The organism is Streptacidiphilus sp. MAP12-16 (assembly GCF_041262165.1).
Lineage (GTDB): Bacteria > Actinomycetota > Actinomycetes > Streptomycetales > Streptomycetaceae > Streptacidiphilus.
The window spans coordinates 1-113,685 of record NZ_JBGCBY010000010.1; the positions used below are offsets into that span (position 1 = coordinate 1).

General features: G+C 71.9%; 98 protein-coding genes and 1 tRNA gene (1 of these 99 only partly in view). 29 read left to right on the forward strand and 70 right to left on the reverse strand.

Features of this window, described 5'->3' with window-relative positions; all coding sequences use genetic code 11:
• Positions 1-159: 159 nt before the first annotated feature.
• From ABIA33_RS15225 to arc, 18 genes are all read right to left on the reverse strand, one after another.
• Positions 160-984 carry an ABC transporter permease gene (locus ABIA33_RS15225; protein ID WP_370081614.1) on the reverse strand — a complete coding sequence of 275 codons (825 nt, stop codon included), beginning with the start codon at positions 982-984 and terminating at the stop codon, positions 160-162.
• Positions 981-1,937, reverse strand: coding sequence for an ATP-binding cassette domain-containing protein (locus ABIA33_RS15230; RefSeq protein WP_370082042.1), 957 nt, complete (start codon positions 1,935-1,937; stop codon positions 981-983). Before ABIA33_RS15230 ends, ABIA33_RS15225 begins: the two co-directional genes overlap by 4 nt.
• Positions 1,938-2,221: 284 nt before the next feature.
• Positions 2,222-2,872 carry a PadR family transcriptional regulator gene (locus tag ABIA33_RS15235; protein ID WP_370081617.1) on the reverse strand — a complete coding sequence of 217 codons (651 nt, stop codon included), beginning with the start codon at positions 2,870-2,872 and terminating at the stop codon, positions 2,222-2,224.
• A gap of 160 nt (positions 2,873-3,032) precedes the next feature.
• Positions 3,033-5,927, reverse strand: coding sequence for a DEAD/DEAH box helicase (locus ABIA33_RS15240; RefSeq protein WP_370082044.1), 2,895 nt, complete (start codon positions 5,925-5,927; stop codon positions 3,033-3,035).
• 162 nt (positions 5,928-6,089) lie between these two features.
• Positions 6,090-7,115 (reverse strand): twin-arginine translocase subunit TatC, encoded by a 1,026-nt coding sequence (gene tatC, locus ABIA33_RS15245; RefSeq protein WP_370081619.1) that lies wholly within the window; start codon positions 7,113-7,115, stop codon positions 6,090-6,092.
• Positions 7,116-7,198: 83 nt separating this feature from the next.
• Positions 7,199-7,483, reverse strand: a complete 285-nt coding sequence (tatA, locus tag ABIA33_RS15250; protein WP_370081621.1) for a Sec-independent protein translocase subunit TatA — start codon at positions 7,481-7,483, stop codon at positions 7,199-7,201.
• A gap of 108 nt (positions 7,484-7,591) precedes the next feature.
• Entirely contained in the window at positions 7,592-7,837 is a 246-nt protein-coding gene (locus ABIA33_RS15255) for a hypothetical protein (RefSeq protein ID WP_370081623.1), read from the reverse strand.
• 9 nt (positions 7,838-7,846) lie between these two features.
• Positions 7,847-8,092 (reverse strand): hypothetical protein, encoded by a 246-nt coding sequence (locus tag ABIA33_RS15260; protein ID WP_370081625.1) that lies wholly within the window; start codon positions 8,090-8,092, stop codon positions 7,847-7,849.
• Entirely contained in the window at positions 8,089-9,048 is a 960-nt protein-coding gene (locus tag ABIA33_RS15265; RefSeq protein WP_370082046.1) for a helix-turn-helix transcriptional regulator, read from the reverse strand. Before ABIA33_RS15265 ends, ABIA33_RS15260 begins: the two co-directional genes overlap by 4 nt.
• 26 nt (positions 9,049-9,074) lie before the next feature.
• Positions 9,075-10,079: a helix-turn-helix transcriptional regulator gene (locus ABIA33_RS15270; RefSeq protein WP_370081627.1), complete on the reverse strand. Its 1,005-nt coding sequence runs from the start codon at positions 10,077-10,079 to the stop codon at positions 9,075-9,077.
• Between the two features lie 157 nt (positions 10,080-10,236).
• Positions 10,237-10,608 carry an FKBP-type peptidyl-prolyl cis-trans isomerase gene (locus tag ABIA33_RS15275; protein WP_370081629.1) on the reverse strand — a complete coding sequence of 124 codons (372 nt, stop codon included), beginning with the start codon at positions 10,606-10,608 and terminating at the stop codon, positions 10,237-10,239.
• 55 nt (positions 10,609-10,663) lie between these two features.
• On the reverse strand, positions 10,664-11,668 hold the full coding sequence (locus ABIA33_RS15280; RefSeq protein WP_370081631.1) for an FKBP-type peptidyl-prolyl cis-trans isomerase: 1,005 nt from the start codon (positions 11,666-11,668) through the stop codon (positions 10,664-10,666).
• A 186-nt stretch (positions 11,669-11,854) separates the two neighbouring features.
• Entirely contained in the window at positions 11,855-13,216 is a 1,362-nt protein-coding gene (gene pafA, locus ABIA33_RS15285; RefSeq protein WP_370081633.1) for a Pup--protein ligase, read from the reverse strand.
• Positions 13,217-13,433: 217 nt separating this feature from the next.
• Positions 13,434-14,180: a proteasome subunit alpha gene (gene prcA, locus ABIA33_RS15290; protein WP_370081635.1), complete on the reverse strand. Its 747-nt coding sequence runs from the start codon at positions 14,178-14,180 to the stop codon at positions 13,434-13,436.
• 53 nt (positions 14,181-14,233) lie between these two features.
• Positions 14,234-15,079: a proteasome subunit beta gene (gene prcB / locus ABIA33_RS15295; RefSeq protein ID WP_370081637.1), complete on the reverse strand. Its 846-nt coding sequence runs from the start codon at positions 15,077-15,079 to the stop codon at positions 14,234-14,236.
• Positions 15,080-15,206: 127 nt separating this feature from the next.
• Positions 15,207-15,425 carry a ubiquitin-like protein Pup gene (locus tag ABIA33_RS15300; RefSeq protein ID WP_370081640.1) on the reverse strand — a complete coding sequence of 73 codons (219 nt, stop codon included), beginning with the start codon at positions 15,423-15,425 and terminating at the stop codon, positions 15,207-15,209.
• 191 nt (positions 15,426-15,616) lie between these two features.
• Positions 15,617-17,128: a depupylase/deamidase Dop gene (gene dop / locus ABIA33_RS15305; protein ID WP_370081642.1), complete on the reverse strand. Its 1,512-nt coding sequence runs from the start codon at positions 17,126-17,128 to the stop codon at positions 15,617-15,619.
• 226 nt (positions 17,129-17,354) lie between these two features.
• The gene (arc, locus tag ABIA33_RS15310) at positions 17,355-19,121 is read right to left on the reverse strand and encodes a proteasome ATPase (RefSeq protein ID WP_370081644.1); all 1,767 of its coding nucleotides are present in this window, start codon (positions 19,119-19,121) and stop codon (positions 17,355-17,357) included.
• 286 nt (positions 19,122-19,407) lie between these two features.
• Between arc and ABIA33_RS15315 the strand changes: the two genes are divergently transcribed.
• On the forward strand, positions 19,408-19,695 hold the full coding sequence (locus ABIA33_RS15315) for a ferredoxin (RefSeq protein WP_370081646.1): 288 nt from the start codon (positions 19,408-19,410) through the stop codon (positions 19,693-19,695).
• 29 nt (positions 19,696-19,724) lie between these two features.
• On the opposite strand, the gene ABIA33_RS15320 is transcribed toward ABIA33_RS15315, so the two are convergent.
• The 3 genes from ABIA33_RS15320 to ABIA33_RS15330 all read right to left on the reverse strand — a co-directional run bounded on the left by ABIA33_RS15320 (position 19,725) and on the right by ABIA33_RS15330 (position 22,699).
• Positions 19,725-20,327: a hypothetical protein gene (locus ABIA33_RS15320; RefSeq protein ID WP_370081648.1), complete on the reverse strand. Its 603-nt coding sequence runs from the start codon at positions 20,325-20,327 to the stop codon at positions 19,725-19,727.
• 196 nt (positions 20,328-20,523) lie between these two features.
• A complete protein-coding gene (locus ABIA33_RS15325; RefSeq protein WP_370081650.1) occupies positions 20,524-21,471 on the reverse strand; it encodes a tRNA (adenine-N1)-methyltransferase in 948 nt (315 codons plus the stop codon).
• Positions 21,472-21,517: 46 nt separating this feature from the next.
• On the reverse strand, positions 21,518-22,699 hold the full coding sequence (locus ABIA33_RS15330; RefSeq protein WP_370081652.1) for a site-2 protease family protein: 1,182 nt from the start codon (positions 22,697-22,699) through the stop codon (positions 21,518-21,520).
• Positions 22,700-22,894: 195 nt separating this feature from the next.
• Between ABIA33_RS15330 and ABIA33_RS15335 the strand changes: the two genes are divergently transcribed.
• Both ABIA33_RS15335 and ABIA33_RS15340 read left to right on the forward strand, forming a co-directional pair.
• On the forward strand, positions 22,895-23,824 hold the full coding sequence (locus ABIA33_RS15335) for a RecB family exonuclease (protein WP_370081654.1): 930 nt from the start codon (positions 22,895-22,897) through the stop codon (positions 23,822-23,824).
• 12 nt (positions 23,825-23,836) lie between these two features.
• On the forward strand, positions 23,837-24,508 hold the full coding sequence (locus ABIA33_RS15340) for a response regulator (RefSeq protein WP_370081656.1): 672 nt from the start codon (positions 23,837-23,839) through the stop codon (positions 24,506-24,508).
• A 109-nt stretch (positions 24,509-24,617) separates the two neighbouring features.
• Here the strand turns inward: ABIA33_RS15340 and ABIA33_RS15345 are convergent, their stop codons facing one another.
• From ABIA33_RS15345 to metH, 3 genes are all read right to left on the reverse strand, one after another.
• On the reverse strand, positions 24,618-26,267 hold the full coding sequence (locus ABIA33_RS15345; protein WP_370081658.1) for an ABC transporter substrate-binding protein: 1,650 nt from the start codon (positions 26,265-26,267) through the stop codon (positions 24,618-24,620).
• A 300-nt stretch (positions 26,268-26,567) separates the two neighbouring features.
• Positions 26,568-27,275 (reverse strand): HAD family hydrolase, encoded by a 708-nt coding sequence (locus tag ABIA33_RS15350; RefSeq protein ID WP_370081660.1) that lies wholly within the window; start codon positions 27,273-27,275, stop codon positions 26,568-26,570.
• Positions 27,276-27,392: 117 nt separating this feature from the next.
• Positions 27,393-30,887: a methionine synthase gene (gene metH, locus ABIA33_RS15355; protein WP_370081662.1), complete on the reverse strand. Its 3,495-nt coding sequence runs from the start codon at positions 30,885-30,887 to the stop codon at positions 27,393-27,395.
• A 253-nt stretch (positions 30,888-31,140) separates the two neighbouring features.
• Between metH and ABIA33_RS15360 the strand changes: the two genes are divergently transcribed.
• The 4 genes from ABIA33_RS15360 to ABIA33_RS15375 all read left to right on the forward strand — a co-directional run bounded on the left by ABIA33_RS15360 (position 31,141) and on the right by ABIA33_RS15375 (position 36,350).
• Positions 31,141-32,040, forward strand: a complete 900-nt coding sequence (locus tag ABIA33_RS15360) for a PAC2 family protein (RefSeq protein ID WP_370081664.1) — start codon at positions 31,141-31,143, stop codon at positions 32,038-32,040.
• 285 nt (positions 32,041-32,325) lie between these two features.
• Entirely contained in the window at positions 32,326-32,802 is a 477-nt protein-coding gene (locus ABIA33_RS15365) for a DUF6643 family protein (protein WP_370081666.1), read from the forward strand.
• A gap of 102 nt (positions 32,803-32,904) precedes the next feature.
• On the forward strand, positions 32,905-33,732 hold the full coding sequence (locus tag ABIA33_RS15370; RefSeq protein ID WP_370081668.1) for an MOSC domain-containing protein: 828 nt from the start codon (positions 32,905-32,907) through the stop codon (positions 33,730-33,732).
• Between the two features lie 155 nt (positions 33,733-33,887).
• The gene (locus ABIA33_RS15375; protein ID WP_370081670.1) at positions 33,888-36,350 is read left to right on the forward strand and encodes a right-handed parallel beta-helix repeat-containing protein; all 2,463 of its coding nucleotides are present in this window, start codon (positions 33,888-33,890) and stop codon (positions 36,348-36,350) included.
• On the opposite strand, the gene ABIA33_RS15380 is transcribed toward ABIA33_RS15375, so the two are convergent.
• On the reverse strand, positions 36,313-38,721 hold the full coding sequence (locus tag ABIA33_RS15380; RefSeq protein ID WP_370081672.1) for a hypothetical protein: 2,409 nt from the start codon (positions 38,719-38,721) through the stop codon (positions 36,313-36,315). The two genes, ABIA33_RS15375 and ABIA33_RS15380, sit on opposite strands and share 38 nt — an antisense overlap.
• Positions 38,722-38,844: 123 nt before the next feature.
• Between ABIA33_RS15380 and ABIA33_RS15385 the strand changes: the two genes are divergently transcribed.
• Complete coding sequence (locus ABIA33_RS15385) at positions 38,845-39,678, forward strand: DeoR/GlpR family DNA-binding transcription regulator (RefSeq protein WP_370081674.1); 834 nt, start codon at positions 38,845-38,847, stop codon at positions 39,676-39,678.
• 91 nt (positions 39,679-39,769) lie between these two features.
• Positions 39,770-40,276 carry an SRPBCC family protein gene (locus ABIA33_RS15390; RefSeq protein WP_370081676.1) on the forward strand — a complete coding sequence of 169 codons (507 nt, stop codon included), beginning with the start codon at positions 39,770-39,772 and terminating at the stop codon, positions 40,274-40,276.
• Positions 40,277-40,315: 39 nt separating this feature from the next.
• Here ABIA33_RS15390 and ABIA33_RS15395 read toward each other — a convergent pair whose 3' ends face one another.
• The 7 genes from ABIA33_RS15395 to ABIA33_RS15425 form a co-directional block, all read right to left on the reverse strand.
• Positions 40,316-41,053 carry an ABC transporter permease gene (locus tag ABIA33_RS15395; protein ID WP_370081679.1) on the reverse strand — a complete coding sequence of 246 codons (738 nt, stop codon included), beginning with the start codon at positions 41,051-41,053 and terminating at the stop codon, positions 40,316-40,318.
• Positions 41,050-41,865: an ABC transporter ATP-binding protein gene (locus ABIA33_RS15400; RefSeq protein WP_370081681.1), complete on the reverse strand. Its 816-nt coding sequence runs from the start codon at positions 41,863-41,865 to the stop codon at positions 41,050-41,052. Before ABIA33_RS15400 ends, ABIA33_RS15395 begins: the two co-directional genes overlap by 4 nt.
• Before the next feature lie 84 nt (positions 41,866-41,949).
• The gene (locus tag ABIA33_RS15405; protein ID WP_370081683.1) at positions 41,950-42,582 is read right to left on the reverse strand and encodes a TetR family transcriptional regulator; all 633 of its coding nucleotides are present in this window, start codon (positions 42,580-42,582) and stop codon (positions 41,950-41,952) included.
• Between the two features lie 67 nt (positions 42,583-42,649).
• Positions 42,650-42,913 (reverse strand): hypothetical protein, encoded by a 264-nt coding sequence (locus ABIA33_RS15410; RefSeq protein ID WP_370081685.1) that lies wholly within the window; start codon positions 42,911-42,913, stop codon positions 42,650-42,652.
• Positions 42,891-43,232: an XRE family transcriptional regulator gene (locus ABIA33_RS15415; RefSeq protein ID WP_370081687.1), complete on the reverse strand. Its 342-nt coding sequence runs from the start codon at positions 43,230-43,232 to the stop codon at positions 42,891-42,893. Before ABIA33_RS15415 ends, ABIA33_RS15410 begins: the two co-directional genes overlap by 23 nt.
• Positions 43,229-43,612: a type II toxin-antitoxin system RelE/ParE family toxin gene (locus ABIA33_RS15420; RefSeq protein ID WP_370081689.1), complete on the reverse strand. Its 384-nt coding sequence runs from the start codon at positions 43,610-43,612 to the stop codon at positions 43,229-43,231. The genes ABIA33_RS15415 and ABIA33_RS15420 overlap by 4 nt, the downstream gene beginning before the upstream one ends.
• A gap of 70 nt (positions 43,613-43,682) precedes the next feature.
• Entirely contained in the window at positions 43,683-44,780 is a 1,098-nt protein-coding gene (locus tag ABIA33_RS15425) for a PLP-dependent cysteine synthase family protein (RefSeq protein WP_370081691.1), read from the reverse strand.
• A gap of 306 nt (positions 44,781-45,086) precedes the next feature.
• Here ABIA33_RS15425 and ABIA33_RS15430 point away from each other — a divergent pair, with 306 nt between their 5' ends.
• The gene (locus tag ABIA33_RS15430) at positions 45,087-45,764 is read left to right on the forward strand and encodes an ATP-binding protein (RefSeq protein WP_370081693.1); all 678 of its coding nucleotides are present in this window, start codon (positions 45,087-45,089) and stop codon (positions 45,762-45,764) included.
• A 63-nt stretch (positions 45,765-45,827) separates the two neighbouring features.
• Here ABIA33_RS15430 and ABIA33_RS15435 read toward each other — a convergent pair whose 3' ends face one another.
• The 4 genes from ABIA33_RS15435 to ABIA33_RS15450 form a co-directional block, all read right to left on the reverse strand.
• A complete protein-coding gene (locus ABIA33_RS15435; protein WP_370081695.1) occupies positions 45,828-48,428 on the reverse strand; it encodes an ABC transporter permease in 2,601 nt (866 codons plus the stop codon).
• Positions 48,425-49,168, reverse strand: coding sequence for an ABC transporter ATP-binding protein (locus ABIA33_RS15440; RefSeq protein ID WP_370081697.1), 744 nt, complete (start codon positions 49,166-49,168; stop codon positions 48,425-48,427). Before ABIA33_RS15440 ends, ABIA33_RS15435 begins: the two co-directional genes overlap by 4 nt.
• Positions 49,165-49,512: an SHOCT domain-containing protein gene (locus ABIA33_RS15445; protein WP_370081699.1), complete on the reverse strand. Its 348-nt coding sequence runs from the start codon at positions 49,510-49,512 to the stop codon at positions 49,165-49,167. Before ABIA33_RS15445 ends, ABIA33_RS15440 begins: the two co-directional genes overlap by 4 nt.
• Positions 49,513-49,730: 218 nt before the next feature.
• A complete protein-coding gene (locus ABIA33_RS15450) occupies positions 49,731-50,933 on the reverse strand; it encodes an ROK family protein (protein ID WP_370081701.1) in 1,203 nt (400 codons plus the stop codon).
• Between the two features lie 17 nt (positions 50,934-50,950).
• Here ABIA33_RS15450 and ABIA33_RS15455 point away from each other — a divergent pair, with 17 nt between their 5' ends.
• Positions 50,951-52,201 (forward strand): MFS transporter, encoded by a 1,251-nt coding sequence (locus ABIA33_RS15455; RefSeq protein WP_370081703.1) that lies wholly within the window; start codon positions 50,951-50,953, stop codon positions 52,199-52,201.
• Positions 52,202-52,288: 87 nt separating this feature from the next.
• On the opposite strand, the gene ABIA33_RS15460 is transcribed toward ABIA33_RS15455, so the two are convergent.
• From ABIA33_RS15460 to ABIA33_RS15480, 5 genes are all read right to left on the reverse strand, one after another.
• A complete protein-coding gene (locus ABIA33_RS15460; protein WP_370081705.1) occupies positions 52,289-53,080 on the reverse strand; it encodes a DapH/DapD/GlmU-related protein in 792 nt (263 codons plus the stop codon).
• A 112-nt stretch (positions 53,081-53,192) separates the two neighbouring features.
• Positions 53,193-53,705 carry an NUDIX hydrolase gene (locus tag ABIA33_RS15465; RefSeq protein ID WP_370081707.1) on the reverse strand — a complete coding sequence of 171 codons (513 nt, stop codon included), beginning with the start codon at positions 53,703-53,705 and terminating at the stop codon, positions 53,193-53,195.
• A 36-nt stretch (positions 53,706-53,741) separates the two neighbouring features.
• Positions 53,742-54,503, reverse strand: a complete 762-nt coding sequence (locus tag ABIA33_RS15470) for an enoyl-CoA hydratase family protein (protein WP_370081709.1) — start codon at positions 54,501-54,503, stop codon at positions 53,742-53,744.
• 376 nt (positions 54,504-54,879) lie between these two features.
• The gene (locus ABIA33_RS15475; RefSeq protein WP_370081711.1) at positions 54,880-56,535 is read right to left on the reverse strand and encodes an ABC transporter permease; all 1,656 of its coding nucleotides are present in this window, start codon (positions 56,533-56,535) and stop codon (positions 54,880-54,882) included.
• Entirely contained in the window at positions 56,532-57,428 is an 897-nt protein-coding gene (locus tag ABIA33_RS15480; RefSeq protein ID WP_370081713.1) for an ATP-binding cassette domain-containing protein, read from the reverse strand. The genes ABIA33_RS15475 and ABIA33_RS15480 overlap by 4 nt, the downstream gene beginning before the upstream one ends.
• A 75-nt stretch (positions 57,429-57,503) precedes the next feature.
• On the opposite strand from ABIA33_RS15480, the gene ABIA33_RS15485 reads away from it, so the two are divergent.
• Complete coding sequence (locus tag ABIA33_RS15485; RefSeq protein WP_370081715.1) at positions 57,504-58,097, forward strand: GbsR/MarR family transcriptional regulator; 594 nt, start codon at positions 57,504-57,506, stop codon at positions 58,095-58,097.
• Here the strand turns inward: ABIA33_RS15485 and ABIA33_RS15490 are convergent.
• The 4 genes from ABIA33_RS15490 to ABIA33_RS15505 all read right to left on the reverse strand — a co-directional run bounded on the left by ABIA33_RS15490 (position 58,065) and on the right by ABIA33_RS15505 (position 62,104).
• Positions 58,065-58,730: a response regulator gene (locus ABIA33_RS15490; RefSeq protein ID WP_370081717.1), complete on the reverse strand. Its 666-nt coding sequence runs from the start codon at positions 58,728-58,730 to the stop codon at positions 58,065-58,067. The two genes, ABIA33_RS15485 and ABIA33_RS15490, sit on opposite strands and share 33 nt — an antisense overlap.
• Positions 58,727-59,902, reverse strand: coding sequence for a sensor histidine kinase (locus ABIA33_RS15495; RefSeq protein ID WP_370081719.1), 1,176 nt, complete (start codon positions 59,900-59,902; stop codon positions 58,727-58,729). Before ABIA33_RS15495 ends, ABIA33_RS15490 begins: the two co-directional genes overlap by 4 nt.
• A 98-nt stretch (positions 59,903-60,000) precedes the next feature.
• Positions 60,001-61,206, reverse strand: a complete 1,206-nt coding sequence (locus ABIA33_RS15500; RefSeq protein ID WP_370082048.1) for a geranylgeranyl reductase family protein — start codon at positions 61,204-61,206, stop codon at positions 60,001-60,003.
• Between the two features lie 76 nt (positions 61,207-61,282).
• Entirely contained in the window at positions 61,283-62,104 is an 822-nt protein-coding gene (locus tag ABIA33_RS15505) for a DUF4184 family protein (RefSeq protein ID WP_370081721.1), read from the reverse strand.
• Between the two features lie 125 nt (positions 62,105-62,229).
• On the opposite strand from ABIA33_RS15505, the gene ABIA33_RS15510 reads away from it, so the two are divergent.
• Together ABIA33_RS15510 and ABIA33_RS15515 are read left to right on the forward strand one after the other, a co-directional pair.
• On the forward strand, positions 62,230-62,766 hold the full coding sequence (locus ABIA33_RS15510) for a DUF1990 family protein (protein WP_370082050.1): 537 nt from the start codon (positions 62,230-62,232) through the stop codon (positions 62,764-62,766).
• Between the two features lie 153 nt (positions 62,767-62,919).
• Positions 62,920-64,032, forward strand: coding sequence for a glycosyltransferase family 2 protein (locus tag ABIA33_RS15515; RefSeq protein ID WP_370081723.1), 1,113 nt, complete (start codon positions 62,920-62,922; stop codon positions 64,030-64,032).
• A 39-nt stretch (positions 64,033-64,071) separates the two neighbouring features.
• Here the strand turns inward: ABIA33_RS15515 and ABIA33_RS15520 are convergent, their stop codons facing one another.
• The 6 genes from ABIA33_RS15520 to ABIA33_RS15545 form a co-directional block, all read right to left on the reverse strand.
• Positions 64,072-65,094, reverse strand: coding sequence for an NUDIX domain-containing protein (locus ABIA33_RS15520; protein WP_370081725.1), 1,023 nt, complete (start codon positions 65,092-65,094; stop codon positions 64,072-64,074).
• A 222-nt stretch (positions 65,095-65,316) separates the two neighbouring features.
• On the reverse strand, positions 65,317-66,330 hold the full coding sequence (locus ABIA33_RS15525) for an ROK family protein (RefSeq protein ID WP_370081727.1): 1,014 nt from the start codon (positions 66,328-66,330) through the stop codon (positions 65,317-65,319).
• Between the two features lie 87 nt (positions 66,331-66,417).
• A complete protein-coding gene (locus tag ABIA33_RS15530; protein ID WP_370081729.1) occupies positions 66,418-67,833 on the reverse strand; it encodes an acyl-CoA synthetase in 1,416 nt (471 codons plus the stop codon).
• A 108-nt stretch (positions 67,834-67,941) separates the two neighbouring features.
• Positions 67,942-68,910 (reverse strand): electron transfer flavoprotein subunit alpha/FixB family protein, encoded by a 969-nt coding sequence (locus tag ABIA33_RS15535; protein WP_370081731.1) that lies wholly within the window; start codon positions 68,908-68,910, stop codon positions 67,942-67,944.
• Positions 68,911-69,006: 96 nt separating this feature from the next.
• Positions 69,007-69,792: an electron transfer flavoprotein subunit beta gene (locus ABIA33_RS15540; protein WP_370081733.1), complete on the reverse strand. Its 786-nt coding sequence runs from the start codon at positions 69,790-69,792 to the stop codon at positions 69,007-69,009.
• A gap of 535 nt (positions 69,793-70,327) precedes the next feature.
• A complete protein-coding gene (locus ABIA33_RS15545; RefSeq protein ID WP_370081735.1) occupies positions 70,328-70,744 on the reverse strand; it encodes a thioredoxin family protein in 417 nt (138 codons plus the stop codon).
• 247 nt (positions 70,745-70,991) lie between these two features.
• Here ABIA33_RS15545 and ABIA33_RS15550 point away from each other — a divergent pair, with 247 nt between their 5' ends.
• The 3 genes from ABIA33_RS15550 (at position 70,992) to ABIA33_RS15560 (ending at position 75,091) form a co-directional block, all read left to right on the forward strand.
• Positions 70,992-71,432, forward strand: coding sequence for a DUF4395 domain-containing protein (locus ABIA33_RS15550; protein WP_370081737.1), 441 nt, complete (start codon positions 70,992-70,994; stop codon positions 71,430-71,432).
• Positions 71,433-71,653: 221 nt separating this feature from the next.
• Positions 71,654-72,451: a lysophospholipid acyltransferase family protein gene (locus ABIA33_RS15555; protein WP_370081739.1), complete on the forward strand. Its 798-nt coding sequence runs from the start codon at positions 71,654-71,656 to the stop codon at positions 72,449-72,451.
• A gap of 51 nt (positions 72,452-72,502) precedes the next feature.
• On the forward strand, positions 72,503-75,091 hold the full coding sequence (locus ABIA33_RS15560) for a flippase-like domain-containing protein (RefSeq protein ID WP_370081741.1): 2,589 nt from the start codon (positions 72,503-72,505) through the stop codon (positions 75,089-75,091).
• A 2-nt stretch (positions 75,092-75,093) separates the two neighbouring features.
• On the opposite strand, the gene ABIA33_RS15565 is transcribed toward ABIA33_RS15560, so the two are convergent.
• The 7 genes from ABIA33_RS15565 to ABIA33_RS15595 all read right to left on the reverse strand — a co-directional run bounded on the left by ABIA33_RS15565 (position 75,094) and on the right by ABIA33_RS15595 (position 81,606).
• On the reverse strand, positions 75,094-75,735 hold the full coding sequence (locus ABIA33_RS15565) for an ATP/GTP-binding protein (protein WP_370081743.1): 642 nt from the start codon (positions 75,733-75,735) through the stop codon (positions 75,094-75,096).
• Positions 75,716-76,147: a DUF742 domain-containing protein gene (locus ABIA33_RS15570; RefSeq protein ID WP_370082052.1), complete on the reverse strand. Its 432-nt coding sequence runs from the start codon at positions 76,145-76,147 to the stop codon at positions 75,716-75,718. The genes ABIA33_RS15565 and ABIA33_RS15570 overlap by 20 nt, the downstream gene beginning before the upstream one ends.
• Positions 76,148-76,158: 11 nt before the next feature.
• The gene (locus ABIA33_RS15575) at positions 76,159-76,590 is read right to left on the reverse strand and encodes a roadblock/LC7 domain-containing protein (RefSeq protein ID WP_370081745.1); all 432 of its coding nucleotides are present in this window, start codon (positions 76,588-76,590) and stop codon (positions 76,159-76,161) included.
• Positions 76,562-79,345: a nitrate- and nitrite sensing domain-containing protein gene (locus ABIA33_RS15580; protein WP_370081747.1), complete on the reverse strand. Its 2,784-nt coding sequence runs from the start codon at positions 79,343-79,345 to the stop codon at positions 76,562-76,564. The genes ABIA33_RS15575 and ABIA33_RS15580 overlap by 29 nt, the downstream gene beginning before the upstream one ends.
• Before the next feature lie 69 nt (positions 79,346-79,414).
• Positions 79,415-80,188 (reverse strand): MHYT domain-containing protein, encoded by a 774-nt coding sequence (locus ABIA33_RS15585; RefSeq protein WP_370082054.1) that lies wholly within the window; start codon positions 80,186-80,188, stop codon positions 79,415-79,417.
• Positions 80,189-80,396: 208 nt separating this feature from the next.
• Positions 80,397-81,278 carry a hypothetical protein gene (locus ABIA33_RS15590; protein WP_370081749.1) on the reverse strand — a complete coding sequence of 294 codons (882 nt, stop codon included), beginning with the start codon at positions 81,276-81,278 and terminating at the stop codon, positions 80,397-80,399.
• Positions 81,279-81,315: 37 nt separating this feature from the next.
• Positions 81,316-81,606: a YiaA/YiaB family inner membrane protein gene (locus tag ABIA33_RS15595; RefSeq protein ID WP_370081751.1), complete on the reverse strand. Its 291-nt coding sequence runs from the start codon at positions 81,604-81,606 to the stop codon at positions 81,316-81,318.
• Between the two features lie 251 nt (positions 81,607-81,857).
• Here ABIA33_RS15595 and ABIA33_RS15600 point away from each other — a divergent pair, with 251 nt between their 5' ends.
• Genes ABIA33_RS15600 through ABIA33_RS15610 form a run of 3 tightly spaced genes read left to right on the forward strand, consistent with a single transcriptional unit; the run spans position 81,858 to position 84,770 of the window.
• The gene (locus tag ABIA33_RS15600; RefSeq protein ID WP_370081753.1) at positions 81,858-82,346 is read left to right on the forward strand and encodes a DUF485 domain-containing protein; all 489 of its coding nucleotides are present in this window, start codon (positions 81,858-81,860) and stop codon (positions 82,344-82,346) included.
• On the forward strand, positions 82,343-83,965 hold the full coding sequence (locus tag ABIA33_RS15605; RefSeq protein ID WP_370081755.1) for a cation acetate symporter: 1,623 nt from the start codon (positions 82,343-82,345) through the stop codon (positions 83,963-83,965). The genes ABIA33_RS15600 and ABIA33_RS15605 overlap by 4 nt, the downstream gene beginning before the upstream one ends.
• Positions 83,966-83,975: 10 nt before the next feature.
• Positions 83,976-84,770: a MerR family transcriptional regulator gene (locus ABIA33_RS15610; protein ID WP_370081757.1), complete on the forward strand. Its 795-nt coding sequence runs from the start codon at positions 83,976-83,978 to the stop codon at positions 84,768-84,770.
• 40 nt (positions 84,771-84,810) lie between these two features.
• Here the strand turns inward: ABIA33_RS15610 and ABIA33_RS15615 are convergent, their stop codons facing one another.
• Both ABIA33_RS15615 and ABIA33_RS15620 read right to left on the reverse strand, forming a co-directional pair.
• Complete coding sequence (locus tag ABIA33_RS15615; RefSeq protein WP_370081759.1) at positions 84,811-86,544, reverse strand: enoyl-CoA hydratase-related protein; 1,734 nt, start codon at positions 86,542-86,544, stop codon at positions 84,811-84,813.
• 446 nt (positions 86,545-86,990) lie between these two features.
• A complete protein-coding gene (locus ABIA33_RS15620) occupies positions 86,991-87,878 on the reverse strand; it encodes a hypothetical protein (RefSeq protein WP_370081761.1) in 888 nt (295 codons plus the stop codon).
• A gap of 186 nt (positions 87,879-88,064) precedes the next feature.
• On the opposite strand from ABIA33_RS15620, the gene ABIA33_RS15625 reads away from it, so the two are divergent.
• The 5 genes from ABIA33_RS15625 to ABIA33_RS15645 all read left to right on the forward strand — a co-directional run bounded on the left by ABIA33_RS15625 (position 88,065) and on the right by ABIA33_RS15645 (position 97,072).
• Positions 88,065-89,600: an MFS transporter gene (locus ABIA33_RS15625; protein ID WP_370081763.1), complete on the forward strand. Its 1,536-nt coding sequence runs from the start codon at positions 88,065-88,067 to the stop codon at positions 89,598-89,600.
• 187 nt (positions 89,601-89,787) lie between these two features.
• Positions 89,788-90,951 (forward strand): exonuclease SbcCD subunit D, encoded by a 1,164-nt coding sequence (locus ABIA33_RS15630; RefSeq protein ID WP_370081765.1) that lies wholly within the window; start codon positions 89,788-89,790, stop codon positions 90,949-90,951.
• The gene (locus ABIA33_RS15635) at positions 90,951-93,929 is read left to right on the forward strand and encodes an AAA family ATPase (RefSeq protein ID WP_370081767.1); all 2,979 of its coding nucleotides are present in this window, start codon (positions 90,951-90,953) and stop codon (positions 93,927-93,929) included. Before ABIA33_RS15630 ends, ABIA33_RS15635 begins: the two co-directional genes overlap by 1 nt.
• A 67-nt stretch (positions 93,930-93,996) precedes the next feature.
• Positions 93,997-95,736 carry a glycoside hydrolase family 13 protein gene (locus ABIA33_RS15640; protein ID WP_370081769.1) on the forward strand — a complete coding sequence of 580 codons (1,740 nt, stop codon included), beginning with the start codon at positions 93,997-93,999 and terminating at the stop codon, positions 95,734-95,736.
• A 232-nt stretch (positions 95,737-95,968) separates the two neighbouring features.
• On the forward strand, positions 95,969-97,072 hold the full coding sequence (locus ABIA33_RS15645; protein WP_370081771.1) for an alpha/beta hydrolase: 1,104 nt from the start codon (positions 95,969-95,971) through the stop codon (positions 97,070-97,072).
• 198 nt (positions 97,073-97,270) lie between these two features.
• On the opposite strand, the gene ABIA33_RS15650 is transcribed toward ABIA33_RS15645, so the two are convergent.
• Positions 97,271-99,655, reverse strand: a complete 2,385-nt coding sequence (locus ABIA33_RS15650) for a Tex family protein (protein WP_370081773.1) — start codon at positions 99,653-99,655, stop codon at positions 97,271-97,273.
• Between the two features lie 108 nt (positions 99,656-99,763).
• Between ABIA33_RS15650 and ABIA33_RS15655 the strand changes: the two genes are divergently transcribed.
• Positions 99,764-100,270 carry an N-acetyltransferase family protein gene (locus ABIA33_RS15655; RefSeq protein WP_370081775.1) on the forward strand — a complete coding sequence of 169 codons (507 nt, stop codon included), beginning with the start codon at positions 99,764-99,766 and terminating at the stop codon, positions 100,268-100,270.
• Positions 100,271-100,419: 149 nt separating this feature from the next.
• Here ABIA33_RS15655 and ABIA33_RS15660 read toward each other — a convergent pair whose 3' ends face one another.
• Positions 100,420-101,295, reverse strand: a complete 876-nt coding sequence (locus ABIA33_RS15660) for a thioesterase family protein (protein WP_370081777.1) — start codon at positions 101,293-101,295, stop codon at positions 100,420-100,422.
• An 87-nt stretch (positions 101,296-101,382) separates the two neighbouring features.
• Here ABIA33_RS15660 and ABIA33_RS15665 point away from each other — a divergent pair, with 87 nt between their 5' ends.
• Complete coding sequence (locus ABIA33_RS15665; protein ID WP_370081779.1) at positions 101,383-102,177, forward strand: SDR family NAD(P)-dependent oxidoreductase; 795 nt, start codon at positions 101,383-101,385, stop codon at positions 102,175-102,177.
• 11 nt (positions 102,178-102,188) lie between these two features.
• On the opposite strand, the gene pgi is transcribed toward ABIA33_RS15665, so the two are convergent.
• The 7 genes from pgi to ABIA33_RS15700 all read right to left on the reverse strand — a co-directional run bounded on the left by pgi (position 102,189) and on the right by ABIA33_RS15700 (position 109,792).
• Positions 102,189-103,850: a glucose-6-phosphate isomerase gene (pgi, locus tag ABIA33_RS15670; protein ID WP_370081781.1), complete on the reverse strand. Its 1,662-nt coding sequence runs from the start codon at positions 103,848-103,850 to the stop codon at positions 102,189-102,191.
• 84 nt (positions 103,851-103,934) lie between these two features.
• Complete coding sequence (locus ABIA33_RS15675; protein ID WP_370081783.1) at positions 103,935-105,248, reverse strand: sensor histidine kinase; 1,314 nt, start codon at positions 105,246-105,248, stop codon at positions 103,935-103,937.
• Entirely contained in the window at positions 105,245-105,826 is a 582-nt protein-coding gene (locus ABIA33_RS15680) for a response regulator (RefSeq protein ID WP_370082056.1), read from the reverse strand. The genes ABIA33_RS15675 and ABIA33_RS15680 overlap by 4 nt, the downstream gene beginning before the upstream one ends.
• A 775-nt stretch (positions 105,827-106,601) precedes the next feature.
• Positions 106,602-108,128, reverse strand: coding sequence for a DEAD/DEAH box helicase (locus ABIA33_RS15685; RefSeq protein WP_370081785.1), 1,527 nt, complete (start codon positions 108,126-108,128; stop codon positions 106,602-106,604).
• Between the two features lie 171 nt (positions 108,129-108,299).
• Positions 108,300-108,373: transfer RNA gene (locus ABIA33_RS15690), tRNA-Met, on the reverse strand.
• 147 nt (positions 108,374-108,520) lie between these two features.
• Positions 108,521-109,354 carry a MerR family transcriptional regulator gene (locus ABIA33_RS15695; RefSeq protein WP_370081787.1) on the reverse strand — a complete coding sequence of 278 codons (834 nt, stop codon included), beginning with the start codon at positions 109,352-109,354 and terminating at the stop codon, positions 108,521-108,523.
• A 138-nt stretch (positions 109,355-109,492) separates the two neighbouring features.
• On the reverse strand, positions 109,493-109,792 hold the full coding sequence (locus tag ABIA33_RS15700) for a GYD domain-containing protein (RefSeq protein ID WP_370081789.1): 300 nt from the start codon (positions 109,790-109,792) through the stop codon (positions 109,493-109,495).
• Between the two features lie 257 nt (positions 109,793-110,049).
• Here ABIA33_RS15700 and ABIA33_RS15705 point away from each other — a divergent pair, with 257 nt between their 5' ends.
• Both ABIA33_RS15705 and ABIA33_RS15710 read left to right on the forward strand, forming a co-directional pair.
• Positions 110,050-110,700, forward strand: a complete 651-nt coding sequence (locus tag ABIA33_RS15705; protein WP_370081791.1) for a DUF4360 domain-containing protein — start codon at positions 110,050-110,052, stop codon at positions 110,698-110,700.
• 125 nt (positions 110,701-110,825) lie between these two features.
• Positions 110,826-111,443: an HhH-GPD-type base excision DNA repair protein gene (locus ABIA33_RS15710; RefSeq protein WP_370081793.1), complete on the forward strand. Its 618-nt coding sequence runs from the start codon at positions 110,826-110,828 to the stop codon at positions 111,441-111,443.
• Between the two features lie 66 nt (positions 111,444-111,509).
• Here the strand turns inward: ABIA33_RS15710 and ABIA33_RS15715 are convergent, their stop codons facing one another.
• On the reverse strand, positions 111,510-113,685 hold the 3' portion of the coding sequence (locus tag ABIA33_RS15715) for an MMPL family transporter (protein ID WP_370081795.1). The gene runs 86 nt beyond the window's last position; only the last 2,176 of its 2,262 coding nucleotides appear in the window; the start codon falls outside the window, past its right edge; the stop codon is at positions 111,510-111,512.

A 113,685-nucleotide genomic window follows, 5' to 3' on the forward strand; every position in this document is an offset into this window, starting at 1 on the left:
GGGGGCGGCCACCCTGGGGGGGGCCGGGGCGTGCGGGGGGGGTCCGCCCCCCCGCGGCGCGGGGGGGGGGGGGGGCCCCCCCCACCCCCCGCGGGGGGGGGGCCCCCCCCGGCCGGGGGCCCCCCACCACCACGGCTTTCCGGGCCGGACGGACGGCCGTCAGACGGACCTCTGGTAGGAGCGGAAGGTCCGCAGCGACAGCCAGACTGCGAACGCGGCCAGCAGCAGTGTCCAACCGCCGTGACTGAGCACCGACCACCAGTCGGGATGGGACGCCATCGCGCCGCGCCCGGCTTCCAGAGCCCAGTTGACCGGGTTGAAGCGGGCCACGACCTGCATCCAGTGCGGCATCAGGGCCGGGGCCATGAACGCCGAGGAGAGGAAGGTCAGCGGGAGGAGCAGGAAGGTGTTGATCCCGATGATGGACTCCCGCTCGCGGACCAGCATCCCCAGGGCGTTGGAGAAGGCCCCGAAGATGGTGCCGAGCGCGGAGGACACCACAACCAGGATCAGCAGGCCCAGCACCCCGCCGGGGTAACTCGCGCCGCCGGCCCAGCCGAGCGCGATGATGATCACCGACTGCAGCGCTGTGGTGATTGACTGGGCGACCACGTTGGCGTTCATCAGTGCGCTGCGCCGGACCGGGGTTATCAGAAAGCGGTTCAGCGTCCCCCGCTCGATCTCCTCCAGCGTGCCCATCCCGGCCCACATGTTGGCCGACACGGCGCTCATCACGATCACGCCAGGGACGAGGTAGTCCAGGTAGCTGCCGGTGCCGAAGCCCGGCAGTTCGACGACCTTGTGGAACAGCGCGCCGAAGAGGAACAGCCAGATCACCGGCTGGATCAGCGTGATGATCAGATAGGCGGGCTGGCGGGCGAAGGCCATGAACTGGCGCTGCGTCATGAACCAGGTCTGGGCGATGCCGTCGGTCGGGCGGGAACGCGCCGGACCGGGCCGCGCGCCGAGGGTGCTGGTGCTCATCGGGTGACTCCTTCGGCGTCGGCGAAGCTGCGTCCGGCGTAGCGGAGGTAGACGTCGTCCAGCGAGGGGCGGGCGACGGTGACGGCGGCCACGGGGCTGCCGGCCTGGTCGAGGGCGGCGAGGACGGCCGGGACGGCGGCGGCGCCGTCGTCCGCGCGGGCGCTGACCCGCCGTCCGTCCACGGCGATCTCGCGAACGCCGGGCACGCGGCCCAGCGCCTCGTACACCGAGAGGCCGTCGGCGGGCGGGGGCTGAACCAGGTCGACGTGGACGGCGTCGCCGTGCAACTCGCCCTTGAGCTCGTCGGGCGTGCCCTCGGCGACGACCCGGCCCCGGTCGACGATGGCGAGGCGGCCCGAGAGCCGGTCTGCCTCGTCCAGGTAGTGGGTGGTGAGGAGGATCGTCAGACCCTCGTCGCCGGCGAGACGGCCTATCTCCTCCCACATGGCGGTGCGGGCCTCCGGATCGAGTCCGGTGGTGGGCTCGTCCAGGAACAGCACCTCGGGGCGGTGGACCAGCCCGATGGCCACGTCCAGACGGCGCTGCATGCCACCGGAGTAGGTCTTGACCTGGCGTTTTGCCGCGTCGGTGAGATCGAAGCGGTCGAGCAGCTCGTCGGCTCGACGGTTCAGCTCCTGGCCGCGCATGCCGTAGAGGCGGCCCTGCAGCAGCAGGTTCTCGCGGCCGGTGGCGACCGGGTCCGCGCCCGAGCGCTGCGCGACGACGCCGATGGAGCGGCGCACCCGCGCGGGGTCGCCGGCGACGTCGTGACCGGCCACGGTGGCGTGGCCGCTGTCGGCGGCTGCCAGGGTGGTGAGGATCTTGACGGTGGTGGACTTGCCGGCGCCGTTGGGGCCGAGGAGCCCGAAGACGATGCCGGGCTCGACGCTGATGCTGAGCCCGTCCAGGGCGCGAACGCCCTCGGGCCGGCCCTTGACCTGGTAGGTCTTCATCAGGTCCGTGGCTTCGATCGCCGAGCTGCGGAGCGTCGGGCGCTGGAGCGCGGGCGGCGCCGAGCCGGGGCTGGGGTCGGTCATGGTGCTGCTGTCCCTTCGTTCGTTGATCGCTGGGGTGCCGATCTACGACTGGGACTCGGGCTACGATGAGATTGCGTGTTCCTCGTAGGCGCCGAATCCTGTTGTCGCAGGTCGGTTCCGAGGTTCCTGGCCCCGTCCGGTGTTGTCGCACCGGGCGGGGCTTTCTGGCGTTCCTGGTCTCTTCTTCTGGTCCGCGCTTCCTAGTCCTCCTGGGCCTGCGTGGCTTGGAGTTCGAGGTCCACCCACTCCTGCGGGGCCCGGCCGGTGGCGTGGTACTCGTGCCAGCCGTCCATCCCGGTCAGTGACCCGTCGTACATGTCCGCGAGCAGTCGCCGGGTCCACTCGGCCTCTGCCGTGGTCATGGCCAGCTCGTACTCTCCCTCGACCAGGAAGATCCTGGGCAGGAAGTCGGTGCAGCGCTCCAGGGTCTCCTGTTGCGCCGCGACGGACGCGTCCAGCAGGGCGACCCGCTGTTCCAGGAGCGAGCGGGCCTCCTCCGGGGGGAGGACGCCCATCAGCGAGAGCGCCGACTCGAACCGCGGGTACTCCTTCGCGGGGGTGCCCAGCAGCTCCGAGAGCCAGTCCCGAAGCTCCGCGCGCCCGGACTCAGTGAGGCCGTAGACCGTGCGCTCGGGCCTGCGGCCGTCGCGCTCGACGCCGGCGGCCTCGATGAAGCCGTGCCGCTCCAGGCCCTGGACCACGGTGTAGAGCGAACCATAGTTGATCTTGATGCTCTGGTCCTTGCCGCGCGAGCGGAGCACCTGTGCGATCTCGTACGGGTGCCGCGGGTGCTCGGCGACGAGCGCGAGGACGGCGAGGGCGAGCGTGTTGCCCATCTTCCGCTTTGCCATGACTCCTCCTCGCCGTCGACTATCCGGACACGAGTATATGGCTCCGGGTATTGCTTCTGTCAACACGCTATATCGCGTCGCGAAAACGCACAAGGCCCGCCCCGGCATCGACAGCTGGAAACTGCCGACCGGGGCGGGCCTGACCCGTGCGGGTGGGCGCTCAGCTCACGGAGGAGTACGCGATGATGCCGCGACGAAGCCCGTCCACGCCCTTGCGGGCGGTGGCGCGGACCGTGCCGCCCTCGGGGGCGGCGTTGGCGATCTGGCCGAGCACGTCGATCAGCTGCCTGGTCCAGCGGACGAAGTCGCCGGCCGGCATGTCCGCCTCCCGGAGCACCGCGTCCAGCGGGTGGCCCGAGGCCCAGCGGTAGGCGGTCCAGGCGAAGCCCAGGTCGGGTTCGCGCTGGCCCACGTTGTCCTCGGTGGAGAGCTTGTGCTGCTCCTCCAGTGCGTCCAGGTGGCCCCACAGCCGCACCATCTCGCCCAGCGCCTCACGGGCTTTGCCATCCGGCAGCTTGGGCGCGCCGCTCTCGTCGTCGCCCCGCCGCGACTCGTACACCAGGGCGGATGCGCAGGCGGCGAGCTCGGCCGGGGTCAGCCCCTCCCAGACCTCCTCGCGCAGGCACTCGGAGGCCAGCAGGTCCAGCTCGCCGTAGAGCCTGGCCAACCGGCGTCCGTCCTCGGTGACCTGATCGCCCCTCAGGTAGCCGAGGTCGGTGAGCAGCGCGCAGACCCGGTCGAAGGTGCGAGCGATGGTGTGGGTGCGGGACTGCATCCGGCGTTCCAGCTGCTGGGTGTCCCGGTGCAGCCGCTCGTAGCGCTCGGCCCAGCGGGCGTGGTCCTCGCGCTCGTCGCAGCCGTGGCACGGGTGCTGCCGCAGGGCGGCCCGCAGCCGGGCGATCTCCGGGTCGTCGGCTGCCGCCGCGCGACCCTTGCGTACCCGCTCCGGCTCTATGTGCCCGGCCTTGGTGCGCAGGGCAGAGGCCAGGTCCCGGCGGGACTGCGGGCTGCGCGGGTTGAAGCTGCGCGGGATCCGGACCCGCTCGATCGCCTCCACCGGAACCGGGAAGTCGATCATCGCGAGCCGCTTGACCTGCCGCTCGGCGGTGAGCACGACCGGGCGCGGCCCCTCGCTGTGCTCCTGCCGGTGGCCGTGACGGCTGACCGGAGGAATGCCGGGGTCGAGGACCAGGGCGAGGCCGGCGAAGCGGCCGGTGGGGACGTGGATGACGTCGCCGGGCCGGAGCTTCTCCAGGGAGTCGGCGGCGTTGGCGCGGCGCTGGTTGGCGCCCTCGCGGGCGAGCTGGTTCTCCCGGTCCTTCAGGGCGCGGCGCAGATCGGCGTACTCCTGGAAGTCGCCGAGGTGGCAGGTGATGGCCTCGCGGTAGCCCTCAAGGCCCTCCTCGTTGCGCTGCACCTGGCGGGCGATGCCGACGACCGAGCGGTCCGCCTGGAACTGGGCGAACGAGGTCTCCAGCAGCTCGCGGGACTTGTGCCGGCCGAACTGGGAGACCAGGTTGACGGCCATGTTGTAGGAGGGCTTGAACGAGGACTTCAGCGGATAGGTGCGGGTGCCCGCGAGCCCGGCCAGCGCGGCGGGGTCGAGGTTCGGCTGCCAGAGCACCACGGCGTGGCCCTCGACGTCGATGCCGCGCCGTCCGGCGCGCCCGGTGAGCTGCGTGTACTCGCCCGGGGTGACGTCGGCGTGGGTCTCGCCGTTCCACTTGACCAGCTTCTCCATGACCACCGAGCGGGCCGGCATGTTGATGCCGAGCGCGAGGGTCTCGGTGGCGAAGACCGCCTTGACCAGGCCGCGCAGGAACAGCTCCTCGACGATCTCCTTGAAGGTCGGCAGCATCCCGGCGTGGTGGGCGGCGACGCCGCGCTCCAGTGCGTCGATCCACTCGTAGTAGCCGAGGACGTGCAGGTCCTCGTTGGGGATGCTCTCGGTGCGGGTCTCGACCAGGCTGCGGACCTCGGCCCGCTCAGCGTCGTTGTTGAGCCGCAGCCCGGAGTTCAGGCACTGCTGGACGGCGCCCTCGCAGCCGGCCCGGCTGAAGATGAAGGTGATCGCGGGCAGCAGGCCCTCGGAGTCGAGCCGGTCGATGACCTCGGCACGACCGGGAGTCCAGGCACGGCCCGGGCGCCCGTTGGGCATGCTCCGGCCGCGGCCGCGTTTGTCGAAGCGGTCCCTGCCACCGCCCCCGTAGCGCCGGTCCTGCTCCGCTCGGGCGAGACGCACCAGCTCGGGGTTGACGTCGGCCTCACCGCCCTTGGTTCCGCCGCCTTCGCGCTTGCGCCCGGAGGCGCGCTCCTCGGCGACACGGGTGGTGAACAGGTCGTACATCCGGTTGCCGGCGAGGACGTGCTGCCACAGCGGGACCGGGCGGTGCTCCGAGACGATGACCTTGGTGCCGCCGCGCACGGTGTCCAGCCAGTCGCCGAACTCCTCGGCGTTGGAGACCGTCGCGGACAGCGAGACCAGGGTGACGGACTCGGGGAGGTGGATGATGACCTCCTCCCAGACGGCGCCGCGGAAGCGGTCGGCCAGGTAGTGCACCTCGTCCATGACGACGTAGCCGAGACCGTTCAGGGTCTGCGACCCGGCGTAGAGCATGTTGCGCAGCACCTCGGTGGTCATCACGACCACGGGCGCCTCGCTGTTGATCGTGTTGTCGCCGGTCAGCAGGCCGACCTTGGCGGCGCCGTAGCGCTTCACGAGGTCGGCGTACTTCTGGTTGGAGAGCGCCTTGATGGGTGTGGTGTAGAAGCACTTCCGGCCCTCGGCCAGGGCCAGGTGAACGGCGAACTCGCCGACGATGGTCTTGCCGGAGCCGGTGGGTGCGGCGACCAGGACGCCGGATCCCGCCTCCAGTGCCTCGCACGCCTCGACCTGGAAGTCGTCGAGCGGGAAGTCGTACAGCTGGCGGAACGCGAACAGGGCGGTGGCCTGCTCCTTCGCGCGGCGCCTGGAGGCGGCGTAGCGTTCTGCGGGGCTGAGCTCGTCGTTGAGCTCAGAAGGGCTGAGCTGGTCATCGGGGGCGGCGGAGGTCATCGCAGCACCTTCCTCCCGGGTCGGGCGCACGGGAGCGCGGTGGGCGACGTCGGAGGCGGCGCGCCGGTCTTTGTCGTCGTGGATCTGCATCTCATCGAGAGGTTACCCGCCGACACCGACACCTGACCCAAAGATTTCTTCCGTCCAGTGCGGGCCGGTAGCTCAGGTGACGTCGTCCATGCGCTCTCCCCCTGCTGAGGGGACACTCGTCGGCTCCTCGTCGGGGTGGTAGACCATCGGCTCGGCGGCGGCGAGGTGCTCCGCGGAGACCGGCTCGACGTCCACCGACTCGGCCGAGACCGGGACGGGAGTGAGGTCGAGCGAGGAGGCCACGTCGTCGTCGAGCAGGCTGTCCGGGTTCTCGACCACCCGGCGGCGCTCCTTGGCACGGTCGTGCAGCGTGGTGATGCCGAGAGCCAGGATGAACAGCGCGCAGATCGGCACCGCCAGCACCGTCATCGTCAGCGGGTCGCCGGTGGGAGTGGCCACCGCGGAGAACACGAAGATGGCGAACACGATCGCGCGCCACCAACTGCGCAGCTTCGCCGCGCTGAGAATGCCGAGGAAGTTCAGGCCGACCAGGAGTAGCGGAATCTCGAAGGAGAGGCCGAAGACCAGGACCATGCGGATGAAGAAGGTGAGGAAGGCGTCGCCCTGGATCATCTGCGCCATGCCGCCGGGCACGAAGCCGACCAGGATCCGGATCGCCTTGGGGAAGACCCAGTAGGCGATGCTCGCGCCGGCGAGGAAGAGGGGAACGGCGGTGGCGACGAAGCTCAGCCCGTACTTGCGTTCCTTCTTGTACAGCCCGGGGGCGACGAAGGCCCACAGCTGGTAGGACCACACCGGGCTGGAGAGGATCACGCCCAGCATCAGCGAGATGTCGAAGCTCAGCGAGAGGCCCGCCAGCGGTCCGTCCGCCACCAGCACTCCGTTGGGGCAGCCCGGATTCCCGGCCGCCACGCCGTGCAGGCCCTTGATGTTGCAGACCGGGCCAGTCATCAGCTGGTACACCCAGTTGTGCACCACGAAGCCGAGAACCGTCGCGACGAACAGCGCCAGCAAGGCGATGACCAGGCGGTTGCGCAGTTCGCGGAGGTGGTCCCCGAGCGGCATGCGCCCCTCGTCGTCTTTCGGGCTCTTCTGCCGTCCGGCGATCGGACGCCGAGTCCCCTGGGTGTCGCTCACCGTGCGGCTTCAGTCCCTGCGAGAAGGTGGATGGACAAACGCGTGCGGTCTGCTACCGCACCCGGCTCAGGACAGGCAGCCGGTCAGCTCTGGCTGGTGTGCTGCGGCTCGGGCTGCGCGTCGGCCACCGGACGGGCGGTCGCTGCCTCGCCGGGAGCGGCCTGGATGGTCTTCGCGACGACGACCGGCTCGGCCGGCGCGGCCTTGTCGGCCGTCTTGTCGTCCGACTTCATCGCGCCCACCTCGGACTTGAGGATGCGGAGCGACTTGCCGAGCGCACGGGCCGAGTCCGGCAGGCGCTTCGCCCCGAAGAGCAGCAGCACGACGACCGCCAGGATGATGATTTCAAGTCCGCGGTTCTCGAGCATGGGAATCCCTCTTCGTCTTGGTCTCTGCGCTGATGATACGCACCAGGCCCTTGCGGGCGTCCAGAGCGGGTGAGTAGAAGTTGAGGTGCACCGACCTTCAACTGAATACTACGCGGACTCGGAGTCCTCACGGATGAACGGCGACCGATCTTTCGGAGCCGCCTCGCCCGCCCTTCGCGCGACCGGTTCGGCGGCGAACTCCAGGCTTCGCGCCGCACCTGAGATACGCCGCGCGCCCGCGTCGAGTTCACGCGACAGCACCAGCACCTCCCGGTACACCCGCACGGCGAGCCCCCCGAGCACCAGCAGTCCGGCGGAGGCCAGACCCACGGCGGCGATGATCATCCACGGCATGGATGCACCCTACGCCACCGTCGAGGGCTGCTGGCCCAGGTGCAGCCGCATGGTCCGCACGCCTGCGCCGGTCAGTGCCTCCACGATCCGCTCCCCCGCCCGCTTGCGGACAGCCGCGCCGCAGGACGGACAGGTGAAGGAGTAGTAGGTGCGCTCGCTGGTACGGCCGAGTGCGAGCCGGAACGCGTCCGGGTCCAGCTCCGCCGTGCTGCGGCAGTCGGGGCAGGACGCCTTGAAGCGGGTCGGCGCGCTCACCCCTCGCTCCCCTCCGACTCCGACTCCGACGAGTACAGCGCTGACGAGTACAGCGCCAGCGCGCCGGCGGCGGTCTCCCGAGCCTGCGCGGCCAGGTCGGCCGGGGAAATGATGCGGCCGTCCGCGCCCAGGCGCAGCGCCAGCCGCAGCAGCCCGGACGGGTCGGGGGTGCGCAGGGTGATCCGCAGGCCGCCGTCCGGCAGCTCCGCGGCGTCCTCGTAGGTGTAGTACTCGGTGACCCAGCGGCCGCCGGGGCCGACGTCGAGGACCACCTGCGGGTCGTCCTCGGCCGGGCGGACCAGGCCCTCGGAGAGGTCCCGAAGCTCCAGCGGCGGCGGGTCTGCGGGGACGTCGAGGACCCGGATGTCGGCGATGCGGTCCAGCCGGAAGATCCGCCGGTCCTCGGAGAGGCGGCACCAGCCCTCCAGGTAGGTGTGCCCTTCGGTGATCAGCCGGATCGGGTCGACCTCGCGCTCGGTCATCTCGCCGCGCCCGGAGGAGTAGTAGCGCAGCCAGAGGCGGCGGCGCTCGGTGATGGCGCGGTCGGCGTCGGCGAAGACGCTGCCCTCCGCCTCGAAGGTCACCCCGACCCGGGCACTGCCCTCGGCGGCGTCCCCCGCGGCGGACTCCAGCTTGGCCACGGCGCGGGTCAGCGCGGCGCGGTCGCGCTCGCGCAGGCCCGGCAGCCCGGCGACGGCACGGGCGGCGACCAGCAGCGAGATCGCCTCGTCGGAGGAGAGCCGCAACGGCTGAGCGACGTCGTCGGCGTTGTGCCACCAAATGCGCTCGCCGTCGGTGTCGATGTCGAGGAGATCCCCGCCGCGGAAGCTGGTGCCGCACATCGGCAGCACGTTCAGGTCCCCGACGAGCTCGCGCTCGGTGATGCCGAAGGCGCGGGCGACCTCGCCGACCCGGGCGCCGGGCCGCTCGCGGAGGTAGGTGACCAGCGACAGCATCCGGCGGGTCTGGTCGATGGCGTTGCTCACAGCGAAGCTCCCTGGCTCGCGTCCTGACGGTCTGCGGCCGCCGACCCGGCGACCGCGCTCAGCCGGGCGATGACGTCGGTACGCAGCTCGGCGGGGCCAAGCACGACCAGGTCGGCGCCGAACTCGGTGAGGTCCGCCGCGAGACCGTGGCCGTAGGGGATCTCCAGCTCGTCCCAGAGGGCGTCCACCGGCTCGGCGTTGAGGGCCTTGGTGCGTAGCGGGAAGGCCGCGCCGCGCCGCAGTCTGATCCGGGCGGTGGCGGTCGCGCCCTCCCCGGCGAAGCGGGCGACGTGCTGCCGCACGTCCACGTGGTCGGGCACCGGAGCGATGAACGCCTCGTGACGGGCCTTGACCCGGCCGGTGATCCGGCTGAGCCGGAACACCCGCACGTCCTTGCGGTCGCGGTCCCAGCCGGCCAGGTACCAGTGGCCGTGCCAGCACTCCAGCGCCCAGGGTTCGACGCTACGCGGTTCGGGCTGCGCGGCGCCGGACTTGCGGTAGGCGAAGGTGACCGGACGCCGGTCGCGGGCGGCGCCGAGCAGGGGCTCGAAGGCAGCCTCGCGGGCCGGGATACGCGGCTCCAGGGTGGAGTGCGTCTCCGGTCCGCTGTCCACGAGAACCCCGGCAGCGCGGAGCTTGTGCAGCGCGCCGCTGGCGGCGCCGGCCAGGCGGGCCTGCCGCCAGACGCCCGCCGCCAGGCTCAGCGCCGCGGCCTCCTCGGCGTCGAGGGAGATCTCCGGAAGGCGGTTGCGGTCGCGGCGGGCCAGATAGCCGAGCTCGCCGTCCAGGGCGTTCTCGTCCACGTCGATGACCAGGCCCAGTTCGCGCAGATCGTCCTTGTCGCGCTCGAACATCCGGTTGAAGGAGTCCTCGCTGGAGGTGTCCGCGGCCTCGCGGTACGCCTCGATGGAGTCCCGCAACTCGCGCTTGCTCAGCGGGCGCTTGGTGTTCATGAGACACAGCGCGAGGTTCATCAAGCGCTCGGACTTGGCGATGGGCATCGCACACCCTTCCCTGCCGCGCGAGCACGACATGTGCCCGGCGCACCTGACCGTACCGGTCCCGCGGCCGGCGGCAAAAGCGCGACCCCGCCCCACCACAGCTGTGGTAGAGCGGGGTCGCGCGGTGGCCGTGCCCGACGCGTCAGACGCCCAGCAGTCAGACGCCCAGCAGGTCGACCACGAAGATCAGGGTCTCGCCCGGCTTGATGGCCCGGCCGGCGCCACGGTTGCCGTAGCCCAGGTGCGGCGGAATGATCAGCTCGCGGCGACCGCCGACCCTCATCCCTGCGACACCCTGGTCCCAGCCCGCGATGACCTGGCCCTGGCCCAGTCCGAAGCGGAACGCCGAACCGCGGTTCCAGCTGGCGTCGAACTCCTCACCGGTGCTGAAGGCCACGCCGACGTAGTGCACGCTGACGTTGTGGCCAGGCTTGGCCTCCTCGCCGTCGCCCACCTGGATGTCCCGGATCTGCAGCTCGGTCGGCGGCTCGCCACCCGGGAAGTCGATTTCCGGCTTCTCGATGCTCAAGGTCTGACTCTCCTCGTTCGCTGCGGCGCACCGTGCGGCGGCCGTGGGGCCTACGTTACGCCGCGGCCAGGATGTCCACGACGAACACCAGGTTGGAGTTGGCCGGGATACCGGTCTGCGCCTGGGCGCCGTAGGCCAGCGCGGCGGGGATGGACAGCAGCACCCGGCTGCCGACGGTCTGGCCCACCAGGCCCTGGTCCCAGCCCGGGATGACCTGGCCCTGGCCGATGACGGTCGAGAACGCGCCCTGGTCCTTCCAGGACGAGTCGAAGACCTTGCCGTCGGCCAGCGTCGCCCCGGTGTACTGGACCACGATGGTCTGGCCGCTCAGGATCTTGGCGCCGGTGCCCTTGATCAGCACGCCGGTCTGCAGTGCCTTGGGCGTCTTCGCGGCGGCCGGGATGGTGAAGGCGGCGGCCTTGCCCGGCGTGGCGTCCACCGTCGGCATGCCCGCCGGAGCGGCCACCTGGCTGCCCGACACCGCGTCCTTGAGCCCGATGGCCTGGTTCACGTCCACGACGAAGACCAGCGTGTCCTTGGCTCCCACGCCGCTCTGCGCCGCGCCGGACATCTGCGCGGCGGCCGCGCCGGGAGGCGCCACCACCAGCACGCGACTGCCCGCCTTGTGCCCGACCACGGCCTGCTCCAGCGCCGGGATCATCTGCTGCGAGGGCTTCAGCAGCACCGGGGCGCTGCCCTTGCTGTAGGCGCTGATCAGGGTCTTGCCGGTGTTCCAGTCCTCGGCCGTGAAGTTGAAGATGCCGTAGTTGGTCGAGGTCACGACCGGTCCGGTGCCCTCGGTCACGGTGTGGACCACGAACGTGTTGCCCGGCGCGCCGCTGGGGAGCTTCAGCGTGGCACTGGTGCCGAAGGTTCCGCCGACGGTCGGCAGGTTGGCGGCCGAGTCCACCACCGGGGGCACCGGAACGGCCGGGGCGCTGGCCGAGGCGGACGCCTTGGGCGTGGCGGCGGAGTCGCTGGACTTCGCCTTGGTGCTGCTGCCACAGGCGGTCAGGAGCAGGGCGGGCACGATGAGCAGCCCGGCGGCGAGTCGGCGCACAGTGGTCCTTAGAAGCGGAGGGGTACGGATGGTCAGTCCGCGCCACTCTATGACCTCGACATGAGAACTCGCCAAGCACCTCGGCCCCTGTGTCCCCAATTGAGCGGACACAGAGACCGAGTTGTCACCTTTGTCGGATTGCTCACATGCCGCTGCATTGTGGCGGTATCCGGCCGCGTCCCGCGGCTACATCCCGGCGATGAGCTTCTCCACCCGCTCGTCGACCGAGCGGAACGGGTCCTTGCACAGCACGGTGCGCTGCGCCTGGTCGTTCAGCTTGAGGTGCACCCAGTCCACGGTGAAGTCACGGCGCTGCTCCTGGGCCCGGCGGATGAAATCCCCGCGCAGCCGGGCCCTGGTCGTCTGAGGGGGGACCGACTTCGCCTCGAAGATCTTGAGATCGTTGGTGACCCGCTCGGCCTGGCCCCGGTTCTGCAGCAGGTAGAACAGGCCCCGGCGGCGGTGGATGTCGTGGTAAGCGAGGTCGATCTGGGCGACCCTCGGGTGCGACATGCTGATGCCGTTCTTCGCCCGGTAGCGCTCGATCAGCTGGTACTTCATGACCCAGTCGATCTCCCGCTCGACCCGCGCGTAGTCCTCGGCTCGGATCGCCTCCAGGGTGCGGCCCCACAGCTCGAGCACCCGGGCGACGGTGCCGGTCCTGATGCCCTTGGCGTCGGCGAAGTCGCTGGCCTTGGTGTAGTACTCCTCCTGGATGTCCAGGGCGCTGGCCTCGCGGCCGTTGGCCAGGCGCACCTGGCGGGATCCGGTCAGGTCGTGGCTGACCTCGCGGATCGCCCGGATCGGGTTCTCCAGGGTGAGGTCGCGCAGCACCGTCCCGGCCTCGATCATCCGCAGCACCAGGTCCGTCGCGCCGACCTTGAGCAGGGTGGTGGTCTCCGACATGTTGGAGTCGCCGACGATCACGTGCAGGCGGCGGTAGCGCTCGGCGTCGGCGTGCGGCTCGTCCCGGGTGTTGATGATGGGGCGCGAGCGGGTGGTCGCGGAGCTCACGCCCTCCCAGATGTGCTCGGCCCGCTGGCTGACGCAGTAGACCGCGCCGCGCGGGGTCTGGAGCACCTTGCCGGCGCCGCAGATCAGCTGTCGGGTGACCAGGAAGGGGATCAGGATGTCGGCCAGCCGGGAGAACTCGCCGTGCCGCCCCACCAGGTAGTTCTCATGGCAGCCGTAGGAGTTCCCGGCGGAGTCGGTGTTGTTCTTGAAGAGGTAGACGTCACCGGCGATGCCCTCCTCGTGCAGCCGCCGCTCGGCGTCCACCAGCAGGCCCTCGAGGATCCGCTCCCCCGCCTTGTCATGGGTGACCAGCTCGGAGACGTCGTCGCACTCCGGGGTGGCGTACTCCGGGTGCGAGCCCACGTCCAGGTAGAGCCGGGCGCCGTTGCGCAGGAAGACGTTGCTGCTGCGACCCCAGGACACGACACGGCGGAAGAGGTACCTGGCCACCTCGTCCGGGGAGAGCCGCCGCTGGCCCCGGAACGTGCAGGTGACGCCGTACTCGTTCTCGATTCCGAAGATTCTGCGGTCCATGGTCTCTCCCCTTCGCCGGCCCTCAGTCGACTGCCGCGTCCCCGCTTCCGCGGACGGAGGTCTCGTCGGGACTTTGCATGGTGGGAATGTGCGCTGTCGGACAGTGTCCGAAACCGAATCGGTCCGGGCGTCGTGATCTACCGTCAGATCGGCTGAGGAGTCGGAGGGCGCCGCTCGGGCGCCCTCCGGTTGCCTCCGGTGGCCGCAGGGCGGCCTGCTAGTCCTCGGCGGGCTGGTCGTCCTGGTCTCCGGCAGCGGTCTCGTCGCCCGCCAGCAGACGGCCCAACTGGGCGCCGACCAGGCGCTTGAACTTGCGCTGCTGCCAGCGGCTGCGGTCAAGGACCGCGACCTCCAGCTGGTCCTGGGTCAGGGTGCGGGCCTGGCCGCCGTTGGGGTCGCGGGCCAGGCCCTCGACCGCGAGCTTCAGCGCCTCGGTGAGGGTCAGGCCCTCGGTGTGGCGCTGCTCCAGGAAGGTGCTGATCGACTCGGAGTTGCCGCCGACCGCGACCGTGTGCTGCTCGTCGACGACGGAGCCGTCGGGGGTGAGCCGGTAGATCTGGTCGTCGTCAGGAGACTTGCCGACCTCGGCGACGATCAGCTCCACCTCGTAGGGCTTCTCGCCCGTGCTGGAGAAGATCGTGCCCAGCGTCTGCGCATAGACGTTGGCCAGGCCGCGGGCGTTGACGTCGGCCCGGTCGTAGGAGTAGCCGCGCAGGTCGGCGTAGCGGACGCCGCCGATGCGCAGGTTCTCGAACTCGTTGTATCGGCCGACCGCGGCGAAGGCGATGCGGTCGTAGATCTCGGACACCTTGTGCAGCGCCCGGGAGGTGTTCTCCGCAACGAAGACGATGCCGTCGGCGTAGGTGAGCACGACCACGCTCCGACCGCGCGCGATGCCCTTGCGGGCGTACTCCGCGCGGTCGGCCATGGCCTGCTGGGGTGAGACGTAGAACGGCGTCGACACCGGTTGTCGCCCCTATCTGGTCGGTCTGATGAAGGAGTGGCGGTCAGGGGGACTTAGAGAAGGCCGGCCTGGGGGCCGTTGGGGTGCTCCAGCCGGTGGTCGAGGACGCTGCGCGCCAGGGCGCCGACCTCCTCGTCCGGGAGGCGGCGGAAGCCGTCCTCGGTGATGACGCCGACGATCGGGAAGATCCGGCGGGTGAGGTCGGGGCCGCCGGTCGCCGAGTCGTCGTCGGCGGCGTCGTAGAGCGCCTGGATGACTGCGGTGGCCGCCTGCTCGGCGGTCAGGTCGGCCCGGTAGAGCTTCTTCAGCGAGCCCTTGGCGAACAGCGAGCCCGAGCCGGTGGCGGCGAAGCCGACCTCCTCGGAGCGGCCGCCGGTGACGTCGTAGCTGAAGATCCGGCCCCGGCCGAGGTCGAGGTCGTAGCCGGCGAAGAGCGGCACGACGGCGAGGCCCTGCATGGCCATGCCGAGATTGCCGCGGATCATGGTGGTGAGGCGGTTGGCCTTGCCCTCCAGGGAGAGCTGGGTGCCCTCGATCTTCTCGTAGTGCTCCAGCTCCAGCTGGAACAGGCGCACCATCTCGACGGCGAGCCCGGCCGTGCCGGCGATGCCGACGGCGGAGTACTCGTCGGCCGGGAACACCTTCTCGATGTCACGCTGAGCGATGAGGTTGCCCATGGTGGCGCGGCGGTCTCCGGCGAGGATCACCCCGCCGGCGAAGGTCACGGACACGATGGTGGTGCCGTGCGGAACGTCCAGTGGCTGGAACCCGACCGGCAGGGTCCGCCGACCGGGCAGCAGCTCAGGCTGATGGTCCGCCAGGAATTCGACGAAGGACGACGAACCCGGCGTCAAGAAGGCAGCCGGTAGACGCCCGGTGCCACGAGTGTTGGCTTCCACACGTTCCCTTCCAGATAGTCGGCCCCACAGCGCGCCTGACGCGCGGGGCAGCGGATGCCCGGGACCTTACCCCTTGCGCGTGTCCATGATCCGCCTGTCCGTGCCGGACAGACTGGTCCACTGGCCTCTACTGGCCGCCCTTTTGTACATAGGATCGTACAAACGACTCGGCGTCCGATTCGAGGATCTCGTCGATGTCGTCGAGGACGGCGTCCACGTCGTCGTCGAGCTTTGCCTTGCGATCCTTGAGGTCGGATGACTCGGTCGTCTCGACCTCGCTCTCCTCGACCTCCTCGGAGGAGCGGTTCGCCCGCTGCTGGCCGCCGCCGGTGTCCTTGGTCGCCATGTCCCTCACCCCGCTCGTCGATGCTGCCTCGGTACTGCTGGTCAGACCCTATACACCGGGTGTGACAGACGCCCGGTGTTTTGGTTGTCCACCCTTCAACGCCGGTGTTGTCCCGATGATGCCCAGCGCCGCGCCGTTCACCCGTTGTCATCGCCCGCTACGGTCCGGTTACGCCCGAAGCGGACATATGTTCAACCTCCGGACAGGACTCGGACCAGCTCCTCCGCGGTGCGGCAGCGGTCCAGCAGGGCCTTGACGTGGTTCCTGGTCCCCCGCAGCGGCTCCAGCGTCGGCACCCGCTGCAGCGAGTCGCGACCCGGCAGGTCGAAGATCACCGAGTCCCAGGACGCCGCGGCCACGTGCTCGGCGTACTGCTCCAGGCAGCGGCCCCGGAAGTAGGCGCGGGTGTCCTCAGGCGGCTTGTGGGCCGCCCGCAGCACCGATGCCTCGTCGACGATGCGCTCCATCCGCCCGCGGTCCACCAGGCGGTTGTAAAGGCCCTTCTCGGCCCGTACGTCGGCGTACTGGAGGTCCACCAGGTGCAGCCGGGGGTTGTCCCACTCCAGGCCGTCCCGGGTGCGGTAGCCCTCGAGGATCTCCCGTTTGGCGATCCAGTCCAGCTGCCGGGACAGGCTCATCGGATCGCGCTCCAGGCGTCCGAGCACGTCCTCCCAGCGGTCCAGGATGTCCTTGGTCTGCTCGTCGGCGTCCGCGCCGAACCGGTCCTCGACGTACTTGCGGGCCAGCTCGCAGTACTCCATCTGGAGTTGTACGGCCGTCAGTTTGCGGCCGCTGCGCAGCGACAGCAGGTAGCCGAGGTCCGGGTCGTGGGAGACCCGGTGCAGGGTCCGCACGGGCTGGTCCACGACCAGGTCGACGTTGATGAAGGCGTCCTCGATCATCGACAGCACCAGCGCCGTCGTCCCCAGCTTGAGGTACGTGGAGACCTCGGAGAGGTTGGCGTCGCCGATGATGACGTGCAGTCGGCGGTACTTCTCCGCGTCGGCATGCGGTTCGTCGCGGGTGTTGATGATGGGCCGTTTGAGCGTGGTCTCCAGGCCGACCTCGACCTCGAAGTAGTCCGCGCGCTGGCTGATCTGGAAGCCCTGGGCCGATCCGTCCTGGTTGATGCCGACCCTGCCCGCACCGGTGACGACCTGTCGGGAGACGAAGAACGGGGTGAGGTGCTTGACGATGTCCGCGAACGGGGTCGACCGCTTCATCAGGTAGTTCTCGTGGGTGCCGTAGGAGGCGCCCTTGTTGTCCGTGTTGTTCTTGTAGAGGTGGATCGGCTGGGCGCCGGGCAGTTGCAGGGCGCGGTTGGCCGCCTCCTCCATGATCCGCTCGCCGGCCTTGTCCCAGAGCACTGCGTCGCGCGGATTGGTGACCTCGGGCGAGCTGTACTCGGGGTGGGCGTGGTCCACGTAGAAGCGGGCGCCGTTGGTGAGGATGATGTTGGCGAGGCCGATGTCCTCGTCGGTCAGCTGGCTGGCGTCGGCGGTGTCCCTGGCCAGGTCGAAGCCCCGCGCGTCCCGGAGCGGGTTCTCCTCCTCGAAGTCCCAGCGGGCCCTCCGCGCCCGGTGCATCGCCGCCGCGTAGGCGTTGACCACCTGCGACGAGGTGAGCATGGCATTGGCGTTGGGATGCCCGGGGACGGAGATCCCGTACTCCGTCTCGATTCCCATTACGCGCCGTACAGTCATGCGGCCCTCCTAAGCGCTGCCGCTGACGACTTGCCGTCTGCGGTCGGCCCGGTTCGGTAACCCGAGCCTAGAACTGCCCACTGTCAACCGGGAGATCGCCGACCCGGCTTTGTTCGTCGGTAGCTGTCCGGTCCTGGCTGCCGGCACCTGCCTGGTGCCGGTCCGGTGCTGAGACGCGAACCGTCCGGCTGCGGGCACACCCGCAGCCGGACGGTGGCGGTCCTTCTTACAGGTACTGCCCCGTGTTGGCGACAGTGTCGATGGAGCGGCCCGAGTCGGTGCCCTGCTTGCCGGTGACGAGCGTGCGGATGAAGACGATCCGTTCGCCCTTCTTGCCGGAGATGCGGGCCCAGTCGTCCGGGTTGGTGGTGTTGGGCAGGTCCTCGTTCTCCTTGAACTCGTCCACGCACGCGGCGAGCAGGTGGGAGACGCGCAGACCGCGCTGGCCGTGGTCGAGGAAGTCCTTGATCGCCATCTTCTTGGACCGGTCCACGATGTTCTGGATCATCGCGCCGGAGTTGAAGTCCTTGAAGTACAGGACCTCCTTGTCACCGTTGGCGTAGGTGACCTCCAGGAAGCGGTTCTCCTCGGTCTCGGTGTACATCCGCTCCACCACGGCCTGGATCATGGCCTCGACGGTGGCGTCCACCGAGGATCCGTGCTCCTTGACGTCGTCGGGGTGCAGCGGCAGCGAGTTCTTCAGGTACTTCGAGAAGATGTCCTTGGCCGCCTCGGCGTCCGGACGCTCGATCTTGATCTTCACGTCCAGTCGCCCCGGCCGCAGGATCGCCGGGTCGATCATGTCCTCGCGGTTGGACGCCCCGATGACGATGACGTTCTCCAGGCCCTCCACCCCGTCGATCTCGGCGAGCAGCTGCGGGACGATGGTGTTCTCCACGTCCGAGCTGACGCCCGACCCACGGGTCCGGAACAGCGACTCCATCTCGTCGAAGAAGACGATGACCGGGGTGCCCTCGCTGGCCTTCTCACGAGCCCGCTGGAAGACCAGGCGGATCTGCCGCTCGGTCTCGCCGACGTACTTGTTGAGCAGCTCGGGGCCCTTGATGTTGAGGAAGTAGCTCTTCCCCTGGGGCTGTCCGGTGACCTCGGCCACCTTCTTGGCCAGGGAGTTGGCCACCGCCTTGGCGATCAGCGTCTTGCCGCAGCCGGGCGGGCCGTAGAGCAGGACGCCCTTGGGCGGGCGCAGCTCGTACTCCTTGAAGAGCTCGGCGTGCAGGTAGGGCAGCTCGACTGCGTCCCGGATCATCTCGATCTGAGTGCCGAGGCCGCCGATCCGGTCGTAGTCGATGTCCGGGACCTCTTCGAGGACCAGCTCCTCGACCTCGCTCTTGGGCACGACCTCGTAGACGTAGCCGGAGCGCGGTTCCAGCAGCAGGGCGTCGCCGGAGCGCAGCATGACGTCGCGCAGCGGTTCGGCGAGCCGGACCACCCGCTCCTCGTCGGTGTGCCCGGTGACCAGGGCACGCTCGCCGTCCTCGAGGACTTCCTTGAGGGTGACGATGTCGCCGATGCTCTCGAACTCCATCGCGTCGACGATGTTGAGCGCCTCGTTGAGCATGACTTCCTGGCCGCGCGTGAGCTCGTCCAGGGGCAGGCTGGGGCTGACGTTCACCCGCAGCTTGCGGCCGCCGGTGAAGATGTCGGCGGTGCCGTCCTCGTTGGCGGCGAGGAAGGTGCCGAAGCCGGCCGGCGGCTGTGCGAGCCGGTCCACCTCCTCCTTGAGGGCCACGATCTGGTCGCGGGCCTCCCTCAGGGTGGAGGCGAGCCGCTCGTTCTGAGCGGTGACTCCGGCCAGGTTGGTCTGCAGTTCGACGACGCGCTCTTCGAGGATCCTCGTGTGGCGCGGCGAGTCTGCGATCTTGCGGCGCAGGACAGCGATCTCCTGCTCAAGAAAGGAAACCTGACTGAGGGCTTCCTCAGAACCCCGTGCGGGCCTGCCGCCGCGGGTGTAGTCATCGTCGTGGGCTGCCACGGTCCTCACCTCCTCCGGGGGAGCTGAACGCTTCCAGACCCTACCTGGGCCCGGGAGTGTTGAAACCCCTAGATCAGAAAGTCGAAAGGGGTGTGTCCGATCTTCACCCTTGCGCACGTCCCCTTGTCACTGGGATACCCACTCGAAGACTCCGGGAAGCGACCAGTTGTACAGTCGATCGAGTCAATAGCGATCGTGTTGGCCGGGCGGGGTTCGATCCCTGTACCGATGGCGGGAATAACGGGCTGCCCGAGCGGCGGCCCGGCGACCAGGAACGGCGGGCGGAATGGCCACGCAGGACGAGCCTCTTGAGGTGTGGATCGACCAGGATCTGTGCACCGGCGACGGGATCTGCGTGCAGTACGCGCCTGAGGTCTTCGAGCTCGACATCGACGGTCTCGCCTACGTCAAGGGCGAGGACCAGGAGCTGCGGGCGGAGCCGGGCGCCTCCGTGCCCGTTCCTTTGACGGTCTTTCAGGACGTGGTGGATTCGGCCAGGGAGTGCCCGGGCGACTGCATCCACGTCCGCCGCACCAGGGACCTGGTCGAGGTCTACGGACCTGACGCCGAGTGACGATCATGTGAGTAAGATCACATCCGAGATCACGCCTGCGAGAGCGGCACCGAGATCGTGCGGACGTAGCCGCTGCCGTGGGGCGTCCAGGTGTAGGTCTCGTGCAGGTCGGCGCAGCAACGGGGCACGTCGGGCGAGGAGTAGCCGTCCACACGGGCGCTGATGGAACCGTCCGAGCGGACGGCGACGCTGCGCACGGTCAGCGCCTCGGCGTCCCTGATCAGGACGAGGGCGACGCGCGGGCGGCCGTCCTGGCCCTTCTCGATGACGAACAGTCCGTCAGGCGGGGTCCCGTTCGGCGAATCGCAGTGCGCGGCGGCGATGGTGGCGACGGTGCCGTTGCCGGTGAGGTCGGCGCTGAAGCTCTGGGAGATCTTGACCGGAAGCCCGGCGCAGTCCAGCGGCAGGTGCGCCAGCGCAGGGTCGGGCGCGGCCGCGGCAGGGACCGCGTGCGGCCCGTTGGCGGTGGTCACGGTGGCCCCGGCGGGGGTGACGGCCAGGACGGTACCGACGACCGCGGCCAGGACGGCGGCGGTGCCGATCCAGTGGTACGGGCGGGTGCGAGTGTGCGCCGGGAGGGCCGGTACCGGTCCGTCCGGGCTCTCGTCGGGCCTGGCCGCCAGCTGCGCCACGTGCGCACTCTCCATTCCGCGACGGGACGACACGGGCCCTGTCCTGCGGCCCGGAGGGCAGCATCGTCGCACAGTCCCGATCCGCGGTCGGCACCGGGGCGGAGCCTCGGCCTGTGCCGCGGGGCCTCCGCCGGAGCCTGGGAACGCCGCAGCCCCGCGCCGGGGGGCGGGCGGGGCTGCGGGAGGTACCGGCGGATCAGTCCTGATCGACGTCCAGGTCCGCGGCGGACTCCTCGGCCATCTTCAGGAAGCGCCCGGGCTGCGGGGCCACCGGGGCCTCGACCTCACCGTAGGCGCCCTTGGCCGGGCGGCGGCGGCGCAGCGGCGGCTCGACGCCGTCGGCCAGCCTGCGGGAGGTCAGCAGGAAGCCGGTGTGCCCGATCATGCGGTGGTCGGGGCGGACGGCCAGGCCCTCGACGTGCCAGTTGCGGACCATCGACTCCCAGGCCTGCGGCTCGGTGAAGCAGCCGTGCTCGCGAAGGGCCTCGACGGTACGCGACAGCTGGGTGGTGGTGGCCACGTAGCAGCAGATGACGCCGCCCGGGACCAGGGCCTTGGCGGCCACGTCCAGGCACTCCCAGGGGGCGAGCATGTCCAGGACCATCCGGTCGACCTCGGTCTCCACCAGGTTGTCCTGGAGGTCTCCGAGAGTGAGCTTCCACGCCGGGTGCGGGCCGCCGAAGTAGCGCTCGACGTTGCCCCGGGCGATCTCGGCGAAGTCCTCGCGGCGCTCGTAGGAGGACAGCGAGCCGCTGTCGCCGACGGCGCGGAGCAGGGAGCAGCTGAGCGCTCCGGAGCCGACGCCGGCCTCGACGACGCGGGCGCCCGGGAAGATGTCCGCCATGGTGACGATCTGCCCCGCGTCCTTGGGGTAGACCACCGCGGCGCCGCGCGGCATGGAGAGGACGTAGTCGGAGAGCAGGGGGCGCAGCGCGAGGTACGGGGTGTTCCCTGTGGTGCGTACCACGGAGCCCTCGGGGGCTCCGATCAGCTCGTCGTGCGGGAAGGCGCCCTTGTGGGTGTGGAACGCCTTGCCGGGCTGGAGCGTGATGGTGTGGTGGCGTCCCTTGGGGTCGGTGAGCTGGACCTGGTCCCCGACCTGGAAGGGCCCGCGGCGGCGGGCGGCGCCGGTCGGTTCTGACATGCGGAACAGTCTAGAGGAGGCTGCGGGGGCCGCCGACCACGGCCGTTCAGGCGTTCGAGGCTGCGGGGACGGGCGAGTGACCGGCCATCGCCAGGGCGAACGCCTGTTCCACGTCCACCGCGGCCAGCACGCCGAGCATCGTGCCGTCCGCCTCCACGACCAGGTACTCGGCCGCCGGCGTGGCCCGGAGGGTGTCCAGCAGCTCCTCGCCGGCCAGGTCGGCCGGGATCCGCAAGCCGGGTTCGAGCTCCCTGGCGACGGCCCCGGCCGCCGTCCAGGGGCGGCGGTGCTCCGGGATCGCCCGGACCGCGTGTTCCCTGACCAGGGCCGCGGGCTCGCCGCCGCCGTCCAGGATCACCAGGCCGCGTGCGCCGGCGGCCTCCACCCGGCGCAGGGCCTCGGCGAGGGGCGTATCGGCTTCGACACCGACGGCGGGCCTGGTCAGACTGCGGGCCCTGAGTTCGGGCAGGTGCTCGCGGAGCCGGGCGATCCGCAGGCTGCCGCCCGCCCCGTTCCAGATGATCGCGGCGAGTACCGCGCCCAGGGCGGCATCGATCAACGTGGTCGCCACGCTCTGGTCGACGCCCTGGTAGGCGGTCCAGGCAGGCATCCCGATCAGCACCGCCAGGGCCAGCAACCGGCCCGCCCAGGCGGCGGCGAGGGTGCCGGTCATGGCGTTTCCGGTAACCCTCCAGACGACCGCCCGCAGGATCCGGCCGCCGTCCAGCGGCAGTCCTGGCAGCAGGTTGAAGGCGGCCACCACGAAGTTGCTCAGCATCAGGGCGGCCAGCAGCACGCCCGGCACGGTGGCGGGCCGCACCAGGGACAGGCCCAGCAGGAACACCCCGCCGAGCAGCAGCGACAGCAGCGGCCCGGCGAAGGCGAGCCAGAACTCGCGGCCCGCGGTCTCCGCCTCCTTCTCGATCTCGGACACACCGCCGAAGAACTGCAGCTGGATCCGACGCACCGGCAGGCTCAGCCGCAGCGCGACCAGGGTGTGCGCGAGTTCGTGCACCAGCACGGACCCGTAGAAGGCCAGTGCGAAGAACAGCGCCACCAGGTAGCGGGTCTTGCCCAGGCCCGGCAGCAGGACGTCGATCTGGCCGCCGAAGAGCCAGGTGATCAGCGCGGCGATGAGGAACCAGGTGGGTGTCACGTAGACCGGCACGCCGAACGGCCGCCCCATCAGCAGGGCGCCCGTCGGGCGGTCCCCCTTGCTGTCACTCACTGCGGCACCCTCCTGGCGAACGCTTCTGCTGTGCCGTGAACACGCGTGCGCGTCGACGAGCCCTGTGGGGGGCGTGGGCCACGCTACGCGGTCGTGCCGACAGGGGTGCGCGCGGCTTGCGCACCCATGGGACTACTACCCCCGGGAAGGGGTGGTTACCTGCACGCTGTCGGTGGCTGGCCATAGGGTCGGGCCATGCACCCGTCCGAGCCGGCCCTCACTACTGCCGCCGTCACCACCGCCGAACGCCCCACAGGGGTGCCGGTGGCGCTCTCGCCCTCGCGCGCGGGCGACTTCATGACCTGCCCGCTGCTCTACCGGCTGCGCGTGATCGACAAGATCCCGGAGCCGCCCAGTCCCGCCGCGACCCGGGGCACGGTGGTGCACTCCGTGCTGGAGCGCCTGTTCGACGTCCCGGCCGGGCAGCGGACGCCGGAGGCGGCGCGGGCGCTGCTGCGGCCCGAGTGGCAGCGGCTGCTCGCGAAGCGGCCCGAACTGGCGGAGCTGTTCCCCGAGGCGGCGGACGCCGACTCCGGCCCCGACTCCGGCGGCGCCCGCTCGGAAGGCGCCGAGCTCGCCGCCTGGCTGGCCGATGCGGAGAAGCTGCTCGACGGCTACTTCCGGCTCGAGGATCCGAACCGCCTCGAACCGGCCGAGCGGGAGTTGTACGTCGAGACCGAGCTCGAGTCCGGGCTGCGCCTGCGCGGCTACGTCGACCGGGTCGATGTGGCGCCGACCGGCGAGATCCGGGTGGTGGACTACAAGACCGGGCGCGCGCCCTCGCGGGACTTCGAGGGCAAGGCCATGTTCCAGATGAAGTTCTACGCCCTGGTGCTGTGGCGGCTGCGCGGCGTGGTGCCGCGCCGGCTGCAGCTGGTGTACCTGGGCGGCGGTGGCACGGTGGTGACCTACGATCCGGATCTGGCGGACCTGCAGGCGGTGGAACGCAAGCTGCTGGCGCTGTGGGAGGCGATCCAGCGGGCGCTGGCGACGGGTGAGTGGCCGGCGAGTCGCAACCGGCTGTGTGACTGGTGTTCGTTCCAGGCGCTGTGCCCCGCCTTCGGCGGCACCCCACCCCCGTACCCTTTGCCTGTGACAACCGCCCCCGACCCGGGGGACCTATGAGTGGAGCGAGTTGTGGCGATCCGAGTGCTGCTGGTCGATGACCAGCCGCTGCTTCGTACCGGTTTCCGGATGATCCTGGAGGCCGAGGCGGACATCGCGGTGGTCGGCGAGGCCGGTGACGGCCAGCAGGCGCTGGACCAGGTGCGGGCGCTGCAGCCCGACGTGGTGCTGATGGACATTCGGATGCCCCGGATGGACGGGGTGGAGGCGACCCGCCGGATCGCCGGTCCCGGCCGCGACGGCCCGGCGAAGGTCCTGGTGCTCACGACCTTCGACCTGGACGAGTACGTGGTGGAGGCGCTGCGGGCGGGTGCCAGCGGCTTCCTGCTGAAGGACGTCCCCGCGGAGGAGCTGGTCCAGGCCATCCGGGTGGTCGCGGACGGCGCGGCGATGCTGGCGCCGAGCGTCACCCGGCGACTGCTCGACATGTACGCGGGCCGCCTGCCCTCGGGCGAGGAGGCCCCGCCGCCGTCGCTGGCGACGCTGACCGATCGCGAGGTCGAGGTGCTGAAGCTCGTCGCCCGCGGCTTGTCCAACGCGGAGGTCGCCGGCGAGCTGTTCGTCAGCGAGACCACCGTGAAGACCCATGTCGGGCACGTGCTCACCAAACTGGGCCTGCGTGACCGCGTGCAGGCCGCAGTGTTCGCCTACGAGAGCGGCCTGGTCCGCCCCGGCGCGAGCTGAGACCGGGCGCCGTCCAAACGGCGGAGGGCCGGTCGGAGCGTATCGCTCCGACCGGCCCTCCTTTCTGCGGCGTTCTTCGGCCTTCTGCGGCACCGAGAGCGCTGCAGGGTCAGCTCTTGCCGATCATCCAGAAGCGCATGATCGCGGCGGCGTCCAGGGTGAGCGGCACGCCGGTCACGTTCGCCTGGGTCACCACGTACTGCTTGTTCTGCCACAGCGGGATGAACGGTGCGTCGATCGCGATCTGCTTCTGGATCTCCAGGTAGGTGTCGGCCGTCGCCTGGTCGGCGCGGTTGACCTCCTTGAGGCTCTGCGGAACCAGCTGGTTCATGATCTTCGGGCTGGCGTAGTGGCTGCCGAAGACGCCCGGGTCACCCATGAACGGCGAGATGTAGTCGTCCGGGTCCGGGTAGTCCGGCTGCCAACCGGTGGTGGATGCGGGAACCTGACCGCCGCTCCAGAGCTGGCCGAGCTCGTGCAGGGTCGGCACCGAGGCGAGGGTGACCTTGAAGATCCCGCCCACCTCGAGTGCCTTCTTGATCTGCTCGGCTTCGGCCTTACCGGCCGACGCGTTAGCCGTGTAGGTCATCGTGAAGCTGATCGGCAGGTGCACGCCCGGCAGCGTCTTCTTCACCGCGTCCGGGTGCTCCGGCTCCTCGCCGTAGGCGGTCCAGAAGGCGGTGGTCTGGTCGCCGATGCCCTGCGGGATCACCGAGTAGAGCGGGGTGACCGTGTGGTTGTAGGCGTCGCGGGCGATGGCGTTGCGGTCGATCAGCCGGGCCACGGCCTGGCGCACCGCGATGTTGTTGAACGGCGCGACCTTGGTGTTCAGTACCATCATCCGGGTGTTGGTGCCGGCGCCCTCGATGACCTGCAGGCCCTTTCCGAGCTGCTGGGTGCCCTGCATGGCCACCACGTCGCCGGGCGCGAGGTCGTTGCTCGCGTTGAGGTCGATGTCACCGTTCACCAGGGCCGTCTTCACCTGGGCCGGGGTGTCGTAGTAGTTCAGCGTCATGCTGGCGTTCTGCGGCTTTGAAGCGGCGCCCTGGTAGTTCGGGTTGAGCGACATCTTGACCGAGACCGGCACCGGGTTGCCCTTGGCGTCCGGCTTGGTCTGCACCGAGTCGACCTTGTAGATGCCGGAGCCGACCACGTCGGTGCCGTTCATCAGCTGGGTGCCGGAGTAGGTCTTGGGGTCCACGATCTGGCCGACGCCGGAGGCCAGGCGGTCCGGGAAGGTCGCGTCCGCGGTGCTGAGGTGGAAGGTTATGTCCTGGGTTCCGCTGATCTCCACCGACTTCATGGTGTTGAGCAGGACGCTCACACCCGAGCCGTTGTCGGCCGGCTTCCCGTCAGCCCCCTTCTCCGTGCCGATCTTGATCACGCGGTCGAAGGAGAACTTCACCGCCGCGGCGTCCAGCGGGTCGCCGTTGGAGAACTTCAGCCCCGGGTTCAGCGTGCAGTGGTACGTCAGGTAGCTGCTGTCGGTGAAGTCGCACTTGTGCGCGGCGTCCGGCGACGGCACGTTGGCACCGGGCTGGTAGGTCATCAGCCCCTGGTACACGTTGTAGAACAACAGCCAGGAGCCGTAGTCGTAGGCGCCGGCCGGGTCAAGGCTTGAGTACGCGCTGACCGTGCCCATCGTGATCTTGGCACTGGGCCCCGCCTTGGCCCCGGTCGAAGCAGTGGAGCCGCACGCGGCCGTGGTTGCGAGCAGGCCGACGCAGCCGAGCGTCCCCAGTCGTTTCGCTGCTGACATGACTTCCTTCGTGTCCTGGCCGGCGCTGTGGACGCCGGAACCGGAGGGGTCGTACGACCGCGCCACCGCCCCGGAACGGGGTCGACCGCAGGCTGCAGCAGCGAGGCGTGAGGGGGCCGCGCGCCACCCGAGACACCACCGAGTGGGGTGTCGCACGGTTCGATCGCTCGTAGCGTGCCACACGATCGCCCCGGACCGCAGCGACCCCTAACCCAGGGTTCCTCTACGAAGGAAAATATTGCTATCTCTTGATATAAGATGCCCGATTTGGCGTTAGCAGGTAGTTACCTTGACACACCATCAGACGGGGCCCGCCGACAACGGGACCAGCCGCCGCAGCAGTGAAACGTCGAGCTCCTCGAGCGACCTGAGAACGGTCCGCCCCGGGGCCTCGTCGATGGGCGTGACCGAGGGCACGGCGACCACCCGGCAGCCCGCCGCCTCCCCCGAGCGCACGCCCGTGGGCGCGTCCTCCACCACGACGCAGCGCGTCGGGTCGGCCCCCAGCCGGGCCGCGGCGAGGAGGTAGGGGTCGGGGTACGGCTTGGTCCGCTCCACCTCGTCGCCGGCGACCGAGAAGGCGAAGTGATGCTCGCCGAGGGTCTTCAGCACCAGGTCGATGATCCGGCGGTGCGAGGCGGACACCAGCGCGGTGGGGACCCCCTCGGCGGCGAGCTCCGCCAGGAGTTCCAGCGCCCCCGGACGGACCGGCACGCCATGGCTGATCAGCTCGACGAAACGGTCGTTGATCATCGTCCCGAGCTGCTCGGCCGTCAACGGAATCCCGCTCACCGCGAGCAGGTGGGCGACCACCCTGCTCATCGGCCCGCCGACCACCACCGCCCGGTCGGCGTCGTCGAGGCGGTGGCCGAACTCCGCGAGCAGGCCGCACTCGGCCTCCCACCAGAAGTCCTCGGTCTCGACCAGCGTCCCGTCCATGTCGAGCAGGACGGCCTGCAGGCCGGTCGACTCACGGTCGACGGCGGGGAGAGTGGCAAGAGTGGTCACGGGCACACGCTGCTTTCCTGGTCAGGGCAAACCAGGATAAGGCCGACCGGCAAATGGTGGCTGGATGCGACGCCAGCCACCATGTGCCGGTCGGCCTGCGTCATGCGGGCGCCCGGGTCAACGTGCGTTGAAGTACTTGGCCTCCGGGTGGTGGATCACGATGGCGTCGGTGGACTGCTCCGGATGGAGCTGGAACTCCTCGGAGAGCTCCACGCCGATCCGCTCGGGGCGGAGCAGCTCGGCGATCTTCGCGCGGTCCTCCAGCTCGGGGCAGGCGCCGTAGCCCAGGGAGAAGCGCGCGCCCCGGTACTTCAGGGCGAACATCTCCTTCATCTCCGCGGGGTCCTCGCCGGAGAAGCCCAGCTCGGCGCGGACCCGGGCGTGCCAGTACTCCGCCAGGGCCTCCGCGAGCTGCACCGAAAGACCGTGCAGCTCCAGGTAGTCGCGGTAGGAGTCGGTCTTGAACAGCTCGTTCGCCGCCTCGGAGATCCTGCTGCCCATGGTGACGACCTGGAAGGCCACCACGTCCTTCTCGCCCGACTCCTCGGGCCGGAAGAAGTCCGCCAGGCACAGCCGGCGCCCGCGCCGCTGCCGGGGGAAGCCGAACCTGGTCCGCTCCTTGCCGTCCTCGCCCAGCACCACCAGGTCGTTGCCCTGGGAGACGGCCGGGTAGTAGCCGTAGACGACCGCAGCCTCCAGCAGGCCCTCGGTCTGCAGCCGGTCCATCCACATCCGCAGCCGGGGGCGGCCCTCGGTCTCCACCAGCTCCTCGTACGTGGGGCCGCCGCTGCGCGCGGCCTTCAGCCCCCACTGGCCCTTGAACAGGGCGTCCTCGTCCAGCCAGGACGCGTACTCGTTGAACCCGATGCCCTTGACGATCCGGTCGCCCCAGAACGGCGGGGACGGCACCGGGTTGTCCAGGGCGACGTCCGAGCGGCGGGTGCTCTCCTCCGGCTCCTCGACCTCGACCTTGGCGTGCCGCCGCTGCTTGAGCTCGGGCAGCACCGCGCCGGGCACCCCGCGCTTGACCGCGATCAGGGCGTCCATGAGCCGCAGGCCCTCGAAGGCGTCGCGGGCGTAGCGGACCTCGCCCTGGTAGATCTCGTGCAGGTCCTGCTCCACGTACGCCCTGGTCAGAGCGGCGCCGCCGAGGATCACCGGGAAGTCGGCCGCCATCCCGCGCTGGTTCAGCTCCTGCAGGTTCTCCTTCATGATCACCGTGGACTTCACCAGCAGCCCGGACATGCCGATGACGTCCGCGCGGTGCTCCTGCGCGGCCTCCAGGATCGCCGAGACCGGCTGCTTGATCCCCAGGTTGACGACCGAGTACCCGTTGTTGGACAGGATGATGTCCACCAGGTTCTTGCCGATGTCGTGGACGTCGCCCTTGACCGTGGCCAGCACGATCGTGCCCTTGCCCTCGGCGTCCGACTTCTCCATGTGCGGCTCCAGGTAGGCGACCGCGCCCTTCATCACCTCGGCCGACTGCAGCACGAACGGCAGCTGCATCTGGCCGGAGCCGAACAGCTCGCCGACCGTCTTCATGCCCTCGAGCAGCACCGTGTTCACGATGTCCAGCGCGGGCATCCCGGCGAGCGCCTCGTCCAGGTCCGCCTCCAGGCCCTTGCGCTCGCCGTCCACGATCCGGCGTTGCAGCCGCTCGTCCAGTGGCAGGGCGGCCAGCTCCTCGGCCTTGCCCGCACGCACCGACGCCGCGCTGACGCCCTCGAAGAGCTCCAGGAAGCGCTGCAGCGGGTCGTAGCCCTCGGCGCGCCGGTCGTAGACCAGGTCCAGGGCGACCGTGCGCTGCTCCTCGGGGATCCGCGCCATCGGCAGGATCTTCGCCGCGTGCACGATCGCCGAGTCCAGCCCGGCCTCGACGCACTCGTTCAGGAACACCGAGTTGAGCACCATCCGCGCTGCGGGGTTCAGCCCGAAGGAGATGTTCGACAGGCCCAGCGTGGTCTGCACGTCGGGGTGCAACCGCTTCAGCTCGCGGATCGCCTCGATCGTCTCCAGGCCGTCCTTGCGGGACTCCTCCTGGCCGGTTCCCAGCGTGAACGCCAGGCAGTCCACGATGATCGAGGACTCGTCGATGCCGAACCGCTCCCCCAGGTCCGCGATCAGCCGCTCGGCGATGGCGACCTTGGTCGCGGCGGTACGGGCCTGGCCGTCCTCGTCGATGGTCAGCGCGATCACCGCCGCTCCGTACTCCTGGGCCAGGGCCGCGATGCGCCCGTAGCGGGACTCCTCGCCGTCGCCGTCCTCGAAGTTCACCGAGTTCAGCACCGCGCGCCCGCCGAGCATCTGCAGGCCCGCCTCCAGCACCGGCGGCTCCGTGGAGTCGAGCACGATCGGCAGCGTGGAGGCCGTCGCCAGCAGCCCCGCCAGCTTCTTCATGTCCTGGACGCCGTCGCGGCCGACGTAGTCGACGCAGAGGTCGAGCAGGTGGGCGCCCTCGCGGATCTGCTCCCGGGCGATCTCCACGCACGCCTGCCAGTCCGCGGCGAGCATCGCCTCGCGGAACTTCTTGGAGCCGTTGGAGTTGGTCCGCTCGCCGATCGCCAGGTAGGAGGTGTCCTGCCGGAACGGCACCGACTGGTACAGCGAGGACGCCGCCGCCTCCGGCCTGGGCTCGCGGGCGACGACCGGACGCCCCTGCACCCGCTCCACGACAGCACGCAGGTGCTCCGGGGTGGTGCCGCAACAGCCGCCGACCAGGCCGAGGCCGTACTCGCGGGTGAACACCTCGTGCGCGTCCGCGAGCTCGCCCGGCGTCAGCGGGTAGTGCGCGCCGTCCTTGCCCAGCACCGGCAGGCCCGCGTTGGGCATGCAGGAGAGCCCTACCCGGGCGTTCTTGGCCAGGTAGCGCAGGTGCTCGCTCATCTCCGCGGGGCCGGTCGCGCAGTTCAGCCCGACCAGATCGATCCCCAGCGGCTCCAGCGCGGTCAGCGCCGCGCCGATCTCCGAGCCCAGCAGCATGGTGCCGGTGGTCTCCACGGTCACCTGCACGATCACCGGCAGGTCGAGTCCCGCCTCCCGCAGCGCCTCCTTGGCGCCCAGCGTCGCCGCCTTGGTCTGCAGCAGGTCCTGGCTGGTCTCCACCAGGAGCGCGTCCGCGCCACCCGCGATCAGACCGGCCGCGTTCAGCCGGAAGCCTTCCTTGAGGTCCGCGTACGGCATGTGCCCCAGCGTCGGCAGCTTCGTGCCGGGACCCATCGAGCCCAGCACCCAGCGCTGGCGCCCGTCGCCCGCGGTGAACGCGTCCGCGACCTCGCGGGCCACCCGCGCGCCGGACTCGGACAGCTCGAAGATCCGCTCGGGAATGTCGTACTCGCTCAGCGCGGACAGGTTCGCCCCGAAGGTGTTGGTCTCCACGCAGTCCACGCCGACGGCGAAGTACGCCTCGTGCACGCCCCGGACGATGTCGGGCCGGGTCACGTTCAGGACCTCGTTGCAGCCCTCCAGGCCCTGGAAGTCCTCCATCGACGGGTCCTGGGCCTGCAGCATGGTGCCCATCGCACCGTCTGCCACCACCACGCGCGTGGTGAGCGCCTCGCGCAGGGCGGTGGCCCGCTGCTGGGCCGAGGTCTGCTGGGGGATGGTCGTCATGGAGCTGCTCCCTGGGTGCGACGGCTGTCGACTCGCGCGGTGACGCGCGCGCCCAGCTTAAGCGTTTCGCCTGACCGTGGTCCTTCCACGCCGCACTGTGGACACTCAGCGTGAACCTGCTCCGCCCGAGCCCTGTCGCTCGCCCGGCCGTAAGTGCGGCGTCCGGCCGGGGTGCGGGCATGCTTCGCCGTAGGCTTGGGCACTTACAGTCCGTGGAACGCGCTGTTCCACGGCACGAGGAGGGAGGCCCTTGGTGATCGAGCTCGAGGACATGCCCGAGCTCATCGACCCGGTCATGGTGGCCGCGTTCGAGGGCTGGAACGACGCAGGCGACGCCGCGTCGTCCGCGGTGGCGCATCTGGACGAGATCTGGGAGGGCAAGGTCTTCGCCGCCCTGGACGCCGAGGACTACTACGACTTCCAGGTGAACCGGCCGACGGTGTGGATGGACGAGGGCGTGCGGCGGATCACCTGGCCCACGACCAGGCTGTCGGTGGTGCGGGTGACCGAGCCGAAGACCAGGGACGTGGTGCTGATCCGCGGCATCGAGCCGAGCATGCGCTGGCGCTCGTTCTGCCAGGAGCTCCTGGGCTTCGCGCATGAGCTCGGCGTGGAGATGGTGGTGATCCTGGGCGCGCTGCTCGGGGACACCCCGCACACCAGGCCGGTGCCGGTCAGCGGGGTCACCTCGGACGCGGATCTGGCGCAGACCCTGGACCTGGAGGAGAGCCGCTACGAAGGGCCCACCGGGATCGTCGGGGTGCTGCAGGAGGCGTGCGCGCACGCGGGCATCCCTGCGGTGACGTTCTGGGCGGCGGTGCCCCACTATGTCGCGCAGCCGCCGAACCCCAAGGCGACGCTGGCCCTGCTGAACAAGGTCGAGGACCTGCTGGACGTACGCATCCCGCTGGGCGAGCTGCCGGACGACGCGCGGGCCTGGCAGCTCGGGGTGGACCAGCTCGCCGCTGAGGACAGCGAAGTCGCGGAGTACGTGCAGCAGTTGGAAGAGGCCAAGGACACCGCGGAGCTGCCGGAGGCCTCGGGCGAGGCCATCGCCCGGGAGTTCGAGCGCTATCTGAAGCGCCGCAACAACCAGCCGCCGCGGCACGAGGCAGGTCCCGGCAAGGCCAGTGAGGGCGATTCCGGGGAGTGATCGCTTCCGGTCCGGTAGGCGCGGCCGGGTGCCCGCGCCTACCGGACCGGGTGAACGGACGGGCTGATCGGCGGACGCCGGTCAGCCCAGGCCGCTACCGGAACGAACGGTGGTTCGGTTAACAATCCGTGAAGATGGCGGGCAGGCGGCAGTGGCGGCGATGCCGGGATCTGACCTTTTTTCATACTTTCGACCTCTTAGGCGATCTCCGGCCACTGAGAACACTCGAACTCCCTACCTTTCCACTCTCCTCAGCAGGCACATTGTGGGCTTACCGTATGCGTCATGACCTCCCCTCGTGCCTACGACGGAGTTGGCTACTACGCCCCGTCCTTCGCCTCGGACACCCCGATCTACGACAGCCTGGTGGCTGAGCGGGGAGTCCCCCAGATCGCTCCGATCAACGTGCCGGCGGCCCTGCCGCCCGCCTACGACTCGAACTTCCGCTACGACGGTGGTGGCGGATACGGCTACGGCAGCGCTTACGGCAGCGGCGCGCCCGCGCTTCCGGTGCAGCGGCTGGCCCTGGGCCCGGGGCCGAGCAGCCCGGGCTACGGGATGCCGAGCCAGCCCCAGTACGCGCCTCCGCCGTACATCCCGCAGCAGGCCGGCCCGGGCCAGCGCTACCCGGAGCAGTACGGGACGCCGCCGCAGCCCAACCCCATGTACCAGCGGCCGGTCGCGCCCGTGGCGCCGCTGCGTCCGGTGCAGTACCAGGAGCAGTACCCGCCGCAACAGCGAGGCGGGTACCAGGGGTACTGACCGTCCGGGGGGACCAGGTCATAGGGGCCGATCAGCCATGTGCTGGTCGGCCCCTGCACATCTGTCGCGCGATAGGGGTCGCACGACTGGCACCATTGGCACATGCCGCAGCTCACCGATCTTCGGATCCACCCCGTGAAGTCCTTTGCCGCCGTGCCTGTGGAGCAGGCGGAGGTCGAGCCCTGGGGACTGGCCGGGGACCGCCGCTGGATGCTGGTGGACGGCGCGGGGACGATGGTGTCGCAGCGCGAGGACCCGAGGCTGGCCCGGCTGGCCGCCACCCTTGCGGACCCGGACACGCTGGTCGTCAGCTCGGGCGACGACACCCTCAAGGTCGGCACGCCGGACGGGCCGCTGCTGCGGGTGAAGCTGTTCGACCAGGCTTTCGAGGCGGTCGACGCCGGCGACGAGGCCGCCCGCTGGTTCAGTGAACTCCTGGGCGGGACCTTGCGGCTGGTCTACCTGGACGAGGCAGCCCGGCGGCCCACCGAGACCCCCACCAGCCTCGCCGACGCATATCCGCTGCTGCTCACCACTCCCGCCTCCCTCGCCGCCCTCAACGAGCTGATCGCCGCCGACCACCCGGACGACCCGGTGAAGGGCGCCGCCGTGCCGATGAACCGGTTCCGTCCGAACGTGGTGGTGGACGGGGCGGACGCCTGGGCCGAGACCGGTTGGCGCCGGGTGCGGATCGGCGAGGTCGAGTTCCGGGTGGTGCAGCAGTGCGGGCGCTGTGTGATGACCACACTGGACCAGGAGACCGGCGCGCGCCGCGGCCCTGAGCCGCTGCGGGCGCTGGGGCGGCACCGGAAGTTCGCGAAGACCCTCGCGTTCGGCATGCATCTGGCACCGGCGGGCCGCCTCGGCACGCTGCGGCTCGGCGACCGGGTCACGGTGCTCGAGGAGGGGCCGCTCCCCACGCCGGAATGACGGTTCGCCCACGGAGGTTGAGTGGGAGTCAGCAGGGAGTCGGAGCGGGAGGGCGACCGATCGCCGTCTGGCTCGTTGAGTGGGGAGAGGGGCGCGGGCGGGTGCCGGAGGCAGTACCGTGGGCACCACGAGGGAGCTGGGGGCAGCGGATCACCATGGGAGCAGGCGTGGTACGTGTGACGCTTGACGGAGCCTCCCGGTGGCGACGACGCTCCGGCGAGTACCCGACGATGGCGGAGGCGCTGACAGCAGCCGAGCCTGGGGACACGGTGACCATAGGGGCCGGGGTGTTCCGCGAGAACGTCGTGGTCGACAAGCCGCTGACGATCCGTGCGGCCGGGGGCCCCGGGTCGGTGCGGATCGAACCGGCCGCGGGCACCGCGCTGACGCTGCTGGCCTCCGCATCGGTGCACGGTCTGGTGCTGGAGGGACAGGACGGTTCCGCCCCGGCGGTGCTGATCGCCTCGGGCGAGGGCGAGTTGGCGGACTGCCGGGTGGTCACCCGGTCCTCGGTGGGCATCGAGGTACGGGGCGACGCGCACCCCTCGGTGCGGCGCTGCACGGTCGACAACTCGGGTGGCCTCGGCATCAGGGTCGCCGAGGCCGCCGCCGCCGTGTTCGAGGAGTGCGAGGTCCTCGCCGCAGGCCAGGCCGGGGTGGTCGTCCGAGCGGGCGCCACGGCGCGTCTCGAGCGCTGCCGGGTGCACCACACGAGCGGGGCCGGTCTGGTGCTGACCGGAGAGGGCAGCACCGTCGACGCGGTGGGCTGCGAGTTCTACGAGATCAACGGGAACGGCGTGCAGGCCGAGGACCGGGCGGTGGGGCGGCTCGCCGACTGCGCCGTCCACCGGGTCACCGACAACGCGCTGATGCTGGACACCGAGGCTGAGCTGACCCTGACCGACAGCCGCATCCACGAGGTGCCGGAGAACGGGGCCGACCTGCGCGGCCGTTCGATGCTGACGCTGGAGCGCACCACGTTGAGGTCGTTCGGCCGGAACGGCCTCTCGGTGTGGGACGCGGGCACGGCGGTGGAGGCGGTCGGCTGCGAGATCCGGGACAGCACCGGGGACTATCCGGCGGTCTGGGTGAGCGACGGCGCTCGGGTGAAGCTGACCGACTGCAGGGTGCACGACGTTCCCGACGCCCTGTTCGTCCTGGACCGGGGATCCACCGCCGAGGCCGTCGACTGCTCGTTCACCCAGGTGCGGAACACGGCCGTGTCGGTGAGCGACGGCGCGACCGTGCGGCTCGACCAGGTCCGGGTCCAGGACGCCAACACCGGCCTGTGGTTTCGCGACCACGGCAGCGGCGGGCTGCTGACCGGGTGCGAGGTCGCGGACGTGGCCACGGGCGTGATCGCGACCAAGGGCGCCGACCCGGTGCTGCGCCGCTGCACGGTCCGGGGCAGCAGCGAGGCCGCGGTGTACGTGTCGGCGAGCGGCCGGGGCACCTTCGAGGAGTGCGTGGCCACGCAGGGGAAGGGCTTCGGCTTCCATGTGATCGACGGCTGCCGGACCGTGCTCACCCGCTGCAGGGCGGAGCAGAACGCGCGCGGCGGCTTCGAGTTCTCCGAGCCGGGTCCGGTCGTGGACGGCTGCGTCTCCGACGACGCCAGGGCCCCGGAGCGGCCCGCCGAGCCGGTGCGGGCCACCACCTCGACCGCCTCGGCCTGGCGGGACGCCGCGCCCGCGGTGCCGGTGGCGCGCAGGGAGGCGCTGGTGGACGCCGCCCCGCAGATCGCGCCGCTGCCCGACTGCCGCCCGGCCGAGGAGGCGCTCGCCGAGCTGGACTCGCTGATCGGCTTGGACACGGTCAAGCAGGAGGTCCGGACCCTGATCGACCTGATCTCGGTCGGGCGCCGGAGGCAGCAGGCCGGGTTGAAGGCGCCCTCGCTGCGGCGGCACCTGGTCTTCACCGGCTCCCCCGGCACCGGCAAGACCACGGTCGCCCGCCTCTACGGGGAGATCCTGGCGTCGCTGGGTGTGCTGCAGCGGGGCCACCTGGTCGAGGTCGCCCGGCTCGACCTGGTCGGCGAGCACGTCGGCTCGACCGCCCAACGGACCGCGGAGGTGTTCCAGCGGTCGCTGGGCGGGGTGCTGTTCATCGACGAGGCCTACGCGCTGGCCCCCGAGGACGGCGGCCGGGACTTCGGCCGGGAGGCGATCGACACCCTGGTGAAGCTGATGGAGGACCACCGGGACGAGGTGGTGGTGATCGTGGCCGGATACACGGTGGAGATGGAGCGCTTCCTCGCATCCAACCCGGGGGTGGCGTCCAGGTTCTCGCGGACCGTCACCTTCTCCGACTACTCGGCGTCGGAGCTGCTGGAGATCACCCGGCGTCAGGCCTCGGAGCACGAGTACGCGTTGGCGGACGACACGGCCGAAGCACTGCTCGAACACTACGCCGTGATTCCCAAGGGCCCCTCGTTCGGCAACGGGCGCACCGCGCGGCAGGTCTTCGAGACCATGGTCGAGCGGCACGCGGTGCGGCTCGCGCAGGTCGCGGAACTGACCACGGAGCAACTGCAACTGCTGCTGCCCGAGGACCTGCCGCTGGCCCAGGGGCAACCGGCGGTCACAACTGACGCAGCAGCACGTCGCGTTCCCGGGTGAAGCCGGGGTCGGCGCGGTAGTCGGAGTGCGCGTTGATCGGGACCGGCAGCGGGTGCTCCGAGTCCCGGTCGTAGACCAGCGGGTCGACGAACGGGGGCGCGTCCACCGCCTGGGCACCTGGTGGCACCGGGACCCGCACCGGGCCGCCGATGGGGTCGGTCACCCGGAACAGGTTGCGCCAGTAGGGTGCATCACGGTGCAGCCGGGCGAGATCGTCCTGTCCCATGAAGGCGGGAAAGAACCGGCCGTAGAGGCGCTGCAGCGGGCAGCCGTAGGTGAGCAGGGCGACCCGGGCGCGGGTCTGCGGGTCGAGCTGCCAGACGGCGGCGGCGGCGAGCACGGTGCCCTGGGAGTGCCCGGAGAGCACGAGGCGTCGCTCCGGATCGGCGGCGAGCCAGGTGCGGATGCGCCAGTCGAGGTCGGGGACGGCACGCTCGGCGTAGCAGGGCGGCGCGAAGGGGTGCGCCGCGCGCGGCCAGAAGGTGCCGATGTCCCAGAACACGCCGACGGTGCGCCGGGTGGCCACCTGCTTGTAGGCGGTGCGGCCGAGGCCGACCAGAGCGACCGCGAACGCGCCGACCAGCCAGCCGCCGAGGGACTGCAGGGTCGTGGCGGCATAGGAGATGATCGTGGGCTCCGCGTGGGCGGCGAGCGAGGGGGTCCGGTCGCTGAGCAGCGCGCCCGCGAGGGAACCGCCCGCGAGCAGGAAGGCGAGGAAGGCGACGGCGCCGATGAGTACGGGCCCCGCGTCGGTCAGGCGCGCCCGGGCGAGCACCCCGGCGATCTGGGCGGTGCGGGTGGCACTGACCTGGGTCCCGGTCTCGTACGCGGCGTTCACCTCGGGTTCCAGGTCGCGCTTCTGACGAGCCATCCGGATCAGGAGCCCGATCAGGAGCAGCGCGAGCAGGACGGCCAGGACGGGCACCCCGCTGCTGTGCCAGGTGAGCAGCAACGGCGGCCCCGGGAGGGTGACGCCCAGGGTGCCCCGGCCCATCAGCCACTGGGCGGCCCAGACGGTGGCGCCCGCAGTGAACAGGTTCCCGAGGCCGATGCCGAGCATGGCGGTGGCCGGTCCGGCGAGGCCGCGCAGTGCCGGTCCGTCGGGGCCGCCGAAGCTCACGTCGCCGTCCGGCGCAGGGCGGTCGGGGCCGGGGACGGTGATCGGATCCCGATGCGCAGGGGCGGGCCGGCCGGGGCCGGAGCGGAGCAGCAGCACTGCGGCGGCGGCGAGCAGCAGGACCAGGGCGAGCTGCAGCAGGCAGAGGACTGCGAAGGTGCCGCCCGCGCCGGGGAGCCTGCCGCCGGACCGCCAGCCGTCGCGGGCCCAGGCCGCGTACCCGGCGACCAGGACCAGCAGCGCCAGGGCGGCCCAGTGCAGGTGGCGCAGCGCGAAGGGGTCGGGCCTGTCGTCCTGCTCGCTCTCGCGGCGCCTACTGCGCGCGAGCGCGATGAGCATGCCCGCGGTGAGGACGGCGAGCAGACCGAGCAGGGTCCAGCCGAGGGCTGCCAGCGGACCTGCGGTGGAGCGGTCGTAGCACAGGGCAGGGAGCAGCACCGCGAGCGAGACGATGAGCAGGCCGACGGCGACGTGGATCATGCGCAGCCGCCGGACCATCCGCATCCCGTACCAGAAGCCGGGCATCTCCATCGGTGGGGCGTCCGGCCCGTTGCCGTCGGGCGCGGGGCGCTGGGCCTCGTAGCTGGTCCAGGTGAGGTGGGAGAGCCACCAGAGCAGGCCGACCAGGCCGAGCGGGACCAGGGCGGCGAGGGCGAGTCGGCGACCCGGCTGGCTCCACCAGCCGCCGTGCGCGGCGGAGAGGAAGCCGAGCCAGGAGTGGTGGGCAGCGCAGGTCGCCGTCCCGGCGCACTGCCAAGCCGTCAGGTCGAGGGCGGCCTCGCAGGCGGCGGCGGTCAGCAGCGCGGTGAGGCTGGCGGCGATCACCCGCACGACGATGTCGTACAGCCCCTGCGCGCGGGCGGTGCGGGGCGCGGCGGGCCGGGTCCAGTGGGCGAGGTTGGCGAACATGAAGGGGAGCAGCAGCAGCCACAGGGCGCGGCCGGACGCTCCGGAGGTGAGCCCCGCCCAGGAGTACGCCTCCTCGACGGCGTCGCCGCGGTAGCGCTCGGGGTTCTCCTCGGCGTCCCGGTCGTGCCAGCGACGGTAGGTTCCGGCCACGGTGTCGCCGGTGAGCTGGATCAGGTGAGGGTCGGCGAGCATGGCCTGGGGTGTGGTTCCGCCGACTCCGTGGACCAGGAGTTCCAGTGCCAGTCCCGGCTGCTTCGTCGTGCCGTCCGCCTGATTCGCCATGGCCGCCCCCGCGCTCGACGTGGTGTCGTTGATGTTGTGCCGCTGCCGTTGTTCCAGCCGCATGATCCCGCTTTCTCGGCCGGTCCGCACCCTTCCGCACCGTTCCGGGTCATGAAGCGCATGGTCTGTGTCCGAGGGGCGTGCGAGGATGGCCCGAAGCAGCGGAGTACGGAGGGCAGTGCGAGGGTGGCCGAGAACAGCAATCTCCTGGCGGAGCAGCGGCGTGCCCTGATCCTGGACGAGGTGCGGCGACGCGGCGGCGTGCGGGTCAACGAGCTGACCCGGCGTCTGAACGTGTCCGACATGACGGTCCGTCGGGACCTGGACGCGCTCGCCCGGCAGGGCATGGTGGAGAAGGTCCACGGCGGGGCGGTGCCGGTGCTGGAGGCCAGCACCCACGAGCCGGGCTTCGAGGCCAAGTCGGCGCTGGAGCTGACCGCCAAGGAGGACATCGCCAGGGAGGCGGCGCGACTGGTCTCGCCGGGCAGCGCGGTCGCCCTGTCGGGCGGCACGACGACGTACGCGCTGGCGCACCACCTGGTGCAGGTCGAGGGTCTGACCGTGGTGACCAACTCCGTGCGGGTCGCGGACGTCTTCGAGCACGCGCTGCGGCACGGCGCGGCGGCCACCCCGCCGGCCACGGTGGTACTCACGGGCGGGGTGCGGACGCCGTCCGACTCGCTGGTGGGTCCGATCGCGGACCGGGCGATCCGCTCGCTGCACTTCGACCTGCTGTTCCTCGGCTGCCACGGCATCTCGCTGGAGGCCGGGCTGTCGACGCCGAACCTGGCGGAGGCGGAGACCAACCGCAGCTTCGTCGCCTCGGCACGGCGGGTGGTCGCGGTCGCGGACCACACCAAGTGGGGCACCGTCGGCCTGTCGACGTTCGCCTCACTGAACGAGGTGGACACCCTGGTCACCGATGTGGGCCTGCCGGTGGAGATCCGATCGGCGGTGTCCGAGCAGGTCCGCGAGGTGGTCATCGCCGGAGTGCAGGCCGGGCTCCAGCTGTCGGACTGAGGTCGGACCCGTCCGGCCCAGCTTATCTGACGCATCGTCAACTAGACTGTTCGCCCTGTCGACCGAGACTTCCTTGGACCTGGGGTGCGAGATGGCGAAGTTGCTGCGTCCGGTGACCGCGGACTTCCTGGACCGCGCGCCGACCAGGCTGGTCCTTGCGGCGAAGTTGCACGCCAAGCCGGACGACGTCTTCCGGGAGCTGAGCGAGGACGCCTCGACCTGGCCGTTGTGGTTCCGCGAGGTCCGCTCCGCCGGTTACACCGGGCCGCCCCCGTACGGGCCCGGCGCGGGGCGCGCGGTGACGCTGCACGGGGGCGTCCACTTCGTGGAGAGCATCGTCGTCTGGGATCAGCCGCACCGGTTCGTCTACCGGGTGGAGGAGACGAACCTCCCCGGCGTCCACGCCTGGATGGAGGAGTGGCTGCTCGCCCCGTCGGCGGAGGGTGGCACCGCGCTCCGCTTCACCATCGCGCTCGATGTCGCCCTACCGCTGCAGGTCGGGATGCGTCTCTCCCGACCCGGCGTCGCCCGTGCCATCCGGGTGGCGGCGGCCCGCCTCGACGCCCGTTGCGGAATCCCCGCGCAGCGGCGGCTCTAGCGTCTGGACCCTCAGGGCCGGGCCCTCCGGACTCGGCTGCTAGGCGGTGCGGCGGCGCAGCGTCGCCGCACCGAGTCCGAGGGCGAGCAGGACGCAGCCGACCACCACACTCAGGTCGAGCAGCGTCGCGCCCGGGACTCCGGAGTGGCTGGTCAGCCTGGCCATGGCATCGACGGCGTAGGACATCGGCAGCACGTCGGAGACCCCGTGCAGCACCGCGCCCATGGACGCGCGCGGGGCGAAGAGACCGCAGAGCAGGAGCTGCGGCAGCAGGAAGGCCGGCAGGAACTGGACGGCCTGGAACTCGGTGGCGGCGAAGGCGGAGAGGAACAGCCCCAGCGCGGTTCCGAGCAGGCCGTCGGCGAGGGCGACCACGAAGAGCAGCCAGCTGGGTCCGGCAATGTGCAGACCCAGCAGCCCGATGGTCAGCCCGAACGCGGCCGCCGCCTGGACCAGGGCGACCAGGCCGAAGGCGAGGGCGTAGCCGAGGAGCAGGTCGGCCTTGGCGAGCGGCATGGTCAGCAGCCGCTCCAGAGTGCCAGTGGTGCGCTCGCGCAGCGTGGCCACGGAGGTGACCAGGAACATCACGATCATGGGGAAGATGCCCAGCAGCGGCGCGCCGATCTGGTCGAACACCAGGGGCTCGCCGTCGAACACGTACTTGAGCAGGATCAGCAGCGCGCAGGGCACGACCAGGAGCAGCGCGAGGGTGCGCGGGTCGTGGCGTAGTTGGGCGAGGACGCGGCGGGCGGTGGCGAGGGTGCGGCGCAGGCTCATCGTGCGGCTTCCGTTCGTGCGGTGTCGCTTGCTGCGGCGTCGGTTGCCGAAGGGTCGGCTGCCGAAGGGTCGGCTGCTGCGGCATCCGTGACCAGGTTGAGGAAGGCGGCCTCGATGTCGGTCGTCCCGGTGGCGGCGAGCAGCGCCGTCGGGGTGTCGTTGGCGAGGAGCCGCCCCTCGCGCATCAGCAGCAGCCGGGTGCAGCGGATGGCCTCGTCCATGACGTGGCTGGAGACCAGCAGGGTGGTGCCGGCGTCGGCGAGTTGGTGGAACAGCCGCCAGAGATCCTGCCGCAGCACGGGGTCGAGGCCGACCGTGGGCTCGTCCAGCACCAGCAGCTCGGGCGCGCCGAGGAGCGCTGCCGCGAGCGAGACCCGGGCGCGCTGACCACCGGAGAGGCGGGAGACCGTCGCCTCGGCCTGGCCGGTCAACCCGACGAGTTCGGTAACCCGGGCGGGGTCGGTCCTGGGCGCGCCGAGGATGTCGGCGAAGTAGCGGAGGTTCTCGGCGACGCTGAGGTCGGTGTAGACGGATGGAGCCTGGGTGACATAGCCGACGCGGGCCCGCAGCGGGCTGCTGCCGGCGGGCTCGCCGAGGACGGTCACGGTGCCCGCGGCGATCTTCTGCACGCCGACGACGGAGCGGAGCAGGGTCGTCTTGCCGCAGCCGCTGGGGCCGAGCAACCCGGTGACCGACCCCCTGGGCACGTCCACGTCCAGGTCGTGCAGCACGGTGCGTCCGCTCCGGACAACGCGAAGCCCTCGGGCCCGGATGGCGGCGGCGGGAGGCTGGCCCGCCAGAGAATTCATCATGCGATGAGTTTCTGCTCGCGCCACTGCCCCTGTCAAGCGTCAGGCCGTTGTTCGGACAGCGGGTTGTCCGGACGGCGAGACTGTTCAGCTGTCCGCCAGGTAACGCTGCAGCGTGGGCGCGATCAGCGGCACCAGCTCCTCCGCCGGAGTCGAGGCCAGCGGTTCGACGGCGACCACATAGCGCGCCATGGCGAGGCCGATGATCTGCGACAGCACCAGTTCGACCCGCAACTCCGGCTGCGGCACCTCGAGTCCGTGCGCGATCCGGCGTACCACCTCCTTGAGGAAGAAGCCCCGCAGCAGCGCGGCGACCTCCTCGCTGCTGGCCACCGTTCGCAGCACGGCCAGCAGCCGGTCCCGCACCTCGGGGTCCTCCCACAGCGTCAGCACGAAGCGCGCGACGCGCTCGCCGACCCCGTCCCGGTCCCCCGCGATCACCTGGGCCGCCACGATCCTCGGGTCCACCGGGAAGTCCAGCACGGCCAGGAACAGCCGGTCCTTGCTGCCGAAGTAGTGGTGCAGCAGCGCCGGGTCCACGCCGGCCGCCCGCGCGATCCCACGCATGCTGGTCTTCTCGTACCCGCGCGCCGCGAACTCCGCCCGCGCGGCGGCCAGCACCACCCCGCGGGTGTCCGCCCCACCGGGCCTCCGGCCGACCCGCCGCCGGGGCGTGGGCCCGGTGCCGCTGTCCTCGCTGCTGTCCTCGGAAGAATTCACAAACTCATTATCAACTTCCGGGCAGACCACCGGCTTCGGGCGACGCCCGGGCGGAGGATCGGAGCTGTCAGCACCGGTCCAGCAGTGCCTGCGCGATGGCCGTCTGGACCGGTGGCAGCGTGGTCCCGCCGTCCTCGACAACCCACAGGGCGTTCAGCAGCACACGGCCGACACAGGTGTCGTCGCTCAGGGGCAGGACGTCCCGTGGAAGGTCCCGCTCGGCAACAATGCCGTCCAGCTCCGCAGCGAGGAGCTCGAACGCCGAGTCCTGATCGGTGTGACGGGTCAGTAACTCGTAGGAACCCCCGTCAGCCGAGGACGAGAGACTCATCGCCGAACTCCGCCACGATCTTCAGCTTGCCGCCAAGAGCACGAACGTACGCAGCCAAGGTCTCCACCTCGCTGCGCTCCAACTCACCCCGTTCGATCCGGGAGACACGTGCCTGAGTTATCCCCATCTCACGCGCCAGTTGGACCTGGGTCACATGTTGCCGCTTGCGAACCTCCGCCAGCCTGTGCGCGCGGGCCTCGGCGATCATACGATCCGCGCCATGCTGAATTCGCTCCTCTTCCGCAGGAGTGAAACCGAGGTCGTTCTTCAAATCCCGCCAAGACCTGGCTTGCGGATCCTTCAGATGGTCAATAGTCATGGCCTGTCTCCCCTCTCGCCCTGCTCGACGCGCTTCAGGTGTTGCTCGTACGCCTGCTCTGCCTGCGCGATCGCAGAGCGATACCAACCACTCCAGTTCCTCGACTTGTCCCCGCCAACGAGGAAGACCGCCTGCCGCTTCGGGTCGAAGATGAAGAGTAATCGCACCTCACTCGCGCCCGAGGAGCCAGGCCTCAACTCTTTGAGATTCGCCAGCGACGATCCCTGAACCGTGTCGACGAGAGGGCGTCCCAGACCCGGACCTTCACGCTCAAGCGCGGTGATCGCCTGGCTGATCCTCTCCAGCGTCAAGCGATCGCTTCGACGCAGTTCATGGAGCCAGGACAGCGCCGGTTCCACCACAATGATCTCCCAGCCCATCGCGGGGCCACCTTTCGCAATACAACATGTGTAGCATACGCCATGAGTGTTGTATTGAACCAAGGAGAGGTCAGCCTTTCCATGCGCCGGTGGCGAGGAAGTGGTCCAGGGCGGCGGCGTAAGGGGCGATGTCGAGGCCCTGGGCGGCGAGCCAGGTGTCGGAGTAGTACTTGTCGAGGTAGCGGTCGCCGGGGTCGCAGATGAGAGTGACCACGCTGCCGCGCTTTCCGGCGGCGAGCATCTCGGAGACGATCTTGAGGGAGCTCCACAGGCCGGTTCCGGTGGAGCCGCCGGCCTTGCGGCCGATCGCCACGTCGAGGGCGCGGACCGCGGCGACGGAGGCGGCGTCGGGGACCTTCATCATCCGGTCGATCGCGCCGGGCACGAAGCTGGGCTCCATCCGGGGTCGGCCGATGCCCTCGATCCGGGAGCCGCGCTCGCAGGTGACGGTGGGATCGCCGGTGACCCAGCCGTCGAAGAAGCAGGAGTTCTCCGGGTCCGCGACGCAGATCAGGGTGTCGGCCTGGGTGTAGTGGACGTAGCGGGCCAGGGTGGCCGAGGTGCCGCCGGTGCCCGCGGTGGCCACGATCCAGGCGGGGACGGGATAGCGCTCCAGCCGCAGCTGGGCGTAGATCGACTCGGCGATGTTGTTGTTGCCGCGCCAGTCCGTCGCCCGTTCGGCGTAGGTGAACTGGTCCATGTAGTGGCCGCCGGACTCCTCGGCGAGCCGGGCCGAGACTTCGTACAGCGTCCGGGTGTCGTCGACCAGGTGGCAGCTGCCGCCCTGGGCCTCGATCAGGCTGATCTTCTCGCAACTGGTGGTACGCGGCATGACCGCGATGAAAGGGACCCCGATCAGCTTGGCGAAGTACGCCTCGGAGACCGCCGTGGACCCGCTGGATGCCTCCACCACCGGCCTTGCGGGCCGCACCCAGCCGTTGCACAGGGCGTACAGGAAGAGCGAGCGCGCGAGGCGGTGCTTGAGGCTGCCGGTCGGGTGGGTGGACTCGTCCTTGAGGTAGAGGTCGATCCCCCAGTCCTCCGGAAGCGGGAAGCGCAGCAGATGCGTGTCGGCTGAGCGGTTGGCGTCCGCCTGGACCTTGCGGACCGCCTCCTTCAACCAGGCCCGGTACTCGGGGTCGGTGCGGTCCACGTCCACGGTTCTCATTCGTGCTGCTGCTTTCTTGCCGGTAATTCCTTGCCGAAGGCCTGTGCAGCGCATCGTAACCGTCGGCCATTCCCTGTAAATCCTTGGAATATGCCATACGGGGGCGCATGTTCCGCAACTGCCCGTGCCTGAACGGTTACGCTCCGGCTGCACAACGTGCAGCATGGACCCGGGTCGCCCGCGCGTTGCGGATGCTATCCAACGGGGCGATTCTGGACACGTCTCGGATCGTAGCCACGTGGTAACTCCGCGCAGTTTCCGATAGGGCGCGGAGTCTGTCTCCGGCCTAGCGGGAGGAGTTGGCGCGTGTTGGAGTCTCGTGTACAGCTGAGTCAAGAGGTTCAGCAGGATCAGGACCGGCAGTACGAGCTGCGGCTCACGGCGGAGCCCCAGCGGCTCGGCATCGTCCGCAGGATCGTCTCCGCCCACCTGCGCCACTGGAATCTGACGTACCTGGTGGACCCGGCGCTGCTGGGAGTCACCGAACTTATCGGCAACGTCCACCGCCATGTCGGCTCGCAGGCCGACTGCCTGCTCAGGATCAGCGCCGCCGACGGCTGCCTCCGCTGCGAGGTTCGCGACGGAAGCACCGCACTCCCCCGCCTGCTGAATCCCGACGAGGAGGACGACAGCGGACGCGGGCTGCACCTCGTGGCCGCCCTCAGCAAGGAGTGGGGAGCCGAGGTCGCGGACGACGGCAAGGTCGTCTGGTTCGCCCTCGAGACGACCCTGTGTCTCGCGGAGCGGGCCGGGAGACAACCGGAGCTGGTCGAACCCGCTCAGGTCGAACCCGATCGCGTCGAACCAGCACCGGTCGAAACCGGTCTGGTGGACCCTGACCTGGTGGACACGGGTCTGGTGGACGCTGACCTGGTGGACCCCGGCCGCCCGGCCGCGCCGCTGCGGATCGCACCGCTCGGCGCATGGTGGGCGGCCCCGCCCCAGGAGGAGCGGGGCCGGGTGCCGGTGCGGGCCCGGGCCTGACGGCCGGTCACCGCACCGCTCACGCAACCACACACTGCACGGCGAACTCACTACACCGCGAACTCACCGCAGCGCGATCGCGGTCAGCACCTCCAGCCGTGCGGCCCGGCGGGCCGGGCGCACGGCGGCGAGGGCCCCGGCGAACATCCCGGCCAGCAGCACCACCGTCAACTGCGGGACCGGCAGCGCGAACGAGGCCGTCCCGGCGCTGTCCGTGGCCCGAACCAGTGCCCAGCCCAGGAAGGCCCCGAGGCCCAGGCCCCCGGCCGTGCCGAAGGCCGCGACCAGTACCGACTCCCAGCGCACCATCGAGCGCAGTTGCGCCCTGGTCTGCCCGACCGCCCGCAGCAGCCCCAGCTCGCGGGTGCGCTCGTGCATCGCCAGGGTCAGCGTGTTGGCGATGCCGAGGAGTGCGATCAGGACCGCGAGCGCGAGCAGGGCGTAGACCACGGACAGCATCATGTCGATGCCCGAGGCCGCGGTGGTCGCGTACTCCGCGCGGTCCTGGACGGTGGGGCCGCCGTACGCGGCGACGGCCTGCTGCACGGCCGCCTTGCCGTCGGCGAGGGAGACGCCCGGCCTGAGGCTGACCGCGATCAGGGTGTCGGAGTCCTGGGTGCGGTGCGGGGCCCAGGTCTGCGGCGTGACCAGGTAGTCGCCGACGACTCCCGCGTCGGAGTAGACCGCGCGCACGGTCATCGACTGGTGTGCGCCGTCCGCGAAGGCCACCGGGACGCTGGTCCCCACCTGCCAGCCGTGCTGCGCGGCGACCGCCTGGGAGACGGCGATCCCCTCCGTGCCGAGTGAGCCGACGCTGCCTCGGGTGGAGCCCAGCTCGACCGTTCCGGCGAGCCGGGAGGGGTCGGTGACGTCGAGTTTGACGGCGTGTCCGGCGACGGTGGCAACGCCCGTGCCCAGCCCGACCACGTTGCGCACCTGGGGCAGCCCGGAGAGGGCGGGCACGATCTGCGGGCTGAGCCCGCTGCCGCCCGCGCCGAAGCTGGGTGCGGACACCGCGAGATCGCTGGCGAAGGACCGGCTGACCGTGTCGTTCAGGCCGGCCTTGATCGACGCGCCGAAGACCGTGAACAGGCTGACCACGGCGACGCCGACCATCAGCGCCGTCGCGGTCGCGGCGGTCCGGCGCGGATTGCGGGCCGCGTTGCGCCGGGCCAGGCCGCCGCTGACGCCGCGCATCCGGGGCAGCGGCGCGCCGAGCGTCCGCACGGCGAGACCCGCCGCGAGCGGGCCGAGGACGATCAGCGCGGCCAGCGAGAGGACCGAGCCGACGGCGGTCAGGGTGACCGACGGGCCCCCCGTCGCGCCGAGCACGGTGAGCGTCACGCCCGCGCAGGCCACGACGACGCCCAGGAGCGTGCGGCCCCGGCTGCTCCCGCCGGGCTCGACCGCGGTGTCGCGCATCGCGGCGAGCGGCGCGGTGCGGCCCGCCCGGATCGCGGGCAGCAGCGCGGAGCCGGTGGCGACGACCGTGCCGACCAGCAGCGGGACGACGACGGACGTGGCCGTGACCACCATTCCGCCGGTGGGCAGCGACCAACCCAGCGAGGAGAACAGGCCCTTGAGGGCGGTGGCGACGCCGATCCCGCCGAGCAGCCCCGCAAGCGAGGCCGTCAGCCCCACCGCGACGGCCTCGGCGAGCGTGGCGCCGAGGATCTGGCGGCGGGACGCGCCCAGGGCCCGCAGCAGCGCGTTCTCCCTGGTCCGCTGGGCGACGACGATGGCGAAGGTGTTGTGGATGGTGAAGGTCGCCACCAGGAGCGCGATCCCGGCGAAGACCAGCAGCAGCGTGGTGAAGATGCTGAGGAAGCCGGTCGAGACGTTTGCCGTGTCCTCCTTGGTGGCCTGGGCGCCGGTGACGGCCTCGTCCTGGCTGGGCAGCACGCCGGCGATCCGGCGGACCAGCTGGTCCTGGGTCACCCCCGGGGCGGCCTTCACCTGGATGGTGCTGGCCTCGCCCGGCTTGGGAACCAGGTAGCGCTGCGCGTCGGCGAGAGTCAGTCCGGTGAAGGTGCTCGGGCCCATGCCATCGGCGGTGCTGCCGAAGGTGGCGATGCCGACGATGGTGACCCGCACCGGGCCGGGTGTGCGCAGCAGGGTGGTGTCGCCGAGCTTGAGGCCGCCTGACTTGGCCGCGCCCCGGTTGATCACGGCCTCACCGGGGGCCTGCGGGGCGCGGCCCTGGACCAGGCGGTAGGGGTTGAGGGCGGGATCGGTGATCCAGTTCCCGGCCAGCGTGGGCGGGCCCATGCCGCCCACCGGCTTGCCGTTGCTGCCGACGAGCTGGCCCTCGCCCCGGACGGCGGGGGCGGCGTCGGCGACGCCGGGCAGCCCGGCGATGCGCTGCGCGAGGGAGGCGTCGATCGGGGCGCGGACGCCGCCGGCCCCGCCGCCCGCCGCGATCACGTTCGCGCTGCGGACGACGGCGTCGGTGCCGGCGTTGGCGTTGGTGAACAGGGAGCTGAAGTTGGCGCGCAGGGTGTCGCCGAGGACCATCGTCCCGGCGAGGAAGGAGACGCCGAGGAGCACGGCGAGAAAGGTCCCGGCGAGCCGCCGCTTGTGGGCGCGCAGGCCGCGCAGGCTGAGTCGCAGAGCCGGGACCAGTGTCGGGCCGACGCGGGAGCCGGAATTCGAGGCCGTGCTCATGGTCGGCTCCCCACGGGCACGGGCCGCTCGAACGCCTTCATCCGCTCCAGCACCAGATCGGCGGTCGGTGCGGCCATCGTGTCGACAAGTCGTCCGTCCGCGAGGAACAGCACCTCGTCGGCGTGACCGGCCGCGCGCGGGTCATGGGTGACCATGACCACGGCCCGGCCCAGGTCCTGACTGGCCGTCCGCAGCAGGCCGAGCACCTCGCCGCCGCTGCGCGAGTCCAGGTTGCCGGTCGGCTCGTCGGCGAAGACCACCTCGGGACGGGCAGCCAGGGCGCGGGCCACGGCCACTCGCTGCTGCTGGCCTCCCGACAGCTCGGAGGGGCGGTGCAGCAGCCGGTCGCCGAGGCCGACGACGTCGATCATGGCGTCGATCCAGTCCTGGTCGATCACCGCACCCGCCAGGTCGAGCGGGAGGGTGATGTTCTCCAGCACGGTCAGCGTCGGCACCAGGTTGAACGCCTGGAAGACGAACCCGATCCGCTCGCGGCGCAGCAGTGTGAGCCGTCGGTCGTTCAGGGTGGCAAGCTCCTGGTCGCCGACCCAGGCGGAGCCCGCGGTGAGGGTGTCGAGGCCGGCGGCGCAGTGCATCAGCGTGGACTTGCCGGACCCGGAGGGGCCCATGACGGCGGTGAAGCGGCCCGCCGGGAACTCGACCGTGACGTGGTCGAGCGCCCGGACCTGGGTGGGGCCGCTCCCGTAGATCTTGACGGCTTCCTCGACCCGGGCACTCATCGCTTCCCGTCCTGGGGGTCCACGGTGCCGGTGGCGGGGTTGATCACCGAGGTCAGCAGGTCGTAGCGCTCCCGGTACTCGAACTCGTCGATCTCGCCGTCGGCGTACCGGCGGTTGAGGGTCTCGATCGGCGACGGCGCGGGCCCCTGCCCGGTCGCCCTCGGTCCGGCCTGCGGGCCGTTCGGCGCCCACGGACCCCACGGCCCGCGTCCGCCGCGCCGCATCGCACCGCGGAAGACGACCCTCCGCAGGAAGAAGACGACGCCGATCCAGAACAGCGGGACCAGCACGATCCACGGCCCGGGGCCGCCGTGCCAACCGTCCGCCAGCAGAGTTGCGTTCATGATGGGCTCCTCGATTGCGCCGGCCGCGTCCATCGCGGCTCGCTATCGAGCATCGCCCCGGGCTGGGGCCCTGGTCGTCGTGCCCCGGCGGGCAGTTGGCCTGCTCCCGGGGGAGTACGCAGCGGCGCCGGGCCTACTTCCCCGCCGCCTTCCGCAGGCCTTCCGCGCGCCAACCGCCCGCCTTCCCTGCGCCCTTCTCCGCCCCGGAGAGCGCCACCTCACCCGCCGAGGACGCCCAGCGGGTCGGCCAGGACGGGGGCCCAGGCGAGCTCCGCCGCGCCCGCCAGTTCGGAGCGCTCCAGGACGGCCGGTGCGATCGGGATCTGACCGCTGCGCCCCCAGTACGAACGCTCGGCGACGACCCGGGCCAGGCGGTCGGGGGCGGCGACCAGCAGCGCGCTGTGGAAGGCGCCGAGGACGACCCGGTCCGGGTTGAGGATGTTGATCACCCCGGCGATGCCCAGGCCGAGCCGGTCGGTGACGTGCTCGACTGCGCCACGGGCGCGGGCGTCGCCTGCGGCGGCGTCGGCGAGGACGTCGCGGGTCTGGTCGAGCAGGGGGCGCGCGGGGTCGACCTCGCGCCCGGCGGCGGCGAGCAGCGCGGGCGGGTCTGCCTCGACGTCGAGGCAGCCCCGGTTGCCGCAGGGGCAGAGCCGACCGTCGGGATCCACCGTCAGCTGGCCGACCTCCAGGGCCAGGCCGGCGCTGCCGGTGTGCAATTTCCCCTCCACGACCAGGGCACCGCCGACGCCCCGGTGGCCCGAGGTGATGTAGAGCAGGTGGCGCGAGCCGCGCCCGGCACCGTGCCGGTGCTCGGCGAGGGCGGCGAGGTTGGCGTCATTCGCGACGTCCACGGCGACGGACAGACCGGCCGCTGCGACCTGCTGTTCGAGCAGGTCACCGACGGGCGTACCTGACGGCCAGTCAAGGTACATGGCGGCGACGGCGGTCCGGTCGGGCAGGGCGACCGGCGTGGGGACCGCGAGGCCGAGGCCGACGCAGCGGCGCGGGTCCGCGGCGATCAGCGCGGCAGCTTCGGTGACCACGGCGTGCAGCACCCGCTCCGGCGAGGCGGGGACCGGCAGGGGGAAGTCCCGGTGCGGGCCAAGGGCACCGCCGAGAGTGGCGAGGGCGACGGTGAAACCGTCGGCGTGGATCTGCGCGGCCAGGACGACCGGGCCCGACGGATCGACGGCGAGACGGTGCGAGGGCCTGCCGCGGGTTCCTCCGGCGGGCCTGGAGTCGACGGTGATCAGGTTCAGCGCCTCCAGCTCGCAGGTGACCGCGCCGGCGGTGGCGCGGGTGACGCCGAGCGCGCTGGTGAGCGCGGAGCGGGTCGGCGCGGCGCCGGTGTGGACGAGCTCGAGTGCGGGGCCGAGGGCCGCGCGGCCACGGTCGGCGCTTGTGTGAGTAGGCTGCACGCTTCTATTGTGACTTTGTGCCGCCAATAAACAAATCAGCCGTCAGTGTCGCCTCTCCCCCGCCGATATCGGAGTCCGCCTGGTCCCCCGCGCGGATCGCGCTCACCGCCTTCTTCGCCATGGACGGCTTCCTCTTCGCCGGATGGGTCGTCCGCATCCCCGCGATCAAGGCCGAGGTACACGCCTCCGCAGGTCAGTTGGGCCTCGCCCTGCTCTGTGTCTCTGCAGGGGCGGTCGCCGTGATGGCTCCGGTCAGCCGCCTCTGCCTCCGCTTCGGCAACCACCCGGTCACCGTCGCCGCGGCCGTCCTGCTCTGCGCCGCCGTGGCGCTGCCCGCCCAGGTCCACTCGGTGCTGGGGCTGGGCGGGGTACTGCTGCTGTTCGGTGCGGGATACGGCGCCGTGAACGTCGGCATCAACAGCGCGGCGGTGGACCTGGTCGCGGCGGCCGGACGCCCCGTCATGCCCGCGTTCCACGCCGCGTACAGCCTTGGCGGCCTGATCGGGGCCGGCCTCGGCGGGTTGCTGGCAACGGTGCTGACGCCCGCCCAGCACCTGGGCCTGATCGCGGTGTTCGGCCTGGCCGTCACCGCCGCCGCCGGACTGCCGCTGCTCCGGCACCGGGTGGTACCTCCGCAGGAGGTCGAGGCGGAGACGCCCAAACAGGCGACGCCGACCACGGCGACCCCAACCACGGCGACCCCGACCGCGGTGGTGCGCGGCCCGCTGCTGCTCGTCCTGCTGCTCGGCCTGGTCGCCCTCTGCGACGCGTACGGCGAGGGCGCGCTCGCCGACTGGGGCACCCTGCACCTCAGCGCCGACCTGCACGCCACGGCCTCGGTCGCCGCCGCCGGCTTCGCCGCGTACTCGCTCGCCATGACCACGGGACGCCTCGGCGGCACCCGACTGGTGGAGCGCTTCGGACCGACCCGGGTGCTGGTCACCGGTGCCGGCGTGGCCTGCGGCGGGATGCTGGTCGCGGCGCTCAGCCCCTGGCTGCCGCTGGCGCTCGCCGGGTTTCTGCTGGTCGGGCTGGGCCTGGCCAACATCTTCCCGCTGGCGATCGACCGCGCGGGCGCGCTGAACGGACCGAAGGGCGTGGCCACCGCGTCCATGCTCGGCTACGGCGGCATGGTGCTCGGGCCGCCGATCATCGGCTTCCTCGCCCAGGGGGTGGGGCTGCCGAGCGCGCTGCTGTCGGTGGCGCTGCTCGCCGGGCTCGCTGGGGTCGCCGCACTGGCTGTGCAGCGGGCGGCGGACCGGACGTGATCCGCGCGCGACTCAGCCGACCGGGACACCGCTGCCCGAGACTGAGCCGACCGCGACTCAGCCGACCGGGACTCAGCCGACCGGGACTCAGCCGACCGGGTCGGCGTCCTCAGCGGTCTGCGGGTGGACCTGGTCCTTCGGCGGCCGCAGATCCCAGCCGATCAGGGCGACCAACTGCTCGTGGGTGATGCCCTCGGGCACGGGCTTGGGGGCGACCGTCCGGATCGGCGGCTGCCAGCCCTCGACCGGGGTGTAGCGGCGGACCACCCGGGCAGGTGCGCCCGCGACCACACTGTGGTCGGGCACGACGCCTCGGACGACGGCGTTCGCGGCGACCACGACGTTACGGCCGATGGTCGCCCCGGGCAGGATCACCGCGCCCGTACCGATCCAGCTCCCCGAGCCGATCGACACGGCCTCGTTGCGCGGCCACTGCTTGCCGATAGGCAGGTTCGGGTCGTCGTACGAGTGGTTCTCGTCGGTGATGTAGACACCCGGTCCGGTCCACACGTCGTCGCCCAGGGTGATCGAGTGATGGCCCACGACGTGGCTGTCCCGGCCGATGACGCAGCCGTTGCCGATCCGCACGATCGGCTCGGGGCCCAGATCCAGGCCCGGCAGGAAGCCGGCCGACATCGACACGCCCTCGCCGATGATGCAGTGGGTGCCGAGCGTGATCCACCGCTCGTTGAACACCGCCCCGAGCGGGAAGGTCAGCCGGGTGCACTCGCCGATCGCCCCGAAGCGCAGCCGACCCGGCCGCTCGGCGCTGACCGAGCCGGCCTCCTGCACCCACTGCCAGCCCCGGTGGACCAGCGTCGTCGCAGCCCGGCGGGCGTGGGCCCGCGCTGCGGCGCGTATCTTCTCGGCGAACGGCATGCGGACACGGTAACCGGAACCGGCTCGCTTGATCCTCCCGGGGTTACCCGCGGGTCAGCTCGAGAACTGTCGGCCCGGCGAACCCGCCGGCGAACCCACCCCGGCGAAAGCGTCAGGCGAACAGCGACGCGTGCAGTGGCAGCCAGGCCGCCTTCGGGCAGACCAGCGGCACCTGGGACCGCTCCACCCAGCTCGCCGCGCCGCACTCCGACTCGGGGTGCGGCGCGGTCGGCAACCCCCGGCGGTCCAGCCGCACGGCGTGGAAGGCCATGAACGCCCGTGCCGGGTACGGGTAGTCGGCGGGCGGAGTGCCGAGCAGGGTGATCTGCTGGCCGCCCACCAGCGCCACCTGCTCCGGCCGCACGTCGAGGCCGGTCTCCTCGGCCAGCTCCCGCACCGCCGCGTCGAGCGGTGACTCGCCCTCGTCCAGGTGCCCGCCGGGGACCTCCCAGCCACGGCCCGGCAGGTCCACCCGGGTCAGCAGGGTCCGGTCGTCGGCGTCGACGGCCAGGGCGAAGGCGGTGGTGACGGTGTACCCCTCGGGCAGCTCGGAGGTCCGCAGTACGTCCATCCGGTGCGGCGGGCTGATCCAGGGGACGGTCAGGGTGGAGAGCACGGTCGGCATGACCGTATCCTCCCAGAGCTTCCATTTCCCGTGTGGCTACGCCCAGTTGGGCGGGCGGCGCTCCAGGAAGGCGAGCATGCCCTCGCGAGCCTCGGGCGAGCCGAAGAGCAGTGCCGACTGCGCCACCATCGACTCGCCGTCGCGCTCAAAGGTGCGCAGCACGTCTGCGGTGACCAGGCGCTTGGTCTCGGCGAGGCCCTGCGGGGAGGCCAGCCGCAGCGCGTCGAGCACCGGCTCCAGCGCGGCGGCGGTGTCGTCCGCGGCCTCGCTGAGCAGACCGATGCGCTGGGCCTCCGCCGCGTCGAAGACCGATCCGGTGAGGTACCAGCGGGAGGCGCCGCGCGGGTCGAGGCGGGGCAGCAGCGCCAGCGAGATCGCGGCGGGCGCCAGGCCGAGGCGTACCTCGGTGAAGGCGAAGGTGGCCTTGGGGCCTGCCAGGGCCAGGTCGCAGGCGCCGAGCAGGCCGAGGCCGCCTGCCCGGACGTGCCCGTCCACCTGGGCGATGACCGGCTTGGGCAGTTCGACGATGGCCCGCATGGTGGCGACCAGACGGCGCGGGTTGGCGGTCGGGTCGCCGGAGGTGGCCTCGGAGAGGTCCGCGCCGGCGCAGAAGGTGCCGCCGGTGTGGGTGAGGACGACGGCGCGGACGGCGGGGTCCTTCGCCGCCTCGGCGAGTCCCTGCTCCAGTTCAGCGACCAGCGTGGAGGAGAGCGCGTTGCGGTTGCGCGGCGAGTCCAGGGTGAGGGTGGCGACGGCCCGGTCCACTCGGTAGTGGACCAGTGGCTCGGTACCGGTCATGGGTGGTGATCCTTCCGTGGTGGCTCGGCAGGCTGCTGCGTGACGTTACTACCAGGTCGGGCCCGGCGCTCGCCCCGGGGGGATCTTGTCCGGACCGAGCGGGACCTCGGCGAGCGGGATCCGGGCGGGCGGGACCCGGGCGGGCGGGGTCCAGGCGCGCGGGGTCCAGGCGCGCGGGATCGGGGCGCGCGGGACCTGGGCCGGCGGGACCTGGGCGCGCCGGGCCTCGGCGAGCGGGACCCGGGCGCGAGGGACCTGGGCGGGCGGGACCCGGGCGCGAGGGACCCGGGCGAGCGGGTCAGCCGGCCGGAGCCACGTCGTGCTGCCGCCCCCGGGCCAGCTCGGTGACTGGCCGTCCAGCGCGCCCGATGGGGCGTCAGCCCAGGTCGCGCCGTCGCAGACCGGCGAGTCCGGCGGCGGCGAGGGCGGCGGCGAGGACCGTCAGCCAGAGCAGCGGCTCGACGGTGAAGGCGGAGCCCGGGAGCCTAGGGACGTGGGTGAACGGGGAGAGGTCGAGCAGCCACTGTCCCGCATGCACGACAGGGCCGAGGTACGCGATCAGCAGCAGCCCGCCGAGGACGCCCCAGGCCGCCGAGGTCCTGCTCGGCAGCAGTCCGACGACCGCGACAGCCGTCGCAGCCATGAACCACACGGCCGGAAGCTGCACCAGCGCGCCGCCCAGCAGGTCGGTGGTCCGGCCGCCGACGTCGCCCAGCACCGCGCCCGCCGCCACTCCGGTCCCGAGACCGCCGGCGAGCAGCAGCAGTGCCGATCCCGCCAGCGGGTACGCGAGGTGGCTGCCCGCCCAACGGAGCCGGGACACAGCGGTGGCCAGCAACGGTTCGGCGCGCCCGCCGGTCTCCTCGCCACGCAGCCGCAACACGGCCTGCACCGCGTAGACGGCGGCGACCATGCCGAGCAGGTTGGTCATGGTGGCGAGGTAGGAGTCGACCAGGACCTGCTGCCCGCCCATCCGCCGGATGATCTGCTCCAGCTGGGCGTTGCCCTGAAGGAGGCTCAGCACACCGTTGGCGAGGCTGCCGAAGACCGCTCCGGCGATCAGGAAGCCGAGGCTCCAGCCGATGAGCGAGCCCCGCTGGAGCCGCCAGGCCAGGGCGGCGGGGCTGCGCAGCCAGGCGGCGCCGACAGCGGGTCCCGGGCGCTGCGGCAGCAGCCCCGCGCCGAGGTCCCGCCGTCCGACCAGCACGTACGCGGCGGCGGTGAGCCCGGCGGCACAGCCGAGGGCGAGGGCCACGACCCACCAGCGGTCGCCGCCGTAGGCGCGGACCTGTTCGGTCCAGCCGAGCGGTGACAGCCAGACCAGCCAGCCGGGTCCGTTCGACCCCGCCGCGTCCCCCGCGGCCCGCACCACGAACGCGAGGCCGAGCAGCGCGCCGCACAGGCCGTTCGCTGCGCGTCCGGTCTCGGCCAGTTGGGCGGCGACGGCGGCGGTGCCGGTGAACACCAGACCGGCGGCGCCGAGCGAGACGCCGAAGGCGATCGAGCCCGACGCCCGCTCGCCGAGCGCGATCAGGATGACCGGGATGAGCACCGCGACCAGGACGTTGCCGAGTACGGCGGTGCCCACCGCGGCGGTGAGCGGCGCGCGGCGGCCGACGGCCCCGGCGCCGACCAGCTCCAGCCGTCCGGCCTCCTCCTCGGCCCTGCTGTGCCGCACCACGAGCAGGAAGCTCATCAGCGCGACGACGACCCCGCCGAAGGCGCCCATCCGCCAGGCCGTCAGGCCGCCGATGCTGCTGCCGTCGTGGACCGGCCCGTAGAGGGCGCGCAGCGAACTGCTGGTGTTGATACTGGCCGCGAACTGCTCACGGGCGGCGGTGCTCGGGTAGAGCTTCCTGAAGCTGACGGCGGTGGCGGCGACGGAGCCGATCGCCGCGTACACCCAGACCGGGAGCATGACCTTGTCGCGGCGCAGCGCCAGCCGCAGCAGGACACCGAGGCCGGACAGCGACCCCGCCCGGGACGCGGACCTGGGTCCGGACACCGGCACGGTCGTGGACAGAGCGGTCACTGCTCCGCTCCCTGCGGTTCGTAGTGGCGCAGGAACAATTCCTCGAGCGTTGGCGGACGGCTCGTCAGCGTCCGTACGCCGGCCGCGGTAAGGGCCCGGAGCAGGCCGTCGAGCCGGTCGGTGTCGACCTGGCAGCGCAGCCGGGTGCCGTCCAGGTCGACGTCGTGCAGGCCCGGCAGCTCGGCCAGACCCTGCGGCGCGCCGGCGAGTTCGGCCTCGATCGAGGTACGGGTGAGATGGCGCAGCTCGGTGAGGGTCCCGGTCTCCACGGTGCGGCCGGAACGGATGATGCTTACCCGGTCGCACAAGGCCTCGACCTCGCTGAGGATGTGGCTGGACAGCAGCACGGTCCGGCCGCGCTCCCGCTCCTCGGCGACGCAGGCCCGGAACACCTCCTCCATCAGCGGGTCCAGGCCGGAGGTAGGCTCGTCCATGATCAGCAGTTCGACGTCGGAGGCGAGGGCCGCGACCAGGGCGACCTTCTGCCGGTTGCCCTTGGAGTAGGCGCGGCCCTTCTTGGTCGGGTCGAGTTCAAAGCGCTCCAGCAGGGCGGCACGGCGTTTGGCGTCGACGCCTCCGCGCAGCCGTCCGAGCAGGTCGATGACCTCTCCGCCGGAGAGGTTGCGCCACAGGGTGACGTCACCGGGGACATAGGCGAGCCGGCGGTGCAGGGCCACCGAGTCGCGCCAGGGGTCGCCGTCGAGCAGCCGGGCCTCGCCGGAGTCGGCGCGGATCAGCCCGAGGAGCACCCGGATGGTGGTGGACTTCCCCGAGCCGTTGGGCCCGAGGAAGCCGTGTACCTCGCCCTGGGTGACGGACAGGTCGAGTCCGTCGAGGGCGCGCGTCCGGCCGAAGGTCTTCACCAGGCCGGACGCGGAGATGGCCGTTGTCATAGATCCGACGCTACACTTGTTTCACAAATCCGTGAAGATAATGAATTCTGTGGAGCCCAAGATAGGCTGGCCGGCATGAGCGCAGCGCGATCCGTCCCCGACCGCGACCCCGGTTTCGGCCCCGAAGCCGACCTCGGAACCGACTCCGGAAGCGGCTCGAACCCGGACCCCGAGGCGTTGCGTGCCTTCATCGAGCGCTTCACCACCGTGCTGTGCGACTCCGGCTTCCCACCGATGCCGGCCCGCGTCTTCGTCGCCCTCCTCGCTACCGACAGCGGCCGCCTCACCGCCGCCGAACTGGGCGAGCTGCTGCAGATCAGCCCGGCCGCTGTGTCCGGCGCCGTGCGCTACCTGATGCAGCTCAACCTGGTCAGCCGCGAGCGCGAACCGGGCTCGCGCCGCGACCGCTACCGGGTCTACAACGACATCTGGTACGAGGCCGCGCTGCGCCGCGACCAGGTGCTGGTGCGCTGGGAGACGAGCCTGGCCGAGGGCATCTCGGTGCTCGGCGCGGACAGCCCGGCCGGTGTCAGGCTGGTCGAGTCGCTCGCCTTCTTCGCCTTCATCCGCGAGGAGCTGCCGCTGCTGCTGGAGCGCTGGCACCAGGTTCGCGCCGCGCTCCCCGCCGACGGTGCGTCAGCCCAGCCAGCCGGGCCGGACCAGGCCTGACTCGTAGGCCAGCACCACCAACTGCGCCCGGTCCCGCGCACCCAGCTTCACCATCGCCCGGCTGACATGTGTCTTCGCCGTCAGCGGGCTGACCACGAGGCGGCCGGCGATCTCGTCGTTGGACAGGCCGAGCCCGACCAGCGCCACCACCTCTCGCTCACGGTCCGTCAGCCGGGCCAGCGGCGCGGACTGCTCGGGCTCCTTGGACCTGGCGGCAAACTCCGAGATCAGCCGACGGGTCACCCCCGGCGACAGCAGCCCGTCGCCCGCGTGGACCGCGCGCACGGCCCGTACCAGCTCCGCCGGTTCGGTGTCCTTGACCAGGAAGCCGGCGGCGCCGGCACGCAGCGCCTCGAAGACGTACTCGTCGAGCTCGAACGTCGTCAGCACGACGACCTTCGCGGCCGCGAGTGACGGGTCGTCGGAGATCATCCGGGTGGCCGCGAGCCCGTCCAGCTGCGGCATCCGGATGTCCATCAGCACTACGTCCGGCCGCAGTTCGCGGGCGAGGCGGACGGCGGCGACGCCGTCGTCCGCCTCGCCGACCACCTCGACGTCGGGCTGCGCGTCGAGCAGCGAGCGGAACCCGGCGCGGACCAGGACCTGGTCGTCGGCGAGCAGGACGCGGATCATCGGACCTCCTCGGAGGCGTCAGTGGTGAGCGGTAGGTCGGCCCGGACCCGGAAGCCCGCACCGTGCGGCTGCGCCGTGACGCCGCCGCCGAGTGCGGCGACGCGCTCCCGCATCCCGGTCAGCCCGCTGCCGGAACCGCCGGCGCGCGGGCCGCCGGTCGCCGAGACCGGGCCCGGGTCGCGTACCTCGAGCGTCAGCACCGACGGGTCGTAGGTCACCTCCACCTCGGCGGTGCGCGCGGAGGAGTGCCGGATGACGTTCGTCAGCGCCTCCTGGACGATCCGGAACGCCGCCAGCTCGACGCCCTGCGGCAGCGGCCTGGGTGCGCCCTGCGTCCGGAGCGTGACCGCGAGCCCCGCCGCGCGGGCCTGGTCGACCAGCTCCCCCAGCCGGTCCAGACCCGGTGCGGGAGCACGGGGTGCGTCCCGGCCCGGCGTCCGCAGCGTGCCCAGCACCTGGCGCACCTCGCCGAGGGCCTCCTTGCTGGTCTGCTTGATCGTGGTCAGCGCGGTGCGGGCCTGCTCCGGGTCCCCGTCCAGCAGTTCGAGGGCGACGCCCGCCTGAATGTTGATCAGCGAAATGCTGTGCGCGAGGACGTCGTGCAACTCGCGGGCGATCGCGAGGCGCTGCTCGTCCGCGACCCGCTGCTCGCGCTCGGCCCGGACCTGGCGGCGCTGCTCGCGCTGCTCGATCCTGGTGCGGATCACCTCGGCGGCGAGAACCACCAGCAGCAGCCAGGCCAGCATGCCCAGTTCCTGGGCCCAGGCCAGCTTGCCGGTCGCCAGCGAGGCAGCGAGGTGCGCCAGGTAGAGGCCGCCCACGGACGCCCACGCCGCCTTGCGGTGGCCGGTCAGAACGGCGCTGACGAAGCCGACGACCACGCTCACGAAGATCGGTCCGTAGGGGTAGCCCACGAGCAGGTAGGCCACCGCCACCGCGGTGGTCCCGACGCACACGGCCACCGGCCACCGGGTCCGGAACAGCAGGAACGCCGGGCCGAGCAGCAGCAGAACGTAGCCGAGGAGGTCCAGGGCCTGGTGGCCGTGCTGGTTGTGCTGCGCGGCACGGGTGCCGACGACCTGGATCACGGCGATGCCGACGGCGGCCATCACCGCAGCCCGCGCGGGCAGCGGGCCGCTGCCGCGCTGCCGACGGGCTCCGGTGGAAGTCATACCGGCACCGTAGGTCACCGCGGGCCCCGGGCGCGTCAGCCCGGCGGGGTCGGCCCGGCTACTTCCCCGGTAGTACTCCGTGGCGAGCCCGCACGGGCCTACCCTCGGGTCAGCAGGTCGATGGTCTGGCGTCCCAGCCCGTGCTCGCGGCTGAGTCCGGCGAAGGTGGTGTGCCCCTGGGTGACCCGGGCGAAAGCCTTCCAGGCGGGCCGCATGCCGACGGCCGCGAGGTGGAACGCCTGCGGGCGGTGCTCGAACGCGGTCATCAGCTTGCGGCCGATCCGCATCTCGACACCGAGGCCGGCCTTGATCGCGAAGGCGTAGTTGAGGGCCTGGCGGCGCACGTCGGTGGCGTCGTCGGCGGCGGCGATCCTCACCGCCCACTCGCCGGCGAGCCGGCCGGAGCGCAGCGCGTAGGAGATGCCCTCGCGGGTCCACGGCTCCAGCAGCCCGGCGGCGTCGCCCGCGACCAGCACCCGGCCCTTGGACAGCGGCGAGTCCTCGGCGCGGCAGCGGGTGAGGTGGCCGGACTCGATGGAGGGTGTGAAACCGGACAGGCCCAGCCGGGAGATGAAGTCCTTGAGGTAGGCGCGGGTGTCGGCGCCCTGGCCCCGGGCGGCGATGACGCCCACGGTGAGGCTGTCACCCTTGGGGAAGACCCAGCCGTAGGAGCCTGGGACCTTGCCGCCCCAGTCCAGCAGGACCCGACCGGCCCAGTCCTCGGCGACGCTGGGCGGCACCGGGATCTCCGCCTCCAGACCGAGGTCGACCTGGTCGAAGCTGACGCCCACGTGCGCACCGATCCGTCCGGCGCTGCCGTCAGCGCCGACCACGGCCCGGGCCCGGACGGTGCGGCCGTCCTGGAGGGTGAGCACCGCGCCCTGCTCCTCCGACTCCGCCGACTCCCGCACTCCCGTGACGGTGACTCCGGTCGCCAGCACGGCGCCCGCCTTCTCTGCGCACTGGACCAGGCGCTGGTCGAACTCGTCCCGGTTGACCAGCCCGAACAGCATCTTCTTGGAACGGCGGGTGCGCTGGAACTTCCCGTCCAGGGCGAAGGTGATGGCGTGGACGCGGTCCTTGAGCGGCAGCACGAACCCGGGCGGCAGCGCGTCGCGGGAGGGGCCGATGATGCCGCCGCCGCAGGTCTTGTATCGGGGCGGGGCCGCCTTGTCGAGCAGCAGGACGCGCAGCCCTTCGCCGGTGGAGGCCGCCGCGTAGGCGGCGGAGGCACCGGCCGGTCCGGCGCCGACGACCACGACGTCCCACACCCCGCTCAACTCGTCGGGGCTCAACTCGTCGATGAACGGGGGCTGGTCGCCGCTGGGGCCCTGGGTCTGCGTCACGCTTCCTCATATTAGAGGGCAGTGCCCTGGCCAATCACGTACCGGGGGGCCGACTGGCCGTCACCCGCATCGCCAGCGCGTACGCGGTCGCCCCGACCGCGGCCCCGGTGCCCGCGCCGAAGGAGGCGATGGCGACCAGGTCGGAGAGGGTGGGACGGGCGTGCAGCCGCGGCACCTCGCGTGCCGCGCGGTGGGCCGCGCCCAGCACGGCGCTCGCCGCGAGGAACGCCGTCGCCCGCCTTCTGACTGCGGGTCGGAGGGCGATCCTGCGCGGCTCCGTGGTCGGTTGGCGGCCCAGCGCCTGCCGTCCCAGCGCCCGACGCCCGGCGACCGCGAGGACGCCCAGGCCGGCGGCGGACGTCCCCCACTGCAGCGCCTGGTGGACCGGCATTCCGGCGACCTCGCGCCGCAGTGCCGGGAACGCGCGCACCCCGGCCCGCCCGTGGTGCGTGAAGGAGTCCCAGCCGACGTGGGTGAGCGCGCCGAGCGTGGCGGAGGCGGTGAACCAGGCCGCGTCGTAGGCGTCCCGCTGGTCCGGCTTGCGGAGCGGCGCGGTGAGGGCTTCGGCGCGGTCCGCCCAGGGGTCGGGCAGCAGGGCGACCAGCGGTTCCCGCAGCAGCCCGTGCCAGCTCGCGACCAGACCGGCGGCGATGGCCACGTCCACCGTCGGGAGCGCCCACGGGCGGTGTGCGACGCGGCCGAAGCCGAAGGCGCCGGGAAGCAGGCTCTCCACGAAGAACGGCACGTCGGGCGCGAGCGATCCGGCGACCAGCGCGGAGGCGATCAACGGCCCGCGCCCTCTCCCCTCGTGGAGGAAGGGGAGAACGGCGGCCGCGTGGCTGAGGGTGAAGGGCACGGGACAATCCTGCCGGGTCGGGCGGACGGTGGCACGATAATCCTTCGTCCAAGGTGCCAGGCAGGCGTATGAGCAGGGGCACATCCGTCCGAATGAGGGGGGCCTGTTTGATGAGTGACTTCTTGATGAGTGACTTCAGCTATCCCGAAGTCGGCGCGACCCGCGAGCCCGGCCCGCTGCCCTCGGGCTACACGCACCTGCGGCACCGCACCCGCCTCGGCGACGGCGCGGCGGCGTTCGTGGCGGCCGCGGAGGCCGTGCTGACCTGGCGGATGCACCGAGCCGCCGGAGTCGGGCTCACCGCAGAGGCCGAGCGGGCCGCCCCCGGCGTGCGGGTGCGGGTGGTGCTGGGCCTCGGCCCGCTCGGCGTGACCGCGCCCTGCGCAGTGGTCTGGACGGTCGAGGAGCCCAGCCGGGCCGGATTCGGCTACGGAACCCTGCGAGGCCATCCGGAGTGCGGCGAGGAGTCCTTCCTCGTGGAGCTCGCCGACGACGCGTCGGTCTGGTTCACCGTCACCGCCTTCAGCCGCCCCGCCCGCTGGTACACCCGCGCCGCCGGACCACTGGTGCCGTTGTTCCAGCGCCTGTACGCCCGCCGCTGCGGCCAGGTCCTGCGCAGGCTGGCCGCCGCGGCGGGGCAGGGGAGGGGACTGAACGGATGACTGTTCGCCTCTGGTCCACCTGCACGACACCGGTCGGCTGGGTGCGAGTCGGGCCGGACGCTAGGATCTGACCTGTGCACTCTCTGCCCGGTCACTCTCGGTAACGGGCCAGAGGCCGGTCGCACGCCCCTGATCGAAAGGCCCGCCCAGCCGATGGCCCCCCGCCTCTCCGTCGTCGTCCCGATATACAACGTCGAGCGCTACCTCGAGGAGTGCCTCGACTCGATTGCCGCGCAGACGTTCGGTGATTTCGAGTGCGTCATGGTCGACGACGGCTCGACCGACGGCAGTGCGGCCATCGCCGAGGCGTACGCCGCGAAGGACCCGCGGTTCCGGCTGGTCCAGCAGGAGAACAAGGGCCTCGGGGCGGCCCGCAACACCGGCTGGCGGAACCTCGCCGAGGGCACCGAGTACCTGGCCTTCGTGGACAGCGACGACACTCTGCCGCCCGGCGCGTACGAGCTGATGGTGAGCACCCTGGACCAGACCGGGTCGGACTTCGCGGCAGGCAACGCGCTGCGCTTCCGCGCTGCCGGGTACTACCAGTCCCACGGCCACAGCAAGCCGTTCAAGGAGACCCGGCTCAAGACCCATGTGACCGAGATCCCCTCGCTGGTCACCGACCGCACCGCGTGGAACAAGGTCTACCGCCGCAGCTTCTTCGACAGCGCCGGCATTCTCTACCCGGAGGGCATCCTGTACGAGGACGCCCCGGTCAGCGTGCCGCACCACTACCTGGCAACCAGCGTGGACGTCATCTCCGAGCCGATCTACCACTGGCGCGTGCGCGAGCTCGGCGAGGTGTCGATCACGCAGCGGAAGACCGACCCCAGGGGCCTGATCGACCGCGTCCGCTCGATCGAACTGGTCCGCGCGTGGCTGCTCGCCCGCCCCGAGCCCACGTTCGCCGAGTACCTGCGCTCCTACGACAGGAACACCCTGGTCGAGGAACTCCCGATGTTCTTCTGGTCGGTGCCGGACGGCGACCGGGCGTTCCGCGAGGCCTACCAGCAGCACGTCAGCCGGCTGCTGCGGGCGATCGACCCCGAGCAGATCCGCCAGCTCCGCGCCCCGTTGCGGGTCAAGTACCAGCTGACCCTGGCGAACCGGATGGACGAGTTCGTCGCCCTGCAGCGGCTGCACCGGCTGTACCGGCGTCGGCCCCGGTTGCGCTCGCGACGGGCGGCGGGTCCGCAGATGATCAGTCCGGACGCGCTCACGGCTGTTCCGCAGGCAACCGCGACGTCCGCCCCTCCCGCGGCGTAGTTCCCGGTCCGCGCAGTTCCCGGTCCGGGCAGACCAGGGTCAGCCGTCGGCGGGACTGCCGCCCGCCTCCAGGTAGAGCGGCTGGCCCGAGGCGCGGGCGCGCAGCGAGGCGGCGAGGCGGCGGCGCTTGTTCTCCGGGAGCAGCCCGGTCCACTCCGACTCCCCGGCGAAGCACCAGGCGCGCAGCTCCGCCGCCGGGAGCGTCAGTTCCGCGCGCTGCGCCGCCGTCAGCCGGCCACCGTCGAAGACCAGTCGCATGCCGCCGGAGCGCGGCCCGCGGTGCGGCTCCCAGTCGGTGACGAGCAGTCGGAGCCCGGCCGGGTCCAGGGTCAGGCCGAGTTCCTCGGCGACCTCGCGGACGGCGGCACGCGTCGGCGCCTCGCCGTCCTCGACCACGCCGCCGGGGAACTCCCAGCCGGGCTTGTAGACCGGATCGACGAGCAGGACCCGGTCCTGCTCGTCGAAGAACAGCACCGCCGCGGCGAGGGTGTCGCGGTCGGCCACCACGTCCTGGACGATGCGGCAGCGGGCGCTACCGGAGCGGACGATCGCCTCGATCCGCTCGGCCGCCTGGCGCGGCGTCAGTTCCGCGGTGTCCACGGTGACGGCGTCGGTGGCGAGCCAGCCACGGGCCTGCTCGTAGGCGTCGACGTGGTCGAGGCGCCACTGCCGGGCCTGGCGGTCGACCTCGTCCGCTTCGATGCGCTTGCGCAGGATCGTTTCCTCAGCGTGCAGCAGCACATGGTGCACGGGGATCCGGCGTGCCGCCAGGGCGCCGAAGATCTCGTCCCGGTAGTCCTGGCGGAGCAGTGTCATCGGGGCGATCAGCGTGCCCGAGACCTGGGCCAGCAGGGCCGCCGCCGCCTCCGGTACGAGCCGGCGCCACGCCGGGAGGTCCTGGTAGTCGTGGACGGTTGCGAGTTCCTCCGGCGGGAGCTCCTGGCGAAGGTACTCCCCGACCGACTCCGGATCGAACACCGTGCTGCCGGGGATCAGCTCCAGCAGCTCCCTGACTGTGCTGGTCTTCCCGACACCGAACGCGCCGTTGACCCAGACGATCACGCTGCCCCCTGTTCGCCGACTGCTCGCAGCATCGTACGCAGAGGGGACGGGCGGGCGTCGAGGGCGCGTACCGTCGCGGCCCGTCAGCGCAGCTCAGGGCCGCCAGGGCCCGGTCCGGCCGATCTTCGCGGCTGCGGGCATCAGCGGCTCCGCCGCGGTGCGCACGCCGTCGCAGTGTCACCATGCGGCGGCGGGCGTCCGCGAAGATCGGCCGAAACAGGCCTAGTCCCAGCCGTCGAGGTGCAGTGCGGCGGCAGCCGCGGCCGCCGCGCCGACCAGGCCCGCGTCGGTGCTGAGCTCGGCCGGGCGCACTTCCAGGTGCCGGACGAAGGGCAGCGTCGCGTACCGGTCCAGCGCGGCCCGGAGCGGCGCGAACAGCACCTCGCCGGACTTGGCGACTCCGCCGCCCACGACCACGACATCGAGCTCGACCAGGGTCGCCGTCGCCGCGATGCCCGCCGCGAGGGCCTGCGCGGCGCGGGCGAAGGAGGCGAGGGCGACCGGATCGCCCTGGTGCGCGGCCTCGGCGACCGCCGCCGCCGAGGCGTCCCCGCCGGGCGGCTGCCAGCCGTCGCGCAGCGCCCGCCGGGCGATGGCCGGACCGCTGGCGAGGGTCTCCACGCAGCCCCGCGAGCCGCAGGGGCAGGGATCGCCGTCGAGGTCGACGCTGATGTGGCCGATGTGTCCCGCGTTGCCGCTGGGGCCGGGGTAGAGCGCGCCGTCCAGGACGAGGCCGCCCCCCACTCCCGTGGACACCACCATGCACAGGGCGTTGCGGAAGCCCCGGGCGGCTCCCTGCCAGTGCTCGGCGGCAGTCATCGCCGGGCCGTCACCGGTGAGCACGACCGGCAGCTCGGTACGCAGCGGTGAGTCCGGCCCCGAGCCCGGCCCCGAACCCGATTCCCGGTTCCGCCGCAGGTGCGAGCGCACGGACTCCACCAGCGGGAAGTCGCGCCAGGCGGGGATGTTGACCGGACTGACCGCTCCTCGCGGGGCGTCCACGGGACCGGCGCTCCCGATGCCCACGCAGCGCACCGCGCACCAGCCGGGGTCGGCGGCGAGCTCGTCGAGCACCTCGGTGACCGCTCGGAGCACGGCCGGCGCGCCCTCGGTCGCCGGAGTCGGACGCAGGCAGCGGGCTGTCAGCCGCCCCTTGCTGTCGACCAGCGCGCCCGCGATCTTCGTGCCGCCGATGTCGACGGAGGCCACCGGTCCGGTGGCAGCAGGACAGTCCATAGGCGGTAGTGTCGCCGGTTGTTGACAACGTTGTCCAGTTCGTGGGCTGCGGTCATCCGACGGCCGTCCCGAGCGGTGAAGCCGCCACTACGGTTCGAGGAGCTGCTTCTTGAGGACCTTGCCCATCGCGTTGCGCGGGAGCTCGTCCACCAGGACGACCCGCCGGGGCCGCTTGTGCACGGACAGACGCTCCGCGACGAACGCCGTCAGCTGACCGCCTGTCACCGGCCCCTCGGGGACGACATACGCGACGATCACCTGCCCGAGGTCGGCGTCGGGAGCGCCTACGACCGCAGCGTCCGCCACCGCGGGGTGGTCCCGCAGGGCGGCTTCGACCTCGCCCGCACCGACCCGGAAGCCGCCGCTCTTGATCAGGTCGACGGAGGCCCGGCCCACGATCCGGTGGAAGCCGTCGGGTCCGATCACCGCCACGTCGCCGGTGCGGAACCAGCCGTCCGCGGTCCAGGACTCGGCGTCGGCGTCCGGACGGCCCAGGTAGCCGTCGCACAGCATGGGGCCGAGCACCTGCAACTCGCCGACGCTCTCACCGTCCGCCGGAACCGGGTTCCCTCCGTCGCCCACGAGCCGAGTGCGGACCCCGGCCAGCGGCAGGCCCACGCTGCCGGGGCGGCGCTCGCCGTCCGCGCGGGTGCTGACGGTGATCAGCGTCTCCGTCATGCCGTAGCGCTCGACCGGCGCGTGGCCGGTGAGCGCCGCCAGCCGCTCGAACACCGGCACCGGCAGCGGGGCGCTCCCCGAGACCAGCAGCCGGGCGGCGGACAGGGCCTTGGCGCTGACCTCGTCGGCGGCCAGACGGGACCAGACCGTGGGCACACCGAAGTACAGGCTGCCGCCGGCGGCCGCGTACGCCTGCGGGGCGGGCCTCCCGGTGTGGACGAGGCGTCCGCCGATCCGCAGCGGGCCGAGGACGCCCAGGATCAGGCCGTGGACGTGGAACAGCGGCAGGCCGTGGACCAGGGTGTCGTCCGGCGTCCAGGACCACGCGTCGGCGAGGCCGTCCAGTCCGGCGGCGACCGCGCGGCGGCTGATCAGCACGCCCTTGGGCGCGCCGGTCGTTCCCGAGGTGTAGAGCACGAAGGCGGTGCCGCCGTCGGCGGCGGGTTCGTCGGGAGCCGCACCGCGCTCCGCCGGATCGACCGTCAGCAGCCGGGCCCCGTGGGCGGCGGTGTCCCGGTCCCGGGCGGCGACGGCGAGCAGCGGCGCGCCGGAGTCGCGGAGGATGTGCTCCCGCTCCTTCGGGCCGGCGTCCGGCGGCACCGGCACCACGGGCACCCCGGCGAGCAGCCCGGCGAGGGTGGCGACCACGGTCTCGACGCCGGGCCTCGTCAGCACCGCGAGCGCGGGCGCACCCGCGATCCGCGCGGCCACCGCACCGGCCGCGCCGAGCAGTTGCTCGCGCGAGAGGGCGACCCCGTCCACGGCCACCGCGTCCGCGCTGTCGCCGAAACGTCCGTCAAGCGCCGTGAGCAGCACCGTTCCCACCTCTCGTTGGTGAACCGCTGCGACCCTACCCCTGGGCCCTCCGTGGCGGAGGGCCCAGGGGCCCCGACCGTGCGGACGGTCGGGGCCCTGAGAGGTGTGCGATCGAGCTCAGCCCTTGCGGGACTTGACCTCGGCGGTGAGCTGCGGGAGGACGCTGAACAGGTCGCCGACGACGCCGAAGTCGGCCAGCTCGAAGATCGGAGCCTCGGCGTCCTTGTTGACGGCGACGATGGTCTTCGAGGTCTGCATGCCGGCCCGGTGCTGGATCGCGCCGGAGATGCCGTTGGCGATGTAGAGCTGCGGCGAGACCTGCTTGCCGGTCTGGCCGACCTGGTTGCTGTGCGGGTACCAGCCGGCGTCCACCGCGGCGCGGGACGCGCCGACGGCCGCGCCGAGCGAGTCGGCGAGCTCCTCGACCACACCGAAGCCCTCGGCCGCACCGACGCCGCGGCCGCCGGAGACCACGATCGCGGCCTCGGTCAGCTCGGGACGGCCGGTGGAGACCCGCGCGGTGCGCGAGGTGACCTTGGTGCCGCCGGCGGCGGCGCTGAAGGTCACGGCGACGGTCTCGACCGCTCCGGCGGCCGGGGCGGCCTCGGGGCCGGTCGCGTTGGGCTTGACCGTGATCACCGGCACACCGCGGGAGACCCGCGAGGTGGTGGTGAAGGAGGCGGCGAAGGCCGACTGGGTGGCGACCGGGCCGGCCTCGCCCGCGTTGACGTCCACGGCGTCGGTGATGACACCGGAGCCGAGGCGCAGCGCGAGGCGGGCGGCGATCTCCTTGCCCTCGCCGGAGGAGGTGACCAGGACGGCGGCCGGGGTCCCGGCCTTGGCGATCTGCTCCAGCGCGTCCACCTTGGGGACGACCAGATAGTCGCTGAACTCGGCGGCGTCGGCGGCGTACACCTTCGCGGCACCGTACTCGCCGAGCTTGGCGGCGATGTCGGCCACGGCGCTGCCCGCGCCGAGAACGACCGCCGAGGGCTCGCCGATGCGGCGGGCCAGCGTCAGCAGTTCGAGGGTCGGCTTGCGGACGGCACCGTCCACGTGGTCGACGAGGACGAGGACTTCACCCATTGCTCAGCTCTCCAGAGAATTCAATGTCAAGGGATGCGGTGGTGAGCGCTGGGCTCAGATGAACTTCTGCGCGGCCAGGCTGCTTCACTGGATTCATTAGATGAACTTCTGCTCCGCAAGGAAGGCCGCGAGCTGCTTGCCGCCCTCGCCCTCGTCCTTGACGATCGTGCCTGCGGTGCGGGCCGGACGGGCGGCGACGCTGTCGACGGCGGTCCAGGAGCCGCCGAGGCCGACCTCGTCCGCCTCGATGCGCAGGTCGTCCAGGTCCAGGGACTGAACGGGCTTCTTCTTGGCGGCCATGATGCCCTTGAAGGACGGGTAGCGGGCCTCGCCGGACTGGTCGGTCACGGACACCACGGCCGGCAGGCTCGCCTCGAGCAACTCGGTGGCGGTGTCGCCGTCGCGACGGCCCTTGACGGTGCCGTTCTCGACGCTGACCTCGGAGAGCAGGGTGACCTGCGGGACGCGGAGGCGCTCGGCCAGCAGCGCGGGCACGACGCCCATGGTTCCGTCGGTCGAGGCCATGCCGCAGACGACCAGGTCGAAGCCGGTCTGCTCGATCGCCTTGGCGAGGATCGCCGAGGTGCCGATGACGTCGGTCCCGTGGATGTCGTCGTCGTTGACGTGGACGGCCTTGTCGGCGCCCATGGACAGCGCCTTGCGCAGGGCGTCCTTGGCGTCGTCGGGGCCGACGGTCAGCACGGTGACCTCGGCGTCGCCCGAGGCCTCGGCGATGCGCAGCGCCTGCTCGACGCCGTACTCGTCCAGCTCCGACAGCAGCCCGTCGACGGAATCCCGGTCGGTCGTGTTGTCGTCGGCGAAGCGACGGTCACCGGTCGCATCGGGCACGTACTTCACACAGACAACGATCCTCAAGCTCACGGCCTGTCTCCTGTACTGGTCACGTCCGGCAACTGTTGCTTAGGCAAGCGAGCGGTGCTGCGCAGCGCTCGTCGACCGGAACTTCCGGAAGCATACTCACGAGTAGCTCAGCTCTTGCTACCCGCCAGTAGCTTACGCCCCGACGCCGGTCCCCTTGCCGCTCCGGCTGGTCCCCAAACACCTGGTGGCCCGCCGTTGCCCCATACTCCCCCACGCAAGGCCGTCACGCGCCACACCGCAACCTGGTGCCGCTGTGACATTGCGCCTATTGACCGTCCCACAGCCGTGACCGTCCTGCGCCATCGACGTCCTATCGCTCCCCCGTCGTAAGCATGGCCTCGCCCGGCTAAGAGGCTCCGCCAGTAGGGGGCTGGATGAAGGAGCGGGGCGAGGGCCGAGTCTGGGCGGTGCGGAGGAGGGAGTCGATGCGGAGCATCGGTCGACCGACGACAATCCGGCCGAGGGGGCACCCCCGGACGGAGTTTGGGGGAGACAGCCATCGGCACGCGACGCCAGCCCCCTACTGGCGGAGCCTCTAAGCCATGGCCTCACCCAGCGCCGCGATCACGTCCGCGCGTCGCGGCTGGCCTACCGCGCGCCGGACCAGCGCGCCGCCGGCGTCCAGCACCAGCACCGTGGGCGTGCGCAGGATGTCGAGCCGCCGCACCAGCTCCAGCTGGGACTCCGCGTCGATCTCCACATGCGCCACCCCCTCGACCATGCTCGCGACCTCGCCCAGCACCCGCTTGGTCGCCCGGCACGGCTGGCAGAAGGCGGAGGAGAACTGCACCAGCGTGGCCCGCTCCCCCAGCGGTGAACCGAGCTCCACGGCACTGAGCCGCACCCCGCCGTCGCGCCCGCGCACCCGCAACCTCCCACCTCGGCGCACCCGCAGCAGCCCGTACGCCCCCGAGAGCGCCAGCACGGCCAGGCACACCACCAGTCCAGTCATGCACCCAGCATGCCTCCTGACACCTGCTTACGGAACGGCAGCCTCCGCGTACCCCGCCACCCGCGTACGATTCGAGCATGGACTCCACCGGAGGCAGCCGGGCGACGACGCTCACCCGGCGACTGGTCATCGACCTGTGCCGCGCCGCGGTCTCGCGCTGTCGCTGAGCGCGCCCGGCGCGCACCACGCCGACGCCGACCGACCCGCCCCGTCCCCTCCGCCTCTCCTCTCGCCCGTGGAGTCCGCCATGCCCACCCCCGACCGCATCGATCCGCGCGGGGCACGCTTCGCCGCGTCCCTCACCACCGTCGTCCTCGCCGTGGTCCTGATCACCGGCAGCGGCTGGCTGCTCGCCGCCCAGGCCGTCGTCTTCGCACTCGGCGCCTTCGGCGGCCTCGGCCGCTCGCCCTACGCCTGGCTCTACCGGACCTTCGTCCGTCCCCGCCTGGGACCGCCCGCCGAACTTGAGGACGCCGCGCCGCCGCGCTTCGCCCAGGGCGTCGGACTGGCCTTCGCCCTGATCGGAGCCGTCGGCTACCTGAGCGGTGCGACCTGGCTGGGCCTGGCGGCCACCGGCTGCGCGCTCGCCGCCGCCTTCCTCAACGCGGCCTTCGGTTACTGCCTGGGCTGCGAGGCCTACCTGCTGCTCCGTCGCGGCCAGGCCCGGCTGCGGCCGGCCGGGGAGTAACGGTCGGGGAGTAGGGGAGTAACGGCCTGGGAGCCGTAACCCGGGTCCGTGTCCGGTCCGACTACGGTCGGTCCGCCTACGAAAAGTAGGATGGATCACGTCGGTGTGACTGCGATCTCGCGCGGGCTGGTGCTACCTGGAGTGACAGGGGGCCGCCGGTCGGGGACGATACATCGACATACTGTCGGACCGGGCAACTGCCCTGGGAAGTAGGACTGACCGTGGCTGATCTCGTGTACCCGCCGATCATCGGGGCCGCGCTCACCCTTTTCCGCGCCCTCGACCTGAAGATCGAGATCATCGGCGCGGAGAACGTGCCGCGCACCGGCGGTGCCGTCCTGGTCAGCAACCACGTCAGCTACCTCGACTTCATCTTCGCCGGCTGGGGCGCGCTCAAGGCCGGCAAGCGCAAGACCCGCTTCATGGCGAAGGACGAGGTCTTCCGGCACCGGGTGTCGGGGCCGCTGATGCGCGGCATGCGGCACATCCCGGTGGACCGCTCGGACGGCCAGCCCGCCTACGACCACGCGGTACGCGCCCTGAAGGCCGGCGAGGTCGTCGGCGTCTTCCCCGAGGCGACCATCAGCCGCTCGTTCGTGCTGAAGAAGTTCAAGACCGGCGCGGCCAGGATGGCCGCCGACGCCGGCGTCCCGCTGCTCCCGATGGCGGTCTGGGGCACCCAGCGGCTCTGGACCAAGGGCCGCCCCAAGACGCTGACCCGGCGTCACACCCCGATCACCATCATCATCGGCGAACCGATCCACCTCACCCCCGAGGACAGGCCGGTCATGGTGACCCGGCGGCTGCGGGCGGCGATGACCGAACTGCTGGACCGCGCCCAGACGACCTATCCGGACTCCCCCAGCGACCCCGACGACGCATGGTGGAAGCCGGCCCACCTGGGCGGCACGGCCCCGACCCTGGAGGTCGCCGAGGCCGAGGACGAGCGCGAGAATGCGGAGAAAGCCGCACGTCGCGCCGCCAAGGAGGAGGCGAAGGCGGACACGGCCCAGCGCTGAGCGGCCGACGGCGCGACCCCCTCACCCCGCACCCCGAGTAGATGCAGGACGATGCAGCAGAAGAAGCGCGGGCACGCTCCTGGCGCCGGGGGTCATGGGGAACAGACTCCCGGGGCGGTCGGCGTCCGGCCCGACGAACTGCTGCTGTCCGTCCGGGCGCGCCGCCCGGAGGCCCTGATCCGCTTCGTCCTCGGCCTGGTCCTGATCGGGCTGACGCTGCTCGTCGCCGACGCCGCCCGAAGCACCGCGGGCGGCGTGAACACCGACGCGCACCGGGGAGCCGGTCACGCTCCGCACCTGCTGCTGAGCTTGACCGGGTCCTTCTCCACGGCGGCGGTGCTGCTCGTGCCGGTGCTGTTCGCCGCGCAGCGGCTGATCCAGCACGACGGCCGGCGGGTCTCCGACGGGGTACTCGCCGCGGTGCTGGCCTTCGGGATCTCCCTGGCCGTCAACGTCTGGGTCGCCGACCTCGCCCCGCACGCCATCGTGTCCGCACTGACCCGTCCGGTGCCCGGAGGCACCGGAACCGCCGAACCGATCCTCAGCTACGCGGCCCCGGTCCTCGCCTTCATGACCGCGGCCGGGGTGGCGCAACGGCCCCGCTGGTGGGCGGCCCTCGCCCTGGTGCTGTCCCTCGACGGACTCACCGCGCTGGTCAGCGGCTACGCGGCCGGACTGTCGCTGATCCTGACGCTGCTGATCGGTTGGACCGTCGCCCACGGCACCAGCTACGCCCTGGGCTCGCCCAACGTACGCCCGACCACCGAGCGGCTGTTCACCAGCCTGCGCCAGCTCGGCTTCACACCGACGACCGCGTTCCGCGCACCGCACGCGGCAGCCCACGAACCGCGCCGCTACCTGGTGCACCAGACGGAGGAGCGCCCGGACCTGGACGTGGTCGTGCTGGACCGCGAGCTGTCGGCGTCCGGCTTCTTCCACCAGGTCTGGCGGCGCCTGCTGCTGCGCACCGCTCCCCGGCGCCGCAGCCTGCTGTCCCTGCGCGGATCGTTGAGGCAGGAGGCCCTGCTGTCCTTCGCCGCGGAGGCGGCCGGCGTCCGCACCCGGCGGCTGCTGGCCACGGCGGAACTGGGACCTGACGCGGCCGTGGCGGTCTACGAGCAGCTCGACGGACGCATCCTGGACGAGCTCGCCGACGCCGAACTGACCGACCCGCTCCTCACCGACGCCTGGCGCCAACTGAATCTGCTGCACGTCCGCCGCACGGCCCACCGCAGCGTGGGCCCGGCCTCCCTGCTCGTGGACCCGCAGAACGCCGTGTACCTGGTGAACCTGCACGACGGCGACATCGCGGCGGGCGACATCGCGCTGCGGATGGACCTCGCCCAACTGCTCACCACGCTCGCCCTGCGGGTTGGACCGGCGCGAGCCGTCGCCTCGGCCTTCGCCGTGCTCGGACCGGACCAGGTCGGCTCGGCGGTGCCCCTGCTGCAGCCGCTGGCGCTGTCCCGCAGCACCCGGGCCGCGCTCAAGCGCCACCGCCGCAGCGAACAGGAGCGGATCCGGACCCAGGACCAGTCGCACGAGCAGGAGCAGGAGCAACCGCAGGACCAGAGCCGGTTGCAGCCGCAGGACCAGGAGCCCAAGCAGGACGGGGCCGTCCCGGACCAGCTCTCCCGCCCACCGGACCTGCTCGCGCAGATCCGGGACGAGATCCTGCACCGCCGCCCCCAGGCCGTCGTCCAGGTGGTACGCCTGGAACGGGTACGCCTCCGCACGCTGGTCACCCTGCTCGGTGGCGCCACCGTCGGCTACTTCCTGCTGTTCCAGCTCCCCAGCAAGAGCGCCACCGCCCTCACCCATGCACAGGTCGGCTGGGTGGCACTCGCCGCCGCCGCCGCGGTGGCCGGGTTCGTGGCCGCCACCATGAGCTTCGTCGGCTTCGTCCCGGAGCGGCTGAACATCCGCCGGGCCGCGCTGGTGCAGGTGGCCGGCGCCTTCGTCAACCTGGTCACCCCCAGCGGGGTGGGCGGCATGGCGCTCAACACGCGCTTCCTGCAGCGCGCGGGCGTCCAGACGCGCAAGGCGGTCGCCAGCGTCGGCGTCACCCAGGCGGTCGGACTCGTGCTGCACATCCTGCTGATCCTGGTGTTCGGCTACCTGGCCAGCGCCCGGAACAGCTCGCCGCTGTCGGCCTCGCCCGTGCTGCTGGTCGGGCTCCTGGTCGCAGCGCTGCTGGTGCTCCTGGCCGGCGGCATCCCGCCGTTGCGCCGCTGGATCACCACCCGGCTGCAGCCCATGCTCACGGGTGTCGTGCCGCGGCTGCTGGACGTGCTCCAGCACCGGCGGAAGCTGGCCGTCGGGATCACCGGCCAACTGCTGGTCTCGCTGGTGTCCGCGGCCTGCCTGTACTTCTGCGCCAGGGGCTTCGGGCAGCATCCGAGCTTCGCCGCTGTCGCCGTCGCCAATCTGGTGGGCGGAACGGTGGGATCCGCCGTCCCGGTACCCGGCGGCGTGGGCGCCGTGGAATCCGCGCTGTCCGCGGCGCTGGCCGGGACCACGGGAGTGCCCCTTGCCGACGCGTTCCTTCCCGTCCTCGTCTTCCGCCTGCTGACCTTCTGGCTGCCGGTGCTCCCCGGCTGGATCGCCTTCCTGTGGCTGCAACGACGCGACGCGTTCTGACCTCAGGCGAGCAGCCTGGCCGTGTGCAGGCGGCTGGCGTGCTCGACCAGGGTGACCAGGACCTTCTTTCCTGACTCCTTGTCACGGGCGTCGCACAGCACCACGGGTGTGCCGGCGTCCAGGTCCAGTGCCAGGGACACCCTCTCCACCGCGTGGCGGCGCGACCCCTGGAAGCAGTTGACGGCAACCACGAACGGTATGGCCCGGCGCTCGAAGTAGTCCACGGAGGGGAAGCAGTCCTCCAGTCGGCGGGTGTCGGCGAGGACGACCGCGCCCAGCGCGCCGTGCGCCAGCTCGTCCCAGAGGAACCAGAAGCGGTCCTGGCCCGGGGTGCCGAAAAGGTAGAGCGACAGCCCCGCGCGGATGGTGATCCGGCCGAAGTCCATCGCCACCGTGGTCGTGGTCTTCTGCTCCACTCCCCCGGTGTCGTCCACGCCCCGGCCCGCCTCGGTGAGGCGTTCCTCGGTGCGCAGCGGCCGGATCTCGCTGACCGAGCCGACCAGGGTGGTCTTACCGACGCCGAAGCCGCCCGCCACCAGGATCTTCAGGGCGAGAGCGGGCTCCCCGTCGGGACCGGTGGCGCGGGGCACGCGGGTTCCGGGGGTGCTCGGGGCGGGTGCGTCGTCAGAGTGCTTGGAGGCCATTGATCACTTCTCGCAGGATGCGCTCGTCGGGGAGCATGGCGGGCGGTACGGGGCGGCTGACGTGGATCAGTCCGGCGTCGAGCAGGTCGCCCAGGAGGACCCGGACGACGCCGACGGGCAGATCGCAGTCGGCGGCGATCTCGGCGACGGACTGCGGGTGGTAGCGGCACAGTTCGAGGATGGTCGCGGGTTCCGGGGGCAGCCCGGGGTCGATGCCGTAGGGGCTGTCGGGACCGTACGGGGAGTCGGCTGTGATCAGGGCGATCAGGTCGAACGCCTCGCTTGCGGGCCTGGTCCGCCCCCGGGTCAGGGCGTAGAGCCGGACCAGCGGCCCCGCGTCGTCGTCGTACCAGCGTCGGTCGGGTCCGTGTTCGGAGGCCGGGTGCGGGCCGTCGGTCGGAATGTCGTCCATGGTGCTGCTGGTCACCCCGCGTTGGGGCTGTCGAGGCTGCTGACACCGGACCGGGGCGGGCTGTAGAGGTGCTCGCCGACGCGGCGGACCAGCCGGGCCATCTCGTAGGCGATCAGCCCGATGTCGGAGTCCGCGCCGCTGAACACCGCGAGGCAGGTGCCGTCCCCGGCGGCGACCACGAAGAGGAAGCCGCCGTCGAGTTCGACCATGGTCTGCCGCACCTCCCCGGCGTCGAAGTGGCGTCCGGCCCCCTTCGCCAGGCTGTGGAAGCCGGAGGCGACGGCGGCGAGATGCTCGCCGTCCTCGCGGCTCAGCTCGGCCGAAATGCCGAGGGCCAGGCCGTCCCTGGACAGCACCACGGCGTGTCTGACCTGGGCCACGCGGGAGACAAGCTCGTCCAGCAGCCAGTTCAGCTCACCGGAGTGGTTCATCGTCGCGGCCATCGGTGGCCTCCCTCTCATGCTGGATCTTCAGATGGCGTTGGGGTGGGGCGGTGTCCGCGGTCCGACCTCGGGCCCAGCCCTCCGCCAGGGCGGACATGGTGGCGCGGGCGTCCTCGGGGCTGCGGGCGGCTTGGCCGCCCCTGCCGCCAGGTCCGGCGGCGCCGCGGTTCCGCGCGGCGGCAGGGGCCGGGGCGTCGCGGAGCTGGACGGCGATGCTGGCCTGGCGAACGCGGCGGGGCAGGTCGTCGATCGGTCCCGAGGCGCCGGAGCCGGAGCCGGAGGGCCTGGCGGCGGAGGACCCGGCGGCGGAGGACCCGGCGGGGCTGGGTGGCGCGGGCGGGATCGGCACGGCAGCGGGGGGCGTCGCGGACTCCTGGCCCGGCTCGAAGGCCGCTGCCGGATCGTCAGGACGGTCGCCTCTCCCGCCGTTCCGGAACGCGGCACCGTTCCGCCCAGCGGCGGCGGACTGCTGGTCCCGGAGGGGGAAGCGGCGGGAGAGGGAGTCGGTGGACCGCGGGGGCCGGAACGGCGAGGCGCCGCGCGTACCCGCGGACTCGAACTGGGACGCGAAGTCGGGTACGGGCTGCTGCACCGCCTCGTCCAGATGCTGCTGCACAGGAGTCGGCTCGGGCGTCCGGGGCGTACTGGTTCTGCGGGCCCGGTCGTCCGGTCCCGCCCCCGCGCGTCCGGAGTCCAGCAGCGCCGTCGGGAGCAGGATCACCACCGTCGTCCCCCCGTACGGGGAGGTTCGCAACGAGACCCGGACGTTGTGCCGGCGGGCCAGCCGGCTGACCACGAAGAGCCCCAGCCGGTCGCTGTCGAACAGGTCCGCCTGCTGGGCGTCGGCGATCCTCCGGTTGGCCTCCTCGACCGCCTCCCGGCCCATGCCCAGGCCCCGGTCCTCGATCTCCAGGGCGTAGCCGGTGCCCACCTGTTCGCCGCTGACCAGCACCTTGGTGTGCGGGGGCGAGAAGCCGGTGGCGTTCTCGACCAACTCGGCGATGAGGTGGGTGAGGTCGGCCACCGCGGGGCCGACGACCGAGGCGCGCGGCAGCCGGCGCACCTCCACCCGGGAGTAGTCCTCGACCTCGGCGACGGCGGAGCGGACCACGTCGAGCAGCGGTACCGACTTGCGCCAGGCACGGCCGGGTGCCGCTCCGGAGAGGATGATCAGGCCCTCGGCGTGACGGCGCATCCGGGTGGTGAGGTGGTCCAGCCGGAACAGGTCGTCCAGCTCTGCGGGGTCCTCGGTGCGGCGCTCCATCGCGTCCAGCAGGGTCAGTTGACGGTGCACCAGCACCTGGCTGCGGCGGGCGAGGTTGACGAACACCCCGGAGACCCCGGACAGCACCTCGGCGCGTTCGACGGCGGCGTGCAGGGCGGCACGTTGCACCGTGTTCAGCGCCTCGCCGACCTGGCCGAGCTCGTCGTCCCCGGCCTCGACGACCGGCGCCTCGGCGTCCACGTCGACCTCCTCGCCCGCGCGCAGTCGCCGCATGGCGGCCGGCAGTCGTCGTCCGGCGAGGTCGAGCGCGGAGTTGCGCAGGCCGACGAGCTCCACGACCAGGCCGCGTCCGATGCGCACCGAGATCAGCAGCGAGAGCAGGACGGCGAGCAGTCCGAACAGCACGGCGGCGCCGTTCTTGGTGAACACGCCCACGCTGTAGGGGTCGGCGTTGGCGGTGGCGCCCGCCCCCGCGGCGGCCTCGACGCCCTCGAGCTGCTGCTGCAGATTCTGCGCGGTCTGGCTCCAGACCGGGTCGGCGACCTGCCGGACCGGTCCGGTCCCGGGGCCTGCGGAGCGGACTGCCGCCTCCAGGGTGCCGAGGGCGGTGGCCTGCGGCCCGTGCGCGACCTGGAGGTACGCGGCCCGGTCGACCGGACGCAGGTCGGGCGCGGCCGAGTCGGAGATGGCCTGGCGGGCGTAGAGGGCGCCGGTGAACTGCTGGTACTGCTCGGCGCTCATCCGGCCCGCGGCCTGGGCGGACTGCTCGGTGGCGTCCTCGCGGGCGAGCAGCTCCCTGGCCCGGGCGAGTTCCAGCAGGACGCGGGAGTCGGAGGCGATGGCGGTGTTCTGCACACCGGTGAGCGCCCCGTCGACCTCGAAGGAGGTCTCGACGGTGTCGCTGTACGCCTTCATGGTGTCAGACCAGCCGAGAGTGCGAGCGGTGACCTTCTGGCGCAGCGCGGGCAGGCCGTCGGCGGCGGTCATCAGCGCGTCCAGCCGGGCGGGAAGCGCCGCGGCGAGACCGGCGTTGTTGGCGGCGCCCGCGAGAATGTCGGTGTTGAGGGTGACCAGGGCGCTGTCGGTGGCGCGGCTTCGGGCGGCGAGAGCATCGGCCCGGGCGGCGCTGGGCGCGGCCGCGTACTGGGCGGCGGCGGTGCGTTCGGCCTGCAGTGCGTCCACGCCCGCGGCGACGGGCGTGAGCAGCGTGGCGTCGACCTGCTTCAGCCGGACCACGGCGTCGACGTCCTGCGCGGTGGTCACGGTCGCGAAGCCCCACAGGGCCATCAGCGAGACCACCGGCACCATCAGCAGCGACACGATGCGGGCGCGCACGGTGCGGGGGCGCAGTCGCAGGCTGAGCGGTCGCAGCGCCCGTGCGGCCTGGATCGGGGCCGGGGTCCGATCGGCTAACGGGGCCCGCCCCGGCTCGGGCTGCTGGCGCTCGTCGGCGGGTGGCCCGGCGTGGGCGGGGCGCGGGCGCGTCGGGCTGTCCGGGCCGGTGGGTGCTGCCCCACGGGGTTGGCGCATCAGTTCCTCGTTCCCTGGGTTGCGGTGGCGAGGGGCGTGCCGGACGCGCTCCCCTCGTGGGCGTCGGGTTCAGCGTGCCGGGCTGCTCCGCAGCCGCTCGGCGGTGGCTGCGGCGGCGCGCTCCCCGGCGGTGGGCGAGAGGGCGACGAAGGCCGAGGTCAGGAAGAGGTACGAGCCCAGACCGACGGCGAGCGGGAAGATGAACTGCATCACGGTCGCACCTGCCAGCGGAGTCTGGCCGGGGTGCAGCGCGATGCGAACCGCGTACATACCCGTGTAGTGCATGGAACTGACAGCCAGTCCCATGACCAGGGCCGCTCCGGCAGCGGCGACCGGGCCGCTGATGTTCAGGCCGGCCCAGAGCGCGGCGGTGGCGGCGGCCACGGCGATCAGCACGGAGACGGCGACGGTCACCGGGTCGTAGCTGACGCTCCCGTGCAGCCGCAGCGCGGCCATGCCCAGGTAGTGCATGGCCGCGACGCCGAGGCCGGTGGTGACCCCGCCGACGAGCAGGGAGCGTCCCCGGTGCTTGCCGTAGCCGACGGCGAAGGCGCCCGCGCCGACGAAGAGGATCGCGATCAGCAGGCTCAGTACGGTCAGCGGGACGTTGTACCGGATCTCCGAGCCGGTGACGGTGAAGCCGAGCATGGCGATGAAGTGCATGGTCCAGATGCCGGAGCCGATCGCGGAGGCAGCGGTGAGCAGCCAGTTCCGCTTGGAGCGGCCCTCGGCGGCGACGGCCCGCACGGTGCAGCGCAGGCCGAGGGCGGAGCCGAGGACCGCCATGGCGTAGGACAGGATCGGAGTGAGCCAGCCGTAGCCGAGCTCGGTCATCCCACCCATGCCGCCCATGGCCACCACGGCCGTGCTGTGCGCTATGGCGCTCACCATCGGATCTCCCACCACTCCCCGGCGTACGCCGACGGAGCGGGCTTGCTCCGCCAGGCGCTGGGGACGCTACCGAGCGCGTTCACTCGATTACGCGGACATCGGCGAAAGTGCGGCGACGGAGCGGGAGTTGTGCTCCACTGGCTTTGTTCCGTGTCAGCTGTTACTGCAGCACGTTGACCGCCCGCGCCACCACAAGCACCAGCGTGAGCAGGGACACCACCGACTGCATCGTCATCAGCACCTTCGCCCACCGGGACAGCGGCATGGTGTCGGTGGGGCTGAAGGCCGTGGCGTTGGTGAAGGCGACATAGAGGTAGTCCAGGTACTCCGGCTCCCAGTCGGGCCGTGCGACGCCCTGCTGCTGCATCTGCGGGAAGAGCAGGTCGGGGTAGCGATGGGTGCCGAGGGCTCGGGCCGCCGGGCCGCCGCGGTCCCACTCCCAGTACCAGAGGCTGAAGGCGATGATGTTGGTGACCCAGATGCCGCCGCCGGTCATCAGCAGCGAGACCGCGCCGAGGCCGGGGCCGCCGTGCAGCAGATCGCGCACCAGCAGCACCGCCGATGCCCCGTTGGCGGCGCTGACAGCGGCGGCCAACAACAGGCCGAGGGCACGCAGCAGTGTGGACTGACGCCCGATCCGCTGGTGCGGGTTGGCCGCCACCAGCGCAGCCATCAGGGCGACCTCCAGGGCGGGCAGCAGCCAGTGCGGGTGGATGCTGAGCCGCTCGGGCAGCGCCAACTGCACCCAGATGGCGACCAGCAGGGCGAGCGTCACGGACCAGCGGCGCTCGCCCTGGGTCTCGCGCTGCCAGGCGGGCGGCTCCAGCCGGTGGCGCAGCAGTTCGGTCCAGCGCTCGGGGAGCATGCCGGGCTCGAACACGGGCTGGGGCTCGTGCTCGCCCCCGGGCTGAGGTGCGGGCTGAGGTGCGGGCTCCGGCTGGGGCTGGGGTTGAGGCGCCGGCTGCGGCTCCGACTCGGAGTTCGGGTCGGAGTTCGGGCCGGAGTTCGGGCCGGACACGGGTGGCTGCTGGTCGTCGGTCACCCGCTCATTCTGCTGCCCGGCCGACTCCGCTCCCCGGTCAGGGTGCGTCCACCCTGAAGGGGTCGTGTTCGGCGAGCAGCTTGTCCAGGCGGGCCTGGTCGACGCGGGAGACAACCTGGTCCTCGTCCTGCCGGTCCCGGATGACCTTGGCCAGGGTGAAGGCGGAGGTGACCACGTAGAGGAGGCCGAGGGCGAGGAAGGCGCGGATCCATGCGGACGCGGAAAGGTAGGCGATCCCGAGGCCCATCGCGGCGAGGGAGACCCCGAACGAGATGATCGCCTGGGCGTAGTAGGCGGACGTGGTGTGGTGTCTGACAGGAGAGGCCATCCCCGAAGGATCCGCCTGCTCAGGCCTCCCGGCATGAGTACGGATACTCAACTCCGGGCTGCTTCCAGGCTTTTCCTCGTCGGCGCGAAGCTGTCACCCGGCTGACAGGAACTAGGCCCGGCTGTCTCCGGCTACTGAGCAGTACCGGTCGGCGCGCGCGAAAGGCGACGTGATGCTCGTCACCTGCACTAACGTCCCGATCCCGCCCACGGCCCACGAGCTGGGCCGCGGGGGGACCGGAAGGAGACCGCATGAGTACCTGGGACGAACTCTGGGATCCGACGTACGCCGCCCGGGCCAGGCAACGGCGCCCCGGGCGGCACGCCGCCCCGCCCGTCGGCGAACCGGCCCGGAGGACCGGCCCCGGTCCCGTCACCGAGGCCCGGCACACGGTCCGACGTGAGGTGCGGCGGTTGCACGGCCAGGCCCTGGTCCCGCTCTTCGGCGGCTACCTGCTGCTGCTGTTCCTGTGCTCGGCCGCCCCCGACCTGCTCGGCACCGCGGTCGTCGGCGGCGTCACCATCGGGGTGGTGCTGCTGCTGGGTCAGTTCCTGCTGGCGTTCCGGGTGATGCGGCTGTTCAGCAGGGATGCCAGGACCCGGCTCGATCCGGAGGCCGCCCGGCTGCGGTCGCTGGCGGAGACCGCCGCGGCGGAGTCGGCGACGGCCTCGGCAGAGGCAGCGACGGCGGCGTCGGCCGCGGCGTCGGCCGCCCGCCCCCGGTCGGAGGTGGGCTGGTGAGCCCCGCCGTGGGCAGCGTGCAGACCGTCGTCGTCGTCGCCTTCCTGGTCTTCGTCACCGTGTGCGTGCTGCTGTGCGCCCTGGCCGGACCCGACCGCGACGACGCCGCCGACTTCTACACCGCCAACCGCAGCCTCGGCACGTTCCGCAACGCGCTGGCCATCTCCGGCGACTACATCTCCGCCGCGACCGTGCTGTCGACCACCGGCGTGATCGCGCTGGCCGGATTCGACGGGATGATGGTGACCTGCGCGACCGCACTGGCCCTGCTGCTGGTGATGGTGCTGCTCGCCGAACCGCTGCGGAACGCGGGCCGGTTCACCCTCGGTGACGTGCTGGCCGCCCGGATGGCCACCCGTCAGGTCCGGATTGCCGCAGGCGTCGTCGCGCTCGCGGTCACCATGCCCTTCCTGGTGGTGCAGTTGTCCGGCGCCGGATCGGTGGTCGCGGTCCTGCTGGGACTCTCCGGCTACGGCGCGCGCACCGTCTGCGTGGTGCTGATCGGCGCAACGATGGTGTGCTACGCGGCGATCGGCGGCATGAAGGGCACCGGCCTGGTCCAGATCGTCAAGATGGTCATCGCCTTCGCCAGCTTCGGCGCGCTCGCGCTGCTGGTGCTGCACCGCTTCGAATGGAACCTGGGCACCCTGCTGACCGCCGCCTCCCAGGGCAGTGGCCTCGGCGACTCCTATCTGCGGCCCGGGGCCCAGTACGGGTCCGGCGCGACCGGGCGGCTGGAGTTCCTGAGCGTCCAGATCACCCTGGTGCTGGGCGCGGCCTGCCTGCCGCACATCACCATGCGCCTGCACTCCGCGCCCGACGCGCGCACCGCCCGAACGTCCATGCGCTGGGCGGTCGGCATCACCGCCGCGTTCCTGGCCACCGTCGTGGTCGCCGGGCTCGGGGCGTCGGCGCTGGTCGGCGGGGCGGTGATCCGGGACGCGGACCCGACCGGCAGGATCTCCGTGCTGCTGCTCTCGCACACGCTGGGCGGAGCGCCCGGAACGACCGGGAGCAGCGCGGTGATCGCCGTCGTCTCCTGCGCCGTGTTCGTCACCATCCTCGCCTCCGTGGCTGGGGTGACCCTGGCCGCCGCCTGCTCGCTCGCCCATGACCTGTACGCGCACGCGGCGCGCGGCGGCGGGCTGCCGGAGCAGCGCGAGGTCGCCGCGGCGCGCTGGGCGGCGGTCGGCGTGGGCGTGGTCGGGATCGTGCTCGCGGTGCTGACGGAGCGGTGGAACGTGCAGATGCTGCTGTCGCTGACGTACTCGCTGTCGGCCTCGGCGCTGTTCCCGATCCTGGTCTACAGCCTGTTCTGGCGTGGTTTCACCCAGCGCGGGCTGCTGTGGACGCTGTACGGGTCGCTCGCCTCCGTCTGCCTGCTGATGCTGTTCTCCCCGGCCGTGTCCGGCGGCCCCGGTGCGGTGTTCCCCGGCGTGGACTTCCACTGGTTCCCGCTGCGGACACCCGGGGTTGTGACGGTTCCCCTGGGGTTCCTGCTCGGCTGGTTCGGCTCCGTCCAGCGCCCCGCGCCGGAGTCGGACGTCGCCGGGTTCGAACGTCTGGAGCTGCGGGCGCTCACCGGCGTCACGGACTCCGGACCGCGGCACGGCCAGTAGGCTCGGCCAGGTGAGCGATTCCCCAGTTTCCGGGCCGTCGGCCCCACGCCGTCCCGTACGCGAGTTCCGCACCGAGGACCTCGCACGGGAGGCGGGCATCCCCGTCCGCACACTGCGCTTCTACCGGGAGCGCCGGCTGCTGCCGCCGCCCCGGCGGGAGGGGCGCATCGCGTGGTACTCGGAGGACCATCTGGCCCGGCTGCGGATCATCGCCGACCTGCTGGAACGGGGCCACACCCTGGGCGGCATCGCCGAGTTGCTCGCCGCCTGGGAGGACGGCCGCGACGTCGCCGAACTCCTGGGCCTGGAGGGCGCGATAGCGGCGCCCTGGTCCCAGGAGACGCCCGTTCCGCTGACGCTGGAGGAGCTGGACGCGGCGTACTCGGGGCAGGCCGACGCACGGGCCCTGGACGAGGCCCGCGCCCTGGGCTACGTCAGCGTCGAAGGGGACACCGTCAACCACATCAGCCGTCGGCTGCTGGACGCCTCGGCGGCACTGGTCGCCGAGGGCGTCCCGCTGGCGGCCGTGCTGGAGACCGCGCGCGGCGTGCGGGCCAGCGCCGACGCGCTCGCGGACCTCTTCGTGGACCTGGTCAACAAGCACCTGCTGGGCAGCCTGGAGTCGCGGCTGACGACGGGTGAGACGGCGCGCCTTGCGGAGACCCTGGCCCGGCTCCGCCCGGTCGCCCGGACCGTGGTGGACGTGGAGTTCGCGCTGGCGATGGACCGGCGGGTGCACGGCGAACTGGGCGACGTGCTCACCCACCTCGGAACCCGGGCGACCGCGCCGGAGGCGGACGGCTGATCCGCCGCCCCGCCGTTCGCCGACCGTCCCTGGGGTACCGCTAGGCCGCCGCCGGGATCGGGATGCGCTGGAGCCGTTCGGGGGTGGCCTCGGGGGCGCTCTTGTGCAGGAAGGCGCGGCGCAGGGCGTGGTACGGCTCGCCCGGATCGAAGAAGTTGCGGTACATGTGCGCGAGTTCCTCCGCCCGGTACCAGGCGAGGGGGCGTTCCGCCTCGGCCCGCTCGCGGGCGCCGCGCTTGTCCGCGAGCCGCTGGCGCAGCCGCGGTGCGCTGGCCAGGGCCTCGGCGAGGCCGATGACCTCCTCGGTAACGCGCTGCGGGGTGCAGTCCATGACCCGGTCGACCAGTCCCATCTCCAGCGCCCGCCAGGTGCCCAGCGGCAGCGCGTCGGTGGTCAACTGCTCGGCGGCGTCCGGGCCGACCCGCCGGGGCAGGGTGCAGGTCCAGTACTCGGAGCCGTGCAGGCCCATCAGTCGGTAGTGGGGATTGAGGACGGCCCCGTCACGGACCCAGACCTCGTCGGCGGCCAGGGCCAGCATCAGCCCGCCTGCCGCCGCGTTGCCGCCGACGGCGGCGACCGTGAGCCGGTCGTCGGTGGTCAGGATCGCCTCGACCAGGTCGTCCATGGCGTTGATGTTGGCCCAGGACTCGCGGGCCGGATCGGCGGACGCCTCGATCGCCCCGAGGTGGATGCCGTGGGAGAACACGTCGCGGTCGGCGCCGAGGACAAGCACCCGGGTGGGACGCGTCAGCGCCTGGCGGTAGGCGGCGAGCAGGTGCCTGCAGTCGCCGGTGCTCATCGCGCCGCAGGGGAAGGAGAACCGCAGCACGCCGACCGGCCCGTGCTCCTGGTAGCGCACCGTGCTCCAGGTCTGCCGCCGGTCCGGCAGCCGCAGTGGGACGCCGACCTCCGGGACGCCGTGCAGGTGTGCGGCGAGCGCGGTGGCGGCGGGCGCCTTGGCGGTGGGCGGGCCACCAGGGGTGCGCCGGGCCCGGGCGGAGGTGAGCCAGACGGCGCCGTCAGCGGTGGCGCGGCAGACCGCTCCGGCGCGGGTGGCGAGGAACACCCCGGGGCGCGAGTGGCGCGGGGCGCGGAGGCCGTCCTCGGGCCGGCCGCCGAAGAGGAAGAACTCCCGACCGTCGATCCGGTCGAGTACACCTGGGCTGGAGTCCGCGGTGCGCAGCGTGCTCGACACCATCGCGGTGGAGTCGACGGACCAGTCGATGTGCCGCAACTCCTGGCGGTAGTACGGGCGGACGGTTCCGGCCGGTGCGGGCCTCGGCTGGTAGCAGCCGGAGGCGAAGCGGTCCACCGCGCGCAGCACGGCGCGTGACGCGGCATCGGCGAGCTCGTTGCGGTAGAGGTCGCTCTTGGCGACACCGCCGGGGAGGTCGGGGATGTCGAAGGGCTCGGCCGCCCAGATGTCGCCGGCGTCCATCTCGGCGACGGCCTGCAGCACGGTGACGCCCCAGCGGCGCAGTCCGGCGCTGAGGGCCCAGTCGAGCGAGGAGGGGCCCCGGTCCCCGGGCGGGCCCGGATGCACGATGAGGCAGGTGCGCGAGGACCAGACGTCCTCGGGGACGGCGCTGGTGAGCATGGGCGCGACGATCAGCTCCGGGTCGTGGCGGCGGACCGCGGACCGCAGTTCCTCCTCGCCCCGGACGCCACCGCCCAGGGCCAGAGCGACCGCGATGTCATGGCCGCGCCGCGAGAGTTCGAGGGTGATCCGCTGGGTGAGACTGTTGAAGGCGCTGGCGAAGACGAGTACGCGCATGGTGGCCTCCGGCAGAACGGACGAACGGGGGTGGGGTGGGGACGGAGGTGCGGTACACGGGTGGTTGCCGTGCATATGCCGCCGTCTTTACCCTGGGAGCAAGGTCACCACTCTCGGCGAACGCCCGGTGACGTTCCGGAGCGGCTGCTCGCTGCATTCTGTTCACGCATCGTGAAGGAATGCGCCTCCCCACGCCGTCCTCGCGCCCCATCCACCCCACCGGCCGACATGGTGCGCCCCGCGCTCACCCTGGGTGACGAGGGTGCGCCCCGGGCCGCTGCTACCACTCGCGCTTCCGCACGCCCCTTGACGCCGGTTCAGCGTGCCAATCCCTGGCCCGGCGCCCCTGGCACCCGGGCACCGGAAGGCTCCCGTCCGCCAGGAGGCCGCAGGGCGAAGGCGTTCGCGTGGCCGGACGCCTCGTCAGGAAGTGGCCGGACGCCTCGTCAGGAAACCGGTGCCGTCCGATCGTCGAGCGGGAACTCGCCGATCGGGACGCGCAGCCCCACCGCCTCGGCGACGCGCGCGCTCAGCGGCGCGGTGAGCTCGTGCAGGCGGCGGCTGCGTTCGAGCCCGAGCGCCCGCCAGGGGGCGGCGGCGAGCGTGTCGGTGGCGTCCTCGACCCCGTCGCGGAGCGCCTGCCCCGCGGGGGTCAGCTCCCCGTCAGCCGTGAGCAGCCCGCGCTCGGCCAGCCGGGCGATGCCGGCCGCCCATGCCGCGTCGTCCCAGCCGCGGCGCGGTTGCAGGCTGCGGCGGCGCTCAGCGCCGGTGCCGACAATACTGACCAGGGCCTCGACTGCGTCGAGCCCGGCGTCCAGCAGAGCGGCGTTGTGGCCGTCGCCGCGCCACTCGCGCAGCGTGGTGGCGGCCTGCCAGAGCGCCAGGTGCGGCTCCTCGGGTATCGGCAGAGCCGAGTTGGCCGCGCCCAGCGGCCGCCCGGCGGCCGTGCACGCCGCTGCGGCCTCGACCGCCAACCCGGCGGCCTCGACGAGCTGCGGCGAGGCGAGCACCTCCGCGCCGAGCGCCTCGCGCAGCCCGGCGTCGACGGCCTCGAGCCTGGTCGTGAGGATCTTCTCCGGCGTGGCCGCCGCCCACACGAAGGGGAGCTCGGTGCCGACGAGGTCGGGATCGAAGTGGTAGTAGATCGCGTCGACCACCGACGGAGGCACCGCGCCGAGCGGGGCCGTGCGCCCGGCGAAGTAGGGGCCCCAGGCGCGGTCGAGGCCGACGGCCCGGAAGGCGTCGAGCGCGGCGGGGGCGAAGACGACCGCCAGGTGGTACGGCTCCAACACGTCGCGCATGGCACGGGCGAGGCGCAGGTCGAACGGACGCATGGTGACTCCGGAACGGGGAGGGGTGGCGGGTGCGTACGGCGGCAGCCTAGGCCAGCAGGCGCAAAAAAGCTTCTGCTGGTGAACCTTTTAACTTGACTACCTAAACCTTCTGCCGTTACGGTCCTCTTATTGCTTGATGACCTAAAGCATCTAGCGCATGAAACTTCCGAAGGACCGCTGACCGACATGAGCAACGCCCTGCCCCTGCCCGCCGCGTCCGCGCGGCGCGGCAGCACCCCCCTGATCTTCGCCCTCGGTCTCTCCGCCATGGTCGTCGCCATGGCACAGACCCAGGTCGTGCCGATCCTGTCGCTGCTCGGCAACGACCTGCACGCCAGCGCGGCGGGCGTGAGCTGGGTCACCACCGCCACCCTGCTGTCCGCCGCCGTCTTCACCCCGCTGCTGGGCCGCGTCGGCGACCAGTACGGCAAGAAGCGCACCCTGCTGGCCGTGCTCGTGGTGATGATCGTCGGCTCCGTCCTCGCCGCGACCACCACCTCCCTCGGCCTGCTGATCGTCGGCCGGGTGCTCCAGGGCTCCGCCACCGCGATCTTCCCGCTCGCGCTCTCGGTGATCCGCGACGAGGTGCCCCGGGAGAAGCTGCACGGCGCGATGGCGATGGTCAGCAGCACTCTGGCCTTCGGCAGCGGCCTCTCGCTGGTGGTCACCGGACTGCTGACGCAGGGCCACCACCCGAACTACCACTACGTCTTCTGGTTCTCCACCGCCGTGTCGGTGCTGGCCCTGCTCGCCGTGGCCTTCGTGGTCCCGGACGGCGGCCACCGCAGCGGCGGACGGATCGACTTCCTCGGCGCGACCACCCTCGCCGTCTTCCTGGTCCTGCTGCTGCTCGGCATCTCCCAGGGTCACACCTGGGGCTGGTCCTCCGGACGGATCATCAGCTGCTTCGCCGGGGCCGTGGTGATGGCCGCGGTGTGGGTCCTGGTCGAGCTGAAGGTCAGCAGCCCGCTGGTCGACATGCGGATGTTTGTCCACCGCCAGGTGGCCTTTACCAACATCGCCGGACTGTTCGTCGGCTTCGCCTCCTTCGCCCAGTTCATCGGCATCTCCTACCTGGTCCAGATGCCGCAGCGGCTGGCCGGCTACGGCTTCACCGCCTCGGTGCTGCGCGCCTCGGTCGAGTACCTGCTGCCCAGCGCGCTGATCTCGCTGGTCGCCGCGCCCGTCGGCGGCATCCTGGTCCGCCGCATCGGCGCCCGCTACACCCTGGCCATGGGTTCACTGATCGGCGTCGCCGGCTTCGCCTGGCTGGCCTGGGGCCATGGCAGCACCCCCAACGTGATCATCGCCGGAATGCTCGCCGGTATCGCCATCGCCTTCGGCTACGCCTCGATGCCCGCCCTGATCGCGGCGAGCGTCCCGGTGGAGCAGACCGGCATCGCCAACGGCATCAACTCGATCTCCCGCTCGGTCGGCAGCTCCATCGCCTCCGCCGTGGTGACCTCGCTGCTGGCCTCCAAGCTGATCACCGGCCTGCCGGCCGGGATCCCGCCGCTGCCCGCCGAGAGCCAGTTCACGATGAGCTTCACCATCGCGGCCGGCGCCCTGCTGCTGACCATCGCCGTCGCGCTGTTCGGCCTGACCCGGCACCACCGCCCGCTGATCGCCACCGTCGCCGCGTCGGCGCTGGCGGAGGTCAAGGCCGAGGCGACCGCCGAAGCCGAGGCGGACGCCGCGGTCCAGGTCGACGCCAAGCTCTGACCGCTGCTGACCGTCTCCGCCCCGAACGGGCCCTGCGGCGCGCTGCACCATCGGCGCGCCGCAGGGCCCGTGCCATTGCCGGGGGCCGGGGGCCGGGGGCCGGGGGCCGGGGGCGGGGGCGGGGGCGGGGGCTGAAGGAGCATCGGGGCGAACGCGTTGTCAGTGGCGGTTGTTACTGTCGTTCACCATGCGGCTGCTGCACACCTCCGACTGGCATCTCGGGCGGAACCTCCACCGGGAGAACCTGCTCCCCGCCCAGCGCGCCTTCCTCGACCATCTGGTCGAGGTGGTCCGCGCCGAGCGGGTCGACGCCGTGCTGGTCGCGGGCGACGTGCACGACCGGGCCATTCCCAGCCTGGGCGCCGTCGAGCTGTTCGACCGCGTGCTGCACCGGCTCGCGGAACTGTCCGTGCCGGTGGTGCTGATCTCCGGGAACCACGACTCGGCGCGACGGCTCGGCATCGCCGCCCGGCTGATCGAGCAGGCCGGCGTCCATCTCCGGACGGAGGTGGCGCGCTGCGCCGAGCCGGTGCTGCTCGCGGACGAGCACGGCCCGGTCGCGGTGTACGGACTCCCCTACCTGGAACCGGCGCTGGTCACCGAGGAGCTCGGGGCCGGCCGGGTGAGCCACGCCGCGGTGCTGGGCGCGGCGATGGACCGGGTCCGGGCGGACCTGGCGACCCGTCCGTCCGGGACCCGGTCGGTGGTGCTGGCGCACGCGTTCGTCGTCGGCGGCGAGGTGAGCGACAGCGAGCGGGACATCGCGGTCGGCGGCGTGCCCAGCGTCCCCGCCTCGGTGTTCGACGGCGTGGACTACACGGCGCTGGGCCATCTGCACGGCTGCCAGATCCTCAACGAGCGCCTGCGCTACAGCGGTTCACCGCTCGCCTACTCCTTCTCGGAGACCGACCACCGCAAGGGCATGTGGCTGGTGGACCTCGGTCCTGCGGGCGAGGTGGCGGCGCGGCGAGTCGACTGCCCGGTCCCCCGGACCCTCGCCCGGCTGCGTGGCCGTCTGGCCGAGCTCCTCGCCGACCCGGTGCTGGCACGACACGAGCAGTCGTGGGTGCAGGCCACGCTCACCGACCCGAGCCGCCCCGAGCGCGCGATGGAGCAGCTCCGGGTGCGCTTCCCACACACCCTCCAGCTCTCGTTCGAGCCGCAGGAGCGCCCGGTGGACGGCCTGCCGTCGTACGAAGCGCGGCTGCGGGGCCGCAGCGACACCGACATCGCACTGGGCTTTGTCCGGCACGTCCGCGGTAGTGCCCCCGACCAGGCGGAGGCCCTGCTGCTGCGCGAGGCGACGGAGGCCGTGGCAGCGGCACCCCAGGTCGAGGGCGGGGTGCGCTGATGCGGCTGCACTCGTTGCGGATCACCGCGTTCGGTCCGTTCGCGGACACCCAGACCGTCGACTTCGACACCCTCGCCGCCGACGGCCTGTTCCTGCTGCACGGCGCGACCGGCGCCGGGAAGACCAGCGTGCTGGACGCGGTCTGCTTCGCGCTGTACGGGGATGTGCCGGGCAGCAGGCCGCGCAGCAGACTCCGCAGCGACCACGCGGTGCCGGAGGTCAGAACCGAGGTGGTGCTGGAGCTGACCCTCGCCGGCCGGCGACTGGAGATCACCCGCAGCCCGGAGCAGGCCCGGGCGAAGAAGAAGGGCAGCGGCACGACCGTCGACCGCGCGCAGACGCTGCTGCGCGAGTGGTCCACGGCCGCTGAGGGCGGTCCGGGCTGGGCGGCGAGCAGCAAGTCGCACCAGGAGGTGGGCGTCGAGCTGCAGCGCCTGCTCGGCATGAGCCGGGAGCAGTTCTGCCAGGTGGTGCTGCTGCCGCAGGGCGAATTCGCTCGCTTCCTGCACGCGGGGGCGCTGGAGCGGGCCGAGTTGCTCGGGCGACTGTTCGACACAGCCCGCTTCGGCGAGGTCGAGGCATGGCTGACGGAGCGTCGGCAGCGGGCGGAGAAGGCGTGCCAGGCGGTCCAGGGCGAGATCGGCGCGCGCCTGGAGCGGATGCGGCAAGCGGCGGGACCGGTCGCCGAGACCGTCGCGGAGGCGACGCCGGACGAGCTGGCGTGGGCCGCGCAGCTGCGTGAGCAGGCCCGGGAGCTGCAGGCCGCCGCCGAGTCCTGGCAGGAGCAGGCCGTCGAGCGGCGGAACCGGGCCGACGACCGGGCCCGCCGGGTCGAGGTGCTGGCCGACCGGCAACGGCGGCACCACCGGGCCGCGCTGCGCGCGCGGGAGCTGCATGAGGCGGAGGCCGCACACCAGGAGGCGGTGGCGCAGCTCGCCCGTGCCCGCCGCGCCGAGGCCGTGGCCCCGCTGCTGCGACTGCACCGGCAGGCCGAGGCGGCGTTGAGCGGACTCGCCGAGACGGAGCGGCGCGCCCGTGCCCGCCTGCCGGAACGGCTGCGTACGGCGGAGGTCGAGGAGCTGTCCGGCGCGGAACGGGCGGCGCGCGAGGAACTGGGCGGCCTGCGGGCGCTGCTGACCGCCGAGGAGCAGTACCGGGGCAATGTGCTGCTCCTCGGCCGCCTCGAGCGGGAGCGCGAGGAGGCGGAGTCCCGCAGGCAGGAGGCGGCGGACTGGCTGGACGCGTGGCCGGATCTGCGTCAGCGCGCGGCGACGGCGCTGGACCAGGCAAAGGTGGCCGCGGTGCAGGCCGAGCAGCTCGCCGAGCAGCTCGCCGAGGCCGAACGGCGGTCCGCGGCGGCCGGGCGGCGGGAGGAGTTGACGGAACGTCTCGCGTCTGCGGAGCGACACGAGTTGACGTGCCGTCAGTCCTCCCTGGACACCCACGAGTGGTGGCTCGAGCTGCGCGAGCGCAGGCTGCTGGGCATGGCCGCCGAGCTGGCTGAGCGCCTCGCGACCGGGGCGCCCTGCCCGGTCTGCGGTTCCGCCGAGCATCCGGCCCCGGCCGCGCCGGGTCCGGACCGGGTGACCCAGACGCAGGAGCAGCAGGCCGAGCACCGGTACCGCGAGGCCGCCCGTCTCGCCGAGGAGGCAGCCGGCGCCGCGCAGGAGCTGCGCGACCGAACCGCCGTGCTGGCCGCGGAGGCCGGTGGCCTGCCCGCGCCGGAGCTGCGCGCCGCAGCCGACCGGCTGCGACGGGAGCAGGCGCTGGCGGCACGCGGCGCCGCGCAGGGTGTCCGGGCGCAGGAGGAGCTGGACCGGCTGGAGCGCGAGCGTGCCGCCCGCACGGCGGAGGCGGGTGCGGCGGCGGAGTCGGTCGCCGCCCGCACGGCCCGTCTGGACGCGCTCGCCGCACAGCAGGACGAGCTCGCCGCCGAGCTGGACCGGGGCAGGTCGGGGGCCGCGTCCGTGTCGGCGCGGGTCGCCGACGTGGGCCCGCTCGCCGACCGGCTCGCCGAGGCCGCCTCGGCGGCCCGCGCGGCCCAGGCCGGAGCGGCTGCGCTGCGGGAGGCCGGAGTCGAGGCCCGGGCGGCGGCGGAGCGCGAGGGCTTCCCGGGTCTGGAGGCCGCCGCGCAGGCGGTGCTGCCCCCGGCGCAGGTCGAACTGCTGCACGACCGGGTGGAGCAGCACCGGGCCGAGCTGGCACAGGTCACCGCGCAGCTCGCGGACGAGGATCTCACCGCGGCGGCGCGGCTGCCGCAGGCCGACCCCGCGGCGGACCGCGCCGCGCTCGCCGACGCCGAGCAGGCGCTGCGGCACGCCTACGCGGCGGAGCAGGCCGCCCGGGAGCGCTGCGCGACGCTGGACCGGCTCAGCGCCGGCCTGACCGAGGAGGTGCGCAGGCTGGCCCCGCTCGCCGCCGAGCACGCACGGGTCGCCGGGCTGGCCGCGCTGGCCTCCGGCACCAGCCGCAGCAACGAACTGCGGATGTCGCTGGAGACCTATGTCCTGGCGGCGCGGCTCGAACAGGTGGCAGCGGCGGCCGGGGAGCGGCTCGCGGTGATGTCCCAGGGCCGCTACACCCTCGCCCACAGCGACGCCCGCACCCGGGGGGCCGGCCGCTCCGGGCTGAGCCTGAAGGTGCTGGACGCCTGGACCGGGCAGGACAGGGACACCGCCACCCTCTCCGGCGGCGAGAGCTTCTTCGCGTCGCTGGCCCTGGCCCTCGGCCTGGCCGACGTGGTGACCGACGAGGCGGGCGGCATGCCGCTGGACACCCTGTTCGTCGACGAGGGCTTCGGCTCGCTCGACGAGGACACCCTCGAGGACGTGATGGACGTCCTGGACCGGCTGCGGGAACGCGACCGGGCGGTGGGCATCGTCAGCCATGTCGCCGATCTCCGTGGCCGCGTGCCGGCGCAGCTCCAGGTTCGGAAGGGCCGCAACGGTTCCACGTTGCGTCAGCTCGGCACGGGGTAACGGGGTGGTGGGGATGACGGGAACGACGCAGCGGGCGCCGTCCCGACCTTCGACCGGAGGGGCGAACATGAGCGAGACCCGACCCGAGGCGCGGTCCGGAACGCAGTCAGGCGCCGGGGCCCAGCCCGGAACCCGGCCCTGGTGGCGCGGCGCGGCCCTGTACCAGGTGTACCCGCGCAGCTTCGCGGACGGGAACGGGGACGGCACCGGCGACATCGCCGGGCTGCGCAGCCGCCTGCCGTACCTGGTCGAACTGGGCGTCGACGCGCTGTGGATCTCCCCCTGGTATGTGTCCCCGCTCGCGGACGGCGGCTACGACATCGCCGACTACCGCGACATCGACCCGGCATTCGGCACCATCGACGAGGCCGAGCAGCTGATCGCCGAGGCGCACCGGGCCGGGCTGCGGCTGATCGTGGACCTGGTGCCCAACCATTGCTCCGACCAGCACCCCTGGTTCCTGGCCGCGCTGGCCTCCGCCCCCGGATCACCCGAGCGCGACCTGTTCCACTTCCGCCCCGGGCGCGGTGAGAGCGGTGAACTGCCGCCCAACGACTGGCAGTCGCACTTCGGCGGCCCCGCGTGGCGGCGGGTTTCCGGCGCCGGCGGCGCACCCGGCGAGTGGTACCTGCACATGTTCGCGCCCGAGCAGCCGGACTGGAACTGGGAGAACCCCGCAGTCCGCAACGAGTTCGAGTCCGTGCTGCGGTTCTGGCTGGACCTGGGCGTCGACGGCTTCCGCATCGACGTCACCGACCACCTGGTGAAGGAGACCGGTCTGCCCGACTCCGCCGGGCACCACGGCCACCCCGACCCCTGGCGGGACCAGGAGGGCGTCCACGAGATCTACCGCAGCTGGCGGGCCCTGATCGACTCCTACCCCGGCGAGCGCGTGTTCGTGGCCGAGCTGTGGGAGACCGACCCGGCGCGCTTCTGCCGCTACCTCCGCCGCGACGAGCTGCACACCGCCTTCAACTTCCCGCTGCTGAAGTGCGCCTGGAGCGCTGCGGCACTTCGCGCCGTCATCGACGACACCCTCGCCGCGCACGCCCCCGTGGGCGCTCCGCCGACCTGGGTGCTGTCCAACCACGACACCACCCGCCATGTCACCCGCTACGGGCGCGCCGACACCACCTACGACTTCAACCGGGCCCGGCGCCACGGCCTGCCCGTGGACCTGGCGCTGGGCACCCGCCGGGCCCGCGCCGCCGCCCTGCTCACCTTCGCCCTGCCCGGTGGCGTGTACGTCTACCAGGGGGACGAGCTGGGTCTGTGGGAGGTCGAGGACATCCCGGACGAGCTGCGGCAGGACCCGACCTGGCCGCGTTCCGGCCATGTCGACCGGGGCCGTGACGGCTGCCGCGTGCCGCTGCCGTGGAGCGGCGCCTGCCCGCCCTTCGGATTCAGTACGCCGGCCGCTGACGGACCGGACGGCTCACCGCCCTGGCTCGACGTCCAGCCCGGTGCCTGGAAGGACCTCACCGCGGCCGCCGAGTCCGGTGACCCCGGGTCCCACCTGGAGCTCTACCGCACCGCGTTGGGGCTCCGTCGGGCCGAACCCGGGCTCGGCGACGGGCCGATGAGCTGGCTGCCGTCCGGTGACCAGGTCCTGGACTTCACCCGTCCCGGCGGCTTCCGCTGCGTCGTCAACCTGGGGCCGACGCCGGTGGCCCTGCCCGGAGGTGCGGAGCTGCTGCTCGCGAGCGGCCCGCTGGAAGGATCGCTGGACAGCCCTCCGGAGCAGTTCCTGCTGCCCACGGACACGGCCGTGTGGCTGCGCCACTCCGACGGTGAGCCGAACGGGTGATTTAACCCGGCGCCACCAGCGCGCCCACCGGACGGCGGCGGCGCCAACTCCCCTGGCGTGACCGAGGCGTACGCCGCCGCCCGGTTCGGTCGCGCCGACAGGTCCGCCGGGGCAGGCAGCGGCCCCGGCGTGGTTGCCCTCGCGGGCGGGAATCCTGCACCACGGCGGGTCCTGCGGAGCGTCCCGGCGCTCGAAGCCGGACGTCACTGCGCGGGAAGGGCGGGCGAGCACCATGTCGCTGACCGGCACACCGTTCCTCGCGCTGACCGCCGTACTCGTGGCGGCGCTGACGCTGACCTGCCTACTGGTCTGGAACCGGCTGCCCGGCCCGGCGGCGCTGCGGGTGGGCCTGCGGCTGACGCTGCTGCTGGCCACCCAGGCCGCGGCGGTGGCGGTCGTGCTGGTCTGCGTCAACGACAGCTACTCGCTCTACGACTCGTGGGGGGACCTGACCGGTACGCCGGCGACCGGGTCGGGGCCCGGAACGGGCGTTGAGCTGAGTTCGGGCCCGGGCGGGAGGACCGGCTACGGGCTCCTCCCTACCGACCCCGGGCACCCCGCCTTCCGCCCCACCGTGCAGGGCCTGCTGGCGGCCGACGAAGTGGGCCCCGGTTCCCAGGTGCACGGCAACCTCCTGGTGTGGCTTCCGCCCGGGTACGACCAGCCGGAGCACCAGGGCGAGCGCTATCCGGTGGTGGAACTGCTGCCGGGTCAGCCCGGCTCCCCGATGGCCTGGTTCAACGCGATGAAGGGCCAGGACGAGCTGGAGAAGCTGGTCACAGCGCGGCAGGCGCGCCCGATGATCCTTGTCGCCGCCAAGTCCAACACCCTGGGCACCCGGGACGCCGGCTGCGCCGACCTGCCCGGCGGCCCGAAGACGGCCACCTGGCTCGGCGAGGACGTCCCGGCCATCGTCAAAAACCAGTTCCGGGCCTCGGCCGACCCCTACGACTGGTCGGTGATGGGCTACTCGGCGGGCGGATACTGCGCCGTCAACCTCGTGCTGCACCATCCGGAGCTGTTCCACACGGCCGTCAGCATCTCCGGCTACAACGACCCGATAGCCCCGGCCGTGCGGCGCTACCCGGCCCTGGTGCGGTCCAACGACCCCCTGGTGCTGCTGCGCAGGGCGGCGCAGCAGCCGGACGTGGACCTGCTGTTGACCGGCAGCCGGCAGGACGGTCAGACCGTGGGCGACGCCCGCACGCTGATCCGAACGCTGCGGCCGCCGGCCGCCGGCGATCTGCTGACCGTCCCGCGAGGCGGCCACAACCTGGAGGTGTGGCGGTCGATGCTGCCCGACTCGTTCCGCTGGATCTCACGCCACACGCGCTGACACGCAACTGACACGCGCAGACACTCGGACAGCAGCAGGGCGCGGAGGCCGATGCGCGGCAACAGGGGAAGCCCCATCCGCACGGGGGAGCGGGCAGGGCTTCCTTGGATCATCGTACGAGCGGCGACCGTCGCATCCAGCCAATGGCGCGCCAGGATGCACTGTGCCATCACCTGATGGCAGCAATCGCTCGTCCCGTCAGCGGGTCAGACCGGCCCTGCGCAGCGCGTCCGCCATGGCGCTGTTCGAAGTGCTGCCGCTACCGGAGGTCTCGTTCCTGGGCTTCGGCGGCCGCTGCCCCCGCTGCTGGCCCTGGCCCTGCTGCGACTGCCGACCCTGGCCCTGACCCTGACCCTGACCCTGCCCCTGACGCGGCCCGCGCTCGCGCTCCTGACGGGGCTGGGCCTCGTCGTCCAGACGCAGCGTCAGCGAGATGCGCTTGCGCGGGATGTCCACCTCCAGCACCTTCACCCGGACGATGTCGCCGGACTTCACGACCTCGCGCGGATCCTTGACGAAGGTCTTCGACAGCGCCGAGACGTGGACCAGGCCGTCCTGGTGCACGCCGATGTCGACGAAGGCGCCGAACGCGGCGACGTTGGTGACGGTGCCCTCCAGCAGCATCCCCGGTTCCAGGTCGGAGAGCTTCTCCACACCCTCCTTGAACGCCGCCGTGCGGAAGGCAGGGCGCGGGTCCCGGCCCGGCTTCTCCAACTCGCGCAGGATGTCGGTGACGGTCGGCACCCCGAAGGTGTCGTCGGCGAAGGCCGAGGGCCGCAGGCCGCGCAGCACCGCGCCGTTGCCGATCAGCGACTTCAGCTCGCCACCGGTCGCGGTGAGGATCCGCCGCACCACCGGGTACGCCTCCGGGTGGACGCTGGAGCCGTCCAGCGGGTCGTCCCCACCGGGGATGCGCAGGAAGCCCGCGCACTGCTCGAACGCCTTGGGGCCGAGCCGTGCCACGTCCTTGATCGCCTTGCGGCTGCGGAACGGCCCGTTCGCGTCGCGGTGCGCCACGATGTTCTCGGCGAGGGTGGCCCCGATCCCGGACACCCGGGTGAGCAGCGGCGCGGACGCGGTGTTGACGTCCACGCCGACGCCGTTGACGCAGTCCTCGACCACGGCGTCCAGCGAGCGGGACAACTTGGCCTCGGACAGGTCGTGCTGGTACTGGCCGACGCCGATGGACTTGGGATCGATCTTGACCAGCTCGGCCAACGGGTCCTGAAGCCGGCGGGCGATGGAGACCGCACCCCGGATGGACACGTTCAGCTCCGGCAGCTCCTGGGAGGCGAACGCCGAGGCCGAGTAGACCGACGCGCCCGCCTCGGACACCACGGCCTTGGTGAGCTTCAGCTCCGGGTGGCGCTGGATCAGGTCCCCGGCGAGCTTGTCGGTCTCCCGCGAGGCCGTGCCGTTGCCGATGGCGATCAGCTCGACCCTGTGCGCAGCGCAGAGCTTGGCGAGCGTCGCAATCGACGCGTCCCAGCGGTTCGCCGGCACATGCGGGTGGATGGTGTCGTGAGCGACGACCTTGCCGGTGGCATCGACCACGGCGACCTTGACTCCGGTACGGAAGCCCGGGTCGAGGCCCAGCGTGGCGCGGGTGCCGGCGGGCGCGGCGAGCAGCAGGTCGCGCAGGTTGGCGGCGAAGACCCGGACGGCCTCGTCCTCGGCCTCGGTGCGCAGCCGCAGCCGCAGGTCGATGCCGAGATGGACCAGGATCCGGGTGCGCCAGGCCCAGCGGACGGTGTCCAGCAGCCAGCGGTCGCCCGGGCGGCCGCGGTCGGCGATCTCGAAGCGCTGTGCGATCCGGGCCTCGTAGCCGCCGGGAGCCTCGGCGTCGGCGTTGTCGGCGTAGGGCTCCAGGGTGAGGTCGAGGACGTCCTCCTTCTCGCCGCGCAGCATCGCCAGCACCCGGTGCGAGGGCAGCTTGACGAAGGGCTCGGCGAAGTCGAAGTAGTCGGAGAACTTCGACCCGGCCTCCTCCTTGCCCTCGCGGACCTTCGCCGCGAGGCGTCCTCGGCCCCACATCCGCTCCCGCAGTTCGCCGAGCAGGTCGGCGTCCTCGCCGAACTGCTCGACCAGGATCGAGCGTGCGCCCTCCAGGGCCGCTGCGGTGTCGGCGACGTTCTCCCCGACGTAGGCGGCGGCTTCGCTCTGCGGGTCCCGGGTGGGGTCGGCGAGCAGCAGGTCCGCGAGCGGCTGCAGTCCGTTCTCGCGGGCGATCTGCGCCTTGGTGCGCCGCTTGGGCTTGAAGGGGAGGTAGATGTCCTCCAGCCGGGCCTTGGAGTCGGCGGCGCGGATCTGCGCCTCCAGGGCCTCGTCCAGCTTGCCCTGGCTGCGGATGGACTCCAGGATCGCGGTTCGGCGCTCCTCCAGCTCACGCAGATAGCGCAGCCGCTCCTCCAGGGTCCGGAGCTGGGAGTCGTCGAGCTCGCCGGTGGCCTCCTTGCGGTAGCGGGCGATGAAGGGCACGGTCGCCCCGCCGTCGAGCAGGTCCACGGCGGCCTGCACCTGCCCGGCCCGTACGCCGAGCTCGTCGGCGATGGTCTGCTGGATGGACGCACTCTGAAGGGTCACGCTGGGTTACCGCCTTCTCGCAGGGATGCCGCTCTGCATTCTGCCGCTACCGGCGCGCGGGGGAAAACCTCTGGCCGCCCGGCGGGTCGCGGCGGGACACTGGTGATCATGATGATTCGAGAGGCGGTCGCTCAGGACTGGGACGCGGTCTGGCCGTTCTTCCACCAGATCGTCGCCGCAGGCGAGACCTACACCTACCCCCGCGACCTGGACGAGGAGCGGGCCCGGTCGATGTGGATGCTGCAGCCGCCGAGCCGTACCGTCGTCGCGGTCGACGAGGCGTCCGGCGCGGTCCTCGGTACGGCGAAGATGAACCCCAACCACATGGGCGGGGCGTCCCACATCGCCAGTGCCAGCTTCATGGTGGACCCGGCCCACGCGGGCCGGGGCGTCGGCCGAGCGCTGGGCGAGTACGTGCTCGGCTGGGCGCGGGCCGAGGGATACCGCGCGATGCAGTTCAACGCCGTGGTGGAGTCCAACACCCGCGCGGTCGCCCTGTGGAAGTCGCTCGGCTTCGAGATCGTCGGGACACTCCCCGAGGGCTACCTCCACCCGACCCTGGGCTACGTCGGCCTGCACATCATGTACCAGCGACTTCAGGCCGACCGGCCTTAGGGTCCGTCCAGTAGATCTTCGCGGTTGCGAGCGTCAGCGACTCCGCCGCGGGGCACCGTCGCAGTAGCACCGTGCGGCTCCGCCGCGTGGCGGTGCCTGGCGGCGCGTAACGCCCCCTGCGCGGCGAGGTGCCGCCACCCGCCGGGGGCCTACGCGCCGCGGGGCACTACTGCGAGCTGGCGGGACTGGGCGACGAGCCGGCCCGACGCGTCCCAGACCTCGGCGTCCTCCTCCAGGAAGCCGCCGGCCAGGTTCCGGGTCGCATGGGTGACCCGGAGCCAGCCGGGGACGGGGCGGGCCCGGACGTGCGCGGTGAGTTCCAGGGTGGGCGTCCAGCCGTAGAGGCCGAGGTCGAAGGTGACCGGCGGGAGGGCGTCGACGGCGAGCAGCAGCATCAGCGGGTCGGGCTCGCGGCCGTCGGCGAGGCGCAGCCAGCCCTGGATCCGGCCCTCGCCCGAGGGCTCGCCGAGCGCCCAGCCGACGCAGGCCGGGTCCAGGCGCAGGTCGAGGCGCTCCAGCAGCGCGGCGTTCGCCAGGAAGTCCGGCGGGGCGTGCTCGGTGCTGATGCACTCCTCCGGAGGAGGCATCACCGGCGGGGTGGCCGTGGTGCGCACCTCGCCCTTCGCTGCGTCGAGGTCGCCGTAGGAGGCCAGCACGCGCAGCCGCTCCACGAGTCGGCCGTCCTCCCCCGACTGCAGCAGGGTAGCCGCGCCGGTGCTGACGGTGCGTCCGCGCCGCACCGCCTCGGTACGGATCTCGGCGGGTCCGGGGCGTCCGGCGGAGAGGTAGTAGGCGCTCAGCGAGAAGGGGTCGGCATGACCGTCGACGGCGCCGAGCTCCTGCTTGAGGGCACTGCCGACGACGGCGAGCAGCAGGCCGCCGTTGATGCCGCCGCCGATGCGCCAGCCACCGTCGAGTTCCGCGTCGTACACCGAGGGCTGGTCACGGCGCGGGGCCACGGCAGTGCCCCGATCGAACTCCGACGCCCGTCCGGACGCCTGGTCCACCCCTGCTGCCGCTGTCATGCCGGGCCACCCCTCGAAAAGTTACTTGTCAGTAGGGAACTGTACTCCTGCTTCCCCCTTCAAGGTCACCCTGGTACTCGTTGTTCCATGACCACCCACCCTGATCCCTACGGTCTCGCCGAACGCGTCGCCGTGGTCACCGGCGCGGGCAGCGGCATCGGCCGCGCCACCGCGGAAGTGCTGGCGGCAGCGGGCGCCTTCGTCGTCTGCACCGACGTCGACGGCGCCTCGGCGGCGGCGACCGCCGAGGGCATCGGCAAGGCGGCAGCGGCCGCCGCGCTGGACGTCACCGACCGGGCGGCGGTCTTCGCCCTGATGGAGTGCACGGCGGCGGAGCAGGGGCGGCTCGACATCCTCTGCAACATCGCCGGGATCATCCGCACCGGCAGGGTCGTGGACGTGGACGAGGCCGACCTGGACGCCGTGCTCGACGTCAACTTCAAGGGGACCTTCCACGCCTGCCAGGCCGCCGCGCGGATCATGAGCGCACGCGGCGGCGGCAGCATCGTCAACACCGCCTCCAGCGCCGTGGACACGGCGACCCCGGAGATCATGAGCTACTCGGTGTCCAAGGCGGCCGTCGTCCAGCTGACGAAGAACCTCGCGGCCGAGGTCGGCCGCTACGGGGTGCGGGTCAACGCGGTGGCACCGGGACTGGTGCGCACCGCGATGACCGCGCGGCACTACCTGCTGCCGGACGGCAGCGTGGACGAGGCCGCCCGCGCGGCGGCCGAGAAGCCGCTGCGCCGGATGTCCCCGCTCGGGCTGATCGGCGAGCCCGAGGACATCGCCTATGCCATCCGCTATCTGGTCAGCGACGCCGCCCGCTTCGTCACCGGACAGATCCTGCGGCCCAACGGCGGCGCGGCGATGCCCTGGTAGCAGCGGCTGCCTCAGCGGCCCCGCAGGGTGCGGTAGTGGGCGGCCAGGGTGGCGGTGGAGGAGTCCAACTGCTCCAGGCCGGTGCCCTCCACCAGCACCGGTTCGATCTTCTTGGCCAGCACCTTGCCCAGCTCGACGCCCCACTGGTCAAAGGAGTCGATGTTCCAGATCGCACCCTGCACGAACACCTTGTGCTCGTACAACGCGATCAACTGCCCCAGCACCGACGGCGACAGCTCCCCGGCCAGGATCGTGGTGGTCGGATGATTGCCCCGGAACGTCTTGTGCGGCACCAGCTCCGCCGGCACCCCCTCCGCGGCCACCTCCTGCGCGGTCTTGCCGAACGCCAACGCCTGCCCCTGCGCGAACAGGTTCGCCATCAACAGGTCGTGCTGCGCCACCAATCCCGGCGCCAACCCCGGCACCGGCCGCGCGAAACCCAACAGATCCGCCGGAATAACTTTGGTTCCCTGATGCAGCAACTGGTAGTACGCGTGCTGCCCGTTGGTGCCCGGCGTGCCCCACACCACCGGACCGGTCTGCCACCGCACCGGGTTGCCCTGTCGGTCCACCGACTTGCCGTTGGACTCCATGTCCAACTGCTGCAGATACGCCGTGAACTTCGACAGATAGTGCGAGTACGGCAGCACCGCATGCGACTGCGCATCAAAGAACGCCCCGTACCAGACCCCCAGCAACCCCAGCAGCAGCGGCACGTTCGACTCCACCGGCGCGGTGCGGAAGTGCTCGTCCACCAAGTGGAACCCGGCCAGCATCTCCCGGAACTGCTCCGGGCCGATCGCCAGCATCAGCGACAGCCCGATCGCCGAATCGAAGGAGTACCGGCCGCCCACCCAGTCCCAGAACTCGAACATGTTCGCCACGTCGATGCCGAAGTCCGACACCGCCGCACCATTGGTCGACAACGCCACAAAGTGCTTGGCCACCGCCTCCTGGCCGGCCCGCAGCTCGGTCAGCAGCCAGTTGCGCGCCGAGGTCGCATTGGTGATCGTCTCGATGGTGGTGAACGTCTTCGAGGCGACGATGAACAGCGTCTCGGCCGCGTCCAGGTCCCGCACGGCCTCGTGCAGATCCGCCCCGTCCACGTTCGAGACGAACCGCACCGTCAGATCCCGGTCGGTGAACGCCCGCAACGCCTCGTACGCCATCGCCGGGCCCAGATCCGACCCGCCGATGCCGATGTTCACCACATTGCGGATCCGCTTACCGGTGTGCCCGGTCCACTCCCCCGACCGCACCCGCTCGGCGAACCCGGCCATCTTGTCGAGCACCCGGTGCACCTCGGGCACCACATCGCGCCCGTCCACCTCCACCACCGCGTCCCGGGGCGCACGCAACGCCGTGTGCAGCACCGCCCGGTGCTCCGTCACATTGATCTTCTCACCGCGGAACATCGCGTCCCGCAGCTCGAACACCCCGCGCGCGACCGCCAACTGCCGCAACAGCCCCAACGTCTCATCGGTCACCAGATGCCGGGAGTAGTCCAGATACAGGTCACCCACCCGCACCGCATACCGCTCCCCACGCCCGGGATCAGCCGCGAACAACTCCCGCAGATGCACCTCCCCCACCTGCGCCCGATGCTTGCCCAACTCCGCCCACTCCGGCGAACGGTCCAGCGGCAGCCGGTCGGAACTGGTTCCCTCGGACATCGCGTTCACTCCATCCTGCAGATGTTCGGTACGCGCCCGAGCCTATCCCTGGAGGTCCTCCCCACGTGTGTCCGGCAGACGGCGTCAGAAGGAAACCCGCTCGCCGGCTGACGGTCCCTCGGGCAGCGGGGCCACCGGCAGGCTCAGCCGGACGGCGAAGCCGCCGTCGACGGTGGGACCGGTCGCGAGGGTGCCGCCGAGCAGCGTCGCCCGTTCCCGCAGCCCGACGATGCCGTGGCCGCCGCCGGGCAGGTCGGAGAGGTCCGACCAGGAGATGATCTCGGTCGGCGGCGGCCCGTTCACCACCGCGACCCGGAGCCGGTCGCCCTCGGAGAGCAAGGACACCTCGGTCCGCGCGCCCGGAGCGTGCTTGCGCACATTGGTCAGCGCCTCCTGCACCGTCCGGTAGGCGGCGCGTTCCACCGGCTCGGGCAGCGTCCCCTCAGGTGGCGCCAGCATGTGCAGGGCCGCGTCCACCTCCGACTCGGCGACCAGCCGTGGCAGGTCCGCGAGCCTGGGCTGCGGGACCAGCTCGGTCGGCCCGGCGCCGGCGGCGCGCAGGACCAGGATCATGCTGCGCAGTTCCTCCAGCGTCGCCACCGCGAGCCCGCGCAGGGTCCCCGCCGTCGCCCTGACCTCCGGGTCGCGCGCGGTGACCTGCAGGGCCCCCGCCTGGACCGCGATCAGGCCGGCCTGGTGCGAGACCACGTCGTGCATCTCCCGGGCGATCCTCGCGCGCTCGCGGGCCAGCACCGTCTGGGCGTGCAGCTCCCGCTCGTGGTCGCGCAACGTTGCCAGCTCGGCGATCCGCTCCCGGAGGTCCTCCCTGGTCTGCGTGAGCAGACCGAGGGCCGCCGGGCCCGCCGCGAGCATCACCGCGTAGATCAGACGCTGGCTGATGTCGCTGGCGCTCTCCTTGGCGAAGTCCGTGATCGGCCAGGGCAGGAACAGCCCGACCCCGACCACGGCCGCCGCAACCCACGTCTGCCAGGTGGCGCGGCGGCCCCGGGCGACGGTGTAGAGGGCGGCCATGGCCGCGACCATCGCGGTGCCCGCGTACAGGCCGGGGAGTATGGCGAGCAGCACCAGCCGCGGCAGCCTGCGACGCAGCAGCAGGGCCACGGCGGCGACGAGCGAGACGGTGAAGGTCCAGTCGCGGGGAGGGGGGAAGTTGAGGAGCGCGTCGACGGTGGAGGCCGCGACCAGGACGAGGGTGACCGCTCCGTGGCGCAGCCACGCGGGCAGCGACTGGGCGGCCCGGTGCAGGGTGCGCGGGTGCAGTGCGCCGAGGCGCGGGGCTCTGGGGTTCGTTCTGGGGTTCGCTCTCGGGTCCGCTCCGGGGTTCGCTCCGGGGTTCAGGGACGGGAGGTCGCGGGCACCGGTTCGGCGGGCGGTCATTCGATCAGGCCCGCACGCTCGGCGAGGACCGCGGCCTGGATCCGGTTGGCCACGCCGAGCTTGGTGAGGACGGCGCTGACGTAGTCCTTCACGGTCGCCGCCCCCAGGTGCATGCGGGCGCCGATCTCGATGTTCGACAGGCCGTGTCCCAGGAAGCCCAGGACCTGGCGCTCGCGCTCGCTGAGGCTGTCGATGACCTCGCTCCCCCGGCCGCCTGCGGGTCGCCCGCCCTCGCGCAACCGCCGCAGCACCGGCGCCGAGAGGCAGCCGGCACCGGTGGCCACCGCGCGTACCGAACGCGCCAGGATGTCCGGCTCGGTGTCCTTCAGCAGGAAGCCGCTGGCCCCGAGCCGCAGCGCCTGGTCCAGGTACTCGTCGGTGTCAAAGGTGGTGAGCATCGCGACGTGCGGGCTCTCGGGCAGCGCCCGCAGCCGGCGGAGCAGGGTGAGGCCGTCGATGTCGGGCATCCGGATGTCGAGCAGGACCACGTGCGGCCGATGCTCCCGGACCACAGCCAGCGACTCGACGCCGGAGCAGGTGGCCACGACCTCGATGTCCGGCGCGGTGCCGAGGATCATGGCGAGTCCTGACCTGATGAGTGCTTCGTCGTCGATGATGACGACCCGCACAGGGTCGTGTCTTTGGGATGGGGCCACGGCACTCGTCCTGACTCTGACCCTGGTCCTGACTCCGACCGTCCAGCACGATGACCAGGGAACTCCGCGTGACCGTACCCCAGGGCGAATCTCTGGGCGAATCGGGACGTCTTATGGACCGCGCGACGCGACACCCCCCGGTCGGCGGTGCGTAGACCCCTGGTCGGGGGTGTTTCGTCCGTTCGAGTACGACCAGGATGAGCCACCGGCACGCTCGCGTGCCCGGTGGCGGGCACTACGGGGGGGTGCCCGCCCCGGGGGCGGGCACCCCCGGCCGAACGGACCCGTCGGCGGCCCACATCAGCGCAAGCCCCACCAGCCCCGGGGCCCGAAGTGACCACCCGCCAGCGGCACGGCTCCCCACCTGCGCGCTGCCGACCGTCACCGGAGAGATCAAGCGCTACTTCCCCGTCCCGGATCGGAGCGGGGCTCTGCATCGATGCCCGTCTCGCGGCTGCTCTCGCGGACCCTGGGCGGGCTGCGGAGAATTGGCGACTGACGACAACCCGGTCAGGCGAGAGCCTCCCCCACCCTTCGGGCGGGAGGTGCCCCCTTGCCCGCCACAGCGCCCTCCATTTGCCGGTCGGTCTAAGGCAGCAGAGCACGCAGGAGGGCCCCGGCACCGGTTCCCCGGTCCGAGGCCCTCCTGTTCACAGCGCTACGGCCGCACGACCACGAGGTCGCCCCATGCTGCCGGTCAGGCCGCGCGGGTCGGGCGCGGACCGGAGGGGCGACGCGGACGGCGGCCGCGAGCACCGCCACCGCCGTTGCCCCCGCCCGAGCCGCTGCCGCCGCGCGGGCCACGAGGGCTCTGCGTGGGGACAGCGGGCGCGGGCGCGGTGACGACCACCGGGACGCCGCTGGGCTTGCGCGCGCCGGTGATCCGCGAGAGCTCGGCGTCGCCGGCCCGGACCCGGTCGTTGTTCGGGGTGATCCCGGCGTCGGCCATCAGCCGCGCCATCTCCCGGCGCTGGTTGGACAGCACCAGGGTGACCACGGTCCCGGACTCCCCCGCGCGGGCGGTGCGGCCGCCGCGGTGCAGGTAGTCCTTGTGGTCGGTGGGCGGGTCCACGTTCACGACCAGGTCGAGGTTGTCGACGTGGATGCCGCGGGCCGCGACGTTGGTTGCGACCAGCGCGGTGATGTGGCCGTCCTTGAACTGCTCCAGCACCCGGTTGCGCTGCGGCTGGGACTTGCCGCCGTGCAGCGAGGCCGCGCGCACGCCGTTGGCGAGCAGCTCCTTGGCCAGCTTGTCGGTGGCGTGCTTGGTGTCCATGAACATGATCACGCGACCCTCGCGGGCGGCGATCTCCACGGCCACAGCCCGCTTGTCGGCGTCCGCGACATAGAGCACGTGGTGCTCCATGGTGGTGATCGTCCCAGCCGAGGGGTCCACGGAGTGGGTCACCGGGTCGCTCAGGAAGCGGCGCACCAGGCGGTCCACGTTGCGGTCCAGGGTCGCCGAGAACAGCATCGTCTGACCGTTCGGCTGCACCTGCTCCAGCAGCGCCGTGACCTGGGGCAGGAAGCCCATGTCGGCCATCTGGTCGGCCTCGTCCAGGACGGTGATCCCGACCCGGTCCAGGCGGGCGTCGCCGCGGTCGATCAGGTCCTTGAGACGACCCGGGGTTGCGATCAGCACCTCGGCGCCGCGCCGCAGCGAGCCGGCCTGGCGTCCGATCGACATACCGCCGACGACCGTCGTCAGCCGCAGGTTCACCGCGGTGGCGTAGGGCGTAAGTGCGTCGGCGACCTGCTGGGCCAGCTCACGGGTCGGCACGAGCACCAGGGCCAGCGGGCACTTCGGCTCGGCGCGACGGCCGGCCGTACGGGCCAGCAGCGCCAGGCCGAAGGCGAGGGTCTTGCCGGAGCCGGTGCGGCCACGGCCGAGGACGTCGCGTCCGGCAAGGGTGTTGGGGAGCGTGGCGGCCTGGATCGGGAACGGCTCGGTCACGCCCTCCCGGGTCAGCGTCGCCAGCAGGCCGTTCGGCATGTCCAGCTCGGCGAAGGAGGAGACGGCGGGAAGCGCCGGGGTCGAGCTGATCGGCATCTCGAACTCGCCCTGGGGGGCGGAGGTGGGACGTCGTCGGGGTGCGCCCTGCTGCGGGCGGCCACGGAACTGGGTCTGGCCGCCGCCACCACCGCTGCGGCTGCTCGCCCCGGTGGGGCGGCCGAAGCGGGTGGCGGGACGCTGGTCGTTGGATCGGCTGGTGCGATGGTTCACAGAGAACCTTCCTCGTAGCGGCACGCTTCGAGGAGAGCTCCGCAGCACTGGGCGCGGAGGATCGCAAGAACGAGCCAGGGGGCGGCGGAGAGTCTTCTCCGCAGGTTGTGAGCGGACTCACACGCAAAACTCTGCAGGCCCAGCGAGAACGCCGGGCCTACAGAGTTCAAGTAGCGGGGACAGGATTTGAACCTGCGACCTCTGGGTTATGAGCCCAGCGAGCTACCGAGCTGCTCCACCCCGCGTCGGTAGCTCAACTGTAGCAGAGCGCGCTGATCACTCCGGCGAATACCCAACCGGCCCGGAGCCGGCCAGGTATTTCGGCGGGTGTTCTGCGGGAGTTCGGAGGAAGTGTTCTGCCGGGGGAAGTGTTCAGCCACTGTTCCGCCGGGCTACGCCACCGGCGGCAGCGGCCCGATGACGTCGCTGACCGGGATGTCGGCTGCCACCTCGCGCGGGTCGGCGAAGAAGGTCTGCCGCGGTGGACCCGAGGGAGTGACCCCGTGCTCGGCGAACCATGCCTGCAGGGACTCGAAGGCGCGGAGTCCATCCGCCCTGGCGAGTTGGTCGTTGTTGAGCCGGACGTACGCCTCGCGGTGCGCAGGATCCTGGCGGATCGTCAGATCGGGGTAACGGGCCGCGAGTTCGTCGGCCGCCTCGGCGGGGACGGGGCGGCACCACTCGACCGGCCCGTCCGAGTCCGCGTCCACCTCGCCGTGGTAGACCATGAACGGCGCGCCTTCGAGTCCGCGCACCCCGGGTACGGACCCGTCCCCGAGGCGCAGGACCATGCTGGTGCTGAACTCGCCGATCTCGGCGACGGTGACGTGGCGCAGCGCGCAGAGCAAGGTCCTCTGCCCGACCTCGCGGGTGGCGACCTGGAACATGGCAACGGTCCTTCCTGACAGCTTCTCGATGAGGAAGTGGGCCAGCTCACGTCGCTGCCCCTGCTCCGCCTCCGCCTCGGCCCAGTACGCCGCGACCGCCTTGGCGGCGGCGTCCGGCTCCAGGTCGCACACGGACCGGATCCGGGCCAGCGGCATCCCGAGCCGCCGCAGCCACGCGACCAGCCGCGCCCGCTCCAACTGCTCGGGGCTGTAGAGGCGGTAGCCCGAAGCCGGGTCGGTCCGGGCCGGAACCAGCAACTCCAACTCGTCGTACAGGCGCAGCGCCTTCGGCGACAACCGCGAGGCAGCGGCGAAGGTGCCGATGGTCCAGAGCTCCATGACGGCTTCCTCACTCCGGGCGTCCGCCCGGTCGCACCGATGCTGGGCCTTGCCCCAGGGACAAGGTCAAGGGCACCCGACGAAGGCCCGGACCGATAGGTCCGGACCTTCGTCGTAGCCAGGCGAACTGAAGCGACCTCAGCCCGCGGTGGCCTTGGCGACAATGCTTTCCATCTCAGCTCGGTCGAACGCCCGCATCGTCGTGCTCCGGATATTACCGAGCGCGCCCACCCGCAGCAGGCCCGCGGTGATGGTCGCATCGTCCGGGGCCTCGACGATCGTGACGATGTCGTAGGGGCCGATCGTCCAGAAGATGCTGACCAGCCTTGCCCCGAGCTTCTCCAGCACCCCGGCGAAGGCATCGGCCCGCTGGGTGGTCTCCGGGTACATCCGGATCCCCTGCTCCGTCCAGCTCACCAGGACTACAAAGGTCGCCATTGACTTCCTCAATTCCGTGGACGCAATCCTTGCAACCATCATCAATTCCGGCCGTGCGTCACACCGGAACGGACGGGTGCGGCGTTTCACTGGAACTGAGCAACGGGCTTCCGCCAGCCGGGCTCCGGCAGCAGCTTCTTCGCACACACAGGTATGCGCTCCGCGGCCATTGCCCCGGGCCCGCAACGGGCCTACGGTGAGGTCCAGGCTACTTGTCATGTCTGCGACATATGCAGACCCGATCGAAGGGTCATCCCATGTTCGGTGCGTTAGCAATGAGCGGTGCAATGGCATCGTTGCTCGCCTCGTCGATGCTCGGCCAGGTCTCGCCGCAACGGCCCACCGACGTCCCCCCGCCCGGGAACGTCACCGTCGGACTCGTGACCGTCAACGGGTCGGGCTGTCCCGCCGGGACCGCAGCGGTCGCCGTCGCCCCGGACAACACCGCCTTCACCGTGACGTACAGCAACTACCTCGCCCAGGTCGGCGTGGGCGCGGCGCGGACGGACTCCCGGAAGAACTGCCAGTTGGACGTGCGGGTGAACGTGCCCCAGGGCTTCACCTACGCCATCGCCCAGGCTGACTACCGCGGATTCGCCAGCCTGGCGAGCGGCGCGAGCAGCATCGAGCGCGCGAACTACTACTTCCAGGGACAGTCGCAGACCACCAGCGCCAGCCACTCCTTCAGCGGCCCGCTCGACGACGACTGGCAGGCCACGGACGTGGCCGGAGTCGGGGCTGTGGTCTTCGCGCCGTGCGGGGAGACCCGCGACCTGAACATCAACACCCAGCTGCAGGTGAACCTCGGCACGTCGGACCCGGCGACCACGAACAGCTTCATGACCATGGACTCGACGGACGGCAGTATCACCACCGTCTACCACTTCTCCTGGAAGCACTGCCCCTGAGACACACGAAGGGCGGCGCCACGGGGCGAAAGTGATCCGCATTCGGGAAGATAGGGCGTGCGGACGAAAAGGAGGACGGGAAGCGGAAGCCGGGCCACCGGACCGGACCCGAGTCCCTGAACGCCATGGACATCACACTTCACCTCGCACAGGATCCCGAGGCCGACGCGTTGCTCAGTCGCAGCCCGCTGGCCGCCCTGATCGGCATGCTGCTGGACCAGCAGATCCCGATGGAGTGGGCGTTCTCCGGCCCGTACACCGTGCTGCAGCGCCTCGGCGGCGACGACCTGAACGCGCGCCGGATCGCCGCCTACGATCCGGACGAATTCGCCGCGCTCCTGTCGGCGAAGCCCGCCGTGCACCGCTATCCGGGTTCCATGGCCAAGCGGGTGCAGCAGCTCTGCCAGTACCTAGTCGACCACTACGACGGCGACGCGACCGCGGTGTGGCGCGACGCGGGCTCCGGCGAGGACCTGCTCGGGCGGCTGAACGAGCTTCCCGGCTTCGGCAAGCAGAAGGCCCAGATCTTCCTGGCCCTCCTGGGCAAGCAGTTCGGCGTGCGGCCGAAGGGCTGGCGTGAGGCCGCCGGCCCGTACGGCGAGAAGGGGAGCCACCGCTCGGTGGCGGACATCACCGGCCCGGAGTCCCTGGACCAGGTCCGCTCCTACAAGCAGGAGCTCAAACGGGCCGCCAAGAAGACCACCCCGAAGAAGACCACCGCGAAGGCTCCCACCGCGAAGTGACCGGCCCGCGAGACGGCCTGAGCTCCGGGCCGTCTCTGCGTCCGGCGACCCGCACCTCGGGTCCCCTCACTGCGACTCGCCCTCGGTGTCCACGTGGGGCAGGATCCGGTCCAGCCATCGTGGCAGCCACCAGGCGCTCCGGCCCAGCAGCGTCATCACCGCCGGAACGAGCAGCAGGCGCACGATGGTGGCGTCCACCAGCACGCTGACGGCCAGCCCCAGTCCCAGCATCTTGACCACGATGTTGTTGCTGAGGATGAACGCCGCGAAGACGCTCACCATGATCAGCGCCGCACAGGTGATCACCCGCGCGGTGATCTCCAACCCGTGGGCGACGCTGCCCTTGCTGTCATTGGTGCGCATCCACGCCTCGTGGACCCGCGCGAGCAGGAAGACCTCGTAGTCCATGCTCAGGCCGAAGACGATGGCGAACATCATCATCGGCACGTAGCTCTCGATCGGAACCTTGCCGGAGACCCCCAACGCGGGCCCGCCCCAGCCCCATTGGAAGACCGCGACCACGACACCGTAGGAGGCGGCGATCGAGAGCAGGTTGAGCACGGCCGCCTTGACGGCGACCAGGAGTCCGCGGAAGACGATCAGGATGATCAGGAACGCCAGGCCGACCACGACCGCGATGATGACCGGGAGACGTCGGGCGATGATCTCCAGGAAGTCCAGCTGGGCGGCGGTCGTCCCGGTGACGTAGGCCTTCGCGGCCGTTCCCGACACGCCCTGCGGCAGTGCGTCGTCCTTCAGGTGGTTGAACAGCCGTGTGGTGGCGGCGTCCTGTGGTGCGCTGGTCGAGACGGCGGTGGCGATCAGTGCCTGGCCGTCGCTGGTGGGCTGGAGCGGGGTGATGCTCGCCGCGTCGGGGACGCCGGTGAGGGCTTTCTGCAGGTTGGCCGACAGCGCGGCGCGGTCCGAGGACGGCACTCCGCTCTGGTCGACGACGATGGTCAGCGGGCCGTTGGCGCCAGGCCCGAAGCCCGAACTGATGAGGTCGAAGGCGCGCCGGTCGGTGAAGCTGGTGGGGTCCGCGCCGTCGTCGATGTGCCCGAGCCGGATGGAGAACAGCGGGATCGCGAGGACCCCCACGACCACCAGCCCGCCGACGAGGAACCACCACGGGCGGTGTTCCACCCGCTGCGCGTAGCGGTGCCATCCGCCGTGCGCTTCGGCGCCCGTCGGCGAGGTGCCCTCAGCGACGGGGGTGCGTACGGAGTAGCGGTCGATCCGGCGGCCGACCAGCCCGAGCAGCGCCGGGACCAGGGTGATCGCACCGAGGACCGCGACGACCACGGTGACGGCGGCCGCGGCGCCGAGCCTTCCGATGAAGCTGACTCTCGACACGTAGAGGCCGGCGAGGGCGACGATGACGGTGCATCCGGACACCAGGACGGCGCGGCCGCTGGTGGCGACCGCCCGGCCCGCTGCCGTCACCGGATCCGCGCCGTCGATGAGCAGCTGCCGGTGACGGGTGATCAGGAACAGGGCGTAGTCGATGCCCACGCCAAGCCCGATCATCGTCGCCAGGGTCGGTGACACACTCGCGAAGGTGAAGGCCGCGGCCAGCAGGCTCAGGCAGCTGAGTCCGACGATGACGCTGATCAGTGCGGTGAGCAGCGGCAGCCCGGCGGCGATGAGGCTGCCGAAGCCGATCAGGAGCACGACCACCGCGACGGCGAACCCGATGGCCTCGCTGGTCAGGTCGGCGGCCTTGGGTCTGGCGAGCTCGCCCAGCGGTCCGCCGTACTCGACCTGGACGCCGGCGGCCCTGAGCGGCGCGACCGCGCCGTCGACCTCGCTGAGATAGGACTGGCCGAACGAGGTCGGGTTGGAATCGAACCGGACGGTGATGTAGCCCGTCTTGCCGTCGGCTGTGAGCGCGCCGGTGGACTGCGTGCCGGAGGGGGGCGGAGAGCCGGACGTGGAGCCCGTTGTGGGGGGTGGCAGTGGGTTCGCCACGGAGAGCACGTGCGGGAGGTGCTGCAGCGAGGCGACCGTCTGGTCGACCTGGCTCTGGACCGCGGTCAGCGGGCCCTGGGCGTCGTGCAGGACGATCTGCGCGCCGATGCCGCCCGCGCCCGGCGAGTGGGCGCTGAGCACGGCGAGGCCCTCTTGGGACTGCGTTCCGGGCAGCGAGAAGTCGTCGGAGTAGGTTCCGCCGACGGTGTTCTGGAGCGTGTGCAGGCCGCCGAGGGCGACCAGCCACAGGACGATGACCACGACGAAGCGGCGT

What these genes read in the sequence shown, in the direction of transcription:
- ABIA33_RS15225 (WP_370081614.1), bottom strand. Translation starts at nt 984, where the DNA reads ATGAGCACCAGCACCCTCGGCGCGCGGCCCGGTCCGGCGCGTTCCCGC.
- ABIA33_RS15230 (WP_370082042.1), bottom strand. Translation starts at nt 1,937, where the DNA reads ATGAAGACCTACCAGGTCAAGGGCCGGCCCGAGGGCGTTCGCGCCCTG.
- ABIA33_RS15235 (WP_370081617.1), bottom strand. Translation starts at nt 2,872, where the DNA reads ATGGCAAAGCGGAAGATGGGCAACACGCTCGCCCTCGCCGTCCTCGCG.
- ABIA33_RS15240 (WP_370082044.1), bottom strand. Translation starts at nt 5,927, where the DNA reads ATGACCTCCGCCGCCCCCGATGACCAGCTCAGCCCTTCTGAGCTCAAC.
- tatA (WP_370081621.1), bottom strand. Translation starts at nt 7,483, where the DNA reads ATGCTCGAGAACCGCGGACTTGAAATCATCATCCTGGCGGTCGTCGTG.
- ABIA33_RS15255 (WP_370081623.1), bottom strand. Translation starts at nt 7,837, where the DNA reads ATGCCGTGGATGATCATCGCCGCCGTGGGTCTGGCCTCCGCCGGACTG.
- ABIA33_RS15265 (WP_370082046.1), bottom strand. Translation starts at nt 9,048, where the DNA reads ATGCTGTCGCTGGTCACCTACCTCCGCGAGCGGCCCGGCGCCCGGGTC.
- ABIA33_RS15270 (WP_370081627.1), bottom strand. Translation starts at nt 10,079, where the DNA reads ATGCCCATCGCCAAGTCCGAGCGCTTGATGAACCTCGCGCTGTGTCTC.
- pafA (WP_370081633.1), bottom strand. Translation starts at nt 13,216, where the DNA reads ATGGACCGCAGAATCTTCGGAATCGAGAACGAGTACGGCGTCACCTGC.
- ABIA33_RS15300 (WP_370081640.1), bottom strand. Translation starts at nt 15,425, where the DNA reads ATGGCGACCAAGGACACCGGCGGCGGCCAGCAGCGGGCGAACCGCTCC.
- dop (WP_370081642.1), bottom strand. Translation starts at nt 17,128, where the DNA reads ATGACTGTACGGCGCGTAATGGGAATCGAGACGGAGTACGGGATCTCC.
- ABIA33_RS15315 (WP_370081646.1), top strand. Translation starts at nt 19,408, where the DNA reads ATGGCCACGCAGGACGAGCCTCTTGAGGTGTGGATCGACCAGGATCTG.
- ABIA33_RS15325 (WP_370081650.1), bottom strand. Translation starts at nt 21,471, where the DNA reads ATGTCAGAACCGACCGGCGCCGCCCGCCGCCGCGGGCCCTTCCAGGTC.
- ABIA33_RS15335 (WP_370081654.1), top strand. Translation starts at nt 22,895, where the DNA reads ATGCACCCGTCCGAGCCGGCCCTCACTACTGCCGCCGTCACCACCGCC.
- ABIA33_RS15345 (WP_370081658.1), bottom strand. Translation starts at nt 26,267, where the DNA reads ATGTCAGCAGCGAAACGACTGGGGACGCTCGGCTGCGTCGGCCTGCTC.
- metH (WP_370081662.1), bottom strand. Translation starts at nt 30,887, where the DNA reads ATGACGACCATCCCCCAGCAGACCTCGGCCCAGCAGCGGGCCACCGCC.
- ABIA33_RS15365 (WP_370081666.1), top strand. Translation starts at nt 32,326, where the DNA reads ATGACCTCCCCTCGTGCCTACGACGGAGTTGGCTACTACGCCCCGTCC.
- ABIA33_RS15370 (WP_370081668.1), top strand. Translation starts at nt 32,905, where the DNA reads ATGCCGCAGCTCACCGATCTTCGGATCCACCCCGTGAAGTCCTTTGCC.
- ABIA33_RS15375 (WP_370081670.1), top strand. Translation starts at nt 33,888, where the DNA reads ATGGGAGCAGGCGTGGTACGTGTGACGCTTGACGGAGCCTCCCGGTGG.
- ABIA33_RS15380 (WP_370081672.1), bottom strand. Translation starts at nt 38,721, where the DNA reads ATGCGGCTGGAACAACGGCAGCGGCACAACATCAACGACACCACGTCG.
- ABIA33_RS15390 (WP_370081676.1), top strand. Translation starts at nt 39,770, where the DNA reads ATGGCGAAGTTGCTGCGTCCGGTGACCGCGGACTTCCTGGACCGCGCG.
- ABIA33_RS15395 (WP_370081679.1), bottom strand. Translation starts at nt 41,053, where the DNA reads ATGAGCCTGCGCCGCACCCTCGCCACCGCCCGCCGCGTCCTCGCCCAA.
- ABIA33_RS15400 (WP_370081681.1), bottom strand. Translation starts at nt 41,865, where the DNA reads ATGATGAATTCTCTGGCGGGCCAGCCTCCCGCCGCCGCCATCCGGGCC.
- ABIA33_RS15410 (WP_370081685.1), bottom strand. Translation starts at nt 42,913, where the DNA reads ATGAGTCTCTCGTCCTCGGCTGACGGGGGTTCCTACGAGTTACTGACC.
- ABIA33_RS15415 (WP_370081687.1), bottom strand. Translation starts at nt 43,232, where the DNA reads ATGACTATTGACCATCTGAAGGATCCGCAAGCCAGGTCTTGGCGGGAT.
- ABIA33_RS15420 (WP_370081689.1), bottom strand. Translation starts at nt 43,612, where the DNA reads ATGGGCTGGGAGATCATTGTGGTGGAACCGGCGCTGTCCTGGCTCCAT.
- ABIA33_RS15425 (WP_370081691.1), bottom strand. Translation starts at nt 44,780, where the DNA reads ATGAGAACCGTGGACGTGGACCGCACCGACCCCGAGTACCGGGCCTGG.
- ABIA33_RS15435 (WP_370081695.1), bottom strand. Translation starts at nt 48,428, where the DNA reads ATGAGCACGGCCTCGAATTCCGGCTCCCGCGTCGGCCCGACACTGGTC.
- ABIA33_RS15440 (WP_370081697.1), bottom strand. Translation starts at nt 49,168, where the DNA reads ATGAGTGCCCGGGTCGAGGAAGCCGTCAAGATCTACGGGAGCGGCCCC.
- ABIA33_RS15445 (WP_370081699.1), bottom strand. Translation starts at nt 49,512, where the DNA reads ATGAACGCAACTCTGCTGGCGGACGGTTGGCACGGCGGCCCCGGGCCG.
- ABIA33_RS15460 (WP_370081705.1), bottom strand. Translation starts at nt 53,080, where the DNA reads ATGCCGTTCGCCGAGAAGATACGCGCCGCAGCGCGGGCCCACGCCCGC.
- ABIA33_RS15465 (WP_370081707.1), bottom strand. Translation starts at nt 53,705, where the DNA reads ATGCCGACCGTGCTCTCCACCCTGACCGTCCCCTGGATCAGCCCGCCG.
- ABIA33_RS15470 (WP_370081709.1), bottom strand. Translation starts at nt 54,503, where the DNA reads ATGACCGGTACCGAGCCACTGGTCCACTACCGAGTGGACCGGGCCGTC.
- ABIA33_RS15480 (WP_370081713.1), bottom strand. Translation starts at nt 57,428, where the DNA reads ATGACAACGGCCATCTCCGCGTCCGGCCTGGTGAAGACCTTCGGCCGG.
- ABIA33_RS15485 (WP_370081715.1), top strand. Translation starts at nt 57,504, where the DNA reads ATGAGCGCAGCGCGATCCGTCCCCGACCGCGACCCCGGTTTCGGCCCC.
- ABIA33_RS15490 (WP_370081717.1), bottom strand. Translation starts at nt 58,730, where the DNA reads ATGATCCGCGTCCTGCTCGCCGACGACCAGGTCCTGGTCCGCGCCGGG.
- ABIA33_RS15495 (WP_370081719.1), bottom strand. Translation starts at nt 59,902, where the DNA reads ATGACTTCCACCGGAGCCCGTCGGCAGCGCGGCAGCGGCCCGCTGCCC.
- ABIA33_RS15510 (WP_370082050.1), top strand. Translation starts at nt 62,230, where the DNA reads ATGAGTGACTTCAGCTATCCCGAAGTCGGCGCGACCCGCGAGCCCGGC.
- ABIA33_RS15515 (WP_370081723.1), top strand. Translation starts at nt 62,920, where the DNA reads ATGGCCCCCCGCCTCTCCGTCGTCGTCCCGATATACAACGTCGAGCGC.
- ABIA33_RS15525 (WP_370081727.1), bottom strand. Translation starts at nt 66,330, where the DNA reads ATGGACTGTCCTGCTGCCACCGGACCGGTGGCCTCCGTCGACATCGGC.
- ABIA33_RS15535 (WP_370081731.1), bottom strand. Translation starts at nt 68,910, where the DNA reads ATGGGTGAAGTCCTCGTCCTCGTCGACCACGTGGACGGTGCCGTCCGC.
- ABIA33_RS15545 (WP_370081735.1), bottom strand. Translation starts at nt 70,744, where the DNA reads ATGACTGGACTGGTGGTGTGCCTGGCCGTGCTGGCGCTCTCGGGGGCG.
- ABIA33_RS15550 (WP_370081737.1), top strand. Translation starts at nt 70,992, where the DNA reads ATGCCCACCCCCGACCGCATCGATCCGCGCGGGGCACGCTTCGCCGCG.
- ABIA33_RS15560 (WP_370081741.1), top strand. Translation starts at nt 72,503, where the DNA reads ATGCAGCAGAAGAAGCGCGGGCACGCTCCTGGCGCCGGGGGTCATGGG.
- ABIA33_RS15565 (WP_370081743.1), bottom strand. Translation starts at nt 75,735, where the DNA reads ATGGCCTCCAAGCACTCTGACGACGCACCCGCCCCGAGCACCCCCGGA.
- ABIA33_RS15570 (WP_370082052.1), bottom strand. Translation starts at nt 76,147, where the DNA reads ATGGACGACATTCCGACCGACGGCCCGCACCCGGCCTCCGAACACGGA.
- ABIA33_RS15575 (WP_370081745.1), bottom strand. Translation starts at nt 76,590, where the DNA reads ATGGCCGCGACGATGAACCACTCCGGTGAGCTGAACTGGCTGCTGGAC.
- ABIA33_RS15580 (WP_370081747.1), bottom strand. Translation starts at nt 79,345, where the DNA reads ATGCGCCAACCCCGTGGGGCAGCACCCACCGGCCCGGACAGCCCGACG.
- ABIA33_RS15585 (WP_370082054.1), bottom strand. Translation starts at nt 80,188, where the DNA reads ATGGGTGGGATGACCGAGCTCGGCTACGGCTGGCTCACTCCGATCCTG.
- ABIA33_RS15595 (WP_370081751.1), bottom strand. Translation starts at nt 81,606, where the DNA reads ATGGCCTCTCCTGTCAGACACCACACCACGTCCGCCTACTACGCCCAG.
- ABIA33_RS15600 (WP_370081753.1), top strand. Translation starts at nt 81,858, where the DNA reads ATGAGTACCTGGGACGAACTCTGGGATCCGACGTACGCCGCCCGGGCC.
- ABIA33_RS15615 (WP_370081759.1), bottom strand. Translation starts at nt 86,544, where the DNA reads ATGCGCGTACTCGTCTTCGCCAGCGCCTTCAACAGTCTCACCCAGCGG.
- ABIA33_RS15620 (WP_370081761.1), bottom strand. Translation starts at nt 87,878, where the DNA reads ATGCGTCCGTTCGACCTGCGCCTCGCCCGTGCCATGCGCGACGTGTTG.
- ABIA33_RS15625 (WP_370081763.1), top strand. Translation starts at nt 88,065, where the DNA reads ATGAGCAACGCCCTGCCCCTGCCCGCCGCGTCCGCGCGGCGCGGCAGC.
- ABIA33_RS15630 (WP_370081765.1), top strand. Translation starts at nt 89,788, where the DNA reads ATGCGGCTGCTGCACACCTCCGACTGGCATCTCGGGCGGAACCTCCAC.
- ABIA33_RS15635 (WP_370081767.1), top strand. Translation starts at nt 90,951, where the DNA reads ATGCGGCTGCACTCGTTGCGGATCACCGCGTTCGGTCCGTTCGCGGAC.
- ABIA33_RS15640 (WP_370081769.1), top strand. Translation starts at nt 93,997, where the DNA reads ATGAGCGAGACCCGACCCGAGGCGCGGTCCGGAACGCAGTCAGGCGCC.
- ABIA33_RS15645 (WP_370081771.1), top strand. Translation starts at nt 95,969, where the DNA reads ATGTCGCTGACCGGCACACCGTTCCTCGCGCTGACCGCCGTACTCGTG.
- ABIA33_RS15655 (WP_370081775.1), top strand. Translation starts at nt 99,764, where the DNA reads ATGATGATTCGAGAGGCGGTCGCTCAGGACTGGGACGCGGTCTGGCCG.
- ABIA33_RS15660 (WP_370081777.1), bottom strand. Translation starts at nt 101,295, where the DNA reads ATGACAGCGGCAGCAGGGGTGGACCAGGCGTCCGGACGGGCGTCGGAG.
- ABIA33_RS15665 (WP_370081779.1), top strand. Translation starts at nt 101,383, where the DNA reads ATGACCACCCACCCTGATCCCTACGGTCTCGCCGAACGCGTCGCCGTG.
- pgi (WP_370081781.1), bottom strand. Translation starts at nt 103,850, where the DNA reads ATGTCCGAGGGAACCAGTTCCGACCGGCTGCCGCTGGACCGTTCGCCG.
- ABIA33_RS15675 (WP_370081783.1), bottom strand. Translation starts at nt 105,248, where the DNA reads ATGACCGCCCGCCGAACCGGTGCCCGCGACCTCCCGTCCCTGAACCCC.
- ABIA33_RS15680 (WP_370082056.1), bottom strand. Translation starts at nt 105,826, where the DNA reads ATGATCCTCGGCACCGCGCCGGACATCGAGGTCGTGGCCACCTGCTCC.
- ABIA33_RS15695 (WP_370081787.1), bottom strand. Translation starts at nt 109,354, where the DNA reads ATGGAGCTCTGGACCATCGGCACCTTCGCCGCTGCCTCGCGGTTGTCG.
- ABIA33_RS15700 (WP_370081789.1), bottom strand. Translation starts at nt 109,792, where the DNA reads ATGGCGACCTTTGTAGTCCTGGTGAGCTGGACGGAGCAGGGGATCCGG.
- ABIA33_RS15705 (WP_370081791.1), top strand. Translation starts at nt 110,050, where the DNA reads ATGTTCGGTGCGTTAGCAATGAGCGGTGCAATGGCATCGTTGCTCGCC.
- ABIA33_RS15710 (WP_370081793.1), top strand. Translation starts at nt 110,826, where the DNA reads ATGGACATCACACTTCACCTCGCACAGGATCCCGAGGCCGACGCGTTG.